Annotated in this window: 82 protein-coding genes and 3 tRNA genes (2 of these 85 cut by a window edge); 54 read left to right on the top strand and 31 right to left on the bottom strand. The window is 55.7% G+C overall.

Annotated features, from left to right (window positions below; translation table 11 throughout):
• The 3 genes from nrfD to ACN06F_RS12725 all read right to left on the bottom strand — a co-directional run.
• Positions 1-147, bottom strand: partial view of an NrfD/PsrC family molybdoenzyme membrane anchor subunit gene (gene nrfD / locus ACN06F_RS12735; RefSeq protein WP_095603845.1) — the 5' end (the start) only. The gene continues 1041 nt to the left of window position 1, outside the view; 147 of the gene's 1188 nt are visible here — the first part of the coding sequence; it begins with the start codon at positions 145-147; its stop codon lies off the left edge, out of view.
• Complete coding sequence (gene dsrO / locus ACN06F_RS12730) at positions 131-922, bottom strand: sulfate reduction electron transfer complex DsrMKJOP subunit DsrO (RefSeq protein ID WP_038477071.1); 792 nt, start codon at positions 920-922, stop codon at positions 131-133. Before dsrO ends, nrfD begins: the two co-directional genes overlap by 17 nt.
• 256 nt (positions 923-1178) lie before the next feature.
• The gene (locus ACN06F_RS12725; protein ID WP_038477068.1) at positions 1179-1451 is read right to left on the bottom strand and encodes an XRE family transcriptional regulator; all 273 of its coding nucleotides are present in this window, start codon (positions 1449-1451) and stop codon (positions 1179-1181) included.
• A 218-nt stretch (positions 1452-1669) separates the two neighbouring features.
• Between ACN06F_RS12725 and purE the strand changes: the two genes are divergently transcribed.
• Positions 1670-2182 carry a 5-(carboxyamino)imidazole ribonucleotide mutase gene (purE, locus tag ACN06F_RS12720; protein ID WP_433924030.1) on the top strand — a complete coding sequence of 171 codons (513 nt, stop codon included), beginning with the start codon at positions 1670-1672 and terminating at the stop codon, positions 2180-2182.
• A 12-nt stretch (positions 2183-2194) separates the two neighbouring features.
• A complete protein-coding gene (locus ACN06F_RS12715; RefSeq protein WP_433924029.1) occupies positions 2195-3334 on the top strand; it encodes a 5-(carboxyamino)imidazole ribonucleotide synthase in 1140 nt (379 codons plus the stop codon).
• Positions 3335-3387: 53 nt separating this feature from the next.
• Here ACN06F_RS12715 and ACN06F_RS12710 read toward each other — a convergent pair whose 3' ends face one another.
• From ACN06F_RS12710 to ACN06F_RS12695, 4 genes are all read right to left on the bottom strand, one after another.
• Positions 3388-4206, bottom strand: coding sequence for a TraX family protein (locus ACN06F_RS12710; protein WP_433924028.1), 819 nt, complete (start codon positions 4204-4206; stop codon positions 3388-3390).
• A gap of 104 nt (positions 4207-4310) precedes the next feature.
• Complete coding sequence (locus tag ACN06F_RS12705) at positions 4311-5939, bottom strand: serine hydrolase (protein ID WP_433924027.1); 1629 nt, start codon at positions 5937-5939, stop codon at positions 4311-4313.
• 57 nt (positions 5940-5996) lie between these two features.
• Positions 5997-7673: a ShlB/FhaC/HecB family hemolysin secretion/activation protein gene (locus ACN06F_RS12700; protein ID WP_433924026.1), complete on the bottom strand. Its 1677-nt coding sequence runs from the start codon at positions 7671-7673 to the stop codon at positions 5997-5999.
• On the bottom strand, positions 7670-8896 hold the full coding sequence (locus ACN06F_RS12695) for a serine hydrolase domain-containing protein (protein ID WP_433924025.1): 1227 nt from the start codon (positions 8894-8896) through the stop codon (positions 7670-7672). Before ACN06F_RS12695 ends, ACN06F_RS12700 begins: the two co-directional genes overlap by 4 nt.
• A 278-nt stretch (positions 8897-9174) precedes the next feature.
• Here ACN06F_RS12695 and ACN06F_RS12690 point away from each other — a divergent pair, with 278 nt between their 5' ends.
• On the top strand, positions 9175-11904 hold the full coding sequence (locus tag ACN06F_RS12690) for an AAA family ATPase (RefSeq protein WP_433924024.1): 2730 nt from the start codon (positions 9175-9177) through the stop codon (positions 11902-11904).
• 325 nt (positions 11905-12229) lie between these two features.
• On the opposite strand, the gene ACN06F_RS12685 is transcribed toward ACN06F_RS12690, so the two are convergent.
• The 5 genes from ACN06F_RS12685 to ACN06F_RS12665 form a co-directional block, all read right to left on the bottom strand.
• On the bottom strand, positions 12230-13000 hold the full coding sequence (locus tag ACN06F_RS12685; protein WP_038477046.1) for a transporter substrate-binding domain-containing protein: 771 nt from the start codon (positions 12998-13000) through the stop codon (positions 12230-12232).
• A gap of 197 nt (positions 13001-13197) precedes the next feature.
• Entirely contained in the window at positions 13198-13929 is a 732-nt protein-coding gene (locus ACN06F_RS12680) for an ABC transporter permease (protein ID WP_433924023.1), read from the bottom strand.
• Position 13930: 1 nt separating this feature from the next.
• The gene (locus ACN06F_RS12675; protein WP_038477040.1) at positions 13931-14632 is read right to left on the bottom strand and encodes an ABC transporter permease; all 702 of its coding nucleotides are present in this window, start codon (positions 14630-14632) and stop codon (positions 13931-13933) included.
• A 15-nt stretch (positions 14633-14647) separates the two neighbouring features.
• Positions 14648-15418, bottom strand: coding sequence for an ABC transporter ATP-binding protein (locus tag ACN06F_RS12670; protein ID WP_038477037.1), 771 nt, complete (start codon positions 15416-15418; stop codon positions 14648-14650).
• Positions 15419-15656: 238 nt separating this feature from the next.
• Positions 15657-16640, bottom strand: coding sequence for a succinylglutamate desuccinylase (locus ACN06F_RS12665; RefSeq protein WP_433924022.1), 984 nt, complete (start codon positions 16638-16640; stop codon positions 15657-15659).
• 329 nt (positions 16641-16969) lie between these two features.
• Here ACN06F_RS12665 and wrbA point away from each other — a divergent pair, with 329 nt between their 5' ends.
• The gene (wrbA, locus tag ACN06F_RS12660) at positions 16970-17569 is read left to right on the top strand and encodes an NAD(P)H:quinone oxidoreductase (RefSeq protein WP_433924021.1); all 600 of its coding nucleotides are present in this window, start codon (positions 16970-16972) and stop codon (positions 17567-17569) included.
• Between the two features lie 63 nt (positions 17570-17632).
• Here the strand turns inward: wrbA and ACN06F_RS12655 are convergent, their stop codons facing one another.
• Together ACN06F_RS12655 and ACN06F_RS12650 are read right to left on the bottom strand one after the other, a co-directional pair.
• A complete protein-coding gene (locus ACN06F_RS12655) occupies positions 17633-18706 on the bottom strand; it encodes a tartrate dehydrogenase (protein WP_433924020.1) in 1074 nt (357 codons plus the stop codon).
• A 17-nt stretch (positions 18707-18723) separates the two neighbouring features.
• Positions 18724-19239: a lipocalin family protein gene (locus tag ACN06F_RS12650; protein WP_038486135.1), complete on the bottom strand. Its 516-nt coding sequence runs from the start codon at positions 19237-19239 to the stop codon at positions 18724-18726.
• Between the two features lie 225 nt (positions 19240-19464).
• On the opposite strand from ACN06F_RS12650, the gene ACN06F_RS12645 reads away from it, so the two are divergent.
• Together ACN06F_RS12645 and ACN06F_RS12640 are read left to right on the top strand one after the other, a co-directional pair.
• Positions 19465-19893, top strand: coding sequence for a secondary thiamine-phosphate synthase enzyme YjbQ (locus ACN06F_RS12645; RefSeq protein WP_038477024.1), 429 nt, complete (start codon positions 19465-19467; stop codon positions 19891-19893).
• 51 nt (positions 19894-19944) lie between these two features.
• Positions 19945-22182, top strand: coding sequence for a glycosyltransferase (locus ACN06F_RS12640; protein WP_433924019.1), 2238 nt, complete (start codon positions 19945-19947; stop codon positions 22180-22182).
• Between the two features lie 8 nt (positions 22183-22190).
• On the opposite strand, the gene ACN06F_RS12635 is transcribed toward ACN06F_RS12640, so the two are convergent.
• On the bottom strand, positions 22191-22886 hold the full coding sequence (locus tag ACN06F_RS12635; protein WP_038477021.1) for a TVP38/TMEM64 family protein: 696 nt from the start codon (positions 22884-22886) through the stop codon (positions 22191-22193).
• A 209-nt stretch (positions 22887-23095) separates the two neighbouring features.
• Here ACN06F_RS12635 and ACN06F_RS12630 point away from each other — a divergent pair, with 209 nt between their 5' ends.
• The 3 genes from ACN06F_RS12630 to ACN06F_RS12620 all read left to right on the top strand — a co-directional run bounded on the left by ACN06F_RS12630 (position 23096) and on the right by ACN06F_RS12620 (position 25661).
• Positions 23096-24547, top strand: coding sequence for an alanine/glycine:cation symporter family protein (locus ACN06F_RS12630; RefSeq protein WP_038477018.1), 1452 nt, complete (start codon positions 23096-23098; stop codon positions 24545-24547).
• Between the two features lie 181 nt (positions 24548-24728).
• Positions 24729-25334 (top strand): FMN-dependent NADH-azoreductase, encoded by a 606-nt coding sequence (locus tag ACN06F_RS12625; RefSeq protein ID WP_433924018.1) that lies wholly within the window; start codon positions 24729-24731, stop codon positions 25332-25334.
• 27 nt (positions 25335-25361) lie between these two features.
• Entirely contained in the window at positions 25362-25661 is a 300-nt protein-coding gene (locus ACN06F_RS12620; RefSeq protein WP_038477012.1) for an MGMT family protein, read from the top strand.
• 49 nt (positions 25662-25710) lie between these two features.
• On the opposite strand, the gene ACN06F_RS12615 is transcribed toward ACN06F_RS12620, so the two are convergent.
• Positions 25711-27279 carry a carbon-nitrogen hydrolase family protein gene (locus ACN06F_RS12615; RefSeq protein WP_120386597.1) on the bottom strand — a complete coding sequence of 523 codons (1569 nt, stop codon included), beginning with the start codon at positions 27277-27279 and terminating at the stop codon, positions 25711-25713.
• Between the two features lie 42 nt (positions 27280-27321).
• A complete protein-coding gene (locus ACN06F_RS12610; protein WP_433924017.1) occupies positions 27322-28239 on the bottom strand; it encodes a DMT family transporter in 918 nt (305 codons plus the stop codon).
• A gap of 192 nt (positions 28240-28431) precedes the next feature.
• Here ACN06F_RS12610 and ACN06F_RS12605 point away from each other — a divergent pair, with 192 nt between their 5' ends.
• The 5 genes from ACN06F_RS12605 to ACN06F_RS12585 all read left to right on the top strand — a co-directional run bounded on the left by ACN06F_RS12605 (position 28432) and on the right by ACN06F_RS12585 (position 36742).
• Positions 28432-30453, top strand: a complete 2022-nt coding sequence (locus tag ACN06F_RS12605) for an FAD-dependent oxidoreductase (RefSeq protein WP_433924016.1) — start codon at positions 28432-28434, stop codon at positions 30451-30453.
• A 151-nt stretch (positions 30454-30604) separates the two neighbouring features.
• The gene (locus ACN06F_RS12600) at positions 30605-31648 is read left to right on the top strand and encodes a threonine aldolase family protein (protein ID WP_038476998.1); all 1044 of its coding nucleotides are present in this window, start codon (positions 30605-30607) and stop codon (positions 31646-31648) included.
• 279 nt (positions 31649-31927) lie between these two features.
• Positions 31928-33850, top strand: coding sequence for a PrkA family serine protein kinase (locus ACN06F_RS12595; protein ID WP_433924015.1), 1923 nt, complete (start codon positions 31928-31930; stop codon positions 33848-33850).
• Positions 33851-33869: 19 nt separating this feature from the next.
• Complete coding sequence (locus ACN06F_RS12590; protein WP_038476992.1) at positions 33870-35159, top strand: YeaH/YhbH family protein; 1290 nt, start codon at positions 33870-33872, stop codon at positions 35157-35159.
• Positions 35160-35179: 20 nt separating this feature from the next.
• Positions 35180-36742 carry a SpoVR family protein gene (locus ACN06F_RS12585; RefSeq protein WP_433924014.1) on the top strand — a complete coding sequence of 521 codons (1563 nt, stop codon included), beginning with the start codon at positions 35180-35182 and terminating at the stop codon, positions 36740-36742.
• A gap of 79 nt (positions 36743-36821) precedes the next feature.
• Here the strand turns inward: ACN06F_RS12585 and ACN06F_RS12580 are convergent, their stop codons facing one another.
• Positions 36822-37136 (bottom strand): high-potential iron-sulfur protein, encoded by a 315-nt coding sequence (locus tag ACN06F_RS12580; protein WP_038476986.1) that lies wholly within the window; start codon positions 37134-37136, stop codon positions 36822-36824.
• Between the two features lie 259 nt (positions 37137-37395).
• Between ACN06F_RS12580 and ACN06F_RS12575 the strand changes: the two genes are divergently transcribed.
• Complete coding sequence (locus ACN06F_RS12575) at positions 37396-37671, top strand: Lrp/AsnC family transcriptional regulator (protein WP_009721675.1); 276 nt, start codon at positions 37396-37398, stop codon at positions 37669-37671.
• A gap of 61 nt (positions 37672-37732) precedes the next feature.
• Positions 37733-38596 carry a DNA/RNA non-specific endonuclease gene (locus ACN06F_RS12570; RefSeq protein ID WP_038476982.1) on the top strand — a complete coding sequence of 288 codons (864 nt, stop codon included), beginning with the start codon at positions 37733-37735 and terminating at the stop codon, positions 38594-38596.
• 220 nt (positions 38597-38816) lie between these two features.
• On the opposite strand, the gene ACN06F_RS12565 is transcribed toward ACN06F_RS12570, so the two are convergent.
• From ACN06F_RS12565 to ACN06F_RS12555, 3 genes are all read right to left on the bottom strand, one after another.
• Positions 38817-38903, bottom strand: a tRNA-Leu gene (locus ACN06F_RS12565).
• 44 nt (positions 38904-38947) lie between these two features.
• Positions 38948-39034: transfer RNA gene (locus tag ACN06F_RS12560), tRNA-Leu, on the bottom strand.
• A 103-nt stretch (positions 39035-39137) separates the two neighbouring features.
• A tRNA-Leu gene (locus tag ACN06F_RS12555) sits at positions 39138-39224 on the bottom strand.
• Between the two features lie 246 nt (positions 39225-39470).
• On the opposite strand from ACN06F_RS12555, the gene rnr reads away from it, so the two are divergent.
• The 9 genes from rnr (at position 39471) to ACN06F_RS12510 (ending at position 47264) form a co-directional block, all read left to right on the top strand.
• A complete protein-coding gene (gene rnr, locus ACN06F_RS12550) occupies positions 39471-41873 on the top strand; it encodes a ribonuclease R (RefSeq protein WP_038476979.1) in 2403 nt (800 codons plus the stop codon).
• A 2-nt stretch (positions 41874-41875) separates the two neighbouring features.
• Positions 41876-42670 carry a 23S rRNA (guanosine(2251)-2'-O)-methyltransferase RlmB gene (gene rlmB, locus ACN06F_RS12545; RefSeq protein WP_089039382.1) on the top strand — a complete coding sequence of 265 codons (795 nt, stop codon included), beginning with the start codon at positions 41876-41878 and terminating at the stop codon, positions 42668-42670.
• A 212-nt stretch (positions 42671-42882) separates the two neighbouring features.
• Complete coding sequence (gene rpsF / locus ACN06F_RS12540) at positions 42883-43266, top strand: 30S ribosomal protein S6 (protein ID WP_009721681.1); 384 nt, start codon at positions 42883-42885, stop codon at positions 43264-43266.
• 33 nt (positions 43267-43299) lie between these two features.
• Positions 43300-43527: a 30S ribosomal protein S18 gene (gene rpsR, locus ACN06F_RS12535; protein ID WP_009097135.1), complete on the top strand. Its 228-nt coding sequence runs from the start codon at positions 43300-43302 to the stop codon at positions 43525-43527.
• Positions 43528-43539: 12 nt separating this feature from the next.
• A complete protein-coding gene (locus tag ACN06F_RS12530; RefSeq protein ID WP_089039381.1) occupies positions 43540-44391 on the top strand; it encodes a hypothetical protein in 852 nt (283 codons plus the stop codon).
• A 15-nt stretch (positions 44392-44406) separates the two neighbouring features.
• Positions 44407-44853, top strand: coding sequence for a 50S ribosomal protein L9 (rplI, locus tag ACN06F_RS12525; RefSeq protein ID WP_038476968.1), 447 nt, complete (start codon positions 44407-44409; stop codon positions 44851-44853).
• Between the two features lie 219 nt (positions 44854-45072).
• The gene (dnaB, locus tag ACN06F_RS12520; protein WP_009721684.1) at positions 45073-46461 is read left to right on the top strand and encodes a replicative DNA helicase; all 1389 of its coding nucleotides are present in this window, start codon (positions 45073-45075) and stop codon (positions 46459-46461) included.
• Positions 46462-46527: 66 nt separating this feature from the next.
• Complete coding sequence (locus ACN06F_RS12515) at positions 46528-46821, top strand: hypothetical protein (RefSeq protein ID WP_009721685.1); 294 nt, start codon at positions 46528-46530, stop codon at positions 46819-46821.
• 140 nt (positions 46822-46961) lie between these two features.
• Complete coding sequence (locus ACN06F_RS12510) at positions 46962-47264, top strand: DUF6482 family protein (RefSeq protein ID WP_038476962.1); 303 nt, start codon at positions 46962-46964, stop codon at positions 47262-47264.
• Positions 47265-47296: 32 nt separating this feature from the next.
• Here the strand turns inward: ACN06F_RS12510 and ACN06F_RS12505 are convergent, their stop codons facing one another.
• Positions 47297-47695 carry a thiol-disulfide oxidoreductase DCC family protein gene (locus ACN06F_RS12505; RefSeq protein WP_038476959.1) on the bottom strand — a complete coding sequence of 133 codons (399 nt, stop codon included), beginning with the start codon at positions 47693-47695 and terminating at the stop codon, positions 47297-47299.
• Complete coding sequence (locus tag ACN06F_RS12500; protein WP_433924013.1) at positions 47692-49272, bottom strand: cryptochrome/photolyase family protein; 1581 nt, start codon at positions 49270-49272, stop codon at positions 47692-47694. Before ACN06F_RS12500 ends, ACN06F_RS12505 begins: the two co-directional genes overlap by 4 nt.
• 112 nt (positions 49273-49384) lie before the next feature.
• Here ACN06F_RS12500 and hemH point away from each other — a divergent pair, with 112 nt between their 5' ends.
• The 13 genes from hemH (at position 49385) to ACN06F_RS12435 (ending at position 60896) form a co-directional block, all read left to right on the top strand.
• On the top strand, positions 49385-50464 hold the full coding sequence (gene hemH / locus ACN06F_RS12495) for a ferrochelatase (RefSeq protein WP_038476953.1): 1080 nt from the start codon (positions 49385-49387) through the stop codon (positions 50462-50464).
• A 216-nt stretch (positions 50465-50680) separates the two neighbouring features.
• Entirely contained in the window at positions 50681-53038 is a 2358-nt protein-coding gene (locus tag ACN06F_RS12490) for a putative monovalent cation/H+ antiporter subunit A (RefSeq protein ID WP_038476950.1), read from the top strand.
• A complete protein-coding gene (locus ACN06F_RS12485) occupies positions 53031-53462 on the top strand; it encodes a Na+/H+ antiporter subunit B (protein WP_038476947.1) in 432 nt (143 codons plus the stop codon). The genes ACN06F_RS12490 and ACN06F_RS12485 overlap by 8 nt, the downstream gene beginning before the upstream one ends.
• 18 nt (positions 53463-53480) lie before the next feature.
• Positions 53481-53828: a Na+/H+ antiporter subunit C gene (locus ACN06F_RS12480; protein WP_009721692.1), complete on the top strand. Its 348-nt coding sequence runs from the start codon at positions 53481-53483 to the stop codon at positions 53826-53828.
• Entirely contained in the window at positions 53825-55426 is a 1602-nt protein-coding gene (locus tag ACN06F_RS12475) for a Na+/H+ antiporter subunit D (RefSeq protein ID WP_433924012.1), read from the top strand. Before ACN06F_RS12480 ends, ACN06F_RS12475 begins: the two co-directional genes overlap by 4 nt.
• Positions 55423-55896 carry a Na+/H+ antiporter subunit E gene (locus ACN06F_RS12470; protein ID WP_038476938.1) on the top strand — a complete coding sequence of 158 codons (474 nt, stop codon included), beginning with the start codon at positions 55423-55425 and terminating at the stop codon, positions 55894-55896. The genes ACN06F_RS12475 and ACN06F_RS12470 overlap by 4 nt, the downstream gene beginning before the upstream one ends.
• Positions 55896-56165, top strand: a complete 270-nt coding sequence (locus ACN06F_RS12465; RefSeq protein WP_120386609.1) for a monovalent cation/H+ antiporter complex subunit F — start codon at positions 55896-55898, stop codon at positions 56163-56165. The genes ACN06F_RS12470 and ACN06F_RS12465 overlap by 1 nt, the downstream gene beginning before the upstream one ends.
• On the top strand, positions 56158-56562 hold the full coding sequence (gene mnhG, locus ACN06F_RS12460; protein ID WP_038476932.1) for a monovalent cation/H(+) antiporter subunit G: 405 nt from the start codon (positions 56158-56160) through the stop codon (positions 56560-56562). The genes ACN06F_RS12465 and mnhG overlap by 8 nt, the downstream gene beginning before the upstream one ends.
• Positions 56563-56853: 291 nt before the next feature.
• Entirely contained in the window at positions 56854-57039 is a 186-nt protein-coding gene (locus ACN06F_RS12455; RefSeq protein WP_084183572.1) for a DUF2256 domain-containing protein, read from the top strand.
• Positions 57023-58444: a DASH family cryptochrome gene (locus ACN06F_RS12450; protein WP_433924011.1), complete on the top strand. Its 1422-nt coding sequence runs from the start codon at positions 57023-57025 to the stop codon at positions 58442-58444. The genes ACN06F_RS12455 and ACN06F_RS12450 overlap by 17 nt, the downstream gene beginning before the upstream one ends.
• 49 nt (positions 58445-58493) lie before the next feature.
• A complete protein-coding gene (locus ACN06F_RS12445; RefSeq protein WP_038476927.1) occupies positions 58494-58940 on the top strand; it encodes a DUF3429 domain-containing protein in 447 nt (148 codons plus the stop codon).
• 68 nt (positions 58941-59008) lie between these two features.
• Positions 59009-60265 carry a lytic murein transglycosylase gene (locus tag ACN06F_RS12440; protein WP_038476924.1) on the top strand — a complete coding sequence of 419 codons (1257 nt, stop codon included), beginning with the start codon at positions 59009-59011 and terminating at the stop codon, positions 60263-60265.
• A 76-nt stretch (positions 60266-60341) separates the two neighbouring features.
• Positions 60342-60896, top strand: coding sequence for an ATP-dependent zinc protease family protein (locus tag ACN06F_RS12435; protein ID WP_038476921.1), 555 nt, complete (start codon positions 60342-60344; stop codon positions 60894-60896).
• A gap of 56 nt (positions 60897-60952) precedes the next feature.
• Here ACN06F_RS12435 and ACN06F_RS12430 read toward each other — a convergent pair whose 3' ends face one another.
• Positions 60953-61663 carry a 16S rRNA (uracil(1498)-N(3))-methyltransferase gene (locus ACN06F_RS12430; RefSeq protein WP_038476918.1) on the bottom strand — a complete coding sequence of 237 codons (711 nt, stop codon included), beginning with the start codon at positions 61661-61663 and terminating at the stop codon, positions 60953-60955.
• Positions 61664-61797: 134 nt separating this feature from the next.
• On the opposite strand from ACN06F_RS12430, the gene phaR reads away from it, so the two are divergent.
• The 5 genes from phaR to ACN06F_RS12405 all read left to right on the top strand — a co-directional run bounded on the left by phaR (position 61798) and on the right by ACN06F_RS12405 (position 65415).
• Entirely contained in the window at positions 61798-62262 is a 465-nt protein-coding gene (gene phaR / locus ACN06F_RS12425) for a polyhydroxyalkanoate synthesis repressor PhaR (RefSeq protein ID WP_038476915.1), read from the top strand.
• A gap of 96 nt (positions 62263-62358) precedes the next feature.
• Positions 62359-63645 carry a phosphoribosylamine--glycine ligase gene (gene purD / locus ACN06F_RS12420; RefSeq protein ID WP_089039368.1) on the top strand — a complete coding sequence of 429 codons (1287 nt, stop codon included), beginning with the start codon at positions 62359-62361 and terminating at the stop codon, positions 63643-63645.
• A gap of 52 nt (positions 63646-63697) precedes the next feature.
• Complete coding sequence (locus tag ACN06F_RS12415; protein WP_038476909.1) at positions 63698-64150, top strand: acyl-CoA thioesterase; 453 nt, start codon at positions 63698-63700, stop codon at positions 64148-64150.
• Complete coding sequence (locus ACN06F_RS12410) at positions 64150-65022, top strand: phosphoribulokinase (RefSeq protein WP_038476906.1); 873 nt, start codon at positions 64150-64152, stop codon at positions 65020-65022. The genes ACN06F_RS12415 and ACN06F_RS12410 overlap by 1 nt, the downstream gene beginning before the upstream one ends.
• A gap of 51 nt (positions 65023-65073) precedes the next feature.
• Positions 65074-65415 carry a histidine triad nucleotide-binding protein gene (locus ACN06F_RS12405; RefSeq protein ID WP_038476902.1) on the top strand — a complete coding sequence of 114 codons (342 nt, stop codon included), beginning with the start codon at positions 65074-65076 and terminating at the stop codon, positions 65413-65415.
• Between the two features lie 102 nt (positions 65416-65517).
• Here the strand turns inward: ACN06F_RS12405 and ettA are convergent, their stop codons facing one another.
• From ettA to ACN06F_RS12385, 4 genes are all read right to left on the bottom strand, one after another.
• Positions 65518-67179, bottom strand: coding sequence for an energy-dependent translational throttle protein EttA (ettA, locus tag ACN06F_RS12400; protein WP_038476899.1), 1662 nt, complete (start codon positions 67177-67179; stop codon positions 65518-65520).
• A gap of 220 nt (positions 67180-67399) precedes the next feature.
• Positions 67400-67612, bottom strand: a complete 213-nt coding sequence (locus ACN06F_RS12395; RefSeq protein WP_038476896.1) for a PA3496 family putative envelope integrity protein — start codon at positions 67610-67612, stop codon at positions 67400-67402.
• A gap of 164 nt (positions 67613-67776) precedes the next feature.
• Complete coding sequence (locus ACN06F_RS12390; protein WP_038476893.1) at positions 67777-68214, bottom strand: PAS domain S-box protein; 438 nt, start codon at positions 68212-68214, stop codon at positions 67777-67779.
• Between the two features lie 172 nt (positions 68215-68386).
• A complete protein-coding gene (locus tag ACN06F_RS12385) occupies positions 68387-69700 on the bottom strand; it encodes an MFS transporter (RefSeq protein ID WP_120386613.1) in 1314 nt (437 codons plus the stop codon).
• 81 nt (positions 69701-69781) lie between these two features.
• Here ACN06F_RS12385 and ACN06F_RS12380 point away from each other — a divergent pair, with 81 nt between their 5' ends.
• From ACN06F_RS12380 to ACN06F_RS12345, 8 genes are all read left to right on the top strand, one after another.
• Positions 69782-70051: a SelT/SelW/SelH family protein gene (locus ACN06F_RS12380; RefSeq protein WP_095603805.1), complete on the top strand. Its 270-nt coding sequence runs from the start codon at positions 69782-69784 to the stop codon at positions 70049-70051.
• Positions 70048-70923 (top strand): DMT family transporter, encoded by an 876-nt coding sequence (locus ACN06F_RS12375; protein WP_095603804.1) that lies wholly within the window; start codon positions 70048-70050, stop codon positions 70921-70923. The genes ACN06F_RS12380 and ACN06F_RS12375 overlap by 4 nt, the downstream gene beginning before the upstream one ends.
• 374 nt (positions 70924-71297) lie before the next feature.
• Positions 71298-72764 carry a TolC family outer membrane protein gene (locus ACN06F_RS12370; protein ID WP_038476881.1) on the top strand — a complete coding sequence of 489 codons (1467 nt, stop codon included), beginning with the start codon at positions 71298-71300 and terminating at the stop codon, positions 72762-72764.
• Between the two features lie 103 nt (positions 72765-72867).
• Complete coding sequence (locus ACN06F_RS12365) at positions 72868-75045, top strand: type I secretion system permease/ATPase (protein WP_433924010.1); 2178 nt, start codon at positions 72868-72870, stop codon at positions 75043-75045.
• Positions 75045-76475 carry an HlyD family type I secretion periplasmic adaptor subunit gene (locus ACN06F_RS12360; RefSeq protein WP_038476875.1) on the top strand — a complete coding sequence of 477 codons (1431 nt, stop codon included), beginning with the start codon at positions 75045-75047 and terminating at the stop codon, positions 76473-76475. The genes ACN06F_RS12365 and ACN06F_RS12360 overlap by 1 nt, the downstream gene beginning before the upstream one ends.
• Entirely contained in the window at positions 76475-77113 is a 639-nt protein-coding gene (locus tag ACN06F_RS12355) for a helix-turn-helix transcriptional regulator (RefSeq protein ID WP_253485773.1), read from the top strand. The genes ACN06F_RS12360 and ACN06F_RS12355 overlap by 1 nt, the downstream gene beginning before the upstream one ends.
• Before the next feature lie 144 nt (positions 77114-77257).
• Entirely contained in the window at positions 77258-107458 is a 30201-nt protein-coding gene (locus tag ACN06F_RS12350) for an Ig-like domain-containing protein (protein ID WP_433924009.1), read from the top strand.
• A gap of 104 nt (positions 107459-107562) precedes the next feature.
• On the top strand, positions 107563-107886 hold the full coding sequence (locus ACN06F_RS12345) for a hypothetical protein (RefSeq protein WP_038476863.1): 324 nt from the start codon (positions 107563-107565) through the stop codon (positions 107884-107886).
• A gap of 53 nt (positions 107887-107939) precedes the next feature.
• Here ACN06F_RS12345 and ACN06F_RS12340 read toward each other — a convergent pair whose 3' ends face one another.
• The 3 genes from ACN06F_RS12340 to ACN06F_RS12330 form a co-directional block, all read right to left on the bottom strand.
• Positions 107940-109844: an EAL domain-containing protein gene (locus ACN06F_RS12340; protein ID WP_038476860.1), complete on the bottom strand. Its 1905-nt coding sequence runs from the start codon at positions 109842-109844 to the stop codon at positions 107940-107942.
• Between the two features lie 14 nt (positions 109845-109858).
• On the bottom strand, positions 109859-110572 hold the full coding sequence (locus ACN06F_RS12335; protein WP_433924008.1) for a transglutaminase-like cysteine peptidase: 714 nt from the start codon (positions 110570-110572) through the stop codon (positions 109859-109861).
• Positions 110573-110692: 120 nt separating this feature from the next.
• Positions 110693-111364: an arylesterase gene (locus tag ACN06F_RS12330; RefSeq protein ID WP_038476854.1), complete on the bottom strand. Its 672-nt coding sequence runs from the start codon at positions 111362-111364 to the stop codon at positions 110693-110695.
• On the opposite strand from ACN06F_RS12330, the gene ACN06F_RS12325 reads away from it, so the two are divergent.
• The 3 genes in view from ACN06F_RS12325 to ACN06F_RS12315 are tightly spaced (at most 51 nt apart) and all read left to right on the top strand, a layout consistent with a single transcriptional unit that may run on beyond the window.
• On the top strand, positions 111363-112214 hold the full coding sequence (locus tag ACN06F_RS12325) for an ABC transporter ATP-binding protein (RefSeq protein ID WP_038476851.1): 852 nt from the start codon (positions 111363-111365) through the stop codon (positions 112212-112214). The two genes, ACN06F_RS12330 and ACN06F_RS12325, sit on opposite strands and share 2 nt — an antisense overlap.
• Entirely contained in the window at positions 112207-114771 is a 2565-nt protein-coding gene (locus ACN06F_RS12320; protein ID WP_038476848.1) for an ABC transporter permease, read from the top strand. Before ACN06F_RS12325 ends, ACN06F_RS12320 begins: the two co-directional genes overlap by 8 nt.
• Before the next feature lie 51 nt (positions 114772-114822).
• On the top strand, positions 114823-115343 hold the beginning of the coding sequence (locus ACN06F_RS12315) for a hypothetical protein (protein ID WP_433924007.1). Its footprint extends 871 nt past the window's final position; only the first 521 of its 1392 coding nucleotides appear in the window; it begins with the start codon at positions 114823-114825; the stop codon falls past the right edge of the window.

Here is a 115343-nt window from a genome sequence, read left to right as displayed (position 1 = left end):
CAACCAGGATTGCTTGCCAAACACCAGTGCGGGTGCCGCCAGCCAAAGGCTCGCATAGGAGACCGCGATCATAAAAAAGTACTGAACTGCCCAGGGATACCAGGCGATGTCATAGCGTGGGGCGAGTAGTTCAATGGTGGAATTCATAGCCCATCTCCTGGCCGTGGGGGTCGAGCACTTCAAGCGCCACGGGTTCTGCCACGGGGCGCGTGGTGAAGCGCTCATCCATGCCGAGGTAGAACACCTGTGGGAACGTATTTTTTTCTGGCTGAAGCACCATGAGCGCGTCGCGGTGCTCGTTGATCAGACGGCTGATTTGGCTGTCTGGATTGCGCATATCGCCAATAATGCGGGCGCCGCCCACGCAGCTTTCAACGCAGGCAGGCAGTAGCCCTGCTTCTAAACGGTGGGCACAGAAGGTGCATTTGTCGGCAGTTTGAGTGCGCTCATTAATAAAGCGGGCATCGTAGGGGCAGGCATTGACGCAGTAAGCACAGCCGACACAGCGGTCGCTATCTACGACAACGATGCCATCTTGCTGTTGATAGGTCGCCTCAACGGGACAAACCGGCACACAGGGTGGATTTTCGCAGTGGTTGCATAGCCGCGGCAGCATAAACGTCGCCAGTTCACCACTTTCTTGGTGGTGCACTTCGTACTGAGAGACGGTGGTTCGAAATTGGCCAAGCGGTGCAGCATTCTCGATATGACACGACACCGTGCAGGCCTGGCAGCCGATGCATTGGCGAAGGTCGATTAGCATGCCGTAGCGTTTGCTAGGGTCGCCCTCGCGGCGGGCAGGCTGCTGATTAATGCCTGCTTGGGCAAGGCTGGCTGGGGCAAAGCTGGATAGCGGGACTAGCGCAGCGCCCGCGCTTAGTCGGGCCAACTGGCCTAGCAACGACCGACGAACGGCGTCCATAACGCCTCCTTAGCTGATTAAGATGTTGCTGATAGAAACAAGCAGTTGTTTCACAGCGAATGATCTGGATACGCTAAGGTTACGCCTTTGGTATTATAAAAAATTGATACGTGTCAATGGGTTAGCGAGGGTTTCTTAATGTTCCCTTAATCTTGAAACGCTAATTGGCTGTTTTAAAACAAAAACAGGCCTGCCCAGCGGGCAAGCCTGTTAGCAAACAAAAGGGATGAATGATTACGTTAGGTAGCAACTATTGCTATGGCGTCTCCAGCTCTAACGTGCGACGCAAGACATTGAGTTCATCAACATCTAGGTGCTCTAGCCTTCCGGCGAGCAGGTCGCTGATCTTTTGTACTGGAAGCCCAGCCCGGCGGGCTATTTCGCGGCTTCCCAGATCTGATACGGCGATCAGGCGGGTAATGATACGCATGAGGCGCGTACGTTTTTCTAAATCCCTGACATCGAGGTCAGGGCTGCTTCGCGGAGGATCTAGCGTTTCTGCGTGAGCAGTTGAGTATGCCGTACTCATGGGACTCCATCAGTCTGAAATGACAAACACACAATGCCGCCAAGTCGCGCGCTTTTCAATGCTACTTTGATTAAAATTTCGATCTATTTACAAACGCGCTCTAAGCGACTAGCTCTGGTAGACTATGCGCCTTCTAATTTCCTGGTGAGCCGCTTGCGGCACACGGCACATTAAACGCTTGATTGCTTTAGTAGGCCCTTTGGCCGAGGAGTTTTTGCATGTCAAACAGCGCACCCAAAGTGGGCGTGATCATGGGGTCAAAATCTGATTGGCCCGTCATGGAACACGCGGTGGCGATGTTAGAGCGGCTGGGCGTCCCTTATGAGACTCGCGTCGTCTCCGCTCATCGTACCCCTGACTTGTTGTTTGATTATGCTAAAAGCGCCGCTGAACGTGGCCTGCAAGTGATTGTGGCAGGAGCGGGCGGTGCCGCCCATTTGCCCGGCATGGTGGCTTCCCAAACGGCGTTGCCGGTTCTGGGCGTGCCAGTAGAATCCAAAGCGCTTAAAGGCTTGGATTCATTGCTTTCAATTGCGCAGATGCCTGGTGGAATCGCTGTTGGCACACTGGCGATTGGTAAAGCAGGGGCGACCAATGCAGGCCTGTTGGCAGCACAGATTGTCGGTTTGCAAGACACCAGCGTGCGTGAAGCGGTCGAGGCTTTCCGCGCTGAGCAAACTCAAATGGTGCTGGATAACCCAGACCCTCGCCCCGATGCGGAAGCGAAATAAGGAATCCCGGCCATGAATTCTGGTATCTCAAAGAACATCGGTGTGCTAGGTGCAGGCCAGCTTGGTCGCATGCTGGCATTGGCTGGCTACCCGCTAGGTAATCGCTTCACCTTTTTAGACACGACCGGCAACCCGAGTGCGGGCATTGGCGACGTGGTTATCGATCCCAACAACCAGCATTTGGCAGAATTTCTCGATAAGGTCGATGTAGTAACCTATGAATTTGAGCATCTGCCCGTAGCGCTGGTTGAGCAAATTGAGCAGCACAAGCCCGTTTACCCAGGAAGCCGCGCAATTGCGGTGTGCCAAAACCGTGTTGAAGAGAAAGCCTTATTCGACCGCTTAGGTATTCCTACACCGGCTTACCACGTCGTTGAGAGTGCCGAACAGCTTGAAGCGGCAGCCAATGAACTGGGCTGCCCGGTGGTCGCCAAGTCAGTGACAGAGGGGTATGACGGTAAAGGGCAAGCGGTGCTGAAAGCGCCGGAACAGGCTGAAGAGGCATGGAAGAGCATCGGGCACCGCCAACTGATCGTTGAAGCGTTTGTCGATTTTGTGCGGGAAGTCTCAATGATTGCCGTGCGCGGTCGTGATGGGGATGTGGTGTTTTATCCCATGGCGGAAAATCAGCATGTAGACGGCATTTTGCGCTATTCCGTTGCGCCGCTACCGGATTTGGCTGCCAGCGTTCAAGAGACAGCCGACAGCTACATTCGCATGCTGTTAGATGAACTTGATTATGTTGGCGTGATGGCGTTGGAACTGTTCCAAACGCGGGATGGCAGCCTATTGGCTAACGAGATGGCTCCACGCGTGCATAATTCTGGCCACTGGACCATGGACGGTGCGGTCACTAGCCAGTTTGAAAACCATCTACGCGCTGTGCAAGGCCTACCTCTCGGCAGCACCCAAGCTATTGCGCCTACTTGCATGGTGAACGTCATTGGTCAGGAAGGTGACAATGCCGCGCTGTTGGCGATTGGCAATACTCACTTGCATCGCTATGACAAAGAAGAGCGGGCAGGGCGTAAGCTGGCGCATGTGAATGTCGTCGCTGAGACGCATGCCGAGCTACTTGAAAAAGTGCGTGCTTGCCAGGCATTATTACCTGATGCACCGCCGGTGGCGTGGAGTTTCGAACGCTCACTGTAAAGTTGATGGATTATCACTACGAAGCCGCCTGATTAGGGCGGCTTCGTTGTTGATTACCCCGCCAGTTGGCCGCTAAGCAATAGCCACAGCGCAATTAAAGCAAAGTGTCCTGGATACCAAGCAAGCCATAGACGGCGTGGCATGGCCAGGGCTACGGGTGGTACGCGTTGGGCAACGCCTGCTGCCAGCATCAATACCACCACGCAAGTGCCAACGGTAAACGACTTTGCCATGTCTGAAGCATTCATTTGACCAGCTATCCAAAGTGCGGGAAACGCGGCTAAACCTGCCCACAAGCGCGATTTTAGTGCGTCGCGGGTTTCGTTAAGTGCCTGCATGGCGAACATTAATAGCGGAATCAGTAGCAAACCGTTATGGCCGTACTCCACCCAGAAGCCCAACAAATACCAAACGGTTACGCCTACCGCTGCTCCAAGCATTAGCCATGCTAACCCTAGCGTCTGCTGTTGATAGTGCTGCCAACCTTGGCGAACCAGCGCCCCCAGCGCTAGTCCACAAGCAAGCGTGAAGCAGACGTTAAGAATAAAATCGTCAGACGCGCGTGGCATCAGCATATAAGGCAACTGAGCCACTAAACCAATGATCAGTATGCGGCGCGAGTAGCGTAGTGGGTTGCGGGTATTAAACAGCCCGTGCCAGGCTACCATTGCCGCAAACAGGGGAAAGGCGATACGGCCAATGGACGAGCCTGCCCAACTTAAATCCCAGTCACCCGGCAACACATAGCGAGTAAGGTGATCCACGGTCATGGTGAATAGCGCCAGCCATTGCCCCCAGGCGGTCCAATGAGAAGAGGGGCGCGCATTGTAAGTCGCCTCGGTGGAGACGTTTGCATTGGTTTGTTCAGCCATGAGACTTCCTTGTGAGTTTCCTTACTGGATTACAGACTCGATTTGGCTGAGCAAGTTCGGTACTAGTTTAAGTACTCGTTTAAGTACTGGGGTGGCAGAGCGTTTCAGCTAAATGGCCGGTGAAACTCTCCAAGGCCCGCCTCGTTCAGATGTTCTACGGTTATCGTTTCTGCCTTCCCGTCCACGCCCATGGTGAATTCGACCTGCGAAACCGAGCCCTCTGGTTGGTTCTCTGTCACCGGGAAGGCGACAAAGCGGTCGCCATCCCAGTGGGTCAACCGCAGGCGCTGTGGTGTGGGGCCAACCTCGAGCACCAAGCCGTCAGCTGTCTCACGTACCTCAGCCGCCCCGAAATAGGCATTGTCATAGTCCCCAGTATAAGCTTCGGCAGGCCGGGCTTCGGTGGGCTCAGCTGGAGGTGTCACGCCCACCAGATCCCCGACCGGGGCCGAGAGCGGTGCGATGCGCGGCCCGTAGGCCGCTAGCCAGTCGCGTTGTTCCACACCAAACTCTGCGCGATCAAGAAAGCTGGCAGTCAATGCCTCGGGGAGGCCGGTGGGGCTGGCATTGGTCAGCACGATGATCCCAAGCCCTAGGTCCGGCAGCATCGAATAGGAGGTCGCCGCACCAAAGGCGAAGGCCCCCGAATGGCTCAGCACAACGCGCCCGGTGGGGCGCACGCCGACACCAAAGCCGTAGCCATAGGCGCCAGCCCGATCGGCCGCGTCACTGGGGTGGCCGCTGATGGCATGCGGCGAAAGCGCGGGCACGAGAGCTTCGGGCGCAATCAGTTGCTGCCCTTCAAAACGCCCGCTGGAGAGCACCAGTTTCATCCATTTCGCCATGTCTCGAGCGCTGGAACTCACCCCGCCCGCTGGACTTTGCGCATCGGGCTGGCGCAGATCTGCCACTCTGAAGCCGTTGGCATCCGGCACATGGCTTGCTGCGCGATTATCGCGCGCCATGTAATCCGAGTGGCGCGAACTGGTCACCTCCATGCCGAGCGGACCATAGAGTGCCTCTTCCGAGAGCGTTGACCAGTCCTTGCCGGTTGCGGTGGCTACCGCCTCTGCCGCAGCGGTCAAGCCGAAGTTCGTATAGGCGTAATCGGCCCTGAACTGCCCCATGGGCAGCTGCGCCAGCCGCTCCAGCACCGCGCGACGGTCATAGCCTACATCCTCGAGATCATCACCAGCGTGATCCGGCAGGCCCGAGCGGTGCGCATAGAGATCCCCGATGGTGACATGACTGCTGACCCACGGATCGCCCAGGTCGAACCAGGGCAAGTGGTTGCGCACCGGATCGCCCCAACTGACGATCCCATCTGTGACCTGCGTGGCCACCACTGTGGCTCCGACAGATTTGGACAACGAAGCGAGCATAAAGACTGTATCCGCATCAACTTGTTCCTCCGCGCCCTCCGCCCGCAGCCCCCAGCCGCGCATCAGCAGTGTCTCTTCCCCATGCACCACGGCAACGGCGAGACCCGGTACTCCGGTCCGCTCCAACATATCCTGCACCAGCTCATCCAGCGAGGCGACTGCTTCGTCGATCCGCGCCTGCGGCACCGGCAACAGGTTCGCCCGCGCAGGAGAGACTGCCGGGTCCGGCAAGGCAATGGTCGGCAGCGTCCCCGCATGGAGCGGGGCATTGAGTGCAAGCAACGCTGCGGCAGCGCTTAGAACGCCCAAGGCCGACCTCAGAAGGGGGCGTGCGGCTTTCGGTGTGGTCATATCAGGGTCTCCTGTGGGATGGATAGCGCGACGGGCGAGGCGATGCTTCCTGCCGGATTAGAATGGCATTGCCAGCTGGAAAATTAGCTTGCCCCCCTTGTCCTCCACTATGTCAGAACGGGTCCAGGGAAGCGCACCGATAACCTGGAAATTCAGCCGTTCCTCTAACGTTCCACCAAGGCCTACTCCATAGGAGCCAAGATACATGTGTCCGGTGACGTCGTCGGACCAGGCTGCGCCGTAATCCACGAAGGCCGAGGTTGAAAGCGTGGGCAGGAATGCCAGCCCGATATCGACCTCGTGGCTTACCTGGGCCGAGGCCGCTGCACCTTTGTCGCCAGAGATAGTGCCGCTATCGAAGGCTCTGCCATAAGTCTCGCCGCCGATACCGAACTGAACAGCGCCCGGCAGGGGCCTGCCAGCGTATTGGCCGCGAGCCAGTAATGTCATTGTCGTCGTCTCGCTGAAAGCCTGTGTGTAGTCCAGTTCGGCGGTAACAAAGTGGAAATCATCCGGCACCGCGCCCATATCAATATCCGAGTTCGTGCCGAGATTCACCGCTCCTTCGAGGTTGATCTCGGATGTCTCAAAGCTCTGACTATATTGCAGTGAGTTCGTCACCCAGCGGATCCGGCTACGGGCAGCGGCCGAGCCAAGAACGTCGACGTCATCGTTACGCACCGTCAGTTCAGCCTGCCCCCAGAGCGAGCGGTCCAGCGTCCTCAGAAACGGGTAGGACATAAACGCCGTGCCCATAGCGGATGTTACATCGATGTCCGGCGCGCCGGCTCCCCCGTCGGGGTGTTGGCGCAGGTAAACAAAACTGTAGCCCGCGTTAAGGCCGTTCGATCCGAGCGGATAGCTTTGCATCATTTGAAGCAAGGTCATCCGGTCAGGGTGTTGCGGTGTGATGACACCGGTCAAATTGGTGGTCTCGAACTGGTTCAGGACATCGTTAAAGGTCACCACACCGGCCATTTGTAATGGGCCAACGGTGTCGGATCCCAGATTGTCGAGTCCGATCATTCCTGAGCTGCGATTTTGTCCGATCTCCAGGCGCAGCACCCCGCCGCCCGTCGCGCCTTCGGGGCGCACAAAAGTCCCTTCAATCGAAAGTCCGGCAAGATCACTCATCAACAACAATTCACGCTCGGCCGCCTTTACCCGAATCGGATGCATGTCGAGAATACGTTGCAGGTAGGGTGCCAGCCGTGTCTCGATGCCAGGAATATGACTGTTGATCTCAATGCGGTCGACGTAGCCTTCAAATACCTGCAGCTGGATCTGTCCGTCAGAAAAATCCTGCACCGGCACCACTGTCTTGGAAAAATAGCCCGCAGCGAGATAGGCCGCGTCAACAGCATCTGCCATGCGGTAAAGATCAGCCAGCGTAATTTCGGCACCGATTCGGCCCTGCCAGATCGGTGTCAACGTCGACAAAGGTAGGGTCCGCGCCCCATCAATGCGCACCGAAGCCAGGCGAATACGGATGCTTTTGGCGCGCTCTAAGTCGATCCTGTCGCGCTCGTCCTGCACGCCGATGGCGACACGGCCCACCTGAGGCGGCGGTTCGTAGCGTTGTAGGATGACAGTTTGCCCAGATAGGATGCGGTTGACGTCTGGCAAGCCCTGCGACAATGCTGGGCCCGCATAACAGGCACAAAGCAGAGCAGCAGCACCCAAGCGGAGAGCTGAGGAACGGCTGTGCTGGAACAGCAATGTCAGCGCGCTCACTCTGCTGAGGCCGTCGGTGTCATAGAAAACGGATGCCCGAGGGCAACGGATAGCGCTTCAAACACGCGACTCGCGGGCGAGCTGCACGCAAGGTCAACGGGGTTGCCCGGCAGCACGTCCTCATCCCCGCAATCGCCCGAAGGAATGTCGCTGTTGGCCTGTACGACTACCGTCGTGTCCGTCGTCGTGTCGTAGAACACCGTCGTGTTGTAACCTGGCAGCTCTCCTGTGTGGCCGACCCAGCCGTCAACGCACCCCATGGCGATGCCGTAGCCCGCCGGCTCGGGGAAGGACCGCAGACGCTCCTGCTGCGCCTCCGCGCCCAACAGGCCCTTGCCTGTGCCGAGGGAGCGTCCATAAACCAGCAGGTCATCGAGGGTTGAGATCATGCCGCCTGCTGTCCATCCCCAGGACGGGTCCCAATGCGTCGCGTTCGAGGGCGCAGCCGGCGTGGCAGCATCACCTTGCAGAGTAAATCCCTGCGGATAAGGTTCTGGCATGAGGGCAGCACCGTCAGGACCGGTGGTCTCTGTCAGGCCCAGCGGGTCCAGGATCATCGAAGTAAAGACAGTGTCGATATCTTGCCCGGTCACCTGTTCGATCACGAGGCCCAGCAGCACAGTATTGGTGTTCGAATAATTGAACTTCTCACCTGGTGCAAAGATCGGCGAGCCGGGGAAGGCAAAATCAAGCAGGTCTTGCGGAGTATAGTGCAAGCTAGGATCTGAGAAAAAAAGATCAAGGAAGGGATCCGCCTGAGTATAGCTCAGCAAGCCGCTGGTCATGCTTGCCAGATGGCGCAGGGTGATGATATCGCTGTTGGGAACGCCAGGCACATACTGGTCGATCGTATCGTCGATCGATAGCTTGCCAGCCTCGGCCAACTGCATCAGGGCGGTGCCGGTGAAGGTCTTGGTGACCGATCCGATCCGTGTGTGCATGCCGACTTCCATCGCAGCATCGGTTTCGGGGTCTGCGACGCCCCAAGCACCGCTCCATCGGCCCTCGGGTGTGACAACGCCGGCAATAACCCCCGGCGCAGCGGCTTCGTCCAACGCCCCACGTACGGCCGCATCGAGGGCGCGGATCAGCGCCTCAGGCAGTGGCGTGTCGGGTGGCGTGATGGCCGCACGGGCCGTTACTGCCGCCGGGTCGGCCACGCAGAACTGCTGCGCCTGATCCTGAGCCTGCGCTGTAACGGGGGCAGCTAGGGCAAAAGCCATGGCGCAGACCGAGAGGCCAGGCCGAAACTGGCGGGCCGTTCTGTGATGGAGTCTGATCGCTGTCATGTGCCTGTCCCTCGTCTGTTATGCACTTGCTGCTTGGATTGCTTCGAAAGCGAAGATAGCCCATTTATGATTGCAAACAAAGAAATGTAAAGTTCAATTAAGGTGCAATATGGGTATAATTTGCGCTTTATTAAGCCATTTACTTAGCTGCTGCCGCTGCCTCCATTCTCGCACCATGGCCTGCGGCAGTTAGCCTTGAGGCCCCCTACGGCATGATTTCGGAAGATATCAAGGTCAACCTATGTGAAGGCATCCTGCTGTGCGGCGAAGTGCAGATGCGCCTGCGCCCCAAGACTTTGTCCGTTCTAGTGGCACTGGTAGAGCAGCAAGGCGAAGTGGTCAGCACGGCTGATTTGCGGCGCATGATATGGGGCAACAGCCATGGCAACGAGGCGGGGCCCAAACAATGCATCCGCGAATTGCGCCGGATGCTGGACGACAACGCCCAAGCCATCGGGCTGATCGAGACGGTGGGCCGCCGGGGCTACCGGCTGACGCGTCCGATCCCGCTGATCGGCGCTGCGTCGGAGGATCTCGTGGTGGCGCCAAAAACGCTCTGCCTCGGGCGGGATAAAGAGCTGGAAGCCTTGAATGAAAGGGCCGCCGCCGCCAAGCGCGGTCGACGAGCGCTGGCTTTTATTGCGGGCGAAGCAGGGGCCGGCAAGACACGCCTTCTGGAAGCATTTGAGGCTAGTTTATCCCAGCGCACGCCGCTGTGGATCGCCCGGGGTCAGGCCATCGCTCACCCTGGCGCACGCGAACCCTACGGGCTGCTGATGGATGTGTTGACGCAACTCATGGTCGGGCCTGAGGGGGCCACGCTGGCGCGACTTCTGCCACTCGTCGCTCCCTCTTGGGTCAAGCAACAACCCGGGCGTCGCTTGGAGGCGGAAGCGTTGGATCGTACTCACCGCGACTCAATGCTGCGGGAGTTCTCGGAGCTGATGGAGCGGCTGACCCGTGGCCGTCCTGGCGTTCTCGTGCTAGAGGATCTGCACTGGGCAGACCCCAGCACGCTAGCCTGGCTAGCGGCTTGGGGGCTACAACGCACACCGGCGCGATTACTGGTTCTGGGTAGCTATCGGGATGACGAACTAGATCGAGCTGGGACACTTGCGACAACACTGAGTCAGCTAAGTCGGCAGCCAGACTGCAGGTTGATCACCCTTGGCGGTCTCGATGAGTCGGCAGTGTCTGGATACCTTGCGGAACGGTTCCAGGGCAACTCCTTTCCTCCCGATTTGGCGCAGGCCCTCGCCCACCGAACCGAGGGCCATGCCATGCTCGTTGATGCTGCGGCAGACTTTTGGCAGGCGCAAGGCCTTGTGTGGCGCAGCGAGGCCGGCTGGCAGCTTTCTTCCACACCCGAAGCGCTGGTCGCAGCCATCGCTCCAAGTGTCCGCACCCTGATCGAGACCGAACGCACCAGCCGCCTGCTGGCCGAGGAACGCAGCTTGCTTGAAACCGCCAGCGTGGCGGGACCGACCTTTTCCGCCATCGATCTAGCCGATAACCGCGACGAGGTGGAAGCGGCGGAGCGGCAGCTGGAGCACCTCGCGCGGAACCGACGGTTTATCACCCGCGCGGGACTCAGCCATCGGCCTGACGGAACGGTAGCCACGCGCTACGCCTTTCGGCACGCGCTACATCACGAAGCGCTCTACGATGGGCTGCCGGCAGCAAACAGGCAAGGCACGCACCGAAGGGTCGGTCTCCGGCTGGAGATCAGCCACGGTCACACAGCGGGCGAGATCGCCCCCGTGCTGGCCGATCACTTTGAACGTGGCGCCGACTGGCCGCGCGCCGCACACTATCGCGTGCTGTCCGGGCGGCGTGCGCAGGCGCGCGGCGCCCCCATGGATGCAGCAGAACAGTTCCGCCGTGCACGGGATCTGCTGACTCGAGGCAGCGGGACCGGTACGGCGAAGCCTGAGGCCGACCAAGCGACCGAACTCGACGCCCTGCTCGGGCTCGGGGCGGCGCTCATCGCCTCAGATGGATTTACTGCGGAAGAGCTTCGGGAGGTCTACCGCCGCGCGGGTCAACTAGCCGCCGAAGTCGGCGATCCCGCCACGACGATCCCAGTTCTCGCAGGGCTCTGGAACGATCATCTGACGAGGGCTGAACTGACCCGTGCCGAAGATCTCGCGCTAGGGCTGCAGGCACTCGCGGGGCAGGCACCGGCCCATATGGCGATGGTAGCCCATAATGCCGTCGGACAGACCCGGTTTTTCACCGGCGCCCTACCGGCCTGCACCGTGGAAATTGCCGCTGTGCTGGAGATCGCGCCGCGATATGCCGAGCAGGACGGTAATGTCCTCTTCGGTGAGGACCCAGAGGTTGTATGTCGCCAGTACGCGGCCTGTGTCGCCGAATTAACCGGCGCCTCGGCAGAGGCAGAGCGGCACCTCGCCGCTGGCAGTGCGCGTGCCGACCGATTGGGCGCCGCCTTCGGGCGCGCCCAGATGCTCTGGTGCGGAGCGGTTTGCGCACGTCTACGTAGCGATATTGAGCTAACCCGTGACCGGGCAGAAGCGTTAGTCGCTCTGTGCCGGACTGAGGCAGTGCCCGTTTGGGGCGATGCAGGCGAGATGCTGGCAGGCTGGGCGCAGGCAATGTCCGGCAACACAACCGGGGCCTCGCGGATTGCGAAGGGGCTCTCGGCCTTCAGTGCGATGGGCGTCAGGATCACGCTACCCTTCTGCCACGGACTCGCCGCAGAGGTTGCGGGGAACATGGGTGATCCAGTCGCAGGGATGCACGCCTTGCGTCAGGCTTTCGCAATAGTCCGGGCGAGCGGCGAGCGCTGGTACCTCGCCGAGCTTCACCGACTGCGTGCTGGGCTGGCCCAAGAGGCAGGCCGCCTCGACATCGCCCGCCAGGCGCTCGCACGTGCCGAAGCCGTGGCACGGGCACAGGGGAGGGACGAACTGACCATATGAGAACGGCGCTACAAAAGTTGGCCACGCTAGCAGCGGGATGAGCCGACTTTTAGCAATTAAATCTCAGCTTTTGTCTGTAAAATTGTGCATTAAAGAATCACGCGCAGGTGCGTGGGATGGCACGGGCGTGCCAAGAGGGGAAGGCTATTCGTCGAACCGTTCGCTCAGCTAAAAGCAGGCGATATCACCGCTAGTGCCTGGGAGGAGAGTGCCTAGAACTGGTATTTGCAACCATAATGGCACTGAAAGAAGAGTAAGTGTGCATGATAGCTTCTCGCGGTATAAGCCTCCCCGATAGGGGGAGGCATACACATGCTGCTAGCGCTTACTCTTCGCCAAAGTAGCGAGCGAAAATTTCGTCGTAAGTGCCGTCTTCTTTCAACTCCGCAAGGGCTTCGTTGAATTTCTCAGCAAGGGCTTCATCACGCTGACGGAAGGCGATACCAAAACCTTCACCGAAAACTTCCTTGGGTTCGGTAACCATCTCTCCGACCACTTTGTAGTCGCTATCTTCGTTTTCAAGCAGGGTAGATTTGCCCACTGAAAACTCCAGGAAGACAGCGTCCAGGCGCTCTGCATCCATATCCAGCACCATGTCATCGGCGGTGGAGTAGCGGTTGATAGTAGCGGTATCGCCAAAGGTATCGGTGGCGAAGTTGTCATAGGTGGTGCCGCGCTGTACGCCGATGGATAAACCCTCAAGGGTTTCCACTGTAGCCTCTTCTAGGTCGCTGTCTGCTGGAGCGAACCAGGCGCCGGGCATGGTGATATAGGGGTCGGAGAAGAGTAGTGTCTGGCGCCGCTCTTCGTTGATGGTCATCGACGACATGATGGCATCGTAGTTGCGCGATAGAAGGCCAGGAACAATGCCATCCCATTCTTGCTCGACCCATTCACAGGTTACGCCCATCTGATCACAAAGAGCGTTGCCAAGGTCGATATCAAAACCGGTCAGTTCACCATCGGCTGTGCGGTATTCCATTGGTTCGTAGGGAACGTCGACGCCAATGCGCACATGATCGTAATCCCGCGCTTGGGCAGAAGAGGCGGCAGCAATGGCTAAACCAAGCACAGATACTGTTAGTAGTTTCTTCATTCTTATACTCCGTAGAAAGCAGGTTCACTAGAGGTGATCCCCTTTAACGTACCCTAGGTTAGGGCGAACGAAAAGAGGGAGCGTTGCTATGAACCAACGTTTGTTTGACGGTACAACAAACGAGGCTGTTTTTATTACTCGATGCTTTTGTTGTTAAGTGCTCTTGATACGGTGTTGTTGATACGGTGCTCTTGGTACTAAGTGTTTTGCGGCCTTAAGTGGGCCAACAGCTTTTTCTCCAGGAAACGGAAGAAGTACAAAATGGCAAATGTGAGGCAAAGATAGATCACTGCTACAAATAAGAAAGCATCAAACGGTGCGTAGAAGCGGGCATAAACGAAGCGTGCAGCCCCTGTCAGATCCATTAGCGTGACGACGCTGGCAATGGCGCTGGCATGCAGCATAAAGATAACTTCGTTGCCATAGGCGGGCAGGGCACGTCGGAAAGCGCTGGGCAGAATAATACGCCGCATCATGAGGTTTTGTGACATGCCGTAAGCCCTGGCAGCTTCAATTTCCCCTTTGGATGTCGCTTTGATAGCCCCTCGGAAAATCTCAGTAGTATAGGCCGCCGTATTAAGCGTGAAGGCAATCAGCGCGGGGTAGAAAGCTTCCCGCAGGATTGGCCACAAAAATGTTTCTTGGATACCGTCAACAAACACCACGCCATAGTAGATGATGTATAGCTGAATCAGCAGTGGCGTGCCACGAAAGACATAGGTGTAAAAATAGATGGGTAAACTAATCCACTTATGCTTTGAGCTGCGCATAACGGCAAGTGGCACTGCCAGTATTAAGCCCGCTACCAAAGAAAGGAATACCAGTTGGGTTGTCGTGACTAGCCCTTCCCAGTAGTAGCCTAACGTATCTGGGGTGAAAATTAGGTTGCCAGCTAGCAGGTCGTTGAACCACGCAGAAATATCCAGCATCTCATTGCCCCCCAAAGCCAATGTCGTAACGTTTTTGTAGCCGCACGAAGATCCACTCGGATACGCTAGCAATCAGCAAGTAAGCCGCTGCGACGGGAAGTAAGAAAGTAAAGGGTTCATGGGTGGCTCGGGAAGCCTCCGCAGCGACGCGAACCATATCCGTCAAACCGATCACTGATACCAGTGCCGTTGTTTTAAGCAGCACCATCCAATTGTTAGATAAGCCAGGGAGTGCGTGGCGCATCATTTGCGGAAAGCGAATACGCCGAAATACCAACGCACTGCTCATACCGTACGCTTTTCCCGCTTCAATCTGGCCGTTATCCACTGCCATGAAAGCGCCGCGGAAGGTTTCACCCATGTAAGCGCCAAAAATGAACCCAATAGTGAGAACACCCGCCGCGAACGCATTGAAATTAATATAGATATCAATGTCATAATGGTCATAAAGCATATCGCTAATGGCGTTAACACCGATCTGACCACCAAAGAACAGCAGCATCATCAGCACCAAGTCCGGTACGCCGCGAATAACGGTGGTGTATACCGTCGCAGTGCGGTGCAGGAACCAGTTGCGTGACATTTTGGCAGTCGCCGTTAACAAGCCAAGTAAAATGGCTAGAATAAGCGACAGAACAGCTAATTGAATGGTAACGCCCGCCCCTTCGATCAGGCGGGGGCCATAACCTTGCAAATCAAGCATGGTGTGCCTCGCTGATCAATATTTGGGGGCCAGAAATTGCTTTAAGCGCGGTGATTGCGGGTTGCCCAGCACATCAGCAGGCGCGCCAGCTTCTTCTACCAAGCCTTGGTGTAGGTAAATTACTTTGCTGGATACATCGCGGGCAAAGCTCATTTCGTGAGTGACCACCACCATGGTGCGCCCTTCATCGGCTAAGCCGTGCATTACTTTCAAAACGTCGCCGACCAGTTCTGGGTCAAGCGCCGACGTTGGCTCATCAAACAGCATTACTTCGGGATCCATCGCGAGCGCTCGGGCAATTGCACCGCGCTGTTGCTGTCCACCCGACATTTGCGCGGGGTAGGCATCAGCGCGTGCGCTTAGCCCAACGCGCTCGAGCAGTGCACGTGCGTGTTCGATAGCTTCTTTTTTGGGTTTTCCCAAGACATGAATAGGTGCTTCGATAATGTTCTCAAGCAACGTCATGTGGGCCCATAGGTTGAAGCTCTGGAAAACCATCGACAGCTTGGCACGCATTTGCACGACTTGTTTCCAATCGGCAGGTTCGCGGCCATGTCTGGTCGTTTTAAAGCGAATCTGCTCGCCATGAACGAACAATTCACCCTCGTCAGGTTGTTCCAGGAGGTTCATACAGCGCAAGAAGGTACTTTTGCCAGACCCCGATGCACCAATCAGAGTGATGACATCACCCTTTTGAGCTTCGAGAGAGAGGCCTTTGAGAACTTCTGTATCGCCAAAGCGCTTTTTTATATTGCGCACTTCAAGGGGGGTAGGCGTATCAGCCATAACAGTGGCTCCAGTACAGGGTTGCCGCAGCAGCAACAGGTTTAAAACACGTGCTTGATAGGCGGCTGGCGCGAAAAAAGGGGCGATTCTATCAGGCCTTGTGCATATTGCGTGCTTTCCTTATGCGATTAATAAGAAAAACGTTCGTTTTAATACACGTCGATAAGCCTGGAAAAGCCTCTACGTTATTGTTGTTAAAGCATTTTTAACAAATTTTCTTGATGTGATGCGTGACTTGTTAGCTGGCGTGAGTGGGGGCAACTAGCAGTGCTGCCCGTGCGCCAATCTCAACCTTTGCATTGGGAAATACCACATGCAGAGGCGTGTCCCCAACAATAAAATCACCTGCTACGCTATCTTTGGCGAGACAAGTGCCCGGCTCAAAGCGGCTGAAATTGGGGACATCTTCATCGAAACAGAGACAAAAGGTTTCTGCCTGACGCATTAGCTCATGTTGAACTTGGAAAAACCTCATTGTTTCAGCAGGCTTTTTAGGTGGCTGCTCCCCAGCGCTAAGCGCGCTAATAAGCGTTAACATCGGCGCTAATACAGCCATATCGTTTTCTCCAAAGGGCGCAACGCGGCCTAATTCGAAAGTGAAGGCTTGGGCAGCATGGTAGTGCTTACTGTAGTGAGAAAACGTCCAACTGTGCTGGTGTTGGTGTAGCACCGCTTGCATATCCGCCGCCGCAAGCCATTCCCATTGCTCCGGATTGATCACGGTTTCTGCGAACGGCTCTACGACAAAGCGAGTATATAGGCTACCGCGAATAGCCGTGTGTAAATCGTAGTGGAGTTTAGGAAGCGCCTGATGACGATTATAAAAACCGTCTACCGCTGACATTAACTCGCGAGCCCGATCAGGTTCTTCGCCTGTTTCGGCGAGTTCGCGCTGAAATAAGCGGTTGAGGTTCGTCTTAATAAACCGCTGCTGGGCCTTTAAGGCAGGTAGGTTGCCTAAAATCACTAGTATGGGAGCACCAATGGTAACCGTGCCGGCCTCTATCGCAGATAGCCAGTTACCCAACAGTTCCACGGGGGCTGTTTCGTTACCGTGTATCGCAGCAGAAAACACGCAAGCATGAGCCGCTGGACGAACGGTCGCCGGGGTTATCTCTAAAATCCCCGGTGCATGTAATTGGTAGGTGCCGCTGCCAAAGCGGCCGGACCGCGGAGAAGGGTGTTTGTCATCGAGAGTCCAATCAAGCCATTGGCCAAGCATGAAGTTTTCCTTGAGCAGGGAGCGTCAGCTTTTTGTAATGTTGTACCTTTAACACGCTGAAGCTTAACCACAAGGGGGGACGTCGATAGCATGAAAAACGCAGGTGCGAACATGAAAATTAAGCGCAAAAAGTATCCATGCTCATTGATGTATATTAAAGGGTGCTAATCGATAAAATCGAAGGAGAGCATCGAAAACATTCGCTTTTTTCTACGCTAGGCTGAGCTATTTTATTAACAGATTTTCATAAGCCTTTTTCATAAACCCTTTTCATAAACCTGAGAGGGGCAAGACACAGCACTACCAGAAAACACTACAAGGAGTGAGTAATGACAAAGGTATTAGTTCTTTATTATTCCATGTACGGACATATTGATACGCTAGCTGCCGCGGTGGCAGAGGGCGCTGAAAGCGTTGATGGTGTTGAAGTTACCGTTAAACGTGTACCTGAGACTATGCCAGAAGAAGCTTTCAAGAATGCTGGCGGTAAGCAGGACTTCACGACGCCAGAAGCGACGCCACAGGAGCTTGCTGACTACGACGCAATCATTTTTGGCACGCCAACGCGGTTCGGCAATATGGCTGGCCAGATGCGTACCTTCTTAGATCAAACCGGTGGGTTGTGGGCCAAGGGTGCGCTGCGCGGCAAGGTGGCTAGTGTGTTTACCTCTACCGGGACCGGCGGTGGTGATGAAATGACCATTACCTCCACCTGGACAACGTTGGCCCATCACGGCATGGTGATTGTGCCGATTGGCTATGGTATTGAAGAGCAGTTCGATATTTCCAAAGTGAGCGGTGGAACACCCTATGGCGCATCCACGCTTGCCGGCGGCGACGGCTCACGTCAGCCGGATGATCGTGAGCTAAAAATTGCCCATTTCCAAGGTAAGCATGTCGCGGAAATTGCTGCGAAGCTGGCGAGCTAACGCCCGTTTGCCAACACGCTTGAAACGCAATGCCTCACTGTTTTTACAGTGAGGCATTTTTGATTAGCCGCTAATGCGTTCAGCAATCGCTTGACCCAGACTTAGCGTATTGCCTAGCCCGCCAATATCTCGTGTGAGTACTTGGCTGTTGCCTTCGCTCAACACGTCTTCAATGGCTTTCACCATCGTATCAGCGGCTTCTTGATAGCCCAGGTGCTCTAGCATCATAGCACCGGACCAGATTTGGCCAATCGGGTTAGCAATACCTTTGCCAGCGATGTCTGGAGCGCTGCCGTGAACTGGTTCAAACAGGCTGGGGAACATGCCTTCCGGGTTGATATTAGCAGAGGGCGCAATGCCGATAGTGCCGGTGCAGGCGGGGCCAAGGTCTGAAAGAATATCGCCAAACAGGTTACTGCCAACCACCACATCAAACCAATCTGGATGCAGCACAAAGTTAGCGGTCAGAATATCAATGTGAAACTTATCCACTGCAATGTCGGGATACTGCTTGGCCATTTCGGCAACACGCTCATCCCAGTAGGGCATAGTGATTGAAATGCCGTTGGACTTGGTGGCTGAGGTGAGCTTTTTACGCGGGCGGGTTTGCGCAAGGTCAAACGCATACTTCAGCACTCGGTCGACGCCGACTCGGCTCATCACCGTCTCTTGAAGCACAATTTCACGCTCGGTGCCTTCAAACATTTTGCCGCCGACACTTGAATACTCGCCTTCGGTGTTTTCGCGCACTACGTAAAAGTCGATATCGCCTGGCTCGCGGCCTGCTAATGGACTTTTGATGCCCGGCATCAGTTTGCAGGGGCGTAAGTTGATGTACTGGTCAAACTGGCGACGAAACTGTAGCAACGAGCCCCACAGTGAAATATGGTCGGGCACTTTGTCGGGCCAGCCGACGGCACCATAAAATAGCGCATCAAAATCTTTGAGCTGCTCAAACCAGTCGTCGGGCAGCATTTTACCGTGCTCTAGATAGTAGTCACAGCTGCCAAATTCAAACGTTGTGAATGCTAGGTCAATGTTAAAACGCTTTGCGGCAGCTTCTAGGGCGCGAATGCCTTCGGGCATGACTTCGGTGCCAATACCGTCGCCAGCGATGACTGCAATGCGGTGGGCCATAGTGGCTCCTTCTGTGATTAGCGTTCGGGGCAGGTTTGATCTTGTACGACGTCAATCAATTCATTAGTGGGGAAATTAAGCTCGGCGGCGCGCTGGCGTAGTCGCTCTTCCACCGCGCTTTCCATGACTGGTGTACGCGAGAGAATCCATAGGTAGTCGCGGTTTGGGCCTGATACCAGCGCCCACTGATAGTCTTCATCCAGTTCTAAAACGTTATAGCCGCCATAAAAAGGGCCAAAGAAGCTGACTTTTAACCGCCCGATGTTTTCTTCGTCAATAAAGTAGGCGCGGCCTTCAGCTTCATTCCATTCTTGCTCTGTGAGATTGTAGCCCCGGTTGATAACGCGCACGCCGCCATCGTCACGTAGGCTGTAGCTAGCCGTTACGCAGTCTAAGTCTCGTTCAAAGGAGTGATCCAGGCGGGCGATTTCATACCACTGACCTAAATAGCGGTTAAGTTCAAAGCCTGTGACAGGCTCGGTGCCGTCAGGAATGCCGGTGCAGCCAGTTAATACAAGGCTACTGAAGGCCATAAGCCCAGCAATTTTCCCCACTTTCTTCTTTGGTGTTTGGGCGGAAATGAGCATTACACGCTCCTAATGACTGCATGGTATATAAGTGTTAAATCTATCAGTATGGCGAAATAAGCGCTATTAACGGTTTCTTTTGGAGGTGCTATTGCCGGAAGGAAGTGAAAATAGGCTATGGTATTTCTGTACCGAGTAAGCCCTTACAATACCTACAACAAAGGAGTGTTTATGTGGCATCAACAAGAGATTCACTTACCCGAAATGCCTAGGGGCTTTCATCTAATTACGGATGAAATCGCCAGGGCATTGCCGTGCTTGGCCGAGTGCAGTCAAGGGCTACTGCACCTGCAGTTAATGCATACCTCTGCCTCACTTACGCTAAATGAAAACTCCGATCCTGATGTCCGTCACGACCTGGATGCCTTTATCCGCCGCTTAGTACCTGAAGGACTAAGCTATTTTCGCCACACTCTTGAAGGCCCCGACGATATGCCTGCTCATGTCGCCTCTAGCTTACTGGGTACTCAGCTGACGCTAGCCATACGTGATGGCCGCTTGGCGCTGGGCACCTGGCAGGGGTTGTGGTTAGGTGAGCATCGAGAGCAAGGAGGTTCGCGCCGTTTGTTGGCAACGATAAACGGTCGTGAAGCGAATTGAACATCCGATCTCTTTCTTTTCTAACGTCTTCTATTCAATAAGCGCCTCTACATGCTTCGACGCTCTTTTCGCCTGACTCGTCAGCGCTGGCTGAGACTTCTGTTTGTGCTCAACCTCGCGCTGGTGGCGGGGCTGGTTATTCACCAAATATGGCTCTATGTGGCTGAGCCTAAATTTGAGGCATTGCACACTAGAGAAGTAGCGGATATCCGTGAGCAACTCGCTGGACGAAACACCTACCGTTTTGCGGTGGTAGGTAATATCAATAATTCAGTGAATGTGTTTCAGGATGAAATTATTCCCAGGCTGAACCAAAGCGATATTGATTTTATGGTGTCAGCGGGGAACGCAGTGAGTGGGGGGCAGCAGGAGAGTTACAAGGCGATTTACCAAAGCTTAGAGCAGTTAAACGTGCCGTATGTGCTGACTTACGGTGACCATGAAAGCAATGATTTTGGCAGTTATCTTTTCTATGAATACTTTGGCCCGCATTTTTATTCCTTTGTTGCGGGTAACAGCCATTTCATCTTTTTGGATGGCACGGGTAAGTCGTCTACCTCATGGCAGCTAGATTGGTTAGAGCGCGAGCTGGCTGCCTCGGAAGCGCAGCATCGGTTTTTGTTCATTGGCTTGCCACTGCATAACGTGATTAGCGATGCGCCCTTATTTGAAGCCGATAATTACCTCAATGATCCACGGTTGAGTGAAGGTATTATGCGCCTGTCGGAGCAGTATGCGGTGGACAGCGTGTTTTCGGCAAACCTGTCGCTTTATTCACACCAAACGGTAAATGGGGTGGATTACGTCACCACGGGTGGTGCTGGCGGCATTTTGATGGATGCAAATGACAGGTTTCATCACTATGTGGTGGTCGAGGTAAATGGCGAAAATGTGACAATAACGCCCGTTCGGCTGAATGTGGATAGTCCAGGCTGGTGGCGTATGCTAAGCAGCGTTGCCTCAACGGTTTATGCGTTTTTTTACGTCAGCTACCCTCGCTTCCTGCTCATTGTCGGAGTGTTGTCACTACTGGCGATGCGCTTGTACCGACTGATTTTTGAAGAGCGCCACTATTACCCAGATTTTGATATCGATCCAACACCGTATCTAGAGAAGCCCCTGCGGGTGGCGATGATATCGAATAACTATTTCCCGTTCGTATCCGGTGTGTCGGTTTCCGTGGAGCGACTTCGTCAGGGGCTTAGCGAGTTAAAACATCAGGTGCAGTTGTTGGTGCCCCGTTATCGGGAAGCGTGGCAAGACGATGATACGATCTTGCGTGTACCCACTATGATGGCCTTTGGTGAAAAGCGTGAGTTCCGTTTGACCAATCCGTTTAGTGCACGTTTTCGCCGCTGCCTGCACTGCTTTAAACCGGATATTATCCATGTCCATCATCCTTTTTGGCTGGGGTCGATGGGGCTATGGATGGGGCGCCGGCTGCGTGTGCCGGTTGTCTATACCTATCACACGCGGTTAGAGCATTACGCACACTTTGTGCCGCTTCCTGGGGCTCTGTTTCGTAATTTGATTTCCCATTCGTTGATCAAACACTTCTCTAACCGTTGCCAAGGCGTCATCGTGCCCACCTACTCGGCAGAAGAGTATCTGCGCATGATTGGGGTGAAAACACCGACGCTGATACAGCCTACGGGCATTGATGCGGCGCGATTCGCCGACACAGATCGTGATGCGTTGGAAGAGCTGCGCCATCAGCTTTCCATCGACCCAGCCGATACGGTGTTGGTGAGTGTCTCGAGAATTAGCCAAGAAAAAAATATTGGTTTTATGCTGGAGGCATTGGCGGAGTTGAAAAGCCAGGGGAGCCAGTCGTTGCGCTTGTTGTTAATTGGTGATGGCCCAGATCGACAAACCATTCAGCAGCATATAGAAGCGTTGGCGTTGCAGGAGCAAGTGACCTTGGTGGGCGCTGTGCCGCCGGAGGATATGGCACGCTATTACCACTTAGGTGACATCTTTGTGTTTGCATCTACTTCTGAAACTCAAGGCATGGTGATTTTAGAAGCCATGGCCGCAGGCTTGCCAGTTGTTGCGGTACGCTCTAGTGGTATTGATGACGTAGTGCGTGATGGCTTTAATGGCTATAAAACGCCGCAAAATCGGCAAAAGTGGGGTCAGCGGGTGATGGCGTTAGCCGAGGATAACGCGTTGCGGGTTACCCTGGGCAAGCAGGCAAAAATATTTGCTAACGACTATGATATCGCTAAGTTTGCAGGGGCGGTCGCGCATTTCTATGCCGAGGTACTGGCCAAGTATTACGCGAAATAGCCCACACTTCAGGCTGTGTCGTTGTTGTTTTTGCTAGACCGAGAGGTCGCTACGCGCTTTAGCAACCATAGCAGCCCCACGCCAGCGCCAAGGCCTATTACCGCCCACGCTAATTCTTGATGAGACGCCGCGGTGAATAGTGCGCCCAATTGGCTTCCTAGGAGTATTACTGCCGCGAGCCCAGGCACAATTCCCAAGGTCGAACCGATCATGTAGTCGCGAAAATTAAGATGAAACGCGCCGGCCAGCATATTGGTGAGCGTGAAAGGGGCTAAGGGCAACAGATTGATCACCGTCATGGTGCGAATGCCGCGCCTGGATAAGTAGCCGGAAAGCCCACGCAAATGGCGTCCGCCATAGCGCATTAGTGCATCGCGCCCCATCCAATGGCCTACCCAGTAAGATGCTACCGAAGAACTAAGCGTACCCAGCGTGGCATAAGCCAGTCCCCAAAGCGGTCCAAACAGTAGGCCGGTCAATACGACTAGCAGGCTTAATGGAAACATGATCAGTAGCGAGCCGGTATAAACGGCTATCACGGCGACAAACATCCAGGGAGCTTGCTTCCATTGACTGATGGTGGACGCTAACTCGGTCAGGTGGGTTTCGGTGAGTAAGCCTTGCTGCTGAAGCCAGCGCCACATGATACCCAGCATTACTACTACAACGACTAGCCCAATGCCTTTTAGTAACGTGCGTGACATCTGTTTCCTCGTCGCTGGTACTAAACAGCGACAGCATACGTTAGAGGCGTAACAGGATGAAATCATATTCGGCGTTTAAGCGCGGCTAATGAGACCAATTTAGTTAGTGGTAATGGCTGTCTGATAGGAATTTTTCCATTTTTCTTGCCATTTTGGTGCAGCCGTGAAGAATGAGGCGCCTCCACTGTTATACAAAAGGCGCGTTATATATGGATTTTACTCTTCCTCCTCTGTTGACGGCGATGGTTGATCGCGGCAACGGACTGCTATGGGGCAGTGTGCTGATCTACCTGCTGATCGGTGCTGGCCTCTACTTCACTATCATGACCCGCGGTATCCAAGTACGTTATTTCGGGCACATGTTCAAACTGCTGCGCAGTTCACGTCAATCTAACGGCGGTATCTCTTCTTTTCAGGCACTTTCCACCAGTCTGGCGGCACGGGTAGGTACCGGTAACCTAGCTGGTGTGGCGGTAGCGATTTATTTTGGTGGTCCCGGCGCGATCTTTTGGATGTGGATGACCGCCATGGTGGGTATGGCGACCAGTTTTGTGGAGTCCACTCTAGCCCAGGCCTATAAAGTTGATCACGGTGATAACACCTTCCGTGGTGGCCCGGCTCGCTATATTGAACGTGGCCTGGGGCTTCGCTGGCTGGCAGTGCTGTTTTCAATCTGCTTGATCATCGCGTTCGGGTTGGCGTTTAACAGCGTACAGGCCAACTCCATCGCCCAGGCCATGGAACAGGCATTTGCCATTCCCACCTGGGCCATGGGGTTAGTTCTGATGGCGGTGGTTGCGCCCATTATATTTGGCGGCCTGAAGTCGATTGCTAAAGTAGCTGAGTTAGTGGTGCCGCTGATGGCACTGTTGTATTTGCTGCTGGCTCTCACGGTGGTAGCGCTCAATATCAGCGATTTGCCCGCTGCCTTTATGACCATTATTAAAAGTGCGTTTGGTTTAGAGCAAGCGGCTGGTGGCGCAATGGGGTATGCCATTTCTCAAGCCATTATGAACGGTATTCAGCGTGGTCTGTTTTCTAACGAGGCGGGTATGGGGTCGGCGCCCAATGCTGCCGCGACCGCCAGCACTCGGCCAGACCATCCCGCTGCACAGGGCTTTATTCAAATGCTGGGCGTGTTCTTAGACACCTTGGTCATTTGTACTGCCACTGCGGCCATCATCATTATGGCTGGGCCTGAACTGCTGGCTGGCGAAGAAAACAACGGCATTCAGCTTACCCAAATAGCGCTCTCTAGCCATGTGGGTGATTGGGGCGGTATGTTTATTGCCGTGGCGATCTTGCTGTTTGCATTCACCTCGGTGATCGCTAACTACTCATACGGTGAATCTAATATTGAGTACTTGGCAGGCCGTCGCGCGCCTATTGCGGTGCTGATTTATCGCTTGGCGGTACTCGGCATGGTGATGATAGGCTCGGTTGCGAGCTTAGGTGCTATCTGGAATTTTGCCGATCTTTCCATGGGTATGATGGCAGTGATTAACTTAGTGGCTATTTTGCTGCTGTCGCCGATTGCCTTCGCACTGTTCCGTGATTACGACGCTCAGTTGAAAGCAGGTCAAGAGCCTGTGTTTGATCCCAGTAAATTCCCTAAATTGGTAAATAAAGTAGATCCTAGCGCGTGGCCAAAGCGGAAATAAACGCTATTTGTTGACGCGATAGACGAAAGCCCCGTTACTGCGAGCACAGCAGGGCGGGGCTTTTTGTTGTTTATAAATTCGATTTTTTCGAATGAGATGGGGGAAACGTTGCGCTTTTATTAATCGAAAAGCGCCGTAAAATAGTTACCAGAGTTCCCACTAATACGTTAGGAAATTATCCATGTCCACACGTGCACTGCTTGTAACTTCTTCTATTTTAGGCGAAAACGGCCAGTCCAATGCGTTGGCCAACCATTTTGAAACCAAAACGGAAGCCCACGATGTAGTGGTTACTCATCGCGATGTAGTGGCTAACGCGTTACCGCACCTTGCGATCGAAGAGCTCGGTGCATGGCAGACGCCAGCAAACGAGCGCAACGCCGATCAGCGGGCACTAGCAGCTCACTCTGACGAATTGTTGGCAGAGCTACGGGCGAGTGATGTCCTGGTACTGGCGGTTCCGCTGTATAATTTAGGTATCCCGTCCCAGCTGAAAGCGTGGTTTGACCGCGTACTGCGCGCTGGTGAAACCTTCCGCTACACTGAAAATGGCCCGCAGGGTTTGCTTGAAGGTAAGCGTGCGATTATTTTAGCTGCTCGCGGTGGCCAGTACGCAGGGACTGAATTAGACAGCCAAACGCCACATCTTAAAGCCATGCTCGGTTTAATGGGCATTAGCGATGTGGATGTTGTCTTTGCGGAAGGCTTGAATATGGGTGACGCTAAGCGTGATGCTGCGCTAAAAGAAGCGTTTCAAGCGATCGATCAACTAGTCGAAACACTCTAGTAACACGTTGATTTACAAGAGGTGGTAATGCCACGCCCTGAACTGCTCGAACAGATTTATACCATTGTTGATCAGATTCCTGCTGGGCGGGTAACCACCTACGGGCGTATCGCGGCGATGACGGAAGGCGCCACGCCGCGCATGGTTGGCTCGGCGATGCGCCACTTACCAGAAGGGCATCAGCTACCCTGGCATCGCGTCATTGCTGCGTCGCTAACGCTAGCCGACCACGGCGGTGCTGACCGCCAGCATCAGAAACTGCGCGATGAAGGCGTTATGTTTGATAGCAAAGGGCGTGTTCCTGCCCATCTTGTCTGGCCTGATTGAGCCAGAAGCGCTTTAAAAATAACGCCGCCCATTCGGCGGCGTTATTGGTTTACTCTTCCAGATTAGCCCCAGACTTCCAGGACCAGTCGCGCCAGCGTAGGTCAAATAGATCTTTGCGGCGGTCTTTCAAGTTGGTTACTGAGCCTTCGGCACGCACAACAGTAAGGCGAGTCAGGTCTAGGTCCGAGAAGAAGATCATCTCAGTGTTAGGCGTGGTTTCCGCCAGCACTGCATCGTGGGGGAAAGCGAAGTCAGACGGTGAAAACACGGCTGATTGGGCATACTGGATATCCAGGTTCTCAATCGAAGGTAAGTTGCCGACGCTGCCACACAGTACTACGTAGCACTCGTTTTCAATGGCTCTTGCTTGGGCGCAGTGGCGTACCCGCAGATAGCCGTTTTTGGTATCTGTCCAGAACGGCACAAACAGTATATCCATATCCTGATCGGCTAGCAGACGGCCAAGCTCCGGGAACTCAACGTCGTAGCAAATCAAAATGCCCACGCGACCTGCGTCGGTGTCAAAGACCTGCAGGTTATCACCACCTTCGATCACCCAGTCGCGGCGCTCTTGAGGGGTGATATGCAGCTTCGACTGCTTTTCGATCTCGCCATCCCGGTGGAACAAATAGGCAATATTGTATAGCCGGTCATCGTCACCGACTTCAATCATGGAGCCACCAACGATGTTGATGTTATACGACACCGCCATCCGCGATAGCTCAGTTTTAAAGCGCTCGGTGAAACCTGCCAAAAAGCGAATCGCGCCCATTTGATCCTGCTGGGCCGAGCGGTCTTGTAGGCCCATCAGTGGCGCGTTGAACAACTCCGGAAATACCGCAAAGTCACTTTGATAATCTGATAATGCGTCAACAAAGTATTCAATTTGTTGAAGGGCTGCTTCCACTGAAGCGAACTCACGCATTTGCCACTGTACCGCACCCACTCGTACCTGAGTCGGGCGAGTATCTAGCACGCTCTCAGCAGGCTCGAACAGGATGTTGTTCCACTCCAACAGAGTGGCATAGCCGCGAGATTGCTCATCTTCCGGCAAATATTTACGCAGTAAGCGTTTTACTTGGAAGTCGTTAGCCAATTGGAACGACAAAATCGGGTCGTAGATCTCTTTGCGAGAGACTTTTTCGATGTACTCTGCTGGGGTGAGTTCTTGGGCGTGCTGGTGGTACTCGGGAATGCGTCCACCCGCCAGAATGGCACGCAGGTTGTGCGAGCGGCACAACTCTTTGCGGGCTTCATATAAACGCCGACCCAGGCGGTAGCCACGGTAGTCGGGGTGGATCAACACATCCAGCCCGTACATGGCATCGCCATCTTGGTCGTTAAGGATGGTTTCACGATGGCCGATTAGGTCGTCATATTTATGCGGGTTAGAAAACTCGTCGTAATCGACCTGAACCGTTAGCGCAACGCCCACCAGCGTACCATCGTCCTCAATGGCAATTTGGCCATCAGGAAATTCCTGAATGAGCTTGTCAATAGTGTGCTTTGGCCACGCACCGCCGATGTCGTGATATACCGCATCCATCAGCGTTTTGAGCTGTTCGTAGTCATCGCTGGTGAGGTTGCGAAGATTAAGGTGCAGTTCTTCTAAGGACATGTTCAGGGGTTCCCGGCCGTCGAATGAAGGTAGCTTATTGTATCATTGCTGTGCGTTGCTCGTTTTATCCGCCGCGATAGTACGCACCAGGGGGCGTGTTAGCGTTTGCGCCATGATGACCCCCGCAAGAATGAGTAGCCCACCCATAAAGTGGAACCCGGCCACCTGCTCGCCTAAAAACGCCATGGCAATCAGGGCGCTAAATAGCGGCATTAAGTTGATAAATATACTTGACTGGTTCGCGCCGATTTGGCGCACCGCGCGCATCCATAAGAAAGTGGTAATGATGGAGGCAGGAATGCCTGCGTAGAGAATTAACCATATATTGTGGCTATCTACCGGTGTCATCGGGCCCATTAAATAGGGCGGCAGCAGGAATAAAACCGCAAAGCAGACTTGGGCATAGAGCATGACCCAAGGGGGTAGGTTCATCGCCCAGCGCTTCAGCATTACACCGTAAAGGGCGTAGCAGGTGGCAGCAACCACCATTAATGCGTCACCGGTGGCTACCTGCAGTTGCAGCAGAGACAAAGGGTTGCCTCGCCCAAGCAGTACCGTGACGCCAATGAATGCCAGAATGCCCCCGGCAATACCGCCTAACGTAGGCGGCTCGCGCAAGATCAGTGCGCTTAATAGTACGGTGAGAAGCGGCACCATGGCAGCCAAAATGCCCATATTGGTGGCAGTTGTTGTTTCCGCCGCCATATACGCCAACCCTTGCCACAGCCCCATGCCAAGTAGCCCCAGCAACGCCAGTTTCGTCCAGTGGCGGCGTATTTCATCGCGATGACGTAATGCCGCAGGAAGCACAAACGGTGTCATTACCGCCAGTGCCAGCAGCCAACGTAGAAAAGCAATACTGCTGGGCGCAATGGCACCCACTGTCAATTGGTTAATCGTCATATTTCCTGACCAAATCAACACAGTGGCCAGTGGCGGTAAAAAGTAAATCAATGGCATAGCGCGTTCCCTTATCGTTAGCCTGGTAATGTGACGTGCTTTCGCAAGAGGAGCAAGTGCTTTGCCACAAAGGTTGATGGTTTCGCAAGGCGGCTAAAGGGTGACAGATTAAGGGGTGTAAAGGACTGTACGTGAGGCGGTGTATGTCATACGCTTGTTTGAATGTGCTTAATAATATAAAGGAGTACCGTGATGAACCATACGCCCGCTTATCCGCATCTGTTTCGACCACTGACCGTTGGCCATTTAACGCTACCTAATCGCGTATTGATGGGGTCAATGCACACCAATTTAGAAGAAGCTCCCAACGGCTTTGAGCGTCTGGCAGCCTTTTATGCTGAGCGAGCTCGCGCGGGTGTCAGCCTGATTGTGACGGGCGGCATTGCTCCTAATGCTGAAGGCGCTGTGTTCCAAGGGGCAAATGCCCTTACCGACGAGTCTCAGCTAGCTGAGCACAAGAGCGTTGTTGATGCCGTTCATGACGCGGGCGGGCATTTGTGTATGCAGATTCTCCATGCCGGGCGCTATGCCTACTCGCCAGAGCTGGTGGCCCCCTCAGCGCTGCAGGCGCCGATCAACCCGTTTATGCCTCGGGAGCTTTCAAGTGACGACGTTGAGCAGCAGATAGACGACTATGTGCGCTGTGCGCAGCTTGCCCAGCAGGCGGGCTATGACGGTATTGAGGTAATGGGCTCTGAAGGTTACTTGATCAACCAGTTTATTTGTCGTCGCACCAATCAGCGTGATGATGAGTGGGGCGGTGATTTTGAGCGACGTATTCGCTTCCCGATCGAAATTGTGAAACGCATTCGCGCGGCAGTAGGCGAGCGCTTTTTGATGATCTTTCGCCTATCGATGATTGATCTGGTGGAAGAAGGCAGCACGTGGGAAGAAGTGGTGCAACTTGGCCAAGCCATTGAAGCCGCGGGCGCGAATGTGATCAACACAGGTATTGGTTGGCACGAAGCTCGGGTGCCAACCATTGTAACCAGCGTGCCTCGTGCAGCGTTTACCGAAGTTACTAAACGCATTAGATCAGCACTATCCATCCCGCTGATTACCACCAACCGTATCAATATGCCCGAGGTGGCGGAGCGTGTGTTGGCTGATGGGCATGCGGATATGGTGTCGATGGCACGCCCGTTTTTGGCTGACCCTGAATGGGTGCGTAAAGCCGAGGCGGGTCTTTCAGACGAAATTAATACCTGTATTGCCTGTAACCAAGCCTGCTTAGACCACACCTTTATGGGCAAGCTCACATCGTGTTTGGTTAACCCCAGAGCGTGCCATGAAACCGAGCTGACCCTCGAACCCACGCAAACACCCAAGCGGGTAGCGGTTGTCGGCGGCGGTCCCGCGGGGCTTGCCACCGCCGTGGCCGCTGCTAGCCGGGGGCATCACGTGGTGCTGTTTGAGCGACGTAGCGAGTTGGGTGGGCAGTTTAATTACGCCCGTAAAATTCCCGGTAAAGAGGAGTTCAACGAAACGTTGCGCTACTTCCGGGTGATGTTAGAAAAACACGCGGTAGATGTTCGCCTAAATACGGCGGCTACCCTCGACACACTAGCTGAATTTGACGAGGTGGTGATTGCCACCGGCGTTACCCCCCGTGAACTTGCGCTACCGGGGGCCGACCATGCCAGTGTGCTTAGCTACGCTGAAGCTATTGAGCATCCTGAACGTGTGGGCCAGCGCGTAGCCGTGATTGGCGCTGGTGGTATTGGCTTTGATGTATCAGAGCTGCTCGCTGACCAGGGGCATCCTGAAATGGATGTGGCCGCTTGGTGTGATGAGTGGGGCGTTGACCTTGCCGTGGGCGATCGTGGCGGTCTAAAGCCGCCCATGCCGCCAGTGTCTCCCCGTGACATTGTTATGCTTCAACGCAAAAGCTCTAAGCCAGGTAAGAACCTGGGCAAAACCTCGGGTTGGGTACATCGTGCATCACTAAAACAGCGGGGAGTTAAAACCCTGACTGGCTGCGAGTATTTGAAAATCGATGATGCCGGTCTTCACATTCGCCGCGATGGCGAGGAGCAGGTGCTGGCGGTGGACACTGTCGTGATATGCGCTGGGCAGGAGTCGGTTCGTGAGCTTATCGCGCCCTTAAGCCAAGCGGGAGCATGCTTTCATGTGATTGGCGGTGCCGATGAAGCTGCGGAGCTAGACGCTAAACGAGCCATCGATCAAGGCACACGTCTTGCCGCTTCCCTGTAGCGATAGGGCCAAGCGAGTCAGGCGGGTGACGTGAGCGTTGCAATGGCGATAGACTGGTCGATCAAGGTGGCTGTTAACCACAGTTAACAAATTAAGGCGCGAGTGGCACCCAGCTTGCGCCGTAAGATCGTCAGATAAAAGGACTATCGTCATGACCTCGGAGTGTACCCCACGATTTTTAGCCAGTGACAACACCTCAGGTATCTGCCCAGAGGCTATGGAATACCTGCTTGAAGCCAATCAAGCTGATGATTTGGCCTACGGCAATGACCGTTGGACTGCCCGTGCCGCAGATCGTTTTCGTGAAATGTTTGACTACGATTGCGATGTTTTTTTTGTGTTTAACGGTACTGCAGCAAACTCACTGGCACTTTCTGCAATGGGGCGCAGCTACCACAGCGTTATTTGTCATGAATTGGCCCACATTGAAACCGATGAGTGTGGTGGCCCTGAGTTCTTTTCTAACGGTGCGAAACTGCTGACCTCGCCAGGGGCTAACGGCAAGCTAACGCCCCAGGGTATTGAAGCGCTGGTCACTAAACGTAGTGATATTCACTATCCCAAGCCTAAAGTAGTGTCGCTTACCCAAGCGACAGAAGTTGGCACGGTCTACTCTCGGGAAGAGTTACTGGCAATACGCGCCATGGCAGACAAGCACGATTTACGCTTGCATATGGACGGCGCGCGGTTCGCCAATGCTTGCGCTGGCCTCAATGCAAGCCCCGCCGAGCTAACGTGGCAGGTAGGCGTCGATGCGTTGTGCTTTTCGGGAACCAAGAACGGGCTAGCATTTGGTGAGGCGATTCTGTTTTTCAACCGTGATTTGGCTGAGGACTTTTCCTACCGTTGCAAACAGGCAGGTCAACTGGCTTCGAAAATGCGCTACGTTTCTGCCCCATGGCTAGGGTTGTTGGAAAGCGGCGCGTGGTTAACCAACGCTGAGCATGCCAATGCCATGGCACGGTATTTATCCGAAGGGCTGCAAGCACTGCCTGGCGTTTCACTGATGTTTCCGACCCAGGCGAATAGTGTTTTCGTTGAGTTTCCTCCTCATGCTATCGAGGCGTTGAAAGCCAAAGGCTGGACCTTCTATACCTTTATTGGAGCGGGTGGTGCACGTTTTGTATGCGCTTGGAACACTACCGTTGAATTGCTGGATCAACTGTTGGCAGATGTAAAAGAAGTGCTGGGATAATACTGCCTAAACTGTGCCTTCTAGACGCGTTATTGCCCGCCATTGCGCCGCCTTTCAGGCGGCGTCGTGCGTTCTGAACACTGTTTTTAGGGCCATCGCACATTCAACGCAACTTAATCTCTCCAACCGTGCTCAAATTATTAAACATTGTGCGTTGAAGGTTTAGTCATCACTTTTTGCTAATGCTGACTACGCTGATAGAGCAACACCTCGTATTGCGCACCGCTTGATGTTTGGGCTTGGCGGTAGCTGCTGGGGGATGGGCCACAGGAGAGTTCCATGAGCATCTTTGATCACGTTCAAGACCGATTTGCCCGCGTTCAGCAAGAGGACATGAGCCTAGAGGAGTATCTGGCGCTTTGTCGCCGTGATCCAAAGGTTTATGCCAGCGCCTCGGAGCGTATGCTGGAAGCCATTGGCGAGCCTGAAGTGATCGACACGGCGAAAGACCCGCGTCTATCACGCATTTTCTCGAACAAGGTGATTCGCCGCTATCCTGCTTTTGCTGAATTTCATGGTATGGAAGAAGCTATCGAACAAATTGTGTCGTACTTCCGTCATGCCGCGCAGGGATTAGAGGAGCGTAAGCAAATCCTCTATTTACTGGGACCAGTAGGTGGCGGTAAATCGTCGCTGGCTGAACGCTTGAAGCTGTTGATGGAACGTATCCCGTTCTATGCCATTAAAGATTCACCCGTGTATGAGTCACCGCTAGGACTTTTTTCGCCGGAAGAAGATGGTGAACTTCTGGAGCAAGAGTACGGTATTCCCCAGCGCTATCTGCGCAGTGTTATGTCGCCATGGGCGGCGAAGCGCTTAAAAGAAGCGGGCGGCGATATTTCTCAGTTCCGGGTGGTGCGCCTTTATCCCTCGCGGTTAAATCAAATTGCTATCTCTAAAACTGAGCCAGGCGATGAAAATAACCAGGATATTTCGTCGTTAGTGGGTAAAGTCGATATCCGTCAGTTGGAGCTTTACTCGCAAGATGACCCCGATGCCTACAGCTTCTCTGGCGGGCTCTGCCGCTCTAACCAAGGGTTGATGGAGTTCGTTGAGATGTTTAAAGCGCCGATTAAGGTGCTGCATCCATTACTTACCGCTACCCAAGAAGGTAACTACAACCCCACTGAAGGCATGGGGGCCATTCCTTTTGACGGTGTGATTTTAGCCCACTCAAACGAATCGGAATGGCAGGCGTTTCGCAATAACCGCAACAACGAGGCATTTTTGGATCGTGTCTATATCGTCAAAGTGCCTTACTGCCTGCGGGTCTCCGAAGAGATAAAAATTTACCAAAAGCTGCTTGAAGACTCCTCACTTAATGCAGCCCCTTGCGCGCCTGATACGTTGCGCATGCTGGCGCAGTTCTCGGTGCTTTCACGGCTAAAAGTGCCAGAAAACTCCAGCATCTACTCCAAGATGCGCGTTTATGACGGCGAAAACCTGAAAGACACCGATCCTCGAGCAAAGTCGATCCAGGAGTATCGTGATGCGGCGGGGGTGGATGAGGGCATGCAGGGGTTGTCTACCCGTTTCGCCTTCAAGATACTTTCTAAAGTGTTTAACTTCGATGGCACTGAAGTCGCCGCGAACCCTGTGCATTTGCTGTATGTGCTAGAGCAAGCATTAGAGCGCGAGCAACTGCCTTCAGAAGTATTTGAGCGCTATATCGGCTTTATCAAAGAGTTTCTGGCACCGCGCTATGTCGATTTCATTGGTAAGGAAATCCAAACAGCGTACCTAGAGTCTTACAGCGAGTATGGGCAGAACATCTTTGATCGCTACGTAACCTACGCGGACTTTTGGATTCAAGATCAGGAGTATCGCGACCCCGAAACGGGCGAATTGTTGAACCGTCAGTCACTGAATGACGAGCTCGAAAAAATTGAGAAACCAGCAGGCATCTCTAACCCGAAAGACTTCCGTCACGAAGTGGTTAATTTCGTATTGCGGGCGCGTGCACAAAACAATGGCATGAACCCCAGCTGGCAGTCTTATGAAAAGCTCAAAGGCGTTATCGAGCATAAGATGTTTGCGAATACTGAAGAGCTATTACCGGTTATTTCGTTTAATGCGAAGGCGTCGAAGTCGGATCAGAAGAAGCACGAGGACTTTGTGGCGCGCATGGTGGATCGTGGCTATACCGAGAAACAGGTTCGGTTGCTTTCCGAGTGGTACCTACGCGTGCGCAAGTCCCAGTAGCGGATAATCGGGAGGTCGTATGACCTACTTTATTGATCGAAGGCCTAACGCTAAGCATAAAAGCGCGGTCAATCGGCAGCGCTTTTTGGAACGTTATCGCAAACATATCAAGCGTTCGGTGGAGGAGGCGGTTAACCGCCGCTCCATTACCGATATGGAGCGAGGGGAAAAGGTATCCATTCCTACCAAGGATATCTCTGAACCGGTGTTTCAACATGGCCCGGGCGGTGCGCGCAATATCGTATCGCCCGGCAACAAGGAGTTTTTAGAAGGAGATAAAATTCGCCGCCCTGGTGGCCAGGGCGGCGGAGATGGCGCGGGCGAAGGTGGTGCTTCCAATCAAGGCGAGGGTGACGACGAGTTTGCTTTTACCCTGAGCCGCGAGGAGTTTTTGGAGTTTGTATTTGATGGTCTTGAGTTGCCTAATTTGCAGCGCAAGCCATTGAAGTCACTCGAAGAGATAAAAATGGTGCGTGCGGGGCTCGCGCGTGACGGGGTGCCGTCGCGAATTAGCATCACCCGATCAATGCGGGAAGCTTACGCACGTCGCATTGCCATGCGTGCCCCCATTAAGCGAGCGTTGAAAGAGGCTCAAGAGGCGCTCGCCGCAGAAGAACGCAAGGATCCGGTGCTGCGCAATCCGGCGAGAATAGTTGAGCTAAAGGCAGAAATAGACCGCTTGGAAAAGCGCATTGAGGCGGTGCCATTTATTGACACCTATGATCTGCGTTACCACCAGTTGGCAGCGCAGCCTCAGCCTTCCAGTCAGGCGGTGATGTTCTGTGTCATGGACGTTTCTGGTTCCATGACCCAAAACCATAAGGACATTGCTAAGCGGTTTTTCCTATTACTTTATCTATTTTTGGAAAAGCATTACGAGAAAGTAGAGCTGGTATTTGTGCGCCACCACACGGCTGCGCGGGAGGTAAACGAGGAGGAGTTTTTCTATTCCCGTGAAACTGGTGGCACCATCGTTTCCAGCGCGCTCACCCTGGTAAATAAAATCATCGAAAAACGCTATCCCGCTGGGCAGTGGAATCTGTATATCGCTCAGGCATCGGACGGCGATAACTGGGATGATGATTCGAATATTTGCCGGGACTTACTGGTTAAACAGCTCATGCCGCAGTTGCAGTACTACGCTTATGTGGAAATTACTCCCCATGAGCATCAGTCGCTATGGCATGAATACGAAACGGTCGCCGCGCAATTTCCCGAACGGTTTGCGATGCGCCAAATTGTCGATGCTGGGGATATCTACCCGGTCTTCCGTGAGCTGTTTAAACGTCGGTTGAGTCAAGAGCAGTAACGCGAACCGAGGAGTACGCCATGAGTGTAGCCCGTAAGCCAATAGCGACTGGTTCCGACTGGAATTTTAGTGTGTTGGAGCGCTTCGACGAGGAGCTCGCTAGGCTCGCCGATGAGTACCGCCTAGATACTTATCCCAATCAGATAGAAGTGATTACCACTGAACAGATGATGGATGCCTACGCGAGCGTGGGGATGCCGGTAGGTTATCACCACTGGTCGTTTGGTAAGCAGTTTCTTGCCGTTGAACAAGCCTACAAGCGCGGCCAGATGGGGCTTGCCTATGAATTGGTGATTAACTCCAACCCATGTATTGCCTATCTAATGGAAGAGAATACGTTAATGATGCAGGTATTGGTCATTGCGCATGCCTGCTATGGGCATAACTCTTTCTTTAAAGGCAATTACTTGTTCCGTGCCTGGACCGATGCCGACTCCATCGTTGATTACCTAGTATTTGCTCGTAAGTATATTGCTCAGTGCGAAGAGCGCCACGGTGTCCATGCTGTAGAGCAATTGTTAGATGCCTGTCACGCTCTCCAAAACTACGGTGTAGACCGTTACAAGCGCCCCTCACCCATTTCTGCTGAAGAAGAGGTAAGGCGTCAAGAAGAGCGCGAAGCCTACCTGCAGACCCAGGTCAATATGTTGTGGCGCACGATCCCTGGCGCGCCCGATGGCGTTTCTCCACTGCCGGGTAGCCTGCACAGCGAGGCAGATCCACTTGGCCTGCACAGAGGCGGTATTTATCCCTCAGAGCCACAGGAAAACTTGCTCTACTTTATTGAGAAAAATGCGCCGCTTCTAGCTCCCTGGCAGCGCGAAATTGTGCGTATCGTACGTAAACTGGCGCAGTACTTTTACCCCCAGAGACAAACCCAGGTGATGAACGAAGGATGGGCTTGTTTCTGGCACTATACGCTGATGAATCGTTTATACGATGAAGGGAAAGTCGATGAAGGCTTGATGCTGGAGTTTTTGCAATCCCATGCCGCGGTTATCAATCAGCCAGGCTTTGATAGCCCACACTACAGCGGCCTTAATCCCTACGCGTTAGGGTTTGCGATCTTTATGGACATTAAGCGGATTTGTGATGCGCCAACGGATGAAGATCGGGAGTGGTTTCCCGATATTGCGGGTAGCCCGTGGCGCGATACCGTTGAGTTTGCAATGCGGAACTTTAAGGATGAGTCGTTTATACAGCAGTTTTTATCCCCCAAGGTAATACGCAATCTCAAGCTGTTCTTAATTGTTGATGATGATCAGATGGAGACACTGGAAGTCGCAGCAATTCATAATGAGCGAGGCTATCGGCGAGTGCGTGAGGCGCTGTCAACTCAATATGCGCTATCGGTGCGTGAGCCCAATATTCAAGTTGTCGAAGCGGCTATACGCGGGGATCGTTCGTTGACGTTACACCATGTACAAGATAGCCGTCGGCCCCTTGGTCGCAGCGTATATCCGGTGATTCGCCATTTGCAGCAGCTATGGGGATTTCCGGTGCATTTGGTCTCAATGGAAGAGGGGCGTGTGACGCGCCGTTACCAGTGGCCGATTGAGGAGGAAAACAAAGAGGTGAGTTAAGGTTAAATAACTACCCCGCGGCAAGCGCGGGGTAGTGGTCAAGCTTGGTTGTTTCACCAAGATCAGTTGGCTACTAATATTAGCCTTTGGCAGTCCAGGACTGGCACCAGCCGCCTGCTTCAACGCTATTTTGCGGGAACAGCTGGCAACCTGCGGTTTCTGCATTAAAGAACATGCAGTTTGAGCACAGCTCCCCTTCCTCGTAGGCCGGGTGGTCGCTTGCGTCACTGGCTACTTCTACGTAATTAAGTGCCTGGGCAGTAGAGTTAGATGGGTCAAGGCGAGGCAGTTCCTGGGCAAAAGCAGTCTTTGACAGGATGCCAGCACCAAATGGCAGGGCGGCTAGACCCATTACGCTATTACGCATGAACTTACGACGGCTCTGATTGGCCATGGTGTCTCCTTAGCGTCACGGTTTGACGTTTTTTTGCTTATGTTATTGGGTGGTGAACCACCTCTAATACTCCGACAGAGCTAATAAGCCGGAGTTCTCTAAGCCATGCTAGCGCATGCTCAAAATTAGTGCGAATAACCTTATGAAAAGCGCGACAATTAACCACGTCACTGAGTGGTGCTTGGTCTTATCAAGCAGCCTGTTATACTCGCCTCTGATTGCTGATTAGATTGTTGTTAACGCTATTGTTGGGGGTGCTATGCAAAACGCTGTGATTTTAATCAATACTGAGAAAGGCCAGGTAAAAGCAGTCGCCGAGCGCCTTGCTGATGTAGACGGTATTAGTGAAGTCTATTCGACGTGTGGTCGCTATGATTTGGTCGCCATTGCCCGGACCCCTGATTTTGAAAGCCTTGCAGAACTGGTCACGGAACGTCTAAACGCTGTCGAGGGTATTAGCGATACCGAAACGCTGAATGCCATGCAGGTGCACTCCCGTCACGACCTAGAAACGATGTTTTCCCTGGGCTGGTAACCAATAAATTACCTGACATAAAAAGCAGGATGCAGAATCATTATTGTAGGGAGTAAGTCTGTTGGGGAAATCGCTTTCGCGCTGGCGTCGTCAGGGAAAACGCCTGGGTATCGCTGTGCTTTTTGTCATAGTAGGAACGGGGCTTTGGGAGTTTCAGGAGCGTCAGCATCAGGATGACTATACCTGGATGGGTGTGCCTACCTGGGATGGGTTTCAGCTAACAACGTTTCACCGTGTGCTGAGAAACGATGGCTTCTTAGCGGGATGGTCTGATGTGCGGGTAAACCCACTTTGGGTCAGTTATCAAGTCGAAGCGGTGTCCGATGATACTCGTATTGGCCCACGGCCTAATTTTAAGGCTGACTGGCGCACGTTATGGCCAATAGGTACGGATAGCTATTCCGGCAGTGGTTATGATCGCGGACACTTGGCACCTAACTATGCCATTGCAGCGGTGCATGGTCGTAACGCTCAGGTCGATACCTTCTTGATGAGTAACATGACGCCTCAGCGACCTAATCTGAATCGCCAGCTTTGGCAGCGTCTTGAAGAGTCGGTGATGGATCATTTTGCACCGCGCTTTGATCGCTTGCAGGTGATTACTGGGCCTATTTTTCCTGAGCGCTACATGGACAATGTGTTTAATCGCGTTGGTTTTGTGGAAGTGCCAGAAGCGTTCTATAAGATCATTGTTGTGCCGGATGAAGAGGCTCCGTTGGCGCTTGCCTTTATCATGCCGCAAGACGTTCGTGGTAATGAACCGTTAGATGATTATCTGGTAACTATCGATGAGATCGAGTCGCGCACAGGGCTAAACTTCTTCCCTGATTTAGCGGCAGAGCGTGAAGCTGTATTGGAAGGGCAATTGCGTACTCAAGGCTGGGCACTAGAAGAAGTATCGCGTCGTCCTGGGCGTTTCCAATAATGCAAAAATACCGCGATGGCGAAGACGGTCGCTTGAGCGGTGTTTTTTTGAGCGGATCTTTCTAGCCAGGATTTTCTGAATAGTATTTTATGAATAGGGAGGGGCTAAACAAATAGTCTAGATAGATAGTGGGAGCATCAAGCAGGAAGCGTTGAAGTTAGTTGCTGAACGGCGAGTGGTGAAGTGTTGATCAGCGCTGATGTAAACTGAATCTATGAAATGGTGCCCAGGAGAGGACTTGAACCTCCACGACCATACGGTCACTAGCACCTGAAGCTAGCGCGTCTACCAATTCCGCCACCTGGGCATATCATATTTCGCTACTGACTCTTACTGCTGTTTGTATTCGTATGGTGCCCAGGAGAGGACTTGAACCTCCACGTCCATACGGACACTAGCACCTGAAGCTAGCGCGTCTACCAATTCCGCCACCTGGGCGAATACAAACGTTTTGCTAATACTTTATCAATACTATTTCTAAATAGTACTGCTTGCCGCTACACCATTTTACACCATGAAAAGGGGATAACATGACATAAAGTGGTGCCCAGAAGAGGACTTGAACCTCCACGTCCATACGGACACTAGCACCTGAAGCTAGCGCGTCTACCAATTCCGCCATCTGGGCAAGTGGCGCGTATGATACCGAGGCCACGCTTAAATGCAAGACCCGGTAACTGTTTTTTATCATTAAAATCGTACAATTGCCGTGCTAGGTGGTTGGGTGATTGAGCGGGCAGCGCTATAATGGAGTTATGACCAAACCAAACATGATGTTTTTCAGTCGATCAATGGCTGAATCCCCCCGCCCGCAGCGCACTGCGCCTGCGCAAACTGTCTGCCTCCCGCAAACGCAATCAAGGATGTTGATCGCATGAAGTACTGGACGTTGAGTGATGATCCGCACGCCGAGCGCGAGGCGCAAAAGTATGATAATCCTGCGCCCAGCCGCGAATATTTATTAGCTGCCCTGGAAACGTACGGCAAGCCAATAACCCACGAAAATATGAGCCGCATGCTCGGCATTGAAGATGAAGATCATCTTGAAGCTATTCGCCGTCGTATGGCTGCCATGGAGCGTGATGGTCAGGTGCTGCGCGATCGACGCGGCGCTTATGCACTAATTGATAAACTTGACCTTATTAAAGGGAAGGTACTGGGCCACCGAGATGGTTTTGGCTTCCTACTGCGTGATGATGGTAAAAAGCCAGACTTAGTATTGCCCCCTCGTCAGATGCGCCGTGTTTTCCACGGCGATTATGTGCTGGCGCGTGTTAGTGGCCGCGACCGCCGCGGTCGTGATGAGGCGACTATTGCCGATGTGATTGCGAGAAATACCCAAACGATTGTGGGTGTATACCGTAGTAATTCACCTGAGTTTGGTGTGCTGATTCCTGAGAATCCCCGCATTACCCAGGAAGTTATCATTCCTCATACTGCAAGCGCTGGCGCGAAAGATGGGCAGGTGATATCAGCGAAAATCGTTCAGCAGCCGGCTACGCGAGTTCAGCCAGTTGGTGAAGTTATCGAAGTGCTGGGTGAACGGATGGATCCTGGCATGGAAATAGATATCGCGATTCGTAGCTACGATATACCCGCTGAGTTTCCGCCAGAAGTGCTTGACCAAACCAGCGGTATTTCAGCAGAAGTATTAGAGGAAGATAAGCAACACCGTGTCGATCTGCGTGAGATTCCGTTGGTCACCATTGACGATGAGTCCGCCAAAGACTTTGACGATGCGGTATGCGCTTGGAAGACCAAGTCGGGCAGTTGGAAGCTGCTGGTAGCGATTGCTGATGTATCGCACTACGTGCGCCCGGGGACTGCGCTTGATGATGAGGCGCGTACGCGGGGGAACTCGGTGTACTTCCCAGGCCAGGTTGTGCCGATGCTGCCTGAGCTGCTCTCAAATGGCTTGTGTTCGTTAAATCCCCAAGTAGATCGCCTTGTGATGGTTTGCGAGATGAATATCTCCAAGACGGGCGCTATTAGCCGCTACTCATTCTATGAGGCGGTAATGAACTCCCACGCTCGCCTGACCTACAATAAAGTGGCGGCCATCCTCGATAAAGAGAGTGATGAAGGGGAAGCGCTGCGCAATGAGCACAAGGCGCTAGTGAAGCCGTTGCAAAATTTGCACGAGCTTTATGGCCTGCTGCGTAGTGCCCGAGAAGAGCGTGGTGCGATTGATTTTGACACCACCGAAACAGCGATTATCTTCAATGATGAGCGCAAGATTGAAAAAATTGTCCCGCGTACTCGCAACGATGCTCATAAGCTAATTGAGGAGTGTATGCTGGCGGCCAATGTGGCTACCGCGCGCTTCCTGGATAAGCATGACTTGCCCGCTCTTTACCGTATTCACGAGCGCCCGACCCCGGAACGTCTTGATAAACTGCGTCTGTTCTTGAGCGAGCTGGGGCTCTCCGTTGGTGGTGGCGACATGCCGACGCCTCAAGACTATCAAGCGTTACGTGAGGCGATTATTGATCGCCCAGATGCTGACATCATCCAAACTGTCATGCTGCGCTCAATGAATCAGGCGGTTTATTCGCCCCAGAATGAGGGCCATTTTGGCTTGGCTTACCAGGCCTATGCGCACTTCACTTCACCGATTCGTCGTTACCCTGATCTATTGGTGCATCGCGCCATTCGCTCAGTCATTCGCGGGCCACGGCAAACCAATACGGTTGTTCGGGTAGAAGGCGCACCGGTTGATCCACCAAGCAAGTGGTGCCCTTATACCTTCGAGCAAATGCTTGAGTTGGGTGAGCACTGCTCAATGACCGAGCGGCGGGCTGATGAAGCAACCCGTGATGTTGAAAGTTGGCTTAAGTGTGAGTTTATGTCCGACAAGCTGGGCGAAACGTTCGAAGGTACTATCGCCTCAGTGACTCAGTTTGGCTTGTTTGTGCGACTGGATGACTTCTATGTCGAAGGGTTGGTGCATGTCACCTCGCTGCCCTCTGACTACTACCACTATGAGGCAGAGAAGCATCGCCTCAAAGGTGAGCGCACAGGCACGACCTACCGCTTGGGTGACGGGCTTACGGTTCAGGTTGCGCGGGTAGATATGGATGATCGTAAGATCGACTTTGGTTTAGCTGACGAGAAACCCCGGCCACGCCGCCAGCCGCGCAAACGCCGCGGTGGAGAAGGTGGTGCTGGAGTAGAAGGGGGAGCTAGCAAAGCAGCATCAGCTGATAAGCAGCCGACGCGCCGTGGGCCAAGACGCACGCGTAATGGCCCGCGTAAACCATCACCGAATAAGGGTTGAGCATGAAATCGTCGTCTCGACGTAGCTCGCGTCCGGCTGTTCGTACTCCGGATGGGCTAGACCAAGTGTATGGCGTTCACGCCCTGGAAAGTCTGCTGGAACGGGGCGAAACGCCCCTTGAGTTGTGGGTGCAGCAAGGAGCGGGTAACCGCTTGAAGGAAGTGGTTGCGAGCGCTCAGGCTCGTGGTGCGCGGATTAAAGAGCAGTCTCGCGACTTGCTGGATCAGCTTACGCAGGGTGCAGCCCACCAAGGGGTTGTGGCATTTTGCCCGCCGCTGGTTCCCGAAGGGGAAGAGTCGTTGTGGTTGAAGCTACGCGCATGGCAAGCGTCTGCACCGCCGCTATTGTTAGTGCTGGATGGTGTTACCGATGTCCATAACTTTGGTGCGTGCCTGCGCAGCGCGGATGCCGCCGGTGCCCACGGTGTGATTGTGGCTAAGGATAAAGCCGCGCCGCTGAACGCGACGGTGCGGAAAGTGGCTTGCGGCGCAGCCGAGGTGGTGCCTGTTTATCAGGTTACTAACCTATCGCGTACATTGGCTAAGCTAAAAGATGCCGGTGTATGGATTACTGGTACTGCTGGTGAAGCTGAGGCTAGCCTGTTTGAGATTGATATGACTGGCCCGACTGCATTAGTGATGGGCGCTGAAGGGAAGGGCATGCGCCGGTTAACCAGGGAAGCCTGCGATAATTTGGCAAAGTTGCCTATGGCCGGACAGGTGTCTAGCCTGAACGTATCGGTCGCGACAGGCATTTGTTTGTTTGAAGCTGTTCGGCAGAGGCAGCTTGCAAGTTAAGCACTAGCCCACTAGAATGCTTTCGCCCGTTTAACTTTAAGCGGGCGCTCGTATTGGTTAACAGTTAATACGAAAAACAGTTCTGCTTGATGCCCCAAATGACATCGTTCGCGGTGAGCAACGGGCATTTCAGTTAACTCCTTGCTTCCCTGTCGTCATTGATACAGCTGTGTCAATACACACCGGAAGCTGTCAAACCGCAAGGAGATTCCATGCGTCATTATGAAATCGTGTTTATGGTCCACCCGGATCAGAGCGAGCAAGTGCCGGCTATGGTCGAGCGCTACACCAGCATTGTTACCGAAAACGGTGGCACTGTGCATCGCTTGGAAGATTGGGGCCGTCGTCACCTGGCTTACCCGATCAACAAGATCCACAAAGCCCACTACGTGCTGATGAACGTTGAGTGCACCGGCGAGACTCTCGAAGAAATCGAGAACATCTTCCGTTTCAACGATGCCATCATCCGCAGCTTGGTTGTTCGCTGTAAAGAAGCGATCACCGAAGCTTCTCCGATGATGAAGCCGGCAGAAGAAAAGCGTCCGCGTCGCGAAGATAAACCGCGCGCAGAAGAAGCTGAAGAAGAAACTGCCTAATTTCATCCACCGCACGTTTTAAGGAGCTAGTCCATGGCACGTTTTTTCCGTCGCCGTAAGTTTTGCCGCTTCACTGCTGAAGGCGTCAAGCAGATCGACTACAAAGATCTCGACACGCTGAAGGCTTACATCACCGAAACCGGCAAGATCGTTCCGAGCCGTATCACCGGCACCAAAGCACGCTATCAGCGTCAGTTGGCGACTGCTATCAAGCGTTCGCGTTACCTGGCACTGCTGCCCTACTCCGATAGCCATCAGTAAGCGTTTAACGTGATGCTGGCACTGGCGAGATGGCTCATGCGGAGCACGCCCTATGCCATTGGCGGGGCGGCGTTAGCGACGCTAGTGCCTTGGCTGTTCTGGTTAGGGGCAGCCATCGCCGCGCTAGTTACCTTACGCAAAGGTTTTGCACCTGCGCTTCCGGTAATTATCGCTGCTGCACTACCTGCGGGTTTCTGGTGGTCTCAAGGTGACGTCATTCCACTTGCTAGCGTACTGCTAGTAACGCTGATGGCGGTTATCCTGCGTGAGAGGATGCGTTGGAGTGAAGCGTTAATCGTTGGCGCATTGGCGGCAGCGGTTATGGTTCAACTCGGCATCTTTATACCGCCAGGTGGAACAGAGTTGATGCTGGAGCAACTGCGAGCAAGCTCTACTGAGATTGATCGCATGCTGACAGAGTTTGCTAACCAAGGTATTGATGCACCCACGCTCGCCGCTATGGTGATCGGTGGTGTAACAGGCTTGGTGGTATTGTTGGCCGCTATTGCGTGTTTGGCTTTGGCGCGAAGCTGGCAAGCTGGGCTTTATAACCCAGGCGGCTTCCGCGAAGAGTTTCACGCACTGCGCCTATCGCCCAAAGAGCTGGCTGTTTTAGTCGTGCTTGGTGTGGGGGGTATGGTGTTGGGAGCGCACGCTCTGGCAATGCTTGGTTGGATTCCACTGCTGGTAGCTGGCATTGCGCTAGTGCATGGGTTTATTGGAATAAAGGGGATGAACGGGCTGTGGCTGGTGGCATTTTATGTGCTACTGATCACGACCTGGCCCACGATTCTCATTGTGCTGCTGTTGGGGCTGATTGATACATTCGCGAACGTTCGCGCACGCCTTGCCCGCAGCAACTGACAAGAGGTTTACGAGATGGAAGTCATTCTGCTCGACAACATTGGTAAGCTGGGCGGCCTGGGTGACAAAGTCACTGTAAAGCCCGGTTATGGTCGTAACTATTTGGTTCCTTACGGCCTAGCCGTGCCGGCAACCAAAGATAACGTTGAAGCATTCAAAGCCCAGCGTGCTGAGCTTGAAGCCCAAGCCGCTGAGCGTAAAGCAGAAGCTGAAGCGCGTGCTGAGCAGCTTAACGACATCGAATTGTCGTTGGTTTCTAAAGCAGGCGATGAAGGCAAACTGTTCGGTTCTATCGGTCCTCGTGACTTGGCCGACGCTATTTCCTCTGCTGGCATCGAAGTTGCCAAGAGCGAAGTACGTATGCCGCAAGGTCCGATTCGCCAAACTGGCGAATACGACATCGCTCTACACCTGCATGCAGAAGTAGATGCTGTTGTTCGCGTGGTTGTTGTCGCAGAGTAAACGCTCTCGCCAACGCTGACGCCTCAAAGGGCGCGGGTCTTCCCGCGCCCTTTGTCTTTTTAATCTAAACCGTTCTAAGCGCGGTCAAAAACGTTTGAGGTGTGGGTCGAATTTTTTTGAACGTCGCTTGGCGGAGATAGGTCGCTTATGGTGGGTTTGAGATTGTCCCGCTAAGATAGTCATCGTTATTGGCTACGCTTTATGATTAAGGAGCTCACTATGCAGGACCAGCCTTCTGCTGATCAGGAAACGGCAGCGATAAAGCTGCCGCCGCACTCTCTTGAGGCGGAGCAGTCGGTGCTAGGTGGGCTAATGTTGGATAACCAAGCCTGGGACAATGTTTCGGAACGGTTGGTGGCGGATGATTTTTACCGCTATGAGCATCGCTTGGTATTCAATGTGATGATTCATTTGGCCGAATCCGGGCAGCCGCTTGACGTTATAACGCTGTCAGAGGCATTAGAAGCGCGTGATCAGTTGGATACGGTGGGTGGTTTGGCATTCTTAGCTGAGCTGGCCCGCAACACGCCTTCTGCCAGTAATATTCGTGCTTATGCGGATATCGTTCGCGAGCGGGCAACGCTGCGCAAATTAATCCGTGCGGCCAATCAAATTGCTGACGGGGCGTTTTCCCCGCAGGGCCGTCCTGCTGATGAGCTGCTTAACGAAGCTGAGCGACTAGTCTTTCAGATTGCCGAAGAGCGGCCGAAAACGGGCGGTCCTATCGGCATGAGTGAACTGCTAACCAAAGCCGTTGATCGCATTGATGAGCTGTTCAACCTAAAGGGTGAAATGACAGGTCTCTCCTCGGGGTTTCGTGACCTCGATGAAATGACTTCAGGCTTACAGCCCTCAGATTTGGTGATTATCGCGGGCCGCCCGTCAATGGGTAAAACCACTTTTGCCATGAATTTGGTGGAGCATGCGGTTATTGCTAGCGATAAGCCGGTGATGGTGTTCTCCATGGAGATGCCCGCGGAATCTCTGATGCTGCGTATGCTCTCTTCGTTGGGTCGGATTGATCAAACCCGTGTGCGTTCGGGGCAGTTGGAAGATGAAGATTGGCCGCGGCTGACATCAGCGGTCAACCTGCTCAAAGACAAGCAGTTATTTATTGATGATACTGCGGCGCTTTCGCCTAATGAAATGCGCTCACGCCTGCGTAGAGTGGTGCGGGAGCACGGCAATATGGCGCTGATCATGATTGACTATCTGCAGCTAATGCAGATTCCTGGCTTCTCTGAAAACCGTACCGGTGAGATATCGGAGATTTCCCGCTCGCTAAAAGGGCTGGCAAAAGAGTTTCAATGCCCTGTTGTAGCACTTTCACAGCTTAACCGTTCGTTGGAGCAGCGCCCCAACAAGCGTCCTGTCATGTCGGATCTGCGTGAATCCGGCGCGATTGAGCAGGATGCCGACGTCATTGCGTTTGTTTACCGAGATGAGGTGTATAACCCTGACAATCCTGACAACCAAGGGATTGCCGAGCTGATTATTGGTAAACAGCGTAACGGGCCTATCGGTACGGTACATATGGCCTTTATTGGTAAATACACACGCTTCGAAGACCTTGCGCCCGATAGCTATGGCGAAGCGTTCGGTGATTAACTTGAGCGTTAGGGGGGAGAACGTATAATGCTCCTCCCCGACCAAGCAGATAGACAGGAGTAGCAAATGGCAGGTGGTTTTAGACGTGGTAACCGTAAGCGTCTTCCTAAGCTGGAAGGCCGTGGGGAACTGCAGTCACTAGAGCGAGAAGGGCCATTTAAAGAGTGGTTGGGAATGCCTGACCTCTACCGTTACTTCCTGGTAGTGGAAGGGGAAAAATATAGCTACCAAACTGAAGATTCAGAACTACCGGTAACGGTAGGCGATAAAGTAGTTTTCCGTTACAAGGAAACTAAAGGCGGTAACTGGATTGATCGCAACTCGTTAGGTAAAGCAATCGACCCCTCTGAGTATCAATAATTCGACGAATAAGTTGACGTTTTGGTCAGGAACTCTTTTGTGATGTTGCCGTCATAGGCAGTTAGTGCCAAGGTAATAAAATTGTCATGGGGTATCGTCATGCTGTGCCCCATGATGATGAACAATCACAGGAGGGAACCATGGAACTTAAAGAACTGAAGCAATTTGTTGCGGGTCACGATAATTTTGAAATACGCGTTATCACGCATTCGGGCAGCCGCTTTTATCAACTAGAGCTTGAAGATGTAGAGGGCGAGCGGCATATGTTGACCCAGCGCGGTAAGCCAATGCTGTTTCGCTCGCTAGATGATGTTTATCTTGAGCTAAAGCGTGCTGGGATTCACCGTGCTTACTTAGTGCAGCATGTACCCCAGGATGAAGTGATTGGACGCGATGCTCATTACAGTTCGCCGTTAACATCACGTATGCCGCTAGTGTTTTAACACTACAAGCATTGCAACATCCTATGGCGTCCTCACTTGTTTGCGTGACGCTTCTCCCACCATCGCCCTAGCCGTACACGGCGACGGGCAAAAAAACGATAGCCTGCATCCATTACTCCTCGCAGGCCTGGTAAGCAAGAAAGCCATACTAGCCACCGGTAGCCCAGTACCGCATAGAGGGCCCGGCTGGCATCCATCCCGATATACCAATTTCCTTGGCTATCTTTAACATGCAGCAGCCCCATCATGTCGTCAAATCTGCGTCCTACATCGGCTGCATTGAAATCACTGCTCTGAATATCCACTAGCGTGACACGTTCTTGATGGCGATGCTTTGCAAGCCAGGCGACTTCCACGCGGCAAAAAGGGCAGTGACCATCGTGATATAGCGTGACAGGTGACGTTGCGTGAAGCGTAGAGAAACGGCTCATTGAGTGCCCTTTGATAGATAGCCTTGTGTGTGGGAGGTCTGGCCGTAGCCTGGACTGGTGGGTAGTGAAGCAAGAAACTGTTCAGCCTGCTGACGCATCGCGTCACGCTTTTCGTCTTTCATGCGAGAGAGTGAGCCATAGATCAACTTCATGCGCGGATTGCGGTTCAGCTGTTCAGCGTTGGTTTCCAGAAAATGCCAGTAAAGGCTGTTAAACGGACACGCCTTTGGGCCTGTTACCTGTTTTGGAGAGTAGCGGCAGTGCTGGCAGTGGTCAGACATTTTGTCGATATATTTACCTGAAGCGCAGTAAGGTTTGGAGCCCATTAAGCCGCCGTCAGCGTGCAGTACCATGCCTAAGGTGTTGGGCAGCTCTACCCATTCGCAGGCATCGGCATACACCGCTAGATACCAGTCACAGAGTGCTTCAGGCTTAACACCGCACAGTAGGGCAAAGTTGCCGGTTACCATCAAACGCTGAATATGGTGGGCGTAGCTGTTATCGATGGTCATTTGAATGGCGCGCTGTAAACAGCGCATATCGGTATTGCCATCCCAGTAAAATGCTGGTAATTCTCGCTCAAAGCCAAGTCGATTCTCTCGCTTGTAAGTCGGCATTTGTGTCCAATAAAGCCCTCGAACATACTCTCGCCAACCCAGTATTTGACGAATGAATCCTTCGACTGCATTGATAGGCGCATGACCTGTTAGGTAGCGCTGCTCAGCGGCTTCACAGACTTCATGAGGTGTAAGCAGGCCGATATTGAGCGCCGCCGATAGTCTGGAGTGAAAAAGGAACGGTTCTTTATCGCTAATCGCATCTTGGTAGCGCCCAAAGTCGGCCAACCCATGGTCAAGGAAGTGGTTTAAATCCACCAGCGCCTGTCGGCGGGTGACGGGGAGGTTGAAGTTATCCAGGGATCCCATGTGTTCGCTAAAATGCTGCTTGGCATCATTGAGCGCTTCCTGGGTCAGTGCATCTTGGCGATGGGTGGGAGGCGATGGAAAGCTGAGCGTTGCTTGAATCGGCTCACGGTTGTCGTGATCAAAGTTCCATTTTCCTCCAGCAGGTGTATCGCCCTCCATCAGTAGCCCAGTTCGTTTGCGCTGCTCCCGATAGAAATACTCCAGACGCAGCTGTTTACGTCCTTTAGCCCAGTTGGCAAAGTCATCAGGCGAGCTGAAAAAGCGATCATCTTCGATCACTTTCCAGGGTAGGGCGGCTGCTTGGCGCTGTTGCATGGCATCCCAAAGTCGCCATTCACCAGGTCTTGCTACACGCACTTCATGGCAACCGTACTGAGTGGCAATACGTTCAGCTTCCGTGATGAGTGACTGGGTATTGTCAGCATCAACAATGCGGCTGTAGTGAACGTTGTAGCCTTTATCGCGCAGCGCTTGAGCAAAGTGCCGCATGGCGGCCATAAACAAGCCGACTTTATGTATATGGTGAGGCACATAGCGCGCTTCTTTGGCGACCTCGCAAAGAGCGATGACTGCGTCAGTTGGCGCATTGCGCAGGGTTGCCAATGAAAGCGAAAGCTGATCACCAAGGACTAACAGTAAAGGCTTCGACATGAGTTGGCCTGCAGTTATACAAATAATGTTGATAGTATAACTTTATGCCGCAACTTTGCCGAAAAGTGTTAAGATTTTGCCAACTATTTAAAGTATCCGAGGAGTTAGCGACATGGTCGATAGCGTTGTGAAAGATCAGCCGGGAGAAGGGCGCTTGGTCCATGCGCCAAGTGATCATCCTGCCGTTCCCCCTGCAAAAGTCGGCGTGGTGTTGGCTAACTTGGGCACCCCGGACGCAACCGACTATTGGTCTATGCGGCGCTACCTTAGTGAGTTTTTGTCCGATAAGCGTGTTGTTGATTACGCTAATTGGAAGTGGCAGCCGCTTTTACAACTAATTATTTTGACCAAACGTCCTTTTTCTTCTGGTAACGCTTATAAAAGTATTTGGAACAACGAGAAGAACGAGAGTCCGTTGTTAACGACGACGCGTGCCCAAACTGAAAAAATGGCTGCACGTTTGAAAGCGCTCTACGGCGATAGCGTCGAAGTTGATTTCTGTATGCGCTATGGCAATCCGTCGACTGAAAGTGTTCTCAACCGCATGAAAGAGAAGGGGTGTGAGCGGATTGTTTTCTTCCCGCTTTATCCCCAGTACGGCTCGCCTACGACCGCAACGGCAAATGATCAGGCATTTCGTACGTTGATGAAAATGAAATGGCAGCCCTATATTCGTACGGTGCCCGCTTATTTTGAGCATCCCGCCTATATTCAGGCGCTGGCGAATTCAGTTCAGGAAGCTTATGAAGGTTTTGAAACGCGTCCGACGAAACTGGTAGCAAGCTACCACGGTGTCCCCGAACGTTACTTATTAGAAGGTGACCCCTACCATTGCCAATGTCAGAAAACGACGCGCTTGATGCGTGAAAAACTGGGGCTAAGCAAAGAGGAAGTAGACACCGCCTTTCAGTCTCAGTTTGGCCCAGAAAAGTGGGTTGGCCCGCAAACCGTCGATCATGTGGCTGAACTTGCCAAGCAAGGGCACAAGCATATTGCGATTATGTCGCCTGCTTTCTCTTCCGATTGTGTTGAAACGCTGGAAGAGATCAAAGAAGAGATTCACGATAGCTTTATGGAAGCAGGAGGGGAGACGTTTAGTTATATTCCTTGCCTGAATGATCGAGACGATCACATTGATGCCCTGCTAGCGGTTGTTAACAACGAGTTGGCGGGGTGGCTGTCCGCTTCTTAATAGCGCGTTTTGTCAAAAGCCGCCAAAGTGAACTGCACCCCAAAAGTGCTCAACTAAGGCGGCTTTTTTTATGGGTGACTAGTTTTATAGAAACGTAATCAACCTTGGTATAAGGTTTGTGCATTAATAATCACATTTATTCAACGCTTAGGGCCGTTTTGGTCTTGCTACTGCCTTGGGGTTAACTGACACGTTCTTATAGGGAGAAACCACCGGATGCAATTCGCTGTATTAATGGGCTTTGTGCTGGCAGCGTCGTCGCCTATGCTCAACCGCTGGTTTGGAGAACGGACGAGCCTCGTACTGGCGCTGTTTCCTGCCTTAATGGCTATCTGGCTGTTCAGTCAGGCACCTATTGTTATGAGTGAAGGGTCACTTCTGTTGGAGTGGTCTTGGGTGCCATCCTTAGGCATTAGCCTGAGCTTCCTGCTTGATGGGCTGTCACTGTTATTTGGGCTGTTGATTACCGTTATCGGCACTTTCGTGTTGATCTATGCTGGTGGTTATCTCAAAGGCCATACGGATATTGCACGCTTTCATTTAGCGCTTGTTGCGTTTATGGCCTCTATGTTGGGGCTAGTGCTTGCCGATGGATTGCTTACGCTTTTCGTATTCTGGGAACTTACCAGCATCACCTCTTATTTGCTGATTGGCTTTAACCATACCGATATGGAGGCAAGAAAATCCGCACGTCAGGGGCTTTTTGTAACGGTTGCCGGTGGTTTGGCGCTGATGGCAGGTCTGGTGCTGTTAGGGGGGGCAAGCGGAAGCTGGTCGTTTTATGAGATTGGCCAAATGGAAAGCGATCTGCGTGAACATTCGCTTTATACCCCGATGCTCATTTGCTTGCTGCTGGGGGCATTCACAAAATCAGCCCAGTTTCCTTTTCATTTTTGGTTACCCAGCGCCATGGCGGCGCCAACGCCAGTGTCGGCATACCTCCACTCGGCCACCATGGTCAAAGCGGGTATTTACTTGCTGGCGCGCTTACACCCTGAATTGGGTGGCACAGCGCTATGGATCGGAATACTGTCGGTCGTCGGTGCGATTACCATGCTGACAGGCGCCTTCTTAGCGATTCATCACACCAATATTAAAAAGCTGTTGGCTTATTCCACCATTATGGCGCTTGGCACGCTAACTATGTTGCTGGGCATTGGTTCTGAGTACGCCATGACGGCATTTGTAACGTTCTTGCTTGCCCACTCAATGTACAAAGGGGCACTGTTTATGGTCGCCGGTATTCTGGACCATGAGACAGGCACCAAAGATGTCACCGCAATGGGCGGCTTGAGGTCTGCCATGCCAATCACTGCGGTGATTGCTTTTGTCGCGGCACTGTCGTTGGCAGGCGTGCCACCGCTATTTGGCTTCATTGGTAAAGAGCTAATGCTAGAGGCAGCGCTGGGGGCGGAGCGCTTCGATATGTTGTTAGTCCTGTTTGCTTTCCTGGCCGCTATTTTGACGATTGCAGTGGCTGCCATTATCGCCTTCCGCCCCTTCTATGGTCGGCAAATTGAAACACCCAAAACACCCCATGAAGCGCCTTTTAGTATGTTGATTGGGCCCGCTGTATTGGCGCTTGGTTCACTTGTGTTAGGGCTGGCGCCAGCCATGCTTGGTGCTGATGCGCTGCTTACGTCAGCGGCGACAGCGGTGGTAGGTGAGCCGCTGCAAGTGTCATTATCGCTTTGGTATGGCATCAATATGGCGCTGATCATGTCGATTGCCAGTCTTGGGCTAGGCTTTTTACTGTTTAAGCGCTGGGATGGTGTGCGTAGCAAGCTGGCAATGCTGGCACCAGCGATGCGGCATGGCCCCGAAGCGGGTTACGAAGGTTTAATGAACGGTATTGTGCGCTTTTCTGAATGGCAAACACGCCTGCTGCAAAACGGCTATATGCGCAACTATATTCTCGTCATGCTGGTGGTGCTGATTGCCTTGATTGGCAACTCAATACTTGTGCGCCATGCGCCTCAACTGGCGCTGACGCTGGACGTGCGGTTCCATGAGGTAATTGTCGCTGGCACCATGGTGATGGGGGCTTTGTTTGCCACTATTTCTCGTTCACGCCTTGGTGCTGTGGTATCGGTCGGCATTATGGGGTTCTCGATTGCGCTGATTTTTATTCTCTTTAGTGCACCTGATTTAGGCATTACCCAACTGTTGGTTGAGACCATGACCGTTATCTTGTTGGTCTTAGTGCTCTTCAGGCTGCCGCGTTTTTCAAACCTTTCCACAACCTTGGAGCGTATTCGTGACGGCGCAGTGGCCGCAATGATGGGAATATTGATTTTTCTACTGATTATGACCGCTTGGAGTATTAATCAGTTTGAGCCTATTTCAATGTACATGGTAGAGAACAGTGCGCCCCTGGCTTATGGTCGCAACATCGTTAACGTCATTTTGGTGGACTATCGAGCACTCGACACGTTAGGCGAGATGTTTGTGCTTGCACTTGCCGCTATAGGGGTTATCGCCATGCTTAAACTGCGCCACGGCGAAAATGAAAGCAAATCAGTAGAAGGCGAAAACGGCGAGAAAGCCAGTGTTAAGGAGCCGTACGATGGTTAAATCCGGCACCATTATTCTCAACACTGCGGCGCGGTTTTTGATGCCGCTACAACTGATGTTTTCAATTTTCCTATTGCTGCGTGGGCACGATGAGCCCGGTGGTGGATTTATTGCTGGGCTAGTAGCAGCAGGGGCTTTCACTCTCTATCTGTTTGCCTTTGGTGTCAGTGCCACCAAAGAGGTGCTGCGTATGGTCGACCCACGCGACTTAATTGGGGCAGGGCTATTGTTGGGGATGATTTCGGTGGTGCCTGCTTGGTTCATGGGCCAGCCGTTTTTAACCGCTCAGTGGTGGACTATCCCCGTGATCGATTTTAAAGCATCTACACCGCTCATTTTCGATGTAGGGGTGTACTTTGCCGTTCTTGGCTCGGTGATGGGCATGGTGATGGCGCTGATGGAGGTGGATAAGGATGAACCCTAATGCATCAGGAGGCTCCGTATGGAACCGCTAATGGCACTAGCAATTGGGCTACTCTACGCTGCCGCAATCTTTATGATGTTACGTCGCTCTATTGTGAAATTGGTGATTGGTCTACTGCTGCTGTCGAACGCTGCTAATTTGCTGATTTTCACTACCGCAGGCATGACGCGCGGCGCCCCACCATTAATACCGGAAGGTATGCTACAGCCGTTAGGTGAAGTAGCCGACCCGCTGCCTCAAGCTGTTGTATTGACGGCGATTGTCATTGCATTTGGGGTGCTGGCATTTGCTGTTGTGTTAATTCGCCGCGCCTACGAAATTGTAAAAGCAGATGATCTGGACAAAATGAAGGATACCGACACGTGAGGCCTGAAGTTGCACTGCCCGTCCTATTGCCACTGCTTTCTGGCGCACTTTCATTACTTTTTTGGCGTTCTCGACCCGTTCAACGTTTCATTGCGGTAGCAGGTAATGTCGCGCTGCTACTGGTGAGTGTATGGCTGTTTGTCGCCGTGCTAGCTGATGGTTACATCACTATGCAGATGGGCAGCTGGCCAGCTCCGTTTGGGATTACGCTCATTGCCGATATGTTGAGTGCCGTTATGATTTTAATGACGGGGATCATTGGTTTGGCAATGGGGATTTATTCGCTGGCCACCACAGGGCGGGGGCATGAAAAATTTGGCTATTACCCGCTGATGCATTTGTTGTTAGCAGGTGTGGCAGGGGCCTTTTTAACCGGTGATATCTTCAATTTATATGTTTGGTTTGAGGTTATGCTGGTTGCTTCGTTTGCGCTATTGATTCTGGGCGGTGAACGGGCGCAGATGGAAGGCGCAATTAAATACGTCACGTTGAACCTGTTGGCTTCGGTGATTTTTTTAACGGCTGTGGGGCTATTGTATGGCACGGTAGGCACGCTAAACATGGCCGACATTGCGCTGCGTATGGACGAGGCTGAGCACAGCGGAATGGTCGAAGTGCTTGCCGTTATGTTTATGGTAGCTTTTGGTATTAAAGCAGCCGCTTTTCCGCTCTTTTTCTGGCTGCCTGCTTCTTATCACACGCCGCCAGTAGCGGTATCGGCGTTGTTTGCTGGTCTGCTGACAAAGGTGGGGGTGTATTCGTTGTTCCGCGTGTTCACTCTTATTTTTGACCAAACGATGGGGTATCTGCAGGACATTATGCTTTGGGGCGCTGTGTTGACGATGGTTACAGGCGTGCTTGGCGCTGCCGCTCAGTATGAGTTCCGACGGATCCTCTCATTTCACATTGTGAGCCAGATTGGCTACATGATCCTTGGTTTGGCGCTGTATACACCGCTGGCGATTGCAGGCGGTGTATTTGCTATCGTGCATAACATTATTGTTAAAACGAACCTGTTCCTAATCAGCGGTATTACCCACCGTTTGCAAGGCACTTATCAGCTTAAGAAGATGGGTGGGCTTTACCGAGAACGCCCTTGGTTAGCCGTGGCGTTTTTTATCTCAGCATTTTCGCTGGCGGGCATTCCTCCACTATCAGGTTTCTTTGCCAAGTTTGTGCTGGTTCGTGCTGGCCTGGAGGCGGGGGCGTATGTAGCAACAGGTTTTGCGTTGGCAGTAGGGCTCATGACACTTTATTCCATGGTGAAAATTTGGAATGACGTGTTTTGGAAAGCGTTGCCAGAAGAAAATAAAGTGCCCGCCTCACAAACCTCCGTCGGTGATGATGGTCGATTACTAAAACCAAGCCTGTGGATGATGTATACACCCGTCGCTGTGCTGGCCATGATGTCGTTGTTAATCGGTGTTTTCGCAGAAGCTATCATGCAGGTGATGATGCTTATTGGTGATCAGCTAATGTCCCCATCAGGTTATATTGAAGCTGTGCTGGGAGTCTCTGCTAGTGCTGAAGATGCGCTGCTTGACCGGGGTGAGTTGCAGGCGGAGATTATAGGTGACCGTGCGGAGGGTGCCCCATGACTGGTGCGATTTGGAACCTTCTGCTCGGGTTAGCCTGGGTACTACTAAGTGGCGATTTTTCCGGACTTAATCTGCTGGTCGGAATGATTTTTGGCTATATTGCGTTGCTGTTAATCGAACCTCAAGTCGACGCGTTAAAAGGCTACCCCGCTCGTGTGCCACGAATTATTGGTTTTATTGGTTTTTTTATTAAGGAGTTGGTGCGGGCAAATCTGCGCGTCGCCTTCGATATATTGACCCCTCCCTGGCACATGAAGCCCGGTGTTATTGCGCTGCCTCTCTCGGCGCGCACGGAAATGGAAATTACTATCGTCGCTAACCTGATTTCGCTAACGCCTGGCACGTTGAGCCTTGATGTCTCTGACGATCGAAAGGTGCTCTATATTCACGCGATGTTTTTAGATGATGAAGAAGAGCTTCGAAATAACTTAAAAGAGATGGAGCACCGTGCATTGGAGTTATTTCGTTAATGGATACCGTTATTCTGATAAGCCAGATAATTATGGGGCTGACGCTTGTACTTACTTTCGTACGTGTCGTTCGTGGCCCTAGTTTACCTGATCGTGTTGTTGCGCTTGAATTGTTTTCCACTACCGTGGTGGGGCTGGTGGGTGTTTATGCTATTCAATCGGGTGTGGCGAGTTTCCTAGATGCGGCAATCGTGATCGCTCTGATGGGTTTTTTAGCCGCGATTGGGTTTGCACGCTTTCTGGAACGTGGAGGACCGCGAGATGATTGAATTTATCAAAGGCGCGCTATTGATAACGGGGTCAAGCTTTATGTTGCTGGCGGCTATCGGTTTGTTGCGGCTGCCGGATCTGCTGACCCGCATGCACGCGACCACTAAGGCTGCAGCGCTTGGCGTTATTTTAATTATGCTGGCATCGGCCATGCATTTTGCCGAAGTTGGTGTGGTTGCGCGCTCGTTCGCGATTATTGTGTTTATTTTAATAACGGCACCGATTGCTGCCCATGTGATTGGCAGGGCTGGTTACTTTGTTGGCTCGCGCCTCTGGAGCGGTACCGTTAAGGATGAGCTGAGACCCAATTATGACCCGCTTACTCATGAGCTTAAAAGTGGCCTAGAAACCCATGAAAATGCCAAACGGCATCCTCGCGCCACAGACCCTGATTGACCAGGACTTGCGGTGCTTTATCTCGTATCACACTCTTTTTCATAGTTATTAATTGCTGCTCCAGTACCTGTTCGAAAAGCCATCCAGCCAGGATGGCTTTTTTTATTTGCAGTGCTTTGGGGAAAAGTTGCAGAGATAAGCGTGAAAAAAATCGGGTAAACATTAGGAAAGGGGGCTCAGGAAAAAACATGACGTTAAAAACACGCATGTTTATCTATGTACAATAGTTATACCGTGAAGGATAATGTGTCTATGTTTTTGATGCGTGCCGTGTAAGTGTTAGGCAGCGAGATGGAGTGTATGCGACGTAAGCAGGATTTACCGCAAAAATACTGTGTGCAATGCCAGCGTCCTTTTACTTGGCGGAAAAAGTGGGCGCGTTGCTGGGATGAAGTGCGCCATTGCAGTGAACGCTGCCGTCGCGAAGCTAAGCAGTCCAACGCACCAAGGAGGCAAATGCATGAGCAGCACGACTGATATTGTATGGCTTCAGGATAATTTGCGGATAGCTGATAATCCCTTGTTGAATTTTGACTCCCCTCCTGAGCAGATGCTTTGTCTCTATGTGCTAGACCAGAGATGGTTTGAAAGTTCGATTGCGGGTGATGCTTCTCCCAGGCTGGGGCCTGCTCGGATACGCTTTTTATGGCAAAGTTTGATGGAGTTACGTGGCGAGCTGCTGCAGCGTGGCAGTGATTTGCTAGTCCGCATCGGTGATCCTGCCAGCATCGTGCTAGAGACTGCTGCCATGCTTGGTGCAAGAGAAGTACGTGTGGCAGCGCATTCTGGGTATGAAGAGTCACAGCATATTGCGCGGGTCGCTGACCAGCTCCCGCCGGCCTGTCAGTTATTTTGTGCTGATAGCGGTTATTTAATTGACGAAGACGAGCTTCCCTTTGCATTGAATGAGTTGCCGCCCAGCTTTTCGGCATTTCGGCGACGTGTTGAAAAGCATTGTACGTTTTTAGCGCCCTTGCCAGCGCCAGTGACACTACCACCCTGGCCAGAATCTGCTCCCCGAGGGTTTCCCCCGCTCAAGGCAGTATGCGAAGAGAGTGCTGTCTGGCAGCCTGATAATCGCCAGGGCTTTGTATTTGTGGGAGGTGAGTCGGCGGCTAGTGATCGTTTACAACAGTATCTCTGGCGGCAAAACGGCGCGGAATCTTACAAGAAAACCCGCAATGGCTTATTGGGGGCTAATTTTTCCACACGTTTTTCACCGTGGCTGGCGCGAGGTTGTTTATCCGCTCGCCAAGCGTACCAAGAAGTAAAAAACTGGGAGGCCGTTCACGGAAGCTGTGAATCAAGTTATTGGATTATTTTTGAATTAATGTGGCGAGATTATTTCCATCGAGCGGCTCAACTGGAAGGTGCGGCATTATTTGGACATGAAGAGTTACCGCCCGCTAACAGTGTATTTGATGCGTGGCGCAACGCTACAACCGGCGTGCCATTTATAGACGCTGCCATGCTAGAACTGAAAGTTACCGGGTGGATATCTAATCGAGCACGCCAAAATGTCGCCAGTTTTCTAGTGAAAGATCTAAACGTCGATTGGCGCCTTGGTGCATCGTGGTTTGAGCGCTGCCTGATTGATTACGATGTGGCGAGTAACTGGGGCAACTGGCGTTATATTGCCGGTGTTGGTCGTGATCCCCGCCAAGACCGTTACTTTAATGTGCTGAAGCAAGCAGGGCATTATGATCCAAACGGGCTTTACGTTGCCTATTGGCTGCCTGAGCTGGATTCGCTTCCGTTAGGAATGGAGCGACACCAACCCTGGCGAGTAGCGTCTTCTAAGTTTGATGCACCTTGCGTAGAGCCCGCTGAGTGGGAGCGTTGGCTAGTGGCTAAAACAGAGCTTCAAGAAACGGATGAGTAAGATTTCACTCAAACACGGACGATAGAGCCCAAAAGATAGGTTGTGCAATATGAGTGAGATAAGTAGTGACCGCCGCGTTGCTTGGTTTCTAGGCCTTGCGGGTTTAGTACCCTTTATTGCTGGAGGTCTCCTAGCCTGGTGGGCACCTCCTGTATGGCAGGTAACGGCGGTATACGCGTTTAGCTATTACAGTGCAGTTATTCTGTCTTTTTTGGGTGGCGTTCATTGGGGGAGTGCTCTTCAAGTGCCTCGCCCAGGTAATACCCGACGTTTGATCATTGCAATGGTGCCCAGCTTAATCGCTTGGCCTGCGTTAATGTTCAACGTCATGACTGGGCTATGGGTATTACTGGCAGGATTTGTTCTAATCGGTGGCTATGATATCAGCCGTGATGGCCGAGAAGGATTTCCACGTTGGTATCTTAAGCTTCGTTGTGTACTGACTTGCGTCGTGGTGGTGTTTCATCTGATTGTTTTGCTGCGGCTAGGTAGGTAGGGCTAGTATCTAAGCTATTTCTGAGCCATTATCGGACGCACGCCAAGGATTGCCAAGAGATTAATGCTATGTCTTTGAAAGTTAAAGGTTCAGTGAGTATTCGCCCTGCATTGTATTTATCGTTTGCACTCGCAGCAGGCAGTGGGGCATTAAGCACAAATGCAGTCGCTAATCAGCAACTGATGAGCGAGGTGGATGCACAGGCGGCAGAACAAGTTAGCTATGCCAACTTTAACCAGTGGTTGGCTGATTTTCGTCGCTATGCTGCTCAGCAGGGTATCAGTGAGGCAACCCTTGCCTCTGCTTTCGATGGTCTTCGCTATCGTGAACGCGTCATTGAGCTTGATCAGTATCAGCCAGAGTTTGTTCGTCCCATTTGGCAATACCTAGACACAGCGGTTTCCAGCACACGGATTAATAACGGTCTAGAGAAGCTTGCGGCTCACCGTGATACCGCGCAACAAATGCAGCAGCGTTATGGTGTTCCCGCGGAAGTCATCGTCGCTATTTGGGGTATCGAAAGTAACTACGGCAGTAATTTTGGTGACTTCTCGACACTTGAGTCACTGGCAACACTTGCCTACGACGGTCGTCGGCGTGATTTCGCACGAGGTGAGCTGTTAGCTGCGTTACGTATTATCGACCAAGGTGATATTGCTGCCGATCAAATGAAAGGCTCTTGGGCTGGTGCCATGGGGCACACGCAGTTTATACCTAGCAGTTTTGAAGCCTATGCCGTGGATGGCGACAATGACGGCCGCCGAGACATTTGGGGCAGTATTCCTGATGTTATGGCTTCTACGGCTAACTACCTTGCGAGGGCAGGGTGGCAAGCTGGTCAGCCTTGGGGCGTTGAAGTGAACTTGCCTGACTCCTTCGATTACTCACAAACGCAACGTCGTAGCAGTGCTGAATGGGCAGCACAAGGCGTTCGCGCATTGAGTGGTGAGCTGCCCGCGTTCGATAGCGCTGCGGTCATTGTCCCAGCAGGAGCAAATGGCCCAGCATTTTTAGTAGGGCCTAATTTTCGGGCAATTTTGCGCTATAACAACGCAACTAGTTATGCGTTAGCCGTGTCTACCTTGGCGGATGCTATTGCGGGGCGTGACGGCATAGCCCAGTCCTGGCCCAGAGATCAGGCACCACTGACACGTGATGATGTGCGTACCCTACAGCAACGCCTAAATAGTGCTGGATATTCGGTGGGTACTGCGGACGGCATCATGGGGCCTAATACGCGTGAGGGCCTACGTGCTTTTCAGCGTGACCAAGGGCTTACGCCCGATGGTTTTGCCACTCAGGCGCTGTTAGAACGGCTGCGTTAATGTTTCGTTTCGATGAGTCTCTTTAGCGAGTCAAATGTCTCACGCTAGGCAAACTTCTCACCAAGGACGAAAGCTAATGGGAAAAACTTTTTTAGGTGTGCTGGCTGCCAGTGTAATGGTCAGTACATTGTCAGTGAGCACAGCCATCCAAGCAGAAGATAAAGTGTTTGGTTGGGTTGAAAATGCCTCAATTGAACCGTGGGGTATCGCTGTAAAAGCGAAGCTAGACAGTGGCGCGCTAACCTCTTCGTTAGACGCGCGTAATATTGAGATGTTCGAGAAAGACGGGGAGGAGTGGGTTCGCTTCCGCCTGAAGCTCGAAGATCAGGAAAGCGGTGAAACGTTTAGCGATCGAATTGAGCGTCCCCTCTATCGAGAGTTAGCGGTGCGTGGCGCAGGTGGCCGTGATGAACGTCCAGTGGTGCTAATGGATGTTTGCATGGGCAATACGGTATATGAAGAGCAGTTTAGTCTGCGAGATCGTGAAGAGATGATCTACCCACTGCTCTTGGGGCGTCGCACAATTAGCCACCTAGGCTTATTAGATGTGCGCGATACCTTCCTTCAAGACCCTGAATGTGGGGACGATGCGGCCTATGTTCCCCACGACCCAGAAGATGAGCAGTCCTGATCAGGGCTCTCTGAGCATATCAGTCTCGTTATGCTGCATACGGGGCTAATCAGCGATTAAAAAAGTCGTGATAAAAGCGCGGTCACGGCAGTTTCTACCCGTAAGATGCGAGGGCCTAGGTGCATGCCCTCGCAGCCTGCCTCAAGTAGTTTTTCAACTTCCCATGGTATAAAGCCGCCTTCCGGCCCAACGAAAAGCAGTACTTTTCCATCAATATTTCGTGGGCAGGCATTCGGCATGCCAGGGTGTGCCACCAGCCCGCGTCGATCTTTGAGTAGCTCGGACAGTTGTTCTTCTAAAAAGGGGCGAAAGCCTTTGCACAACGTCACATTAGGCAACTGTGTGTCTCGCGCTTGTTCCAGGCCAAGCACTAAGTGGTGATGAATTTTTTCTGTACGGAGTTCTGGGGACTGCCAGTAGCTTTTTTCCACCCGTTTACTGTGTAGCAGTGTAATATTTTTTACGCCAAGAGCCGTGACATGCTCTAAGGTACGTGCCAGCATTCTGGGGCGAGGAAGCGCTAATACTAAGTGTACTGGTAGGGGCGGCGGGGGAGGCTCATTCAGGTTGTCCAGCGTAAAGGTTGCCTGAGTATCGAGCAGTTCAGTTAACTGCGCTTTCCCCATCTTGCCACCCTGTAGGCCGACTGTGTAGTAGTCCCCTACACAAGCGCGGTGCACCTCGCGCAAATGGGTGATACGTCGTGTGTCAGTAAGGTAAGCATAAGCTCCCTTCACTTCGCTCGGATCAAGCAGAATAAGATTCATGATTGTCGTCTATTGGTCATAAGGAAGACACGCCTAACGGTACTAATCCGTTAAGCTGGCTTGCATAGGCGCATGTTGCAGGCACAATAGCAGCAACGGCGACAAAGCCTCTACCGCGTTTAAGGAGATGCGCTGTGCGCGTAATTCGCAAATATGCCAACCGTAGGTTGTACGATACTCAACAAAGTCGTTACGTGACGCTTGAGGATCTGCGGCGTTTGATTATTGAAGAAGAACCCTTCCGCGTCGAGGATGCAAAAAGCGGTGAAGACCTGACGCGGACCATTTTGCTGTCGATCATTATCGAGCAAGAGCAGGCTGATAGTGAAGCCGAAGTTTTCTCAAATGACCTGCTGGCTCAATTGATCCGTGTGTACGATATGTCATCGCCTTTACCTCTAGCACGTTATTTAGAGCAGGGCACCCAGCTCATGCTGGAGCAACAAAAGCGGATGCAGAGTCAGTGGCAACAAGCAATACGCCACTCTCCTATGGAGTTCATGCGTGAGCTGGCCGAAGAAAATATGCGTTTTTGGCAAAAAACGCTTAATCAGCCTAATCAAACAGACGATGACGATACGCCGGATAAAAGCTCCTGACGCCGCTGGTTGAGTCGTTGTGGCATAATATGCCGATTAACGTAGTTACGCTTTCAGCTAATCTCAGCTAGGCACTCCCGTTTGAGAAGGATGATAATGAACGTTTTAATGATAGGTGGCGGTGGTCGCGAGCATGCACTGGCGTGGAAACTAGCGCAGTCTAGTGACGTCGAACAGGTGTTTGTAGCACCAGGTAATGCAGGTACTGCCACTGAGCCTAAATTGACCAACGTAGCTATTGAAGCAACAGATTTAGACGCGTTGGTGGCGTTTGCCCAGCGCGAGCAGGTAGCGCTAACAGTCGTAGGGCCAGAAGCGCCGTTAGTTGAAGGGGTGGTTGATCGTTTTCAGGCGGCTGGCCTGACAATTTTTGGGCCTTCACAACGCGCCGCACAGTTGGAAGGCTCTAAGTCGTTTACTAAAGATTTTCTGGCACGCCACCAGATTCCTTCTGCCGCGTATCAAACCTTTACAGCGGTAGAGCCAGCCTTGGCTTACTTAGCTGAGATGGGCGCGCCTATTGTCATCAAAGCTGATGGCTTGGCGGCGGGTAAGGGTGTCATTGTAGCGATGAGTGAAGCCGAAGCTGAAGCGGCTATTCGCGATATGTTAGAGGCGAATGCATTTGGCGATGCGGGTGCGCGCGTTGTTATCGAAGAATTTCTGGAAGGCGAAGAAGCCAGCTTTATCGTCATGGTTGATGGTGAGAATGTGGTGCCGATGGCCACTAGCCAAGACCATAAGCGTGCCTATGACGGCGATACCGGCCCCAATACAGGCGGCATGGGAGCTTACTCTCCGGCGCCGGTGGTAACCCCAGAGATCGACGAGCGCATCATGGAGCAGGTTATACTTCCCACCGTGCGGGGCATGGCGGAAGAGGGGAATGCATATACCGGCTTCTTATATGCGGGCCTAATGATTGATGCTGAAGGCAACCCAAAAGTAATCGAATATAACTGCCGTTTTGGTGACCCCGAAACTCAGCCAATCATGATGCGGTTAACGTCAGATTTAGCCGCGCTTTGCTTGGCTGGCGCTAAGGGCGAGCTTGCCGATAAGCAGTGTGAGTGGGACTCCCGCGCAGCCGTGGGTGTTGTGATAGCGGCAGGTGGCTATCCCGGCAGTTACCGCAAAGGCGATGTCATTCATGGCTTGGAGCAGGCAGGCCAGGCGCAGTGCAAAGTATTCCATGCAGGCACTACTCAGGCTGCTGACGGCAGTATCGTAACCGCAGGCGGGCGAGTGCTATGCGTAACCGCATTAGGCAACACAGTATCTGCTGCTCAACAGCAAGCTTACCAGGGGGTTAAAGCGATTCACTGGGAGGGTGCTGAATTCCGCCGTGATATCGCATTCCGTGCTATCGCCCGAGAAAAATAGCGATCAGCGATGATCTCGCCGGAGCTAAACCACCACTGACAAGGAGCTAAGCATGGAGCGTGTCACGCTAGATTTCCCCACGGCAGCGATTATTCATCGGCATCCTTTAACGGTGCGCGTCACGGATATGAATTACGGTCGCCACTTGGGGCATGACGCTTTAGTATCGCTGCTACATGAAGCTCGCGTGCATGCGTTCGCTGCGCTAGGTTTGCCTGAGTGGGATATGAAAGGCTACCCGAGCATTGTTGCTGACCTAGCCGTTCAGTACCAGAGTGAGGCGCGCTGGCCAGATGCTTTGGTAATTGAAACCGCTGTCCCTGAACCACAAGGCAAAGCGTTGACGGTTTATCAGCGCATTTGTCATGCAGAAACCGATAAGGTGGTGGCAACTGCTCGGATTAACCAGCTTCTTTTAGACCTTTCTTCTGGGCGGCCTGTCAAAGTGCCTGATGAAGTTGCGCAGGCGATTGCTCGCGCGACTGCTCAGGAGAGAGGTGCTTAATGTCGCGGGAATATCCAATCATTGCCATCACGGGCTCTTCAGGCGCGGGTACTACGACGGTGCGTCGCAGCTTTGAGCGCATGTTCCTGCGTGAAGATGTGCACGCTGCCATGGTGGACGGCGATGCCTTTCACCGCTATACCCGTGATGATCTCCAGCGGATTTTTCGTGACGAGCCCGAACGCAAAGATGAGCTTTCTCACTTTGCAGTAGAAGCTAATCTGCTTGATCGGCTTGAAGGGCTTTTTGTTGAGTACGGTGAGCATGGAGCGGGTACGTTCCGTCACTACATTCATGCAGAAGATAAGCAAAAAATTGAGGCAGGTTATAGGGTAGGGACGTTCACTGAGTGGCAGTCACTGCCTTGTGGTACTGATCTGCTCTTTTACGAAGGACTGCATGGCGGCTTGGTGACACAAGAGTATGATATTGCTCGTCACGTAGATTTGTTAGTCGGCGTTGCACCGACCATGAATCTTGAATGGATTCAAAAAATTGATCGTGATACCAAGCTGCGCGGTTATTCCCAGGAAGCGGTCATCGATACCATATTAGGGCGCATGGATGATTACGTGCGCTACATTCAGCCGCAGTTCTCGCGTACCCATATTAATTTCCAGCGTGTGCCCACTGTCGATACGTCGAACCCCTTTGAGGTTCAGGATATTCCGACCGATGCAGAATCGTTTGTGGTGATTCGCTTTAGGGATCCCTCAACGGTGGATTTTCCTTGGCTATTGGCGATGATCAAAGATTCATTTATGACACGCCCGCACACGTTAGTGGTGCCTGGGGCGCGTATGTCGTTAGCGATGGAGCTGATTTTAGCGCCGCTGGTTCGCCATTTGCTGTCTCAGCGCCGTTTTCGCTAAGGCTGTTTTCGCTCGTTAGTTTTCGGCACTTACAAAAATGAAGGAGGCCGTATGGATTGCCTGTTTTGCAAAATCATAAACCGCGAAATTCCCGCAGATATCGTGTTTGAAGATGAGCATGTGCTAGCGTTCAATGACATTAGTCCTCAGGCGCCAACGCATCAGTTGATTATTCCTAAAAAGCATATTGCTACGCTTAACGATATTGCCCCTGAAGACCTAGCCTTGGTTGGGCGTTTGCAGCACACTGCCGCACAGCTGGCCAAGCAACAAGGCTTCGCGGAAGATGGATATCGTGTTGTGATGAATTGCAATGAAATGGGTGGTCAGACGGTTTACCACATCCATATGCATTTATTGGGAGGTCGGCAGTTTACTTGGCCGGCAGGCTGATAGCAGGTTCTGTTTATTTTATAGCCCAACAAAAGTAAAAAGCCCCTGTGCGTTTTAGCGTACAAGGGGCTTTTTACGTACTAGCGGTATAGCAACAAATCGTTAGGCGTCGATGCGCTTATACTTCATCCGCTTAGGTGTGTCGTTACCCACGCGCTTCTTGTGGTCTTCTTCATATTCGGTGTAGTTACCATCGAAGAAGACGACTTCAGAATCGCCTTCAAAGGCGAGGATGTGCGTAGCGATACGGTCTAAGAACCAACGATCGTGAGAGATCACCATCGCGCAGCCTGGGAACGCCAGCAGCGCTTCTTCCAGGGCGCGTAGAGTCTCGATGTCCAGATCGTTTGAAGGTTCGTCTAACAGCAGTACGTTTGCGCCTTGTTTAAGCGTTTGGGCAAGCTGAAGGCGACCGCGCTCACCACCAGAAAGCTCATCTAGACGCTTCTGCTGATCGTTGCCCTTAAAGTTAAAGCGGCCAACGTAGGCACGCGAAGAGACTTCATAGCCGTTAATGTTTAGAATATCCTGTCCGTCAGAGACGGCTTCCCAAACAGTTTGCTTGTCGTCTAGTGCGTCACGCAACTGCTCAACGTAGGCAATATCGACAGTCTCACCAATCACTACTTCGCCAGCATCCGGCTGTTCTTGGCCGGTGACTAGCTTGAACAGTGTCGATTTACCGGCCCCGTTACCACCTACAATCCCGACAATCGCCCCTTGAGGGATGGTAAAAGAGAGATCCTGGTAGAGCAGTTTGTCATCAAACCGCTTGGTCACGTTATGGAACTCAATGACCTTATCACCCAGGCGCGGGCCAGGCGGAATATAGATCTCATTTGTTTCATTACGCTTTTGAAAGTCACCAGACTGCATCTCTTCAAAGCGATTAAGGCGTGCCTTACTCTTCGCTTGGCGTCCTTTAGTGTTGCTGCGCACCCACTCAAGCTCTTGCTTGATAGCTTTCTGGCGCGATACTTCCTGTTTGGCTTCTTGGTTCAGGCGCTGCTCTTTCTGCTCCAGCCACTGAGAGTAGTTGCCTTCAAAAGGAATGCCCTGGCCGCGGTCAAGTTCCAGAATCCATCCGGCAACGTTGTCCAGGAAGTAACGGTCGTGGGTGATGGCCACGACAGTGCCGTTATAGTCGTGCAAGAAGCGCTCTAACCAAGCAACGGATTCAGCATCCAAGTGGTTGGTAGGCTCGTCAAGTAAGAGCATGTCGGGGCTGGAAAGCAGCAGGCGGCACAGTGCTACACGGCGGCGCTCGCCCCCAGAAAGATTGCCTACTTTGGCATCCCAAGGTGGCAGGCGCAGCGCTTCAGCTGCAACTTCCAGCTTACGCTCAAGGTTATGCGCATCGGCGGCTTCGATAATATTTTCAAGGCGTGCTTGTTCGCTCGCTAGGGCATCAAAATCTGCATCAGGCTCAGCATACGCAGCATACACCGCATCTAGTTTTTCCTGTGCTTCTTTAATGGCGCCTAACGCCTCTTCTACCGTATCGCGGACGTTCTTTTCGTCATCAAGCTGTGGCTCCTGGGGAAGGTAGCCCACATTAATACCAGGCATCGGACGAGCTTCACCTTCAAACTCTTTATCGACACCGGCCATAATGCGTAGCAGTGTGGATTTACCGGAACCGTTCAAGCCAAGTACGCCAATTTTGGCGCCAGGGAAGAACGATAGCGAAATATCCTTGAGAATTTGCTTTTTGGGCGGCACAACTTTGCCAACCCGGTTCATGGTGAATACGTATTGCGCCATGGAAATCCGTTAGGTTGTTGGAGAAAAGAGTCGCAGCTGTGTGCTGGCGTAGGGCTAAGATGATAGTGCTCCGCGCGGGCAAAGGCCAGAAGCACAGAAGATAAGTCGTTTTGATACGTTGATCAGCAGCCTAGTGAAGGTTCCGTGCGCGACAATTACGGTGAGTAACTAGACATCGTAACTAAGCTGCCAATCAATGAAAGTGATTGAGGCGATCAGGTTATTCCTCTTCATCCCAATCATCTTCAATAGCGCGCTGCAAACGGCGCTCTTCAAGCCATGCTTCTACTTGGCGGCGGGCGCGAAGCGTATCTGCTTTGCTGGGTTTGCTTTTGCCGTAATGGTCATCGTTCACAGCGTCTAAGTTATCGAACTCATCGGCATCGATTGCATCACTGGTATAAGATTCACGATTTAAGGGGTCACGGCTCATGGTATGCCCTCCAACCCAAGCCGGCGCACCGGCATCACAACGGCTTCTTCTTTCAATCGATAGATGAAACAAGAAGCGCCTAGCGCTTTTATGCGCTTAGCCGCTATATACCGCCACTTAGGTTGAAGTTCAAGCCCCTGAGGCTACTTTATTGTCGTTTTTATTTATTCTGTCAGTTCTTGGCGCTTCTGAAGGGCGGCCAATGCTTGCTGTGCTTCTACGCGCTCCGTCACGTCTTTCTGTACGCCGATGTAGTACATCAAGTTATCAGCTTCGTCAAAAACGGGTGTAATGGAGAGCTCGTTCCAGAACATGGTGCCGTCTTTGCGATAATTGCGCAGTACTTCACGAGAAGGGCGACCCTCTTTCAGCGCTTCTCGGATAGAGGTCAGTGCATCTTGGTCACGGTCTTCGTTTTGCAAAAAACGGCAGTCGCGATAAAGAATTTCATCTGCACTGTAGCCGGTGAGGCGTTCGAAGCCTTGGTTGACGTAAATGAGAATGTTTTCATCGCCTTCTTGCTCTGCAACGACGATGCCATCCTCGGAAGCGTCAATAATGCGTTCGAGTAACTCAGGGCTGATCAAAGGAGATCGTTTCATCAATGGGTTCCTGTTGCTGCTCTCGTTCTTCCGAAGCTATGCGCTGTCCATCAACGCGGAGCTAAGCGGCATTTCATATTGCTTAATAAAGGTAGAATAGCAAAAACCCAGCTAATCACCGCTAATTACCTACCATCATGGCGAGCGTTGTGATGCATTGCAATCGGCAGCGCTATTCTGCCTCAGGTAATTGTTGGGCTGATAACATGGCACCGAATGCTGTCCCAGCGAGTATTAACAACAGCGGAGCGCTACCAAGCCACTGAGCCAACCCACCGATTATCCCGCCTACCACCAGCATCAACACCCCAGTCAAGGTGTTAGATAGTGCCACATATAGCGCGCGATTCTCCTGGGTAGCAATGTCGACTAAGTAGGTTTTACGGCCTAGTCGTACGCCGTGATGAACGATAACCAGAAAGGCGTAAATAATCGCATAAGGCCAAACGCTTTCACTCCACTGGCTGGGGAGCCATGCCAGGCTTGCGCCCAGCAGACAGCAAATGGCAGTGCCGATGGCTGCATCTCTCATCACACGGCGACTCGATTGGTCTGCTCGCTTTCCCCATACAGGGCTTGCCACCATCGCAGCAATGCCTGATACCACTACCAGCAGGCCAAGGCCACCTAAGTTAGTACCGCTTTGTTGTTGGCCGAGTAGGGCTAAGTAGGGGAGTGCCAGTGCGCTGGAGAGGAGTAGAGCACGAGCCAGATTGAAGTTTAGAAAATTACGATCTTCTTTGAGTAAAGAAAGCCCTAGCTTAATGCTGTCCCATGCATTTTCCCCGCCTTCCACAGCGCCGGGCACTTCCGCTATGCGCGCCGCGCTCACGGCATTTAGTAGCCATCCTGCGGCGGCAACAACCAGTAAAATAGCGAGTGCTACGTTGCCGGGTTGATCACCAAACCACATCAGAACGCCGCCAGCTACCAGGGTTGCGGCGCCTGCTACGCTGCCACTCCACCCCATTAAGGTTCCACGGCGTCGCTTAGCGATGGTTTTACCCAACACATCTTTCGTTGCTATGGATGAGAGTCCTCTGGCCAGCGATAGCAACACTAGTGCTCCTAGCACCATCGCCCCCCCTAAAGATCCGCTGCCCACGAGTGCTAGCAGTGCTAACGCTAATGCCGCCAATGCCTGTATCAACGCGCCTGCTACCCATGCCCACTTACGCGTTGGTTTTAAGCGAATAAAGCCAGCCACAAACAGCTGTGGTAACAGGGCGCCTGCTTCGCGTATAGGTACCAGTAGACCAACCATCCATACCGGAGCACCAATAATGCCCATTAACCAAGGCAATACCAAGCGGGCGCTGGAGAGCTCGTCAGCGAGTTTATTGCCTAACGAGGCGCAAAGATGCAGAAAAAAGTTATGCGGTTGCTCATGGCATGCCTCATCGGGAATGTCATCGCACATTCGGCTGTCATCATCACCTGTTAGCCACTCGTACACTCGGGTTTGAGAAACATGTTGCTTGTTCATTACGTTTCCTTGGCAGTTGCTAATGTAAGGTGACAGAATGAAAAGCAAGGATGCCACATTAAAACGTTTAGGAACCTCTGTATGTCACGCATTCAAATACGTTACTGCACGCAGTGCCAGTGGTTGTTGCGCAGTGCTTGGTATGCCCAAGAGCTGCTTTCAACCTTTGGCGAAAGTCTTGCAGAGGTTGCATTGTCTCCCTCCCATGGTGGCACCTTTGAGATATGGTGTGACGAGGCGTTGCTATGGGAAAGAAAACGCGATGGTGGCTTTCCAGATGTCAAGGTCCTAAAGCAACGCGTGCGGGATAAGATCGAGCCAGCCCGGGATTTGGGGCATATCGACCGATGAATCAAGATCGTCAAGCGATACTGTATGGTCTTGGAGCGGTGGCGCTATGGTCGACAGTTGCTACGGCTTTTAAGGTCGCTCTTGCCTGGATGAGTCCGCTAGAATTGATGTGGCTCGCGGCCCTTGTATCTTGGACGTTCATGTTCGTGTTGGTAGTGAGGCAAGGGCATTTAACAGAAGCCCTTCGCCATGGTTGGCGAACCGCTGCATGGGCTGGGTTGATGAATCCTGTTGCCTACTATCTAGTGCTGTTTGCCGCTTACGATAGGCTGCCTGGGCAAGAGGCAATGGCACTCAACTATACTTGGGCGCTGGCAATGGCGCTTCTGGCGGTACCGATCCTAGGGCAACGGCTCACGCGAGTGGATGTGGTAGCGGGGCTCATTGCCTACGCGGGGGTCTGGGTGATAGCAACCCGCGGTAATGTTTTCAATGTTGATTTCGCAGACCCTCTTGGTGTCGTGTTTGCACTTGTGTCGACGCTGTTATGGGCACTCTACTGGTTGCTCAACGCACGAGATAAAAGAGCGCCCTTAGTCGCACAATGGCAGAACTTCAGCGTCGGCTTGCCTGTTTTAACGCTGCTATTGATTGTGGGGCCAGGGTTCAGTTGGCATGGCTGGCAAGCCTTAGGCGCGGGTGTTTACGTCGGCCTTTTCGAAATGGGGGTCGCTTTTATTCTTTGGCAGATGGCGGTTCGCAAGGTCTCGCGAACGGCCAAGGTGTCTAATCTGATATTTCTTTCGCCGCCTATTTCGTTGCTGCTGCTCTATCTGGTTGTCAATGAGCCATTGTTGGCATCCACGTTGGTAGGATTGATGCTGATCCTTTCAGGGCTGGCGCTGCAGCAGCTGCAATCTTCGAAAGCCTAGCTCTTAGGGCTTGGTGCTTAAAGTCCAGTTCTTAAAACCTGGTTCTTAAAACCTAGTTCTTAAAACCTGGTTCTTAAAACCTAGTTCTTAAAATCCAGCACGTTAAACAAAGCAAAAAGCTGCTTTGTAATGTTTTTTTAGGATTTTTATTGTAAAATTTTGTGACTCTTGGCTTCATAGCATCGGCCTAGCGGCTAATGCTATTAAATTAAGCTAAGTAAATGCGCTAATTCGTATCACTGAGTCGTATCAATACTAATTAGTATGAGGTGTTGACCAGAGGGCGAAGCAAGAGAGTCAAGGGTGCCCCAGGGTGGGTGGCGTTTAGCAGCTATTTCTTCAGCAGCGTAAATATTCATTAGGGATCTATGGCGATGAAAGACGGTATTAAAACGACACTAAAAACTTTGTTTTTACAGCGCGCTATTCGACCGCTTACGGTGACTACTCTGGCTTGTCTCCCTCTCTCTGCTTTAGCTCAGGCATTGCCAGCGACGCTTTACGCGCCGGGTACTACTGATCTATCGAGCACCATTCAGCAGGCTATCGTTACCAATCCTCAGGTAAATGCATCTTGGGCCAATTTTAGCGCCTCTGGAAGTGATATCCGGGTTGCTCAAGGTGGTTATTTGCCTACGATTGATGTCAGCGCGGGTATCGGTAGGCAAGACCAGCAAAATGATGGGCGCGGCAGCTACGATAGTGATTTTGCTGAGCTGACCTTAACCCAGATGGTTTTTGATGGTTTTGCAACGCGCAGTGAGGTTGAGCGCTTGGATCGTGCTCGGTTAGTCGCCTATTTCGAACTTTTGGGTGTCAGCGAAGAAGTTGCGCTTGAGGCTTTTCGTAGTTACCTCGATGTATTGCGCTATCGCGAGTTGGTGCGTTTAGCGCAGGATAACTATCGTGAACACCAGCGAGTATTTGCACAGATTGAAGAGCGAGCGCTTTCTGGTGCAGGGCGGGGTGTTGACCTTGAACAGATCAGTGGCCGCTTAGCTTTAGCCGAATCAAACCTAATGTCGGAAGCGTCAAACCTTCACGATGTTACTGCTCGCTTCCAACGAATTGTTGGTGCGCTACCGGCACAAAACATGGCGCCCGCGCCGTCTCTTGCTACTGAACTGCCCGCGGATATCAGCCAAGCCATTGAGCTGGCGTTCCAGGGGAATCCTGAGTTTCATGCGGCAATTGAGAATATCGCGGTGCAACGCGCTGAGCGTGAAGGTGCCCGCGCTGCCTTTATGCCTCGCCTAGATATTCAAGGACGTACAGGCACTAACAACCAAGATGATGCCATTGGTGGCCGTCGTGATGAGCACAGTATCCAGCTCGTTGCGAGTATGAATCTTTACCGGGGTGGTTCTGACTATGCTGCCTTCAATGCGGCAACCACGCGAATTGAAGAAGCCGATAGCCAGCGCGAAACAGCATGTACCAATGTTAGACAAACGACACAAATCGCTTATAACGACACGCAGCGTCTCAACGAACAGTTGGAGTATTTAAACGAACACCGGCAGTCAATTGACCGTGTTCGTGGTGCTTATCAACAGCAGTTCGATATTGGCCAGCGCACGCTTTTAGACGTGCTGGATAGTGAGAACGAGTTTTTTGAAGCGAGTCGTGCCTATGCGAACGCACAGTTCGACTTAACGCTGGCCCAAGCACGAACCCTGGCGGCGATGGGGCAGCTAATGCAAACCCTACAAGTAGCCCGTGATGATATTCCTAGCCTTGACGAGCTTGGCTATGAGGATGCTGCGTCTCGTGCAGAGATGGCGTGCGCCGTCGATGGGCCGCGTGGCTTCACGCTTGAAGATTTCACCAGTGGCATTTAATTGCTGATGAGTGGCGGCTATTAAGTCGCCGCCTTAGGCATGCCCACTGGTGAAACTTCAGTGAATGGTTTTCCGACGAATTCATTAGGATAATGAGGTCTCAGTGACGCAACGTAAGCTGGAAGTATCTCGGACTGACCGTAGCAACGGCCAGGAAGAACACGATGAGCTACTGGAGTGTTTAAAGGCAGTTGCTTCATATTATCAGCACGAAGTGTCATCCGAGGCCTTAAAAGCGGGCCTGCCTTTAGAGCAAGGAAAACTGATTCCTTCTGTCTTCGGGCGGGCAGCCTCGCGAGCTGGGCTTACTGCGCATATTGTGAAAAGTAAGCTTTCGGCGCTAAATCCTGCACTGTTTCCGGCAATTTTATTGCTGGAACCAGGGCGTGCTTGTGTGTTGCTCGGGCTGGATCTCAAGCAGCAAAAAGCAAAAGTAATTTTTCCTGAGCTGTCAGAGGCTGATACGGAAATATCGCTAGACGAGCTTCACGCGGGGTACAGCGGTGAAGCCGTTTATGTGCGGCCAAAGTTTAGAGCCGACAGCACCTCTGAACCTGGTGTGAAAAAACGCCGGGATCAGCACTGGTTTTGGGGCGTTATTCGTGAAAATCGACGCCTCTATCGCGACATCGTTCTTGGTTCAGTAGCGATCAACTTATTCGCGCTGGCGATGCCGCTGTTTGTGTTGAACGTTTATGACCGTGTTGTCCCTAATCAGGCCACTGAAACGCTTTGGGTGCTGGCAATCGGTATTTTCATCGTGCTGTGTTTTGACTTGGCGCTGCGCTTAATGCGTAGCAGTTTTGTTGATTTAGCAGCCAGCCGGGCAGACGTAAAGCTTTCATCGTCTATTATGGCGAAAACGTTAGGGTTGCGTTTAGAGGAGCGGCCAGTATCGACAGGGTCTTTTACCTCAACGCTTCAATCTTTCGAATCGGTGCGAGCATTTATTGGCTCTGCAACCATTCTTGGTATCGTCGATTTACCCTTTGTACTGCTTTTCGCGGCCATCATTGCGTTGATCAATCCTTGGCTTGTGTTACCTGTGCTCGTTGGTATCGTTTTCGTGCTGTTATATGCCCTTGCAGCACAAGGGAAACTGCATGAGCTTTCACAAACGACTTGGGAGGTAGGTGCACAGCGTAACGCTTTACTGGTGGAGTCTGTCTCCCAATTAGAAAACGTCAAGGCATTGCGGGCGGAAAGCCGTATTCAACGTCACTGGGAAAAAGCATCTGCCTTTTTATCGAGAACCGGTGCTCAGCTCAAAATGGTGAGTTCATCGGTCTCAAGCGTTGCTCAGTGGGCTCAGCATAGCGTAGCTGTATGCGTCATTATCATTGGTGTCTATCAAATTATCGAAGGTAACTTGACTCAGGGCGGTTTGATTGCCGCCTATATGCTCTCTTCTCGAGCGATGGCGCCTATTAGCCAAGCGGCTGCTTTGCTGGCTCAGTACCATCAGTCCTCAACGGCTCTGGAGTCGTTAAATGATGTAATGGCTAAGAGTGTGGAGCGTCATGAAGGTAAAGCCTATGTAGAAAAGCCCAGTTTTACCGGCAGCATTCGCTTAGAGAAAGTTACCTTGCGCTATCCTCATGAAGAAAGAGATGCATTGCGTGATGTCTCGATTTCTATCAAAGCTGGTGAAAAAGTCGCGTTACTCGGCCGTGTTGGCTGCGGAAAATCATCGCTGAATAAGCTGGTACTTGGTTTTTATCAGCCCACATCCGGCGCGGTGCTGGTGGATGGCGTTGATATTCGTCAGTTAGATCCTCTGCAACTTCGTCGTCATATTGGTTATGTGCCTCAGGACGTCAGCCTATTCGCTGGCACGCTACGGGATAATATTGTTGCTGGTGGTGGAAACGACCGAGTTGATGATGAGGCGTTACTCCGAGCAATCGAAATTGCTGGTCTTGATTCACTGGTTAATAGCCACCCTAAAGGCGTTGATCTTGAAGTAGGTGAACGAGGGCAGGCGCTTTCAGGCGGGCAAAAACAAGCCGTAGCCATCGCAAGGGCCGTTGTCCAAGATCCACCAATATTGCTGCTTGATGAGCCAACCAGCTCAATGGATAACGCCAGTGAGGAAGCGTTTAAAGCGAATCTAACGAGTGTTGCGCCAGGAAAAACCATCTTGGTTGTTACTCATCGTACATCGCTGCTATCCCTCGTTGACCGCATTATCGTTATGGATGCTGGAAAAGTGGTGGCAGATGGTCCTCGCGATACGGTTGTAGAGGCATTGCGTAAAGGCCAGATCGGGAGGGCGTCATAATGGCGAAAAAAACCACCTCCACGAGTGAGCAAAAAGGCTTTGAGGCCATTGGTCGATTTTCTGAGAAAGGGAAGAAGCCGTTTCGTCCTTTTATGGATCGACTCTTTGCTCGCCGTGTCACCTCTGCGCATCTTAATCGTGACTGGGCAAGCGACACTGATTGGGCGCGTATGCAGCAAGAGCCGATTCGTGCGCGTCTATTTCTCTACACTGTTTTATTAACCATCATCGTGCTGGTGGTTTGGGCATCAGTTGCTGCCATCGACGAAGTAACCCGTGGCGCGGGACGCGTTATTCCGGCGAGCCAATTGCAGCGCATTCAATCGTTTGACGGCGGTGCGATAGAACAGATCATGGTGCGAGAGGGGCAGGTGGTCAGTGCTGGTGAAGTGTTAATGCAAATTGACCCAACGCGGTTCGTTTCTGATTTTCGCGAAAACCGTGCTCAGCGTTTTGCACTTGAAGCACGCGCTGAGCGGCTACGGGCGTTGGCCACTGGCACTACTTTTGAGCCTTCCGAAGAGTTGCGTCAAGAAGTGCCTGATATCGTAATGCAGGAACGAGAAGTGTACGAAAGTCGCCGTGAAGAGTTGCGCGAGCAGGAGAATGTGCTCAACGATCGTATCCGACAGCGTCAAGAAGAACTCCGAGAAGCGCAGTCTCGACTTGATACTGCCCAACGCGAAGCAAGTATGGCAGGGCAAGAGCTTAATTTGACGCGCCCGCTACTTGCCTCAGGTGCTGTTTCAGAAGTTGAGGTATTGCGCTTACAGCGTGAAGTATCGCGTGCCACAGGTGAGCGCAACCAAGCTGCTGCTGCTGTCTCACGTCTGGAAGCGGGAGTAGAAGAAGCAGAGGGGCAGCTACTAGAGTTAGGTGCCGAACGTAGAAGTGAGTGGCGAAATGAGCTTGCTCAGACGTTAGGCGACTTAAATGCGCTTCAGCAGTCAGGTACGGGCCTTCAAGATAGAGTGCGACTTACCGAAATACGCTCGCCTGTCGATGGTGTGATTCAGCGTCTTCATGTTAATACGATTGGCGGAGTACTCCAGCCAGGACAAGAAGTGTTGGATATCGTGCCCAGCGATGACCAACTACTGGTTGAAGCGCGCATTGCTCCCCAGGATATTGCTTTTCTCCACCCCGGTCAGCCCGCGACGATTAAGCTCACTGCCTACGACTATGCCATTTATGGTGGCTTGCAGGCTGAGCTTGATCACATCAGCGCAGATACGATTACTGATGATGATGGCAATACGTTTTATTTGGTTCGGGTTCGCAGTTTACAAGATGAAAGTATTGCTGAGCGCCTTCAGGTGATTCCAGGGATGACAGCACAGGTAGATATTGTGACAGGCAAAAGAACGGTCATGCAGTTCTTACTAAAACCTGTTTTAAGGGCGTGGCGAGATTCCATGGGGGAGCGCTAATGAAACATTGGTTTGTAACAACGGATGGTAGCCTGAAAGCACGCTGGGAAAGAGCTTTTCCTAAAAGCGTAGCCACTACGCCAAATAAAGTGTTGGATCAGGTGCGGTCGGGTGATGTGGTATGGCTGACAACGATGGTCGAAAACTGGGATGAGTTGATTTCGACGATAGCCGCAAAAAAAGCAATTGCGGTGTTGCTCAGCTATGCACCTAATGATCGCGAGGCATTAAAGGCGCTTGATCTTGGGGCGCGTGGATACGCGCACACACTGGCGGCACCAGATGTACTTAACCAAGTTGCCCTTGTGGTGACCAATCAAGGCGTATGGGTAGGTCAAGAGCTGCTTGCCAAAGTGATGGGTGGGGCCTTTAAGGCTCTGCAAAATCGCCAGAGCAGTGAAGGTCATCAGCACGGCGAATATTTGAACCTGCTCACAGAGCGCGAGCGAGGCGTGGCGCTAGCTGTTGCCCGCGGTGCAACCAACAAAGAAGTTGCTCGTCAATTAGATATTACTGAGCGCACGGTAAAAGCTCATCTAAGCGCGATATTTAAGAAGTTATCCGTTCGTGATCGCCTGCAGTTAATTCTAAAGTTAACTTCTATTTCCGAGCTGGAAGGTGATTACCCCAGCAAATAACCGTGTAAAGAAATACTTTTTGACCATCGGTACAATACTTTTTAACTTTCCATCCTCCTATGATTAAGGTATATGCCGCCATTTTAATCTAGCGTAAACAGGCTAGATCAGCGGCTACCTATTGATCCTAGGAGTGATGCATACATGGCAACTGCAACCGTTATTGCAATTTCAGGCCAAGCTTGGGCGCGCGATGAAGCAGGCAACCTACGCGAATTGCGTATTGGCGATGTGCTTCAAGAGGGTGAAACACTTATTACCTCTTCCAATGGTCGTGTTGAGCTAGATTTTGCAGACGGAAGCGGTGCCAATGTTATCGAAGGTGGCCAAGAAGTTGCTGTTACTCCTGAGCTTGACCTTGACGCGATTGTAGCCACTGATGCTAGCGCCCAAGATGACGATTTAGAAGCACTGCTCGCCGCTCTTGATGATGAAGATGGCGATTTACTTGAATTGCTAGATGCTACCGCAGCCGGCGGCGCTGGCGGCGGTGGTGGTGGCGGTAACAGCTTTGTGCGCCTTGCCCGTATCGCCGAAGAAACCGACCCGCTTAGTTTTAGCACTGAAGGAGGCCTTGAAGGAGCAGAGTTCGTCGAGTTTGATGGTGGCGTAGCCGCTGTTTCGGCAGTGAATGACCCAGTCGATACTACCGCGCCGACGCTGACGGTAGACGCAACGGATGGTAATGACACCACGCCCACCATCACCGGCACTTCAAATGAAGTTGGCGGCACGGTCACGGTGATCGTTACCGATGCCAATGGTGATCGCCAAGAGCTTGATGCGACAGTAGATGATGATGGCAACTGGAGCGTTGACGTCACGACGCCGCTGGCTGACGGCGACTACACCGCTGACGCCAGCATTACTGATCCAGCTGGCAATGAAGCCACGGCGACTGATACTGGCAGCATCGACGCCACCGCGCCAACGCTGACGGTAGACGCACCGGACGGTAATGACACCACGCCCACCATCACCGGCACTTCAAATGAAGTTGGCGGCACGGTCACGGTGATCGTTACCGATGCCAATGGTGATCGCCAAGAGCTTGATGCGACAGTAGATGATGATGGCAACTGGAGCGTTGACGTCACGACGCCGCTGGCTGACGGCGACTACACCGCTGACGCCAGCATTACTGATCCAGCTGGCAATGAAGCCACGGCGACTGATACTGGCAGCATCGACGCCACCGCGCCAACGCTGACGGTAGACGCACCGGACGGTAATGACACCACGCCCACCATCACCGGCACTTCAAATGAAGTTGGCGGCACGGTCACGGTGATCGTTACCGATGCCAATGGTGATCGCCAAGAGCTTGATGCGACAGTAGGTGATGATGGCAACTGGAGCGTTGACGTCACGACGCCACTGGCTGACGGCGACTACACTGTTGACGCCAGCATTACCGATCCGGCCGGCAATGAAGCCACGGCGACTGATACTGGCAGCATCGACGCCACCGCGCCAACGCTGACAGTAGACGCACCGGACGGTAATGACACCACGCCCACCATCACCGGCACTTCAAATGAAGTTGGCGGCACGGTCACGGTGATCGTTACCGATGCCAATGGTGATCGCCAAGAGCTTGATGCGACAGTAGGTGATGATGGCAACTGGAGCGTTGACGTCACGACGCCGCTGGCTGACGGCGACTACACTGTTGACGCCAGCATTACCGATCCGGCCGGCAATGAAGCCACGGCGACTGATACTGGCAGCATCGACGCCACCGCGCCAACGCTGACGGTAGACGCACCGGACGGTAATGACACCACGCCCACCATCACCGGCACTTCAAATGAAGTTGGCGGCACGGTCACGGTGATCGTTACCGATGCCAATGGTGATCGCCAAGAGCTTGATGCGACAGTAGGTGATGATGGCAACTGGAGCGTTGACGTCACGACGCCACTGGCTGACGGCGACTACACTGTTGACGCCAGCATTACCGATCCGGCCGGCAATGAAGCCACGGCGACTGATACTGGCAGCATCGACGCCACCGCGCCAACGCTGACAGTAGACGCACCGGACGGTAATGACACCACGCCCACCATCACCGGCACTTCAAATGAAGTTGGCGGCACGGTCACGGTGATCGTTACCGATGCCAATGGTGATCGCCAAGAGCTTGATGCGACAGTAGATGATGATGGCAACTGGAGCGTTGACGTCACGACGCCACTGGCTGACGGCGACTACACCGCTGACGCCAGCATTACTGATCCAGCTGGCAATGAAGCCACGGCGACTGATACTGGCAGCATCGACGCCACCGCGCCAACCATCGACCTGGCCGCCATCGGCGACGGCAACCTGTCCGTGGCCGAAGCCCAAGCCACCGAACTGACCGGCACCACCACCAACGTGGAAGACGGCCAAGTGGTCACGCTGACGGTCACCGACAGCGCCGGTAACACCGCCGAGTTCACCGCCACGGTGACCGGCGGCACGTTCAGCACCACCGAAGACCTGACCGCGGAAGGGCTGGTCGACGGCACCATCACCGTGGTCGCCGACGTCACCGACCAAGCGGGTAACCCGGCCAGCGATAGCGAAAGCGCCACGCTAGATGCCGACAATGCCGATCTACCGACCATCGACCTGGCCGCCATCGGCGACGGCAACCTGTCCGTGGCCGAAGCCCAAGCCACCGAACTGACCGGCACCACCACCAACGTGGAAGACGGCCAAGTGGTCACGCTGACGGTCACCGACAGCGCCGGTAACACCGCCGAGTTCACCGCCACGGTGACCGGCGGCACGTTCAGCACCACCGAAGACCTGACCGCGGAAGGGCTGGTCGACGGCACCATCACCGTGGTCGCCGACGTCACCGACCAAGCGGGTAACCCGGCCAGCGATAGCGAAAGCGCCACGCTAGATGCCGACAATGCCGATCTACCGACCATCGACCTGGCCGCCATCGGCGACGGCAACCTGTCCGTGGCCGAAGCCCAAGCCACCGAACTGACCGGCACCACCACCAACGTGGAAGACGGCCAAGTGGTCACGCTGACGGTCACCGACAGCGCCGGTAACACCGCCGAGTTCACCGCCACGGTGACCGGCGGCACGTTCAGCACCACCGAAGACCTGACCGCGGAAGGGCTGGTCGACGGCACCATCACCGTGGTCGCCGACGTCACCGACCAAGCGGGTAACCCGGCCAGCGATAGCGAAAGCGCCACGCTAGATGCCGACAATGCCGATCTACCGACCATCGACCTGGCCGCCATCGGCGACGGCAACCTGTCCGTGGCCGAAGCCCAAGCCACCGAACTGACCGGCACCACCACCAACGTGGAAGACGGCCAAGTGGTCACGCTGACGGTCACCGACAGCGCCGGTAACACCGCCGAGTTCACCGCCACGGTGACCGGCGGCACGTTCAGCACCACCGAAGACCTGACCGCGGAAGGGCTGGTCGACGGCACCATCACCGTGGTCGCCGACGTCACCGACCAAGCGGGTAACCCGGCCAGCGATAGCGAAAGCGCCACGCTAGATGCCGACAATGCCGATCTACCGACCATCGACCTGGCCGCCATCGGCGACGGCAACCTGTCCGTGGCCGAAGCCCAAGCCACCGAACTGACCGGCACCACCACCAACGTGGAAGACGGCCAAGTGGTCACGCTGACGGTCACCGACAGCGCCGGTAACACCGCCGAGTTCACCGCCACGGTGACCGGCGGCACGTTCAGCACCACCGAAGACCTGACCGCGGAAGGGCTGGTCGACGGCACCATCACCGTGGTCGCCGACGTCACCGACCAAGCGGGTAACCCGGCCAGCGATAGCGAAAGCGCCACGCTAGATGCCGACAATGCCGATCTACCGACCATCGACCTGGCCGCCATCGGCGACGGCAACCTGTCCGTGGCCGAAGCCCAAGCCACCGAACTGACCGGCACCACCACCAACGTGGAAGACGGCCAAGTGGTCACGCTGACGGTCACCGACAGCGCCGGTAACACCGCCGAGTTCACCGCCACGGTGACCGGCGGCACGTTCAGCACCACCGAAGACCTGACCGCGGAAGGGCTGGTCGACGGCACCATCACCGTGGTCGCCGACGTCACCGACCAAGCGGGTAACCCGGCCAGCGATAGCGAAAGCGCCACGCTAGATGCCGACAATGCCGATCTACCGACCATCGACCTGGCCGCCATCGGCGACGGCAACCTGTCCGTGGCCGAAGCCCAAGCCACCGAACTGACCGGCACCACCACCAACGTGGAAGACGGCCAAGTGGTCACGCTGACGGTCACCGACAGCGCCGGTAACACCGCCGAGTTCACCGCCACGGTGACCGGCGGCACGTTCAGCACCACCGAAGACCTGACCGCGGAAGGGCTGGTCGACGGCACCATCACCGTGGTCGCCGACGTCACCGACCAAGCGGGTAACCCGGCCAGCGATAGCGAAAGCGCCACGCTAGATGCCGACAATGCCGATCTACCGACCATCGACCTGGCCGCCATCGGCGACGGCAACCTGTCCGTGGCCGAAGCCCAAGCCACCGAACTGACCGGCACCACCACCAACGTGGAAGACGGCCAAGTGGTCACGCTGACGGTCACCGACAGCGCCGGTAACACCGCCGAGTTCACCGCCACGGTGACCGGCGGCACGTTCAGCACCACCGAAGACCTGACCGCGGAAGGGCTGGTCGACGGCACCATCACCGTGGTCGCCGACGTCACCGACCAAGCGGGTAACCCGGCCAGCGATAGCGAAAGCGCCACGCTAGATGCCGACAATGCCGATCTACCGACCATCGACCTGGCCGCCATCGGCGACGGCAACCTGTCCGTGGCCGAAGCCCAAGCCACCGAACTGACCGGCACCACCACCAACGTGGAAGACGGCCAAGTGGTCACGCTGACGGTCACCGACAGCGCCGGTAACACCGCCGAGTTCACCGCCACGGTGACCGGCGGCACGTTCAGCACCACCGAAGACCTGACCGCGGAAGGGCTGGTCGACGGCACCATCACCGTGGTCGCCGACGTCACCGACCAAGCGGGTAACCCGGCCAGCGATAGCGAAAGCGCCACGCTAGATGCCGACAATGCCGATCTACCGACCATCGACCTGGCCGCCATCGGCGACGGCAACCTGTCCGTGGCCGAAGCCCAAGCCACCGAACTGACCGGCACCACCACCAACGTGGAAGACGGCCAAGTGGTCACGCTGACGGTCACCGACAGCGCCGGTAACACCGCCGAGTTCACCGCCACGGTGACCGGCGGCACGTTCAGCACCACCGAAGACCTGACCGCGGAAGGGCTGGTCGACGGCACCATCACCGTGGTCGCCGACGTCACCGACCAAGCGGGTAACCCGGCCAGCGATAGCGAAAGCGCCACGCTAGATGCCGACAATGCCGATCTACCGACCATCGACCTGGCCGCCATCGGCGACGGCAACCTGTCCGTGGCCGAAGCCCAAGCCACCGAACTGACCGGCACCACCACCAACGTGGAAGACGGCCAAGTGGTCACGCTGACGGTCACCGACAGCGCCGGTAACACCGCCGAGTTCACCGCCACGGTGACCGGCGGCACGTTCAGCACCACCGAAGACCTGACCGCGGAAGGGCTGGTCGACGGCACCATCACCGTGGTCGCCGACGTCACCGACCAAGCGGGTAACCCGGCCAGCGATAGCGAAAGCGCCACGCTAGATGCCGACAATGCCGATCTACCGACCATCGACCTGGCCGCCATCGGCGACGGCAACCTGTCCGTGGCCGAAGCCCAAGCCACCGAACTGACCGGCACCACCACCAACGTGGAAGACGGCCAAGTGGTCACGCTGACGGTCACCGACAGCGCCGGTAACACCGCCGAGTTCACCGCCACGGTGACCGGCGGCACGTTCAGCACCACCGAAGACCTGACCGCGGAAGGGCTGGTCGACGGCACCATCACCGTGGTCGCCGACGTCACCGACCAAGCGGGTAACCCGGCCAGCGATAGCGAAAGCGCCACGCTAGATGCCGACAATGCCGATCTACCGACCATCGACCTGGCCGCCATCGGCGACGGCAACCTGTCCGTGGCCGAAGCCCAAGCCACCGAACTGACCGGCACCACCACCAACGTGGAAGACGGCCAAGTGGTCACGCTGACGGTCACCGACAGCGCCGGTAACACCGCCGAGTTCACCGCCACGGTGACCGGCGGCACGTTCAGCACCACCGAAGACCTGACCGCGGAAGGGCTGGTCGACGGCACCATCACCGTGGTCGCCGACGTCACCGACCAAGCGGGTAACCCGGCCAGCGATAGCGAAAGCGCCACGCTAGATGCCGACAATGCCGATCTACCGACCATCGACCTGGCCGCCATCGGCGACGGCAACCTGTCCGTGGCCGAAGCCCAAGCCACCGAACTGACCGGCACCACCACCAACGTGGAAGACGGCCAAGTGGTCACGCTGACGGTCACCGACAGCGCCGGTAACACCGCCGAGTTCACCGCCACGGTGACCGGCGGCACGTTCAGCACCACCGAAGACCTGACCGCGGAAGGGCTGGTCGACGGCACCATCACCGTGGTCGCCGACGTCACCGACCAAGCGGGTAACCCGGCCAGCGATAGCGAAAGCGCCACGCTAGATGCCGACAATGCCGATCTACCGACCATCGACCTGGCCGCCATCGGCGACGGCAACCTGTCCGTGGCCGAAGCCCAAGCCACCGAACTGACCGGCACCACCACCAACGTGGAAGACGGCCAAGTGGTCACGCTGACGGTCACCGACAGCGCCGGTAACACCGCCGAGTTCACCGCCACGGTGACCGGCGGCACGTTCAGCACCACCGAAGACCTGACCGCGGAAGGGCTGGTCGACGGCACCATCACCGTGGTCGCCGACGTCACCGACCAAGCGGGTAACCCGGCCAGCGATAGCGAAAGCGCCACGCTAGATGCCGACAATGCCGATCTACCGACCATCGACCTGGCCGCCATCGGCGACGGCAACCTGTCCGTGGCCGAAGCCCAAGCCACCGAACTGACCGGCACCACCACCAACGTGGAAGACGGCCAAGTGGTCACGCTGACGGTCACCGACAGCGCCGGTAACACCGCCGAGTTCACCGCCACGGTGACCGGCGGCACGTTCAGCACCACCGAAGACCTGACCGCGGAAGGGCTGGTCGACGGCACCATCACCGTGGTCGCCGACGTCACCGACCAAGCGGGTAACCCGGCCAGCGATAGCGAAAGCGCCACGCTAGATGCCGACAATGCCGATCTACCGACCATCGACCTGGCCGCCATCGGCGACGGCAACCTGTCCGTGGCCGAAGCCCAAGCCACCGAACTGACCGGCACCACCACCAACGTGGAAGACGGCCAAGTGGTCACGCTGACGGTCACCGACAGCGCCGGTAACACCGCCGAGTTCACCGCCACGGTGACCGGCGGCACGTTCAGCACCACCGAAGACCTGACCGCGGAAGGGCTGGTCGACGGCACCATCACCGTGGTCGCCGACGTCACCGACCAAGCGGGTAACCCGGCCAGCGATAGCGAAAGCGCCACGCTAGATGCCGACAATGCCGATCTACCGACCATCGACCTGGCCGCCATCGGCGACGGCAACCTGTCCGTGGCCGAAGCCCAAGCCACCGAACTGACCGGCACCACCACCAACGTGGAAGACGGCCAAGTGGTCACGCTGACGGTCACCGACAGCGCCGGTAACACCGCCGAGTTCACCGCCACGGTGACCGGCGGCACGTTCAGCACCACCGAAGACCTGACCGCGGAAGGGCTGGTCGACGGCACCATCACCGTGGTCGCCGACGTCACCGACCAAGCGGGTAACCCGGCCAGCGATAGCGAAAGCGCCACGCTAGATGCCGACAATGCCGATCTACCGACCATCGACCTGGCCGCCATCGGCGACGGCAACCTGTCCGTGGCCGAAGCCCAAGCCACCGAACTGACCGGCACCACCACCAACGTGGAAGACGGCCAAGTGGTCACGCTGACGGTCACCGACAGCGCCGGTAACACCGCCGAGTTCACCGCCACGGTGACCGGCGGCACGTTCAGCACCACCGAAGACCTGACCGCGGAAGGGCTGGTCGACGGCACCATCACCGTGGTCGCCGACGTCACCGACCAAGCGGGTAACCCGGCCAGCGATAGCGAAAGCGCCACGCTAGATGCCGACAATGCCGATCTACCGACCATCGACCTGGCCGCCATCGGCGACGGCAACCTGTCCGTGGCCGAAGCCCAAGCCACCGAACTGACCGGCACCACCACCAACGTGGAAGACGGCCAAGTGGTCACGCTGACGGTCACCGACAGCGCCGGTAACACCGCCGAGTTCACCGCCACGGTGACCGGCGGCACGTTCAGCACCACCGAAGACCTGACCGCGGAAGGGCTGGTCGACGGCACCATCACCGTGGTCGCCGACGTCACCGACCAAGCGGGTAACCCGGCCAGCGATAGCGAAAGCGCCACGCTAGATGCCGACAATGCCGATCTACCGACCATCGACCTGGCCGCCATCGGCGACGGCAACCTGTCCGTGGCCGAAGCCCAAGCCACCGAACTGACCGGCACCACCACCAACGTGGAAGACGGCCAAGTGGTCACGCTGACGGTCACCGACAGCGCCGGTAACACCGCCGAGTTCACCGCCACGGTGACCGGCGGCACGTTCAGCACCACCGAAGACCTGACCGCGGAAGGGCTGGTCGACGGCACCATCACCGTGGTCGCCGACGTCACCGACCAAGCGGGTAACCCGGCCAGCGATAGCGAAAGCGCCACGCTAGATGCCGACAATGCCGATCTACCGACCATCGACCTGGCCGCCATCGGCGACGGCAACCTGTCCGTGGCCGAAGCCCAAGCCACCGAACTGACCGGCACCACCACCAACGTGGAAGACGGCCAAGTGGTCACGCTGACGGTCACCGACAGCGCCGGTAACACCGCCGAGTTCACCGCCACGGTGACCGGCGGCACGTTCAGCACCACCGAAGACCTGACCGCGGAAGGGCTGGTCGACGGCACCATCACCGTGGTCGCCGACGTCACCGACCAAGCGGGTAACCCGGCCAGCGATAGCGAAAGCGCCACGCTAGATGCCGACAATGCCGATCTACCGACCATCGACCTGGCCGCCATCGGCGACGGCAACCTGTCCGTGGCCGAAGCCCAAGCCACCGAACTGACCGGCACCACCACCAACGTGGAAGACGGCCAAGTGGTCACGCTGACGGTCACCGACAGCGCCGGTAACACCGCCGAGTTCACCGCCACGGTGACCGGCGGCACGTTCAGCACCACCGAAGACCTGACCGCGGAAGGGCTGGTCGACGGCACCATCACCGTGGTCGCCGACGTCACCGACCAAGCGGGTAACCCGGCCAGCGATAGCGAAAGCGCCACGCTAGATGCCGACAATGCCGATCTACCGACCATCGACCTGGCCGCCATCGGCGACGGCAACCTGTCCGTGGCCGAAGCCCAAGCCACCGAACTGACCGGCACCACCACCAACGTGGAAGACGGCCAAGTGGTCACGCTGACGGTCACCGACAGCGCCGGTAACACCGCCGAGTTCACCGCCACGGTGACCGGCGGCACGTTCAGCACCACCGAAGACCTGACCGCGGAAGGGCTGGTCGACGGCACCATCACCGTGGTCGCCGACGTCACCGACCAAGCGGGTAACCCGGCCAGCGATAGCGAAAGCGCCACGCTAGATGCCGACAATGCCGATCTACCGACCATCGACCTGGCCGCCATCGGCGACGGCAACCTGTCCGTGGCCGAAGCCCAAGCCACCGAACTGACCGGCACCACCACCAACGTGGAAGACGGCCAAGTGGTCACGCTGACGGTCACCGACAGCGCCGGTAACACCGCCGAGTTCACCGCCACGGTGACCGGCGGCACGTTCAGCACCACCGAAGACCTGACCGCGGAAGGGCTGGTCGACGGCACCATCACCGTGGTCGCCGACGTCACCGACCAAGCGGGTAACCCGGCCAGCGATAGCGAAAGCGCCACGCTAGATGCCGACAATGCCGATCTACCGACCATCGACCTGGCCGCCATCGGCGACGGCAACCTGTCCGTGGCCGAAGCCCAAGCCACCGAACTGACCGGCACCACCACCAACGTGGAAGACGGCCAAGTGGTCACGCTGACGGTCACCGACAGCGCCGGTAACACCGCCGAGTTCACCGCCACGGTGACCGGCGGCACGTTCAGCACCACCGAAGACCTGACCGCGGAAGGGCTGGTCGACGGCACCATCACCGTGGTCGCCGACGTCACCGACCAAGCGGGTAACCCGGCCAGCGATAGCGAAAGCGCCACGCTAGATGCCGACAATGCCGATCTACCGACCATCGACCTGGCCGCCATCGGCGACGGCAACCTGTCCGTGGCCGAAGCCCAAGCCACCGAACTGACCGGCACCACCACCAACGTGGAAGACGGCCAAGTGGTCACGCTGACGGTCACCGACAGCGCCGGTAACACCGCCGAGTTCACCGCCACGGTGACCGGCGGCACGTTCAGCACCACCGAAGACCTGACCGCGGAAGGGCTGGTCGACGGCACCATCACCGTGGTCGCCGACGTCACCGACCAAGCGGGTAACCCGGCCAGCGATAGCGAAAGCGCCACGCTAGATGCCGACAATGCCGATCTACCGACCATCGACCTGGCCGCCATCGGCGACGGCAACCTGTCCGTGGCCGAAGCCCAAGCCACCGAACTGACCGGCACCACCACCAACGTGGAAGACGGCCAAGTGGTCACGCTGACGGTCACCGACAGCGCCGGTAACACCGCCGAGTTCACCGCCACGGTGACCGGCGGCACGTTCAGCACCACCGAAGACCTGACCGCGGAAGGGCTGGTCGACGGCACCATCACCGTGGTCGCCGACGTCACCGACCAAGCGGGTAACCCGGCCAGCGATAGCGAAAGCGCCACGCTAGATGCCGACAATGCCGATCTACCGACCATCGACCTGGCCGCCATCGGCGACGGCAACCTGTCCGTGGCCGAAGCCCAAGCCACCGAACTGACCGGCACCACCACCAACGTGGAAGACGGCCAAGTGGTCACGCTGACGGTCACCGACAGCGCCGGTAACACCGCCGAGTTCACCGCCACGGTGACCGGCGGCACGTTCAGCACCACCGAAGACCTGACCGCGGAAGGGCTGGTCGACGGCACCATCACCGTGGTCGCCGACGTCACCGACCAAGCGGGTAACCCGGCCAGCGATAGCGAAAGCGCCACGCTAGATGCCGACAATGCCGATCTACCGACCATCGACCTGGCCGCCATCGGCGACGGCAACCTGTCCGTGGCCGAAGCCCAAGCCACCGAACTGACCGGCACCACCACCAACGTGGAAGACGGCCAAGTGGTCACGCTGACGGTCACCGACAGCGCCGGTAACACCGCCGAGTTCACCGCCACGGTGACCGGCGGCACGTTCAGCACCACCGAAGACCTGACCGCGGAAGGGCTGGTCGACGGCACCATCACCGTGGTCGCCGACGTCACCGACCAAGCGGGTAACCCGGCCAGCGATAGCGAAAGCGCCACGCTAGATGCCGACAATGCCGATCTACCGACCATCGACCTGGCCGCCATCGGCGACGGCAACCTGTCCGTGGCCGAAGCCCAAGCCACCGAACTGACCGGCACCACCACCAACGTGGAAGACGGCCAAGTGGTCACGCTGACGGTCACCGACAGCGCCGGTAACACCGCCGAGTTCACCGCCACGGTGACCGGCGGCACGTTCAGCACCACCGAAGACCTGACCGCGGAAGGGCTGGTCGACGGCACCATCACCGTGGTCGCCGACGTCACCGACCAAGCGGGTAACCCGGCCAGCGATAGCGAAAGCGCCACGCTAGATGCCGACAATGCCGATCTACCGACCATCGACCTGGCCGCCATCGGCGACGGCAACCTGTCCGTGGCCGAAGCCCAAGCCACCGAACTGACCGGCACCACCACCAACGTGGAAGACGGCCAAGTGGTCACGCTGACGGTCACCGACAGCGCCGGTAACACCGCCGAGTTCACCGCCACGGTGACCGGCGGCACGTTCAGCACCACCGAAGACCTGACCGCGGAAGGGCTGGTCGACGGCACCATCACCGTGGTCGCCGACGTCACCGACCAAGCGGGTAACCCGGCCAGCGATAGCGAAAGCGCCACGCTAGATGCCGACAATGCCGATCTACCGACCATCGACCTGGCCGCCATCGGCGACGGCAACCTGTCCGTGGCCGAAGCCCAAGCCACCGAACTGACCGGCACCACCACCAACGTGGAAGACGGCCAAGTGGTCACGCTGACGGTCACCGACAGCGCCGGTAACACCGCCGAGTTCACCGCCACGGTGACCGGCGGCACGTTCAGCACCACCGAAGACCTGACCGCGGAAGGGCTGGTCGACGGCACCATCACCGTGGTCGCCGACGTCACCGACCAAGCGGGTAACCCGGCCAGCGATAGCGAAAGCGCCACGCTAGATGCCGACAATGCCGATCTACCGACCATCGACCTGGCCGCCATCGGCGACGGCAACCTGTCCGTGGCCGAAGCCCAAGCCACCGAACTGACCGGCACCACCACCAACGTGGAAGACGGCCAAGTGGTCACGCTGACGGTCACCGACAGCGCCGGTAACACCGCCGAGTTCACCGCCACGGTGACCGGCGGCACGTTCAGCACCACCGAAGACCTGACCGCGGAAGGGCTGGTCGACGGCACCATCACCGTGGTCGCCGACGTCACCGACCAAGCGGGTAACCCGGCCAGCGATAGCGAAAGCGCCACGCTAGATGCCGACAATGCCGATCTACCGACCATCGACCTGGCCGCCATCGGCGACGGCAACCTGTCCGTGGCCGAAGCCCAAGCCACCGAACTGACCGGCACCACCACCAACGTGGAAGACGGCCAAGTGGTCACGCTGACGGTCACCGACAGCGCCGGTAACACCGCCGAGTTCACCGCCACGGTGACCGGCGGCACGTTCAGCACCACCGAAGACCTGACCGCGGAAGGGCTGGTCGACGGCACCATCACCGTGGTCGCCGACGTCACCGACCAAGCGGGTAACCCGGCCAGCGATAGCGAAAGCGCCACGCTAGATGCCGACAATGCCGATCTACCGACCATCGACCTGGCCGCCATCGGCGACGGCAACCTGTCCGTGGCCGAAGCCCAAGCCACCGAACTGACCGGCACCACCACCAACGTGGAAGACGGCCAAGTGGTCACGCTGACGGTCACCGACAGCGCCGGTAACACCGCCGAGTTCACCGCCACGGTGACCGGCGGCACGTTCAGCACCACCGAAGACCTGACCGCGGAAGGGCTGGTCGACGGCACCATCACCGTGGTCGCCGACGTCACCGACCAAGCGGGTAACCCGGCCAGCGATAGCGAAAGCGCCACGCTAGATGCCGACAATGCCGATCTACCGACCATCGACCTGGCCGCCATCGGCGACGGCAACCTGTCCGTGGCCGAAGCCCAAGCCACCGAACTGACCGGCACCACCACCAACGTGGAAGACGGCCAAGTGGTCACGCTGACGGTCACCGACAGCGCCGGTAACACCGCCGAGTTCACCGCCACGGTGACCGGCGGCACGTTCAGCACCACCGAAGACCTGACCGCGGAAGGGCTGGTCGACGGCACCATCACCGTGGTCGCCGACGTCACCGACCAAGCGGGTAACCCGGCCAGCGATAGCGAAAGCGCCACGCTAGATGCCGACAATGCCGATCTACCGACCATCGACCTGGCCGCCATCGGCGACGGCAACCTGTCCGTGGCCGAAGCCCAAGCCACCGAACTGACCGGCACCACCACCAACGTGGAAGACGGCCAAGTGGTCACGCTGACGGTCACCGACAGCGCCGGTAACACCGCCGAGTTCACCGCCACGGTGACCGGCGGCACGTTCAGCACCACCGAAGACCTGACCGCGGAAGGGCTGGTCGACGGCACCATCACCGTGGTCGCCGACGTCACCGACCAAGCGGGTAACCCGGCCAGCGATAGCGAAAGCGCCACGCTAGATGCCGACAATGCCGATCTACCGACCATCGACCTGGCCGCCATCGGCGACGGCAACCTGTCCGTGGCCGAAGCCCAAGCCACCGAACTGACCGGCACCACCACCAACGTGGAAGACGGCCAAGTGGTCACGCTGACGGTCACCGACAGCGCCGGTAACACCGCCGAGTTCACCGCCACGGTGACCGGCGGCACGTTCAGCACCACCGAAGACCTGACCGCGGAAGGGCTGGTCGACGGCACCATCACCGTGGTCGCCGACGTCACCGACCAAGCGGGTAACCCGGCCAGCGATAGCGAAAGCGCCACGCTAGATGCCGACAATGCCGATCTACCGACCATCGACCTGGCCGCCATCGGCGACGGCAACCTGTCCGTGGCCGAAGCCCAAGCCACCGAACTGACCGGCACCACCACCAACGTGGAAGACGGCCAAGTGGTCACGCTGACGGTCACCGACAGCGCCGGTAACACCGCCGAGTTCACCGCCACGGTGACCGGCGGCACGTTCAGCACCACCGAAGACCTGACCGCGGAAGGGCTGGTCGACGGCACCATCACCGTGGTCGCCGACGTCACCGACCAAGCGGGTAACCCGGCCAGCGATAGCGAAAGCGCCACGCTAGATGCCGACAATGCCGATCTACCGACCATCGACCTGGCCGCCATCGGCGACGGCAACCTGTCCGTGGCCGAAGCCCAAGCCACCGAACTGACCGGCACCACCACCAACGTGGAAGACGGCCAAGTGGTCACGCTGACGGTCACCGACAGCGCCGGTAACACCGCCGAGTTCACCGCCACGGTGACCGGCGGCACGTTCAGCACCACCGAAGACCTGACCGCGGAAGGGCTGGTCGACGGCACCATCACCGTGGTCGCCGACGTCACCGACCAAGCGGGTAACCCGGCCAGCGATAGCGAAAGCGCCACGCTAGATGCCGACAATGCCGATCTACCGACCATCGACCTGGCCGCCATCGGCGACGGCAACCTGTCCGTGGCCGAAGCCCAAGCCACCGAACTGACCGGCACCACCACCAACGTGGAAGACGGCCAAGTGGTCACGCTGACGGTCACCGACAGCGCCGGTAACACCGCCGAGTTCACCGCCACGGTGACCGGCGGCACGTTCAGCACCACCGAAGACCTGACCGCGGAAGGGCTGGTCGACGGCACCATCACCGTGGTCGCCGACGTCACCGACCAAGCGGGTAACCCGGCCAGCGATAGCGAAAGCGCCACGCTAGATGCCGACAATGCCGATCTACCGACCATCGACCTGGCCGCCATCGGCGACGGCAACCTGTCCGTGGCCGAAGCCCAAGCCACCGAACTGACCGGCACCACCACCAACGTGGAAGACGGCCAAGTGGTCACGCTGACGGTCACCGACAGCGCCGGTAACACCGCCGAGTTCACCGCCACGGTGACCGGCGGCACGTTCAGCACCACCGAAGACCTGACCGCGGAAGGGCTGGTCGACGGCACCATCACCGTGGTCGCCGACGTCACCGACCAAGCGGGTAACCCGGCCAGCGATAGCGAAAGCGCCACGCTAGATGCCGACAATGCCGATCTACCGACCATCGACCTGGCCGCCATCGGCGACGGCAACCTGTCCGTGGCCGAAGCCCAAGCCACCGAACTGACCGGCACCACCACCAACGTGGAAGACGGCCAAGTGGTCACGCTGACGGTCACCGACAGCGCCGGTAACACCGCCGAGTTCACCGCCACGGTGACCGGCGGCACGTTCAGCACCACCGAAGACCTGACCGCGGAAGGGCTGGTCGACGGCACCATCACCGTGGTCGCCGACGTCACCGACCAAGCGGGTAACCCGGCCAGCGATAGCGAAAGCGCCACGCTAGATGCCGACAATGCCGATCTACCGACCATCGACCTGGCCGCCATCGGCGACGGCAACCTGTCCGTGGCCGAAGCCCAAGCCACCGAACTGACCGGCACCACCACCAACGTGGAAGACGGCCAAGTGGTCACGCTGACGGTCACCGACAGCGCCGGTAACACCGCCGAGTTCACCGCCACGGTGACCGGCGGCACGTTCAGCACCACCGAAGACCTGACCGCGGAAGGGCTGGTCGACGGCACCATCACCGTGGTCGCCGACGTCACCGACCAAGCGGGTAACCCGGCCAGCGATAGCGAAAGCGCCACGCTAGATGCCGACAATGCCGATCTACCGACCATCGACCTGGCCGCCATCGGCGACGGCAACCTGTCCGTGGCCGAAGCCCAAGCCACCGAACTGACCGGCACCACCACCAACGTGGAAGACGGCCAAGTGGTCACGCTGACGGTCACCGACAGCGCCGGTAACACCGCCGAGTTCACCGCCACGGTGACCGGCGGCACGTTCAGCACCACCGAAGACCTGACCGCGGAAGGGCTGGTCGACGGCACCATCACCGTGGTCGCCGACGTCACCGACCAAGCGGGTAACCCGGCCAGCGATAGCGAAAGCGCCACGCTAGATGCCGACAATGCCGATCTACCGACCATCGACCTGGCCGCCATCGGCGACGGCAACCTGTCCGTGGCCGAAGCCCAAGCCACCGAACTGACCGGCACCACCACCAACGTGGAAGACGGCCAAGTGGTCACGCTGACGGTCACCGACAGCGCCGGTAACACCGCCGAGTTCACCGCCACGGTGACCGGCGGCACGTTCAGCACCACCGAAGACCTGACCGCGGAAGGGCTGGTCGACGGCACCATCACCGTGGTCGCCGACGTCACCGACCAAGCGGGTAACCCGGCCAGCGATAGCGAAAGCGCCACGCTAGATGCCGACAATGCCGATCTACCGACCATCGACCTGGCCGCCATCGGCGACGGCAACCTGTCCGTGGCCGAAGCCCAAGCCACCGAACTGACCGGCACCACCACCAACGTGGAAGACGGCCAAGTGGTCACGCTGACGGTCACCGACAGCGCCGGTAACACCGCCGAGTTCACCGCCACGGTGACCGGCGGCACGTTCAGCACCACCGAAGACCTGACCGCGGAAGGGCTGGTCGACGGCACCATCACCGTGGTCGCCGACGTCACCGACCAAGCGGGTAACCCGGCCAGCGATAGCGAAAGCGCCACGCTAGATGCCGACAATGCCGATCTACCGACCATCGACCTGGCCGCCATCGGCGACGGCAACCTGTCCGTGGCCGAAGCCCAAGCCACCGAACTGACCGGCACCACCACCAACGTGGAAGACGGCCAAGTGGTCACGCTGACGGTCACCGACAGCGCCGGTAACACCGCCGAGTTCACCGCCACGGTGACCGGCGGCACGTTCAGCACCACCGAAGACCTGACCGCGGAAGGGCTGGTCGACGGCACCATCACCGTGGTCGCCGACGTCACCGACCAAGCGGGTAACCCGGCCAGCGATAGCGAAAGCGCCACGCTAGATGCCGACAATGCCGATCTACCGACCATCGACCTGGCCGCCATCGGCGACGGCAACCTGTCCGTGGCCGAAGCCCAAGCCACCGAACTGACCGGCACCACCACCAACGTGGAAGACGGCCAAGTGGTCACGCTGACGGTCACCGACAGCGCCGGTAACACCGCCGAGTTCACCGCCACGGTGACCGGCGGCACGTTCAGCACCACCGAAGACCTGACCGCGGAAGGGCTGGTCGACGGCACCATCACCGTGGTCGCCGACGTCACCGACCAAGCGGGTAACCCGGCCAGCGATAGCGAAAGCGCCACGCTAGATGCCGACAATGCCGATCTACCGACCATCGACCTGGCCGCCATCGGCGACGGCAACCTGTCCGTGGCCGAAGCCCAAGCCACCGAACTGACCGGCACCACCACCAACGTGGAAGACGGCCAAGTGGTCACGCTGACGGTCACCGACAGCGCCGGTAACACCGCCGAGTTCACCGCCACGGTGACCGGCGGCACGTTCAGCACCACCGAAGACCTGACCGCGGAAGGGCTGGTCGACGGCACCATCACCGTGGTCGCCGACGTCACCGACCAAGCGGGTAACCCGGCCAGCGATAGCGAAAGCGCCACGCTAGATGCCGACAATGCCGATCTACCGACCATCGACCTGGCCGCCATCGGCGACGGCAACCTGTCCGTGGCCGAAGCCCAAGCCACCGAACTGACCGGCACCACCACCAACGTGGAAGACGGCCAAGTGGTCACGCTGACGGTCACCGACAGCGCCGGTAACACCGCCGAGTTCACCGCCACGGTGACCGGCGGCACGTTCAGCACCACCGAAGACCTGACCGCGGAAGGGCTGGTCGACGGCACCATCACCGTGGTCGCCGACGTCACCGACCAAGCGGGTAACCCGGCCAGCGATAGCGAAAGCGCCACGCTAGATGCCGACAATGCCGATCTACCGACCATCGACCTGGCCGCCATCGGCGACGGCAACCTGTCCGTGGCCGAAGCCCAAGCCACCGAACTGACCGGCACCACCACCAACGTGGAAGACGGCCAAGTGGTCACGCTGACGGTCACCGACAGCGCCGGTAACACCGCCGAGTTCACCGCCACGGTGACCGGCGGCACGTTCAGCACCACCGAAGACCTGACCGCGGAAGGGCTGGTCGACGGCACCATCACCGTGGTCGCCGACGTCACCGACCAAGCGGGTAACCCGGCCAGCGATAGCGAAAGCGCCACGCTAGATGCCGACAATGCCGATCTACCGACCATCGACCTGGCCGCCATCGGCGACGGCAACCTGTCCGTGGCCGAAGCCCAAGCCACCGAACTGACCGGCACCACCACCAACGTGGAAGACGGCCAAGTGGTCACGCTGACGGTCACCGACAGCGCCGGTAACACCGCCGAGTTCACCGCCACGGTGACCGGCGGCACGTTCAGCACCACCGAAGACCTGACCGCGGAAGGGCTGGTCGACGGCACCATCACCGTGGTCGCCGACGTCACCGACCAAGCGGGTAACCCGGCCAGCGATAGCGAAAGCGCCACGCTAGATGCCGACAATGCCGATCTACCGACCATCGACCTGGCCGCCATCGGCGACGGCAACCTGTCCGTGGCCGAAGCCCAAGCCACCGAACTGACCGGCACCACCACCAACGTGGAAGACGGCCAAGTGGTCACGCTGACGGTCACCGACAGCGCCGGTAACACCGCCGAGTTCACCGCCACGGTGACCGGCGGCACGTTCAGCACCACCGAAGACCTGACCGCGGAAGGGCTGGTCGACGGCACCATCACCGTGGTCGCCGACGTCACCGACCAAGCGGGTAACCCGGCCAGCGATAGCGAAAGCGCCACGCTAGATGCCGACAATGCCGATCTACCGACCATCGACCTGGCCGCCATCGGCGACGGCAACCTGTCCGTGGCCGAAGCCCAAGCCACCGAACTGACCGGCACCACCACCAACGTGGAAGACGGCCAAGTGGTCACGCTGACGGTCACCGACAGCGCCGGTAACACCGCCGAGTTCACCGCCACGGTGACCGGCGGCACGTTCAGCACCACCGAAGACCTGACCGCGGAAGGGCTGGTCGACGGCACCATCACCGTGGTCGCCGACGTCACCGACCAAGCGGGTAACCCGGCCAGCGATAGCGAAAGCGCCACGCTAGATGCCGACAATGCCGATCTACCGACCATCGACCTGGCCGCCATCGGCGACGGCAACCTGTCCGTGGCCGAAGCCCAAGCCACCGAACTGACCGGCACCACCACCAACGTGGAAGACGGCCAAGTGGTCACGCTGACGGTCACCGACAGCGCCGGTAACACCGCCGAGTTCACCGCCACGGTGACCGGCGGCACGTTCAGCACCACCGAAGACCTGACCGCGGAAGGGCTGGTCGACGGCACCATCACCGTGGTCGCCGACGTCACCGACCAAGCGGGTAACCCGGCCAGCGATAGCGAAAGCGCCACGCTAGATGCCGACAATGCCGATCTACCGACCATCGACCTGGCCGCCATCGGCGACGGCAACCTGTCCGTGGCCGAAGCCCAAGCCACCGAACTGACCGGCACCACCACCAACGTGGAAGACGGCCAAGTGGTCACGCTGACGGTCACCGACAGCGCCGGTAACACCGCCGAGTTCACCGCCACGGTGACCGGCGGCACGTTCAGCACCACCGAAGACCTGACCGCGGAAGGGCTGGTCGACGGCACCATCACCGTGGTCGCCGACGTCACCGACCAAGCGGGTAACCCGGCCAGCGATAGCGAAAGCGCCACGCTAGATGCCGACAATGCCGATCTACCGACCATCGACCTGGCCGCCATCGGCGACGGCAACCTGTCCGTGGCCGAAGCCCAAGCCACCGAACTGACCGGCACCACCACCAACGTGGAAGACGGCCAAGTGGTCACGCTGACGGTCACCGACAGCGCCGGTAACACCGCCGAGTTCACCGCCACGGTGACCGGCGGCACGTTCAGCACCACCGAAGACCTGACCGCGGAAGGGCTGGTCGACGGCACCATCACCGTGGTCGCCGACGTCACCGACCAAGCGGGTAACCCGGCCAGCGATAGCGAAAGCGCCACGCTAGATGCCGACAATGCCGATCTACCGACCATCGACCTGGCCGCCATCGGCGACGGCAACCTGTCCGTGGCCGAAGCCCAAGCCACCGAACTGACCGGCACCACCACCAACGTGGAAGACGGCCAAGTGGTCACGCTGACGGTCACCGACAGCGCCGGTAACACCGCCGAGTTCACCGCCACGGTGACCGGCGGCACGTTCAGCACCACCGAAGACCTGACCGCGGAAGGGCTGGTCGACGGCACCATCACCGTGGTCGCCGACGTCACCGACCAAGCGGGTAACCCGGCCAGCGATAGCGAAAGCGCCACGCTAGATGCCGACAATGCCGATCTACCGACCATCGACCTGGCCGCCATCGGCGACGGCAACCTGTCCGTGGCCGAAGCCCAAGCCACCGAACTGACCGGCACCACCACCAACGTGGAAGACGGCCAAGTGGTCACGCTGACGGTCACCGACAGCGCCGGTAACACCGCCGAGTTCACCGCCACGGTGACCGGCGGCACGTTCAGCACCACCGAAGACCTGACCGCGGAAGGGCTGGTCGACGGCACCATCACCGTGGTCGCCGACGTCACCGACCAAGCGGGTAACCCGGCCAGCGATAGCGAAAGCGCCACGCTAGATGCCGACAATGCCGATCTACCGACCATCGACCTGGCCGCCATCGGCGACGGCAACCTGTCCGTGGCCGAAGCCCAAGCCACCGAACTGACCGGCACCACCACCAACGTGGAAGACGGCCAAGTGGTCACGCTGACGGTCACCGACAGCGCCGGTAACACCGCCGAGTTCACCGCCACGGTGACCGGCGGCACGTTCAGCACCACCGAAGACCTGACCGCGGAAGGGCTGGTCGACGGCACCATCACCGTGGTCGCCGACGTCACCGACCAAGCGGGTAACCCGGCCAGCGATAGCGAAAGCGCCACGCTAGATGCCGACAATGCCGATCTACCGACCATCGACCTGGCCGCCATCGGCGACGGCAACCTGTCCGTGGCCGAAGCCCAAGCCACCGAACTGACCGGCACCACCACCAACGTGGAAGACGGCCAAGTGGTCACGCTGACGGTCACCGACAGCGCCGGTAACACCGCCGAGTTCACCGCCACGGTGACCGGCGGCACGTTCAGCACCACCGAAGACCTGACCGCGGAAGGGCTGGTCGACGGCACCATCACCGTGGTCGCCGACGTCACCGACCAAGCGGGTAACCCGGCCAGCGATAGCGAAAGCGCCACGCTAGATGCCGACAATGCCGATCTACCGACCATCGACCTGGCCGCCATCGGCGACGGCAACCTGTCCGTGGCCGAAGCCCAAGCCACCGAACTGACCGGCACCACCACCAACGTGGAAGACGGCCAAGTGGTCACGCTGACGGTCACCGACAGCGCCGGTAACACCGCCGAGTTCACCGCCACGGTGACCGGCGGCACGTTCAGCACCACCGAAGACCTGACCGCGGAAGGGCTGGTCGACGGCACCATCACCGTGGTCGCCGACGTCACCGACCAAGCGGGTAACCCGGCCAGCGATAGCGAAAGCGCCACGCTAGATGCCGACAATGCCGATCTACCGACCATCGACCTGGCCGCCATCGGCGACGGCAACCTGTCCGTGGCCGAAGCCCAAGCCACCGAACTGACCGGCACCACCACCAACGTGGAAGACGGCCAAGTGGTCACGCTGACGGTCACCGACAGCGCCGGTAACACCGCCGAGTTCACCGCCACGGTGACCGGCGGCACGTTCAGCACCACCGAAGACCTGACCGCGGAAGGGCTGGTCGACGGCACCATCACCGTGGTCGCCGACGTCACCGACCAAGCGGGTAACCCGGCCAGCGATAGCGAAAGCGCCACGCTAGATGCCGACAATGCCGATCTACCGACCATCGACCTGGCCGCCATCGGCGACGGCAACCTGTCCGTGGCCGAAGCCCAAGCCACCGAACTGACCGGCACCACCACCAACGTGGAAGACGGCCAAGTGGTCACGCTGACGGTCACCGACAGCGCCGGTAACACCGCCGAGTTCACCGCCACGGTGACCGGCGGCACGTTCAGCACCACCGAAGACCTGACCGCGGAAGGGCTGGTCGACGGCACCATCACCGTGGTCGCCGACGTCACCGACCAAGCGGGTAACCCGGCCAGCGATAGCGAAAGCGCCACGCTAGATGCCGACAATGCCGATCTACCGACCATCGACCTGGCCGCCATCGGCGACGGCAACCTGTCCGTGGCCGAAGCCCAAGCCACCGAACTGACCGGCACCACCACCAACGTGGAAGACGGCCAAGTGGTCACGCTGACGGTCACCGACAGCGCCGGTAACACCGCCGAGTTCACCGCCACGGTGACCGGCGGCACGTTCAGCACCACCGAAGACCTGACCGCGGAAGGGCTGGTCGACGGCACCATCACCGTGGTCGCCGACGTCACCGACCAAGCGGGTAACCCGGCCAGCGATAGCGAAAGCGCCACGCTAGATGCCGACAATGCCGATCTACCGACCATCGACCTGGCCGCCATCGGCGACGGCAACCTGTCCGTGGCCGAAGCCCAAGCCACCGAACTGACCGGCACCACCACCAACGTGGAAGACGGCCAAGTGGTCACGCTGACGGTCACCGACAGCGCCGGTAACACCGCCGAGTTCACCGCCACGGTGACCGGCGGCACGTTCAGCACCACCGAAGACCTGACCGCGGAAGGGCTGGTCGACGGCACCATCACCGTGGTCGCCGACGTCACCGACCAAGCGGGTAACCCGGCCAGCGATAGCGAAAGCGCCACGCTAGATGCCGACAATGCCGATCTACCGACCATCGACCTGGCCGCCATCGGCGACGGCAACCTGTCCGTGGCCGAAGCCCAAGCCACCGAACTGACCGGCACCACCACCAACGTGGAAGACGGCCAAGTGGTCACGCTGACGGTCACCGACAGCGCCGGTAACACCGCCGAGTTCACCGCCACGGTGACCGGCGGCACGTTCAGCACCACCGAAGACCTGACCGCGGAAGGGCTGGTCGACGGCACCATCACCGTGGTCGCCGACGTCACCGACCAAGCGGGTAACCCGGCCAGCGATAGCGAAAGCGCCACGCTAGATGCCGACAATGCCGATCTACCGACCATCGACCTGGCCGCCATCGGCGACGGCAACCTGTCCGTGGCCGAAGCCCAAGCCACCGAACTGACCGGCACCACCACCAACGTGGAAGACGGCCAAGTGGTCACGCTGACGGTCACCGACAGCGCCGGTAACACCGCCGAGTTCACCGCCACGGTGACCGGCGGCACGTTCAGCACCACCGAAGACCTGACCGCGGAAGGGCTGGTCGACGGCACCATCACCGTGGTCGCCGACGTCACCGACCAAGCGGGTAACCCGGCCAGCGATAGCGAAAGCGCCACGCTAGATGCCGACAATGCCGATCTACCGACCATCGACCTGGCCGCCATCGGCGACGGCAACCTGTCCGTGGCCGAAGCCCAAGCCACCGAACTGACCGGCACCACCACCAACGTGGAAGACGGCCAAGTGGTCACGCTGACGGTCACCGACAGCGCCGGTAACACCGCCGAGTTCACCGCCACGGTGACCGGCGGCACGTTCAGCACCACCGAAGACCTGACCGCGGAAGGGCTGGTCGACGGCACCATCACCGTGGTCGCCGACGTCACCGACCAAGCGGGTAACCCGGCCAGCGATAGCGAAAGCGCCACGCTAGATGCCGACAATGCCGATCTACCGACCATCGACCTGGCCGCCATCGGCGACGGCAACCTGTCCGTGGCCGAAGCCCAAGCCACCGAACTGACCGGCACCACCACCAACGTGGAAGACGGCCAAGTGGTCACGCTGACGGTCACCGACAGCGCCGGTAACACCGCCGAGTTCACCGCCACGGTGACCGGCGGCACGTTCAGCACCACCGAAGACCTGACCGCGGAAGGGCTGGTCGACGGCACCATCACCGTGGTCGCCGACGTCACCGACCAAGCGGGTAACCCGGCCAGCGATAGCGAAAGCGCCACGCTAGATGCCGACAATGCCGATCTACCGACCATCGACCTGGCCGCCATCGGCGACGGCAACCTGTCCGTGGCCGAAGCCCAAGCCACCGAACTGACCGGCACCACCACCAACGTGGAAGACGGCCAAGTGGTCACGCTGACGGTCACCGACAGCGCCGGTAACACCGCCGAGTTCACCGCCACGGTGACCGGCGGCACGTTCAGCACCACCGAAGACCTGACCGCGGAAGGGCTGGTCGACGGCACCATCACCGTGGTCGCCGACGTCACCGACCAAGCGGGTAACCCGGCCAGCGATAGCGAAAGCGCCACGCTAGATGCCGACAATGCCGATCTACCGACCATCGACCTGGCCGCCATCGGCGACGGCAACCTGTCCGTGGCCGAAGCCCAAGCCACCGAACTGACCGGCACCACCACCAACGTGGAAGACGGCCAAGTGGTCACGCTGACGGTCACCGACAGCGCCGGTAACACCGCCGAGTTCACCGCCACGGTGACCGGCGGCACGTTCAGCACCACCGAAGACCTGACCGCGGAAGGGCTGGTCGACGGCACCATCACCGTGGTCGCCGACGTCACCGACCAAGCGGGTAACCCGGCCAGCGATAGCGAAAGCGCCACGCTAGATGCCGACAATGCCGATCTACCGACCATCGACCTGGCCGCCATCGGCGACGGCAACCTGTCCGTGGCCGAAGCCCAAGCCACCGAACTGACCGGCACCACCACCAACGTGGAAGACGGCCAAGTGGTCACGCTGACGGTCACCGACAGCGCCGGTAACACCGCCGAGTTCACCGCCACGGTGACCGGCGGCACGTTCAGCACCACCGAAGACCTGACCGCGGAAGGGCTGGTCGACGGCACCATCACCGTGGTCGCCGACGTCACCGACCAAGCGGGTAACCCGGCCAGCGATAGCGAAAGCGCCACGCTAGATGCCGACAATGCCGATCTACCGACCATCGACCTGGCCGCCATCGGCGACGGCAACCTGTCCGTGGCCGAAGCCCAAGCCACCGAACTGACCGGCACCACCACCAACGTGGAAGACGGCCAAGTGGTCACGCTGACGGTCACCGACAGCGCCGGTAACACCGCCGAGTTCACCGCCACGGTGACCGGCGGCACGTTCAGCACCACCGAAGACCTGACCGCGGAAGGGCTGGTCGACGGCACCATCACCGTGGTCGCCGACGTCACCGACCAAGCGGGTAACCCGGCCAGCGATAGCGAAAGCGCCACGCTAGATGCCGACAATGCCGATCTACCGACCATCGACCTGGCCGCCATCGGCGACGGCAACCTGTCCGTGGCCGAAGCCCAAGCCACCGAACTGACCGGCACCACCACCAACGTGGAAGACGGCCAAGTGGTCACGCTGACGGTCACCGACAGCGCCGGTAACACCGCCGAGTTCACCGCCACGGTGACCGGCGGCACGTTCAGCACCACCGAAGACCTGACCGCGGAAGGGCTGGTCGACGGCACCATCACCGTGGTCGCCGACGTCACCGACCAAGCGGGTAACCCGGCCAGCGATAGCGAAAGCGCCACGCTAGATGCCGACAATGCCGATCTACCGACCATCGACCTGGCCGCCATCGGCGACGGCAACCTGTCCGTGGCCGAAGCCCAAGCCACCGAACTGACCGGCACCACCACCAACGTGGAAGACGGCCAAGTGGTCACGCTGACGGTCACCGACAGCGCCGGTAACACCGCCGAGTTCACCGCCACGGTGACCGGCGGCACGTTCAGCACCACCGAAGACCTGACCGCGGAAGGGCTGGTCGACGGCACCATCACCGTGGTCGCCGACGTCACCGACCAAGCGGGTAACCCGGCCAGCGATAGCGAAAGCGCCACGCTAGATGCCGACAATGCCGATCTACCGACCATCGACCTGGCCGCCATCGGCGACGGCAACCTGTCCGTGGCCGAAGCCCAAGCCACCGAACTGACCGGCACCACCACCAACGTGGAAGACGGCCAAGTGGTCACGCTGACGGTCACCGACAGCGCCGGTAACACCGCCGAGTTCACCGCCACGGTGACCGGCGGCACGTTCAGCACCACCGAAGACCTGACCGCGGAAGGGCTGGTCGACGGCACCATCACCGTGGTCGCCGACGTCACCGACCAAGCGGGTAACCCGGCCAGCGATAGCGAAAGCGCCACGCTAGATGCCGACAATGCCGATCTACCGACCATCGACCTGGCCGCCATCGGCGACGGCAACCTGTCCGTGGCCGAAGCCCAAGCCACCGAACTGACCGGCACCACCACCAACGTGGAAGACGGCCAAGTGGTCACGCTGACGGTCACCGACAGCGCCGGTAACACCGCCGAGTTCACCGCCACGGTGACCGGCGGCACGTTCAGCACCACCGAAGACCTGACCGCGGAAGGGCTGGTCGACGGCACCATCACCGTGGTCGCCGACGTCACCGACCAAGCGGGTAACCCGGCCAGCGATAGCGAAAGCGCCACGCTAGATGCCGACAATGCCGATCTACCGACCATCGACCTGGCCGCCATCGGCGACGGCAACCTGTCCGTGGCCGAAGCCCAAGCCACCGAACTGACCGGCACCACCACCAACGTGGAAGACGGCCAAGTGGTCACGCTGACGGTCACCGACAGCGCCGGTAACACCGCCGAGTTCACCGCCACGGTGACCGGCGGCACGTTCAGCACCACCGAAGACCTGACCGCGGAAGGGCTGGTCGACGGCACCATCACCGTGGTCGCCGACGTCACCGACCAAGCGGGTAACCCGGCCAGCGATAGCGAAAGCGCCACGCTAGATGCCGACAATGCCGATCTACCGACCATCGACCTGGCCGCCATCGGCGACGGCAACCTGTCCGTGGCCGAAGCCCAAGCCACCGAACTGACCGGCACCACCACCAACGTGGAAGACGGCCAAGTGGTCACGCTGACGGTCACCGACAGCGCCGGTAACACCGCCGAGTTCACCGCCACGGTGACCGGCGGCACGTTCAGCACCACCGAAGACCTGACCGCGGAAGGGCTGGTCGACGGCACCATCACCGTGGTCGCCGACGTCACCGACCAAGCGGGTAACCCGGCCAGCGATAGCGAAAGCGCCACGCTAGATGCCGACAATGCCGATCTACCGACCATCGACCTGGCCGCCATCGGCGACGGCAACCTGTCCGTGGCCGAAGCCCAAGCCACCGAACTGACCGGCACCACCACCAACGTGGAAGACGGCCAAGTGGTCACGCTGACGGTCACCGACAGCGCCGGTAACACCGCCGAGTTCACCGCCACGGTGACCGGCGGCACGTTCAGCACCACCGAAGACCTGACCGCGGAAGGGCTGGTCGACGGCACCATCACCGTGGTCGCCGACGTCACCGACCAAGCGGGTAACCCGGCCAGCGATAGCGAAAGCGCCACGCTGGATAGTGTTGAACCATTAGTGCAGGTCTCGCTCCTAGGAGCGGGTGAAGACGATGTCTACAACATCGACGAAATTGCTGTTGGCGAGCCTAATAGCGTAGAAGCCTTAGTGACGTTCCAAGCAGGTACTAAGGTTGGCGATACGTTGGTCGTTAAAGATGCGGGCGGTAATACGCTGACCACCGTAGTGCTGGATCAGGAAGACATTAATAACGGTGTTAGTGTTGGGGTAGCTGTGAGCGAAGGTGCGACTAACGTAAGTGTTAGTGCCACGGTCACGGATCCTGCGGGCAATAGCGCCAGTGATGACGACAGTAAAGACGTCGCCAATGTAGCTCCAGAAGCCACGATCACGATAGATGCGCTCTTTGGTGGGGATGACTTCCTGAGCAATAGTGAGTCTAACGAAGAGCACTCAATCAGTGGTTCCGTTGGTGGAGATGCGAAAGCTGGTGATACGGTTGAAGTCACGGTTGGCGGGGAGACTTATGTCACGCAAGTCAATCCAGATGGCAGCTCGTGGGTAGTGAATGTTTCCAGTGATAAAGTGGCTGGGCTATCTTCCGGAGATGTGACCGCTAATGTGGTAGGAAATGACCAATTTGGTAATGCCTATGAGGCAGAGACTGATCGGCCATTTGAAGTTCAGCCATCTTCGTCGCTCAATTTAGGAGGAAACGGCGATGACACAATTGAAAGTGGCGGCGGCGACGATGTCGTCTTAGGTGACCGTGGAGGGAAGGTCACGATTGTAGACCCCGCCACTAACTACAACATTTCCTTGATCGTTGATACGTCCGGGAGTATGGATAACGCATCTGGCACTCCAGGATTAGATAGAATGGAGCTGACAAAGCAAGCATTGACCCAATTGGCTCATCAGTTGAAAGATCATGAAGGAACTATCAATGTTCAGCTAGCTCCCTTTGCTAGAGATGCAGGCAGTGGCGTCACTATCGAAAACCTGAATGCCAGTAATGTTCAGAGTCTTATTGATGCTATTGATGATCTCGACGCCAATGGTGGAACCAACTATATGGCTGGTTTCCAGAAAGCTGCTGATTGGTTTAATCAGCAGAATGCTAAACCTGATGCTGCTGACTTCGAAAATCTTAGTTACTTCTTAACCGATGGTGACCCGACCTTCTACTATAACTCCTGGGGTGGCGTGAGTGGTCCAGGTAGCTCAACTAATTACGACGTGTTCAAAGCTTCTGTGGATGCCTTTGCCGCACTTTCAGGCCTAAGCTCCGTCAATGCTATCGGTATCGGATCTGGAGTCTCTGAGGATTATCTCAAGTTCTTTGATAATACCGATTTATCTGGAACTGCTACGGAATGGTTTTACAGCCGTTGGAGTGGCTGGCAGGGTGTTACTGGTCCTACTGGCGAGGTTGATATCGTCAATAACGCCGAAGATCTAGCAGCTGCTTTGGAGGGTAGTTCCGAGTTCGATGAGCTTGAATCTCTGGGCGATGACATTATTACTGGAGGGAAGGGAGATGACATTATCTTCGGTGATGCTATCAATACTGACCACCTCCAATGGACGAACCAAGACACAGGCACTTTATTTGCTGCAGGAAGTCACGACGGCTTGGGTTATCAAGGGCTGCGAGAGTTCCTGAAGTGGGAAGTTAATAATGGAGCAGTGCCTAATGATGACCAGATTCTCGATTATGTTAGAGAAAACTGGGAATCCTTAATCGATACTGTTCGTACTGATGGTGGTGCTAATACTATCGACGGTGGTGCTGGTAGCGATATCTTGATTGGTGGCGCTGGTAACGACACCCTCATTGGTGGCGAAGGTAACGATCTGCTCTTCGGTGGCCTAGGCGCTGACACCTTCAAGTGGGAGTTAAATGACCAGGGCACTGCGGATAATCCTGCCATTGATACAGTGATGGACTTCAACGCGGGTGAAGGCGATAAACTGGATATTGGTGAGTTATTGGATTATGAAAACGGTGACTCGCTAGATGCCTATATTGTCGCGGAAGAAGACAGCGGTGATACAGTGCTGTATGTCAACTCTGAAGGGGGCTTGGCAGGCGATAAAGAGAATGCTGATCAAGTTATTCGTTTAGAGGGTAAGAGCTTCTCTGACTTTGGTGGTGGCGGATCACAGGATGTAATCCTCCATATGATCCAAAATGGAAAGCTAGATATCGAATAACCTTTACCTACCCCAACAGGCCGCCCACTGGGCGGCCTTGTTGTATTCAATGCCGAATTACGTTTAGCTACACTTAAGCGCTTTTACTTACAGAGGAAGCCGCTATGCTTTACATCAAACGCAACGCCCAAGGGGAGATTGTGATGCTCAGCAAAGAGCCATCGCCTGAGTGTAATGACACTATCAATGATGATTCACCAGAAGTGTTCGCTTTTTTAGCTGAGCAAACAGGGCAGTCGGCGCAGTTTATTGCATCCGACTTGGCTTTTGTGCGGGTGGTGGAAGATATGCTGGAAGTGCTGCTAGAGAAGGGCGTGCTTAGTTTTACTGACTTGCCTTCGGCGGCACAGAGTAAAATCATGGAACGTAAATCGTTGCGTGCGAAGAATGATGTCAATTTGATTAGTGATGATGGCGGTATTATCTAACAAGGCGTTACTCTGTAACGCCTTGTTGTTCATGGCTTCCTTATCGAAGGTGCTTATGCGCGTACGCCTGGGCCGGTAGCTCCGTCAACGCCTACGCTGAAGAGGCTTTCCAATTCAGCTTGTTCAGTCACCCCTTCTGCGATCACCTGAATGCCAAGGGAGTGGCATAGCGTGGCCATACCTCGCACGATGGTTTGCTGTTCGTGAGAGGTATGAATCCCTCCAATCAAGCTGCTGTCTATTTTTAGATAGGCAAGCCCGATGTCGTGTAAATCGGCAAGTTTGGTGAATTCTGCCCCGACATGTTCAATTCCAAACTGACAACCTAATGGCCTTAGCGCGGCACATAAGCCGCGAAGGCTACCAATAGCGTGGCTGTTCAACATAGCGGGCACTTCGAAGCACAGCTGTTTGGCAAGTTGCGGTTGTTTTTCGAGCAACATTCTTAGCTCAATAACAAACTCAGCATTAGTAATTGAGGCAATTGAAAGATTAATGCCAATGGCGTGCGCTGGATTGTAAGCGAGTTGCTCAAGGGCTTTCTTAACCACGGCAATATCGAGCGCGGGCTCTAAGTTAAAGCGCGAGATCCAGGGAATAAACGTGCCAGCTGTTTGCCAGTGATTGGCAAGCTCTAGGCGAGCAGGACATTCGTAATGTAGTACGTCGTGGTGGGCATCAATAACTGGGAAATAAGCGAGCTGGGGGCCCAGCGCAATCGCGGCATTTAGCGCCGAACGCCATTCGGCATGATTGCCAAAGAGAGAGTTATGCTGATGCTCTCGTATAGCAACTGTGGTGTGGGCGCTCGCACTTTCGGCTTCGGCAAGGGCGTCGTCTAACGTAGCCAATAAACCACCTCGATCATCATGAGGTGTGTAGGCAACCACAGCGGTTGGTAAACGCATGCCGATATTGGGCGCCTTGAGCGCGATGCTATCAAGTGCTTGACGAAGACGCGGTATGAGTGCGCTAGTCTCTGCTTCTAAAGGCAGCATGAGGATAAAATCACTACCGTTTAATCGCCCAACCAGTGCTTCTTCTGGCGTGGGGGCCAACTGAGAGAGTTGTGTCACTAACTGACTGAGTAACTGATCAGTAGCTTGGTGGCCTAGCTGTTCATTGAGGATTTCAAGCGACTCCACTCTGGTCATTATCATCAGCCCCGTGGCACGGGCGTCTTCACTCCCCAGTAACGATGATAAACGGCTCATAAACACATCGCGATTGAGCGCCCCTGTGACACGATCGTGTTGCAGGTGGCGACGTAGCTCATCCAGTTTTTGGCTTTCCTGGCTGAGCATTTGGTGCACACTAGCAGACAGAACGTTCATTGCTTGGGCCACTTCGCGTAGCTCTAACGTGCGGGGCTCTTTAATGGTGGTAAAGCGTCGAGCGCTGATATCTTTTGCCTGGGCGACAACCCGTACCAGAGGATGCTTGATACCGCGCACCACAACGGTGGCAATGGCGAGACTGATAGCGCCGGCCAGCAAGAACCAGCCTGCAAGCTCAAGCATAATGCGCCACAAAGAGGTATAGGCGAAACTGTGCTGGCTTTCGAGTTCAAGCGTACCGAATTGCCGCCAGCCGTCTTGAATCGTTGCCGTGCCAATCGGCACATCAAAGCGAATAACGTTGCGGAACCAGGCGGGTACATCGCCACTATATTCGTTGGCCGAACGCTCAATGAGCACCTGGCCTTCGGTGTCTCGCAGGGTAATGCGGCGATAATAGCCAGTATCAAACTGTGCGGAGATTAACAGTTCTAGTGTTACCACGTCCTTATCGAGCTGGCTCATGGAAAGTGCCAATGCCGTTGCATTGTCTTCGTTTTTAATGCGCACTTCCTGCTCGATATAGTCACGGCTCGAAGTGATGCTGATCGCAAGGCTGCCGATAAACGAAAGCAACAGTAGCGCAATAATGGCCAGCCAGAGCTGTTTAATCAGCGACATAGTGCTTAATCCTCTTAAATAAAACCTTGTGATTGCATCCGTTCAACGACATTGCGCCAGCGTGATAGCCGCGCTAACGGGTCGGCACGTGATTGCGTTGTGCTACCAGCCCATAACCCATCGCTATTAAAACTGAATACTGGGTCTAGGTCGGTGCGCTGAGAAGCAGGGGTAATAGAAGGCACAATATTATCAAGTACTAACGGCTCGGCACTGGGCGTTGAGTAGTAGCCAAGTACCATATGTGCCTGGGTGATTTGGCTGCGGCCAATGCGTGCCCGAACATAAATCATGCGCAGGCGTTCACCGGGAACACCTAGTTGCTTCAGGGTGATGTACTTGGCAATGGAGTAATCTTCGCAGTCGCCTTGTGCTTTACCCATGGCTTCTAATGGCGTCGCCCAGTAGTCCTCTTGTCCCCATACGTGGATATCATCAATCCAACGTACTCGGCGATTAAAGAAGTCGTTGACCTCGCGAAGTTGCATTTGTACCTCTTGCCCACGCAAACGCTCCAGCATGGCAAACCACTCTTCTAAAACAGCAAGACCGCTTTGGCCATACTGTTGTTGCATGCTCTGCCGTAATCGTTGGGGATTGAAGGCTGTTGCAGGTGAGGCGTGAAAACCTAATCCTGCGCTCAGCACAACAGCGCCGACAGTAGCTAAAAACTGTCGACGCGAAAGTTGTTTAAGTTGGGAGCGAGAGGAGGCAGGCATAAACGCCATGAGTAATAGTTAATAAGCGTTAAGCCTACAAGCTACTGCGTTGAAGTGCACTATCTCCTCAGCAATATCTTCTCATTAGAAAGTACTAGCTTTAAACGCGGAGGGAGGACTGTCGTCACCTCATTTGGCGGATGCTTGAAACACGCTGTCGAGCAGTGGTTCCAGTGCTGGCCAGACGTTGTCTAAAATAATTGGCTGAGCCTCGGCGGTGGGGTGAATGCCATCGTCCTGCATCAGTTGCTCGTTAAGCGCTACGTCTTCCAACAAGAAGGGCACGAGAGGTACGTCATACTCATCTGCTAGCGAATGAAAAACACCGGTAAAAGCATCACGGTAGGCTTGGCCATAGTTGGGCGGAATATCAATGCCGAGAAGCAGTACGTCAGCACCTGCCTGTTGGCTTTGTTCAATCATACTAGCTAGATTGGAACGCATTTGAGTAGGCGGAAGGCCACGTAATCCATCGTTGCCACCGAGCTCTAACAGAACGATATCAGGCTGTCGCTGTCCGATGATGTTAGCTAATCGTTGTGCACCGCCGGACGTCGTTTCACCGCTGATACTGGCATTTATAACCTGGGCTTCACCTTCTAGCCGCTCAGCCAATAACGTGACCCAGCCTCGTTCTTGCTCTATACCATAGGCGGCACTAAGACTATCGCCCATGACTAAAAGTGTTGGGCGTTGGTCGGCGTTGAGTGCCGGCGCGCTAAAGATGACTATCAGTGCCAGCAACCCTCCGGTTACCATGCGGTTCAGTCTTTGCCACGCTACAGGGATGCCATGCTTCATGCCTTACTCCTCTGATCCACAAGCCAACTTGAATCCAAAAGCCAACTTGAACCCAACAACTAATTTGCCAACCGATATTGCCTCTTCGCATCAGCCCACCACCGACACCATCACTGCCAGCAAGGTTCCTCACAAGCAAGCTCACCAGCCAGTACTTCATGCTGAGAAACTTTCTAAACAGGTGAAAAGCGGTGAACGTTCGCTAACTATCTTACACGACCTTGCGCTTAGCGTGGCAGCGGGAGAGAGTGTTGCCATTCTTGGTAAAAGCGGTGCTGGTAAGTCGACCTTGCTAGGGCTGTTGGCAGGGTTGGATACGCCCAGTGATGGTGAACTCACGCTATTTGGCCAGCCGCTAAGCCAAATGGATGAAGATGGGCGTGCTGCGTTGCGGGCTGGAAGAGTCGGTTTTGTATTTCAAAACTTTCAGCTGCTACCGACGTTAAGTGCATTGGAAAATGTGCTATTGCCGTTAGAGCTGTCTCCCCGAGCAGGAGAAACTCAGGCCGCGGCTCAATGGCTTGAGCGAGTCGGGCTTGGTGAGCGCACAGAACATCTGCCTAAGCAGCTTTCGGGAGGTGAGCAGCAGCGCGTTGCCATTGCACGCGCATTCGTTACCGACCCTGAGCTAGTCTTTGCCGACGAACCAACCGGTAACCTTGACCCTGATACGGGGGCACAGATTATTGACTTGCTCTTCACGCTAAACCGTGAAGCAGGCACGACGCTAATTTTAGTGACCCACGACCACGCACTTGCACGCCGCTGCGACCGATGTTTACGCCTGGCTAACGGGCAGTTAATGCCGTTTGAACCAACCGCTGCTGTAAACGGGGGTGGCGATGAGTGATATAAACTGGCGGCTTGCGGCACGTAGTTTGAAACGTGACTTACGTGCCGCTGATGTTCGCGCACTGTTTGTCGCGCTGGTGTTGGCCGTTGCCGCTTCTACCATGATCGCCTTTTTTTTAGATCGCCTGGAGCGTGGGTTAGAGCGCCAAGCAGGTCAGATGCTGGGTGGCGACTTAGTTCTTGAGCAGCGCGAGCCATTCTCTGAGGAGCTACGCACCACGCTAGAGCAAGCGGGGTTTACGCTGAGTGATCAGGTTGATCTAGTGTCAATGATTAGTCGTGGTGAGCGCTTCCAGCCAGCTAGCTTGAAAGCGGTGGATGATGTCTATCCTCACTATGGCGTTTCTCATGTGGATCGTGGTAACGGGGTTGAGCAGATTGCATCAGGCCCACCGCCTGGGGAAGCCTGGGCAGACCCACGGTTAGCGCAGCTGATTGACATTGCGATAGGCGACCGTGTTCAAGTAGGCCAAACAGAACTTCTTATTAGTGGGATTATCGAGCGCGAAGCGGATCAGTCGGCTGGTTTTAGTAATTTCAATCCTCGTTTAATGCTCAATACCGCCGACTTGGAAGCAACAGGATTGGTGCAGTTAGGGTCACGGCTCGAGTTTGAACTGCTTGCTGCTGGGCCTCCTACAGCACTGGAGCAAGTACAGGGCTTGCTGGCCGAACTAAAACGTAATGGGGTAGACGTACGTGATGTACGTGTTGACCGTCCTCAGTTAGGCAACGCGCTTCAACGCGCTGAGAGTTATCTTGGGCTTGCCGGATTGGCGGCGGTATTATTAGCGGGCGTCGCGGTGGCTATGTCGACTCGTCGTTACGTTGAACGCCATCTGGACACCGCGGCGTTGCTGCGCTGCTTCGGCGCTAGTCAATATCAACTGGTGACTATTTTTACCCTGCAACTAATGGGGCTCGCACTGATGGCCGCAATTATTGGCGCGCTGTTAGGGCTTATTGGTCAGGCTGTGCTGCTGTGGCTGTTAACAAGTTTTCTGCCTATGACTTTACCACCCCCCGGCATTATGCCGCTCTGGCTGGGCATTTTTACTGCGCTTGCGGTACTGGTTGGTTTTGCTGGCCCCACACTGTTACGCATTAAGCGTGTCAGTGCGCTGAAAGTGTTGCGTCGTGAGCTTGACCCACTACCGCCGTCTGCTTGGTTAGTAGTGGGAGTGGCGAGTCTAGTGTTTGGTGGCCTGTTGTGGCTTTACTCAGGCAGTTTTTCGCTTGCACTGGCGCTACTCATTGGCGGTGCGGCCCTGTTAGGGCTTCTATGGATGGCTAGCACGCTGTTGCTAAACGGGCTGTTGAAAGCTGTTCAACGGCTTTCCGGTGGAAGTGAGTGGGGCCAAGCGTTTCGGTTGGGCGGCAGGCAGCTGGCCCGTCGAAAGCAAGCAGGGCTTGGACAACTGCTGGCGTTTTCGGTCACGTTTTTTGCGATGGCGATGATCGTACTAGTGCGGGGGGATTTATTGTCCACCTGGCAAGATCAGTTGCCGGCGAATACCCCTAATTACTTTGCTATCAATATTCAGCCCAGTGAGCGAGATGCTTTCGAAGATGCGGTTGCTCCGCGGGTGGAGACTCAAAGCACTCTATACCCAATGGTGCGCGGAAGAATCAGTGCTATTAACGGTCAGCCGCCGATAGAAGCCGTTCCTCCTGATGCCAGAGGCGATAACTCGCTGCGCCGTGAACTGAATCTTACCTGGCAATCAGCGTTGCCCGAAGGTAATCAGGTCGTCGCCGGAGAGTGGTTTTCACAACCGCGTGGGCCTCAGGGATGGATGAGTGAGGTGGAAGCCACGCCTCAGGAAGCTTCTAACGTTGTGCCCATCTCCGTGGAAGATGGACTAGCAGAGCGCCTTGGCCTTGAGTTAGGCGACGAGCTAACGTTCTCCGTCGGCGGTGATACGATCACTACCCGTATTGAGAGCCTGCGCAGCCTTAACTGGGATAGCTTTAACCCAAATTTCTTCGTTATTTTTCCACCGGGCGTGCTTGAATCGTTTGGCCATAGTTTTATCACCGCGTTTCACTTGCCAGAACAAGAGCAGAGCTTAATCCGACAATTAGTTAATGATTTTCCAGGCGTATCACTGCTCAACGTGGATGCCATCTTAGGCCAAGTGCGCGAGGTGCTTACCCAGGTCACCCGAGCGGTAGAGCTAGTGCTTATTCTGGTTCTGATGGCTGGCGTTAGCGTGCTTTATGCAGCACTGACGGCTAGTCGGCCGGTACGCGCCCATGAGAGCGGCTTGCTGCGTGTATTTGGTGCAGGTAACCGAATGATTTCACGGGTACAAGGTGCTGAATATGCGCTGCTCGGTTTTGCCAGCGGTTTGATGGGGGCTTTCCTTGCAGAGTTTGCCACTGCCGCGCTTTATCTCTATTGGCTTGATTTAACACCGCGCCTGCATGTGAGCTTATGGCTAGTTCTGCCCTTAGGGGGCGCATTACTGATTGGCATTATCGGACATGCCCTTTCTTATAGCCTGCGGCGTCAAGCGCCTGCGGCGAGCTTGGGGTTGCTTGGTGAGGCTTAACAAAACTTTACCAAGTGCTATGCTTAGCGCTTCTCACAAGGAGGTCATGACATGTCTGTGTCTGTAGGTCATCGCCAGCTTACTGCTGGGGTTTTGTTGCTGCTACTTTCCGGTACGGTGAATGCTTCACCTCAGCAGCTTGAAGCAGAGCTTCGTGAGCGGCTAGGTAGTGAGTCGAGCGCATTCACAGTTGCCCAAGTGTATGAGCAGCCTGACGCTGTTGTCGCTGAGGATATTGCTATCACTTATGCCAATGGCGATGTGTTTACTATCGAACGTTACCTCGTTGAGGGTGACTATCATCGTCCAGACAATGTAGTCATTGACGGTATGGTCATTAGCGAGGCAGGTAACTCATTGCCTTTTCTCAGCGTTGCCTCCATTGAATTGCCTAACGCTTCGCAAGCAGTGCCGTCGATTGATGAAATGAGTGCGCCAGGCATGGTATGGAAGGCGCTGAATGCGCGTGACATCACGCTAAACCTACAGGGTGAGGCAGCGGATGAGTTTTTTAGTGAGCTAGACTCTCCCCCGCTTGAGGGGCAGTTGCACATTGAAACGCTCATGCTTGA

The organism is Vreelandella sp. 21 (genome assembly GCF_050995515.1).
GTDB lineage: Bacteria > Pseudomonadota > Gammaproteobacteria > Pseudomonadales > Halomonadaceae > Vreelandella > Vreelandella alkaliphila.
The sequence above is the reverse complement of the archived record's forward strand: the minus strand, read 5'-3'. Positions and strand labels throughout refer to the sequence as shown.

Coding starts and splice junctions, on each gene's coding strand:
- dsrO (WP_038477071.1), bottom strand. CDS start 922: ATGGACGCCGTTCGTCGGTCGTTGCTAGGCCAGTTGGCCCGACTAAGC.
- ACN06F_RS12725 (WP_038477068.1), bottom strand. CDS start 1,451: ATGAGTACGGCATACTCAACTGCTCACGCAGAAACGCTAGATCCTCCG.
- purE (WP_433924030.1), top strand. CDS start 1,670: ATGTCAAACAGCGCACCCAAAGTGGGCGTGATCATGGGGTCAAAATCT.
- ACN06F_RS12715 (WP_433924029.1), top strand. CDS start 2,195: ATGAATTCTGGTATCTCAAAGAACATCGGTGTGCTAGGTGCAGGCCAG.
- ACN06F_RS12710 (WP_433924028.1), bottom strand. CDS start 4,206: ATGGCTGAACAAACCAATGCAAACGTCTCCACCGAGGCGACTTACAAT.
- ACN06F_RS12705 (WP_433924027.1), bottom strand. CDS start 5,939: ATGACCACACCGAAAGCCGCACGCCCCCTTCTGAGGTCGGCCTTGGGC.
- ACN06F_RS12695 (WP_433924025.1), bottom strand. CDS start 8,896: ATGGCTTTTGCCCTAGCTGCCCCCGTTACAGCGCAGGCTCAGGATCAG.
- ACN06F_RS12690 (WP_433924024.1), top strand. CDS start 9,175: ATGATTTCGGAAGATATCAAGGTCAACCTATGTGAAGGCATCCTGCTG.
- ACN06F_RS12685 (WP_038477046.1), bottom strand. CDS start 13,000: ATGAAGAAACTACTAACAGTATCTGTGCTTGGTTTAGCCATTGCTGCC.
- ACN06F_RS12680 (WP_433924023.1), bottom strand. CDS start 13,929: ATGCTGGATATTTCTGCGTGGTTCAACGACCTGCTAGCTGGCAACCTA.
- ACN06F_RS12675 (WP_038477040.1), bottom strand. CDS start 14,632: ATGCTTGATTTGCAAGGTTATGGCCCCCGCCTGATCGAAGGGGCGGGC.
- ACN06F_RS12670 (WP_038477037.1), bottom strand. CDS start 15,418: ATGGCTGATACGCCTACCCCCCTTGAAGTGCGCAATATAAAAAAGCGC.
- ACN06F_RS12665 (WP_433924022.1), bottom strand. CDS start 16,640: ATGCTTGGCCAATGGCTTGATTGGACTCTCGATGACAAACACCCTTCT.
- wrbA (WP_433924021.1), top strand. CDS start 16,970: ATGACAAAGGTATTAGTTCTTTATTATTCCATGTACGGACATATTGAT.
- ACN06F_RS12655 (WP_433924020.1), bottom strand. CDS start 18,706: ATGGCCCACCGCATTGCAGTCATCGCTGGCGACGGTATTGGCACCGAA.
- ACN06F_RS12650 (WP_038486135.1), bottom strand. CDS start 19,239: ATGGCCTTCAGTAGCCTTGTATTAACTGGCTGCACCGGCATTCCTGAC.
- ACN06F_RS12645 (WP_038477024.1), top strand. CDS start 19,465: ATGTGGCATCAACAAGAGATTCACTTACCCGAAATGCCTAGGGGCTTT.
- ACN06F_RS12640 (WP_433924019.1), top strand. CDS start 19,945: ATGCTTCGACGCTCTTTTCGCCTGACTCGTCAGCGCTGGCTGAGACTT.
- ACN06F_RS12635 (WP_038477021.1), bottom strand. CDS start 22,886: ATGTCACGCACGTTACTAAAAGGCATTGGGCTAGTCGTTGTAGTAGTA.
- ACN06F_RS12630 (WP_038477018.1), top strand. CDS start 23,096: ATGGATTTTACTCTTCCTCCTCTGTTGACGGCGATGGTTGATCGCGGC.
- ACN06F_RS12625 (WP_433924018.1), top strand. CDS start 24,729: ATGTCCACACGTGCACTGCTTGTAACTTCTTCTATTTTAGGCGAAAAC.
- ACN06F_RS12620 (WP_038477012.1), top strand. CDS start 25,362: ATGCCACGCCCTGAACTGCTCGAACAGATTTATACCATTGTTGATCAG.
- ACN06F_RS12615 (WP_120386597.1), bottom strand. CDS start 27,279: ATGTCCTTAGAAGAACTGCACCTTAATCTTCGCAACCTCACCAGCGAT.
- ACN06F_RS12610 (WP_433924017.1), bottom strand. CDS start 28,239: ATGCCATTGATTTACTTTTTACCGCCACTGGCCACTGTGTTGATTTGG.
- ACN06F_RS12605 (WP_433924016.1), top strand. CDS start 28,432: ATGAACCATACGCCCGCTTATCCGCATCTGTTTCGACCACTGACCGTT.
- ACN06F_RS12600 (WP_038476998.1), top strand. CDS start 30,605: ATGACCTCGGAGTGTACCCCACGATTTTTAGCCAGTGACAACACCTCA.
- ACN06F_RS12595 (WP_433924015.1), top strand. CDS start 31,928: ATGAGCATCTTTGATCACGTTCAAGACCGATTTGCCCGCGTTCAGCAA.
- ACN06F_RS12590 (WP_038476992.1), top strand. CDS start 33,870: ATGACCTACTTTATTGATCGAAGGCCTAACGCTAAGCATAAAAGCGCG.
- ACN06F_RS12585 (WP_433924014.1), top strand. CDS start 35,180: ATGAGTGTAGCCCGTAAGCCAATAGCGACTGGTTCCGACTGGAATTTT.
- ACN06F_RS12580 (WP_038476986.1), bottom strand. CDS start 37,136: ATGGCCAATCAGAGCCGTCGTAAGTTCATGCGTAATAGCGTAATGGGT.
- ACN06F_RS12575 (WP_009721675.1), top strand. CDS start 37,396: ATGCAAAACGCTGTGATTTTAATCAATACTGAGAAAGGCCAGGTAAAA.
- rnr (WP_038476979.1), top strand. CDS start 39,471: ATGAAGTACTGGACGTTGAGTGATGATCCGCACGCCGAGCGCGAGGCG.
- rlmB (WP_089039382.1), top strand. CDS start 41,876: ATGAAATCGTCGTCTCGACGTAGCTCGCGTCCGGCTGTTCGTACTCCG.
- rpsF (WP_009721681.1), top strand. CDS start 42,883: ATGCGTCATTATGAAATCGTGTTTATGGTCCACCCGGATCAGAGCGAG.
- rpsR (WP_009097135.1), top strand. CDS start 43,300: ATGGCACGTTTTTTCCGTCGCCGTAAGTTTTGCCGCTTCACTGCTGAA.
- ACN06F_RS12530 (WP_089039381.1), top strand. CDS start 43,540: ATGCTGGCACTGGCGAGATGGCTCATGCGGAGCACGCCCTATGCCATT.
- rplI (WP_038476968.1), top strand. CDS start 44,407: ATGGAAGTCATTCTGCTCGACAACATTGGTAAGCTGGGCGGCCTGGGT.
- dnaB (WP_009721684.1), top strand. CDS start 45,073: ATGCAGGACCAGCCTTCTGCTGATCAGGAAACGGCAGCGATAAAGCTG.
- ACN06F_RS12515 (WP_009721685.1), top strand. CDS start 46,528: ATGGCAGGTGGTTTTAGACGTGGTAACCGTAAGCGTCTTCCTAAGCTG.
- ACN06F_RS12510 (WP_038476962.1), top strand. CDS start 46,962: ATGGAACTTAAAGAACTGAAGCAATTTGTTGCGGGTCACGATAATTTT.
- ACN06F_RS12505 (WP_038476959.1), bottom strand. CDS start 47,695: ATGAGCCGTTTCTCTACGCTTCACGCAACGTCACCTGTCACGCTATAT.
- ACN06F_RS12500 (WP_433924013.1), bottom strand. CDS start 49,272: ATGTCGAAGCCTTTACTGTTAGTCCTTGGTGATCAGCTTTCGCTTTCA.
- hemH (WP_038476953.1), top strand. CDS start 49,385: ATGGTCGATAGCGTTGTGAAAGATCAGCCGGGAGAAGGGCGCTTGGTC.
- ACN06F_RS12490 (WP_038476950.1), top strand. CDS start 50,681: ATGCAATTCGCTGTATTAATGGGCTTTGTGCTGGCAGCGTCGTCGCCT.
- ACN06F_RS12485 (WP_038476947.1), top strand. CDS start 53,031: ATGGTTAAATCCGGCACCATTATTCTCAACACTGCGGCGCGGTTTTTG.
- ACN06F_RS12480 (WP_009721692.1), top strand. CDS start 53,481: ATGGAACCGCTAATGGCACTAGCAATTGGGCTACTCTACGCTGCCGCA.
- ACN06F_RS12470 (WP_038476938.1), top strand. CDS start 55,423: ATGACTGGTGCGATTTGGAACCTTCTGCTCGGGTTAGCCTGGGTACTA.
- ACN06F_RS12465 (WP_120386609.1), top strand. CDS start 55,896: ATGGATACCGTTATTCTGATAAGCCAGATAATTATGGGGCTGACGCTT.
- mnhG (WP_038476932.1), top strand. CDS start 56,158: ATGATTGAATTTATCAAAGGCGCGCTATTGATAACGGGGTCAAGCTTT.
- ACN06F_RS12455 (WP_084183572.1), top strand. CDS start 56,854: ATGGAGTGTATGCGACGTAAGCAGGATTTACCGCAAAAATACTGTGTG.
- ACN06F_RS12450 (WP_433924011.1), top strand. CDS start 57,023: ATGAGCAGCACGACTGATATTGTATGGCTTCAGGATAATTTGCGGATA.
- ACN06F_RS12445 (WP_038476927.1), top strand. CDS start 58,494: ATGAGTGAGATAAGTAGTGACCGCCGCGTTGCTTGGTTTCTAGGCCTT.
- ACN06F_RS12440 (WP_038476924.1), top strand. CDS start 59,009: ATGTCTTTGAAAGTTAAAGGTTCAGTGAGTATTCGCCCTGCATTGTAT.
- ACN06F_RS12435 (WP_038476921.1), top strand. CDS start 60,342: ATGGGAAAAACTTTTTTAGGTGTGCTGGCTGCCAGTGTAATGGTCAGT.
- ACN06F_RS12430 (WP_038476918.1), bottom strand. CDS start 61,663: ATGAATCTTATTCTGCTTGATCCGAGCGAAGTGAAGGGAGCTTATGCT.
- purD (WP_089039368.1), top strand. CDS start 62,359: ATGAACGTTTTAATGATAGGTGGCGGTGGTCGCGAGCATGCACTGGCG.
- ACN06F_RS12415 (WP_038476909.1), top strand. CDS start 63,698: ATGGAGCGTGTCACGCTAGATTTCCCCACGGCAGCGATTATTCATCGG.
- ACN06F_RS12410 (WP_038476906.1), top strand. CDS start 64,150: ATGTCGCGGGAATATCCAATCATTGCCATCACGGGCTCTTCAGGCGCG.
- ACN06F_RS12405 (WP_038476902.1), top strand. CDS start 65,074: ATGGATTGCCTGTTTTGCAAAATCATAAACCGCGAAATTCCCGCAGAT.
- ettA (WP_038476899.1), bottom strand. CDS start 67,179: ATGGCGCAATACGTATTCACCATGAACCGGGTTGGCAAAGTTGTGCCG.
- ACN06F_RS12395 (WP_038476896.1), bottom strand. CDS start 67,612: ATGAGCCGTGACCCCTTAAATCGTGAATCTTATACCAGTGATGCAATC.
- ACN06F_RS12390 (WP_038476893.1), bottom strand. CDS start 68,214: ATGAAACGATCTCCTTTGATCAGCCCTGAGTTACTCGAACGCATTATT.
- ACN06F_RS12385 (WP_120386613.1), bottom strand. CDS start 69,700: ATGAACAAGCAACATGTTTCTCAAACCCGAGTGTACGAGTGGCTAACA.
- ACN06F_RS12380 (WP_095603805.1), top strand. CDS start 69,782: ATGTCACGCATTCAAATACGTTACTGCACGCAGTGCCAGTGGTTGTTG.
- ACN06F_RS12375 (WP_095603804.1), top strand. CDS start 70,048: ATGAATCAAGATCGTCAAGCGATACTGTATGGTCTTGGAGCGGTGGCG.
- ACN06F_RS12370 (WP_038476881.1), top strand. CDS start 71,298: ATGAAAGACGGTATTAAAACGACACTAAAAACTTTGTTTTTACAGCGC.
- ACN06F_RS12360 (WP_038476875.1), top strand. CDS start 75,045: ATGGCGAAAAAAACCACCTCCACGAGTGAGCAAAAAGGCTTTGAGGCC.
- ACN06F_RS12355 (WP_253485773.1), top strand. CDS start 76,475: ATGAAACATTGGTTTGTAACAACGGATGGTAGCCTGAAAGCACGCTGG.
- ACN06F_RS12350 (WP_433924009.1), top strand. CDS start 77,258: ATGGCAACTGCAACCGTTATTGCAATTTCAGGCCAAGCTTGGGCGCGC.
- ACN06F_RS12345 (WP_038476863.1), top strand. CDS start 107,563: ATGCTTTACATCAAACGCAACGCCCAAGGGGAGATTGTGATGCTCAGC.
- ACN06F_RS12340 (WP_038476860.1), bottom strand. CDS start 109,844: ATGTCGCTGATTAAACAGCTCTGGCTGGCCATTATTGCGCTACTGTTG.
- ACN06F_RS12335 (WP_433924008.1), bottom strand. CDS start 110,572: ATGGCGTTTATGCCTGCCTCCTCTCGCTCCCAACTTAAACAACTTTCG.
- ACN06F_RS12325 (WP_038476851.1), top strand. CDS start 111,363: ATGCCTTACTCCTCTGATCCACAAGCCAACTTGAATCCAAAAGCCAAC.
- ACN06F_RS12330 (WP_038476854.1), bottom strand. CDS start 111,364: ATGAAGCATGGCATCCCTGTAGCGTGGCAAAGACTGAACCGCATGGTA.
- ACN06F_RS12320 (WP_038476848.1), top strand. CDS start 112,207: ATGAGTGATATAAACTGGCGGCTTGCGGCACGTAGTTTGAAACGTGAC.